We start from the raw sequence: 113,239 nt of genomic DNA on the forward strand, positions 1-113,239 counted from the left end.
GGCCGGGGCGGAACGGATGCGAATGTTGCCGGATCTATGCTCGACCAGGGCGATGTAATCAACCTTGTTCGACTTTCCGTCTTCGCGAAGCGGCAACGCTTCCGCGTGCTGCTTGAGGTAACGGGAGAGCGTCGAGCGATCCACCTTGTCGCCGGATTGCGTCAATCGCGCCGCCGCTTCGGTGATGGAAATCCAGTCTTCGTCCATCAAATCCATCCGTGCAAGCGTGCGTGCATCGTGCGTGTATGCGTGTACCGCTTTTCGAAAGTGCAACTAGTGAAATCCCGCAGTACCCCTGTCCCGTATGGTCGATTTTCTCCGAATACGGTCCCTAAATGGGGGGGGGGTGGGGGGTGCCACCCCTCAAAGGGGGCAGGGTCGAAGGGTCACGGGACCAGCTTATCAAGCACCGCCGAGACACGTTGATCGAGGAGCGGCGCGGCGATCCGATGGAAGGCGGCGGCCGTAGCGCCCGTGGACATTTCCACGGGAATGAAGACACCCGACCGGGCGAAGGTGATTTTACTGCCCGACGAATTCAGCCGGTAGAAGACATGGCCGTTGAACGCGGGAACCTCTTTGCGATCCGGGAACAGCCCGCCCCGCATGAAAGTGCCGGGGTAAAGCGTTGCCTTGCCGAATGGCCTTGCGACCACGCCAGCCGGCGTTTCCTTCGGCCGAAGATACTTGAGGCGAATGTTTCCGCCTCGCGTCGTCATGTCGAAGATGTACCGACCGGGGCGAGCTGCCGCAGGATTACCAATCGCCTTGACGATGACCTGCCGGGGCAAGCCGGTTGCTTTCGTCAGTTCACGGATGACAACCGTTTTCGAGCGGTTGCCCACCTGATTGACTATGCGGGGCAAGACTTTCGGGAATTGCGCATTCAGCGCCTGAAGGCGCTTGCCGTACTTGGCAAGGTTTCTGTCGGCCCATTTGATCGTCAAAACACCAGACATGGCCGTGCCTCCGGGGAATAGACCCTCTATAAACGAAAAAAGGCGACCGGGTTAGGGTCGCCTTCGCTCAAGTCCGCCGATGATATAGCTGTCGCACTGGCCTTGAATCGGTCTCTCTGGCGAGAGGGTCAAGGCGGGGTCTACCCGGCATACCCGCGTGGGAGGTTTTAACTCCACTCGCCGGTCGAGACCGACGCGCTTGCACAGGATCAGCAGATCATCCTGCAATATCCATATTCACAACTTCTCGAGCAACGCAAGAGAGGTTTCGACAGGCGTGAGCGCACCAAACATCTCTACGACGATGATAGCTCCGCTCGCGATCCGCTCCCCGTCAAGCACCTTATCCTTGCGCAACTTGGTGACATGGCCGATGAAACCGGCGAACGGACCGCTGCTAAACCGGACCGTATCACCGCGCCGAAAGCTCTTGCAGTGCTCCGTATCAAGGTCATGCTCTTGAGTACCGAAGAGCTTGAAACGATTCATTTCCTCGTCTGATACACGATGCGGCTCAATCATTCCGCCGACGAAGCCCGCCACACCCTCCAACCGGGCAATACCGCAGACTGCGGCGGGAGAATAAACCATGTTGACGAGCACATAACCGGGCATCATCGGGCGCATAACATCGTGGATGACGCGACCGCGAGCGACCTGTTTACCGCAATTCTCCATGGGCAAAAAAGTTTTCACACCGGCTTTGCTAAGGGCGTCTTCAACAGCTTTTTCCGCCTTATGCTTCGTCTCCACCACGAACCATTCGTGTTTCCCCGGCTGATTCTCCGCCGCCATGGAAAGCATGGTGACGTTGAGTCGCTTCGTGTTCTGCATCTGGTCGAACAGAGACGCAAAACGCGAAAGGTCATAAAGCTCCGGGTTGATCGGCTTGCTGGCGGCATAAATCTTCACGTTATGCATCATTGATGCGTCCCTCGCTGATGGTGGAAAGAAATTTGGAAAGCGCGGCATCAACTGCCGTTTCGAGATCGTCAGCCCCGTCATCGACCGGGGGGAAGTATACCCATTCGGGCGGATGCTCGATAAAGGGCCAGCCGTTGCGCTCATGCAGGTGCTTCCAAGCTGCGAACAGATCGCTGTCGCGGTGCACCTGCCGGAAGTCCTGCACCAAGGGGAGAAGCGAGAGCGAAGTGTTGAAAGGCTCGCGGCGACGGGCAAGGTCGCGCATGGTGTTGACGAGTGGCCAGCCATTGTCACGGCGCTTTTCGAACATAAGCTGTTCGCGGGAAATCATGCCCTTGGCGATACGGGTTTCGTCAAAGCTGGTCACATACAGCAGGCCGCTCGCCTCTTTCGACAACGCCTCAAACCGCGTTCCCATCCAGAGCTTGCCGCAGACCTTGGCAATGCCATGGGCGTTGATCGGCTCAGCAAGAACATGTTCCGGCAGGTCGCGCCAGTGACGGTTTTTGAGGTAGACCGCTGCGGCCATCAGGTCGGCAGGCTTGGCCCAACGAAGATAGGCGGGCGTCCGCTCCACGCACTCGGTCCGATCTTCCGGGGAAAGAGCGAACCACGCGTTGCGGGCATATTCGACATCACCCTTTTTCCACGTCGCGAACCACAGCGTGAAAGCGTGCTCAATCTTTTTTCGATCAACCTTTTTCAAAACTCCCTCATCCGCGCCAGCGGCTGGAGAGTTCTCTGGAATGTTAGTTGGAAGATTCTTATCTTGGTGGAACTCCTCCACCACCTTCCGGTCGTCATTTCCACCACCTTCGGGAACGATTTCCACCACCTTGGCGACGGAACGCGGTGGAACAGGTCCACCACCTTCGGCGGCGCGGGCATGGTCGGAACGTGGTGGAGGATTTCCACCACCTTCGTTATCTTCGCTGCTGGCGGCATTGCCGGTAAGGTCGCGCCCCGGCCAGCGCGCAACATATTCGTTCCGCTTCCATTTCTGGCCGCGAAAACCGTGTTGCGTGACGACAATCCAACCGCTCTCTTCGGCGATTTCGAGGTGTTTCAGGACGGTTTTCTTGTCGAGGCCCGTCAGGTCCACCAGTTCCGAAATCGGCGGATAGCAGGAACCGCCGGTCGCATCCATTTTCAGGCCAAGCGTATGCAGCACAAGGCGCGTGATCGGCGGCAGGCCGGATTTACCGACCGCGTGACGCCAAGACCATGCGCGCGACATTGCGCCGTGATCCGGTTCCATCACTTTGCACCGCCTTTCCGCACCACGTCGCGCAGGAAAGAACGCACGGCATGGACGCCGAGAACGACCGTATGCGGCAATCCCCCGTCCGGCAGGCGTGTGGCGTTAATGGCTGCAAATTCCACGTCCAGCGCGTCCACGCCGAGCGTGAAATGCGCTTCCTGCAAGACACGGCGGATTGTGGCGTGGTCGCGGTAGATGACGCCCTGCGGGGCGCGCAAAAGCCAGTCCGCGCGCGCCGCGTCCGTCTCGCAGTCCGCCAGAATTTCAACGATGGGCATGAGGTCGGTCATCGGCTGATTTCCCGCTCTACCTTGCGCGCCAGAGCGCGGTAGCTGTCCATCGCCTTGCAGAGATCACCATGCGCCCGGCGCTGGTCAGCAGCGGCCTTTTCGGCGCGCGCGGTCGCTTCCTCGCAGGCGAGGAACGCACCTTCCACCAACTTTGTCTCTTTCAGGAAGTCGTCATAAAGCGGGTTCGAGCCTGCCGGGCCGAAGAACTGGTCGCGGACCTGCGCCACCCAATCGCGCGGCACGCCCAAATCCTTCGCCACGGCAGAATCCGTCCAGGGGGATTTGTAGGCGTCCTTGGCGTAAACCTCATCCAGCTTGTCGTTGATAATGCGCCGGTCCTCGCGGCTCATTTCACGGGGCTTGTCTGCAATCGTCGCTACCGTGTCCACCATGGCTTTTTGTCCTTTACGCTTGGCCGGGGCGGCGTGGATCGGGCAGAAATCCTTGCGCGGATTGCTGCCGACCACCCATCCCTTGTTCTGAAAATGTTGTGTTGCCGCGATTGGCGGCTTGCGATTGACCCCGGTTTGATGCGGGAAGTAGGCGACAGCACCGCAGCAGGCGCATGTGATCTGCATGGCCTTCGTGGACTTGTCGCCGTAGGTGATGGAAACTTCTGGAAAGATGCGGTCGCTCACCGGGAACCCCCTCTTTTCCACGCCTCGAAGTCCTTCCGAAAATGCAGGAAGGCAGCTTGCGCGCGCGGGTCGTTGTCGATTTCTTTTTTGCTGGAAATGGCGAGGATGCTTTTCAACCGGGTGTCCGCCTGCGCCTTGTCGCGCACCGGTCCGCCCGCGCCCTTGATTTCAAGAAAGCGCTGGAAGGTGCGGTCGGAAAGCAGCATTGCGGCCTGCGCCGCGTACTTTTTCCGCACGGCGGCAGTCTGCTGCGCCTCTACCTGCTTTTTCAGCTTCCGAACGGCATCAGATGCCCGTCCGATCAGGCCCAAGAGAAACGCGAGGTTTTCCGCCGCGCCGCAAATCAGGTCGCGTTCGTCCGGCAGGGCGTCGGCATGCAGCGTGCAGATAAGCGCCTCATCACCCGTCGAACGGCGGGCGATGACTGCGATATTGTTCCCGCGTGGCTCGAAAGCCCATACGTCGCCATCGATGCGCGCCGAAAGGTAGCGCAGGCGATCAACGGCTTTTAGCTCGCGAGCGCGGGCAGGATCGACAAGGCCCGTCACCGCACACCGCCTTGCCGCGCGCGAATACATTCAATCGTGGCTAATCGCGCCCGCGCGGCCTGCGCTTCATCCTCATTCCCGGCAGCAAGGGCACCGGCAAGCCGCAGCTTGGCCGTATGAATGACCGGACCAAACCTGTCAGTCTCGATAGCCCCAAATTTGACCGCAAGGGCGCGTTTCGAAAGTGCGATATCGAAATGAACCCAACTGGCATTTCGATGTTTGCCAAACGAAAGAACAGGATGCCCCTGAATCCATTTGCGCTGCACGCTAATGCGGTCCGCCATGGCAAGCAGTTCATTATCCGAATCCGCCCACATGTGACACATGACCATGTTGCCAAAAGGCGCACGCATGTCGTCGACATAAACGCTCATGCTGCCTCGCTTTCCGCCGTAACGGCGGGTTGCTGAGGCTGGTAATCCTTCCAGTCCACGCGGCGGACAATGGTGGCGCTGCCGTAGTTTCCGGCCTCGTCACGTTCCCAAACGAACCACGCCGTGTTCATGCGGCTGCTGGCTTTGTTTCCGTCCCATCCGTCGCGGTGCATCATCGGGAGGCGGCGCTTGAAAACGTAGACGCGTGCGGGCGGGCAATCGTCCATGACGAAATTCCGGTCATCGTCCGCGAACCCGCACAAGAAATTCAGATTGAGCAAAAGCGCCATCTTGCGGGGCTGGTAGACCCGCAGGGCATGGGCCACAAAGGCATTCAGCACGTCGCCGTAAGGTGGATTGGTGACGATATCGTATGAACCGACTTCTTGCGGCTGCGAGGTCAAAAAGTCCTGCACCGACTGCAATTCGCCGTTGCTGTCCGCCGTGCCGTAGTCGTTGATATCGGCCAGCACTACGCCGTAGTGAAACGCTTCCAGCATCCGCGAGATTGCACCGCGCCCGCAGGCGGGTTCAAGAACGCACGCGGTGAATTCCTCCAGCGCCAGCAGCGTAAACATCGCTTCCGGTGGCGTCTCGTAGAGGTTAGCCCCGCGCTCTTCCTTTGTGGCGCTGGCCGTGCCGACCGCCGCGCGAAGATTGGCCTTCGTCGGTTCCAGCCCGGCAGCAAGCCGCGCCTGAATGGCTCGTTCGACAATGCCGGGTTCGCGATGCTCCGCCGCTGCGAGCTTGCGGGCTTCGTGAATTTCTTTGTAAGACAGTCCGGCATCATCGACAGAAAAAACCTTTCCATCGGGAAGGTTTTTCGGCCTGCCTCGCGTGGCGGCTTCGCCCGCCGCCTGCGCTTCGTCCCATTTATCGGCAATGAGGATTTTCGCGCGGGCTTCGATCAAGAGGGCGTCGGCCTGCATGCGCCGAGCCTTGGCAATCAGCTTTTCCGTTGCGCCGATCTGTTCCGCAAACTGTGCGGCAGTCTTGGCCTGATTATAGGCGACCGACGCGACGATGCGGGCATTGATGATGTCGCCATCGTCCAGAAGCGCCCGCGCTCGTTCCACCGTGGCAACCAGTCCCGACGCATCGGCAACCGGCACCACGGCACTTTCTGTTTCGCGTTCCGGTATGTCGCCCGGCTCCGCAATGCCTTCCAGCATGGCAAGCATTTCGCGGGCGCGGTCGGTCGGGTAGTAGGTCTTGCCGTCCTTCTTGTCCCGCGTCAGGTAACCGTTGCTAACGGACTTATTCGCGCTGATACCCTGCTGCTGCGATTCGACTGTCACTACACCATCGCGAACGGCGGTGGTAATGATCGCAAGAGCGTTCGGGCCGGGCTTGGGAAGCTTGACTTGCTTGTAAGGGGCCATCAGTGCGACCTCATCAAACGGTCAAGGTACGCCTGCCCCAAGCCGGTAAGCTTGGCAGTCTCTCCATCGGCGGTAATGTGAAGATAGCCGCAGTTGCGGCATTCTTCGGCGACGATATGGTAAGCGAGTCCAAGAGCGGACAAATCCAACTTGCCGCCCTCGCATTTCACATGCCGCAAAAAGCCCCTTGCACGTTCGGACAAGGGGCGCTTCATCAGTTCGGTGATAGCCGGATCGGTCTGGCGCTTCATTCCGCACCCCCGACGACGCTAAGCCCGACCTTGTGACCGCCCTTAGCTTTCACACTGGCGAGGGCCTTTCGAAACGCGGCCAGACCGGCTTCCAGTTCCGCCGCGTCACGGTCCATTTTGGTCGCTTCGGCTGGCGTCACCACCATGTCGGCAATCGCAACCGCGCCGCCGGAAATCAGATCGCCAGCCTTGCGGACCATTTCGGAATAGGTGACGACGACGCACTGTTCGGCGGCGCGCTCATTTTCCGGGTCGGCCAGCCGCCGCCCGTTAAGTTCCGCCATCGCAGAGGTGACGACCGGCACGCCGCATTCGCTTTCCAGCGCATAGACAGCGTGCAGCGGCATCAATTCTGGGTCGGTCGCATTGTTCATGCGCCCGATGTGGCTTTTCGAAATCGAGGAAATTTCCGCTGCACGCTCGATACCGCCCACGAGGCGGATAAGGTCACGTTGCGCGGCTTTGATGCGGTGAAACCATGCGTTTGAAATCATAAGACAATACCTTTCCCGCGCCGGGAAAATCCCGGCGTTTTTCCCGTGGTGGGAATTGTTTGGAGATGAGAGTTTCAGGGCGTCAGGAAGTTACGGAGGCCCGCATGAAAAACGAGAGTTGCCCGCGCCGGGCGAGAAGAAGGAAAGCGCACCGGCGCGGGTCGCAGCAGGCCGGGAGGATTGGCCGCGCGAAAGCGAATCGGAGCCGTTCATTCGGCGGCCTGCTTCGGTATTTGAAAGAAATAGCTGTCATTCCACACGATCTCGCGCTCAAAAGCAGCGCTACGGATAGCGCGCATTTCTTCGAGAGAAGGCGCAACCCCGCCTTCCCAACGGGAGACAGTCGACTGCGCAACGCCCAAGATTGCAGCGAAGTCAGACTGACTGACAGCAAAGAGTGTCTTTCTAATATGCCGAATTTCGTTCATGCGCGCATATTATGCGCAAACAGATATTTTGCAACGCCAAAAATATCCGCAAACAGATTTTTGTCGGATGGTGTAATAGATTATGCGTAAACGCATGGACACAGCAAAACAAATTGCCGAACTCTTAGCGCTTAAACACTGGAACCAGATGAAACTTGCGACGCACTTTGGTGTGTCGCAGTCCACGGTCCATCGTTGGAAGGCGGGCGCTGACCCCGAAGGCCCGCACCGTGATGCGATTCGAGAGTTGCACGCCAGAGAGTTTGCGGACCCAATGTTGCAGCCTAGCCGGCGCGTTCCCTTGAAAGGCAAGGTGGGGGCGGGACAAGAAGTCTATGCTATTGATGATGGTGGGCACGATTACGTTGAAGCCCCTGCCGGGTCTCGCCCGGAAACTATCGCTGTCGAAGTTTCAGGGCAATCGATGTTCCCAGCGTACGAAGAGGGCACGCTATTGTATTATTCTAAGCTGTTGCCACCCTCCGATATGGTTAATCGGCGAGCTGTCGTTCAACTCGCGGACGGTAGGATCTTCGTGAAGATTATCCGCCCTGGAAGTTCGCCAGACACATGGACGCTCAGCAGCATAAATGCGCTTTACCCTGATATGACTGACGAAATGGTCGAATGGGTAGCGCCCATTGACTGGATTAAACCAAGGTAAGATTTTATCATATCCGCGACAGCTATTATCTTTATGCTTTCGCGGATTTTTTATTTACATTTATATCCGTTTGCGCATATTATCCGTATGGTCTGGTCGTCATGCCCTTGGTGGTTCGGACAGACGGCCGGGCAGCACACCCTCTAAATTCGAAGGTGCTGCCCGGCTCCCTATAGATGGAGACAACAAATGCATATCAATACATCGAACGAAACCGAACTGACCCACGCGATGGCGGAGGCTATTCAGCGCGTTGGCGAAGGCTGCACGAAAGCCGACCTGCGGGAATGGTTCACGGCTGAGGAAATCAATCGCTGCGGCGATGCAGCTATTGCGCGGTTCCACGACATGCGCGTGCAAGACGCACGCGTTGCAGCTTGAGACGTCCGCTCCGGTTTCCGCCTCGCCCGAGGCGGTTTCCAGAACGGATGGAGACAGCCTTGATCCAGATTTCACCCATGAATCCGGCAAAACGCCCACAGCAGCCAACGCCGCCCTATGGTCGGTTCTTTCTGGCCTGTGCTTGCGCCCTCCTGATCCTCGCCATCATCGGCGGCGCGGCGCTTTGCGCCACGGACCAAGCAACTTACACCGCTCGCGAGCTTGAAGAAGCCATGAGGGCTCTTGACCTTCAAGCCACCGAGCTTTTGACGGAGGGCATGCGATGACAGCCGCCGCCGAAGCGAGACCTACAGGCGCCTGCCCATTGCCGCCCGTTCTCGGGTTGAGCCGTGAACAGGCCGCTGCCTACATCGGCGTTTCCAAATCCCTGTTTGACGAAATGGTAGCCGATGGCAGAATGCCGAGGCCGAAGAAGGCTAATAGCCGTACCATTTGGGACAGGCGGTCACTCGAAAGAGCGTTTAGCCGCTTGCCGGGAGGGGAGGGCGACGAAAACGAGGAATGGGATTTCGCGTAAATGCCCAAGAAATTTGCAAAGAAATATGTAGTCGAAGATCGAACCGGAGGCAGTCTCCGGTTTTATTTTCGGCGGAAAGGCCAACCAAAAATCCGGTTGCCGGGCTTGCCTGGCACCGACGAATTCAACGCGGCTTACTACGCGGCGTTGGAAGGTGTCCAGAAAGAGGAAATCACCGGCCCGAAGATGGCGGGGAAGGGGACATTCCGCTGGCTGTGCCAACTCTATTTTCAGAGTGCGGAGTACAAGCAACTGGACAGCAAGACCCGCTATCGCCGCAAGCTGATTGTTGAGGCGATGTGGAAAGAGCCGATCAAGAAGGGGGATAAAAAACTTTTTGAGGACGTGCCAGTTTCTGCGTTCACGCCAAAGGCAGTTCGCGTCCTGCGGGACCGGAAGGCAGAAACGCCAGATGCAGCCAATAGCTGGCTTAAATCGCTGCGCGCGATATTCGCGTGGGCAACAATGCCTGCTGTGGAGTTGTGTGCGGTCAATCCGGCCCGCGATATCCCGTACTTCAAAACCGGATCGGAAGGCTATCATTCTTGGACTGCGGATGAAGTCGACCAGTTCATCGCGAAACATCCTATCGGGACGAAAGCCTATCTGGCCTTGATGTTGATGCTTTATACAAGCCAGCGCCGTAGCGATATCGTGCTGTTCGGAAAGCAGCATATGACAAAGGGCTGGCTGCGCTTCGTCCAGGAGAAGGACAAGAAGCGAAAACCACGCAGGTTGGAAATGCCGCTGCATCCCAATCTTGTCAAGGCAATCGAGGCCGGCCCATGCGGCGAACTGACGTTACTTGTCACCGAGTTCAATAAGCCCTTCACGTCGAACGGGTTTGGCAACTGGTTTCGGAAAAGATGCAATGAAGCCGAGCTTACGCATTGCAGCGCCCACGGCCTGAGAAAAGCCGCAGCTGCACGACTGGCAGATCGCGGCGCGACGGAACATCAGATTATGGCAATCACCGGCCATACAACATCGAAAGAGGTAATCCGCTACACCAAGGCGGCTCGCCAAAAAGTGCTCGCGAAGAGCGCTGTAAAGCTCATGGATCAGGCTGTAGATGACAGCGACGACTGACCAAAAGAGGAACAAAAGTGTCCAACTTTTCTAGGTGGTGTGAACTACTTGGACACTTCGGAACAGAAAACCTAAGCAAATCAATGTGATTTTTAGGTAATGGTACCCCAAGCCGGGATCGAACCAGCACTCCTTTCGGAACCGCATTTTGAGTGCGGCGCGTCTACCAATTCCGCCATTGGGGCAACGGTGGTAATGCCACGGCGTCTATCATGCTCAAGGCCATGCGTGCAACCCCAAAGCTGACTTATCCTTTTGAATTCCGCCTGTTTGCACGGGCGGTTTTCCGTCTTTGCCGGGCCGTCGATCAAACTGGTGCGGCCGGTGGCTGTGCCGGATCGCGACACTTGCAGTTGCGGCATTAGGATAATATTAGGCACCTCTAATAAATTGGAATATACGCAATTACTAATTGAATTATGATGTCAGCGTGGAGTTTCCACGCGGGGCGGGAATGGCCAAACTCATAGGGAGGAAATTATGAGGGCTTTTTCTCGCAATTTATTACTGTCCGCCTGCCTGATCCTGCCGATCAACGCCCATGCGCTGGATATCGGGATCGGTGGCGAGAATGGGGTTAACGCCAGTGTTGGCGACAATGGCAGTGGCGGGCTCGGGGTCGATGCCTCCGTTGGCGGCAGCAGTGGCGTTAACGCCAGTGCGGATGTCGGCGGCAGGAGCGGCGGCGGGCTGGGTGCGGATGTCAACGCATCGGTTGGCGGCAGCAATGGGGTCAATGCGGATGTCAATGCATCCGTGGGCGGTTCCAGCGGCGTCAATGCCGGTGTGAACGCTTCCGTTGGCGGCTCGGATGGCATCAACGCCAATGTCGGGGCCAATGTGGGGGGCTCGAGCGGTGTCGGTCTCGGCGTTGGCGTCGGCGGCTCTGGTTCGACCGGCACGCCCGGAAATCCCGGCGGCAGCACCACCAATCCCGGCGGCTCGGGCACAGTGTCTCCGGGCGCGATGCGCAATGCCCTGCAAGCCTATAACGATATGTCGCGGACCGAGCAGATCAAGCTCGCCCGCCGTTGTGTCGATATTCTGGGCGGCGGATACGATGCGGCGCTGACGAAACTGTGCAAAATGATCCGGACGGCCTCGCGCTGAAGCAGGCTTTGCCCGTGTCAGAAAACTTCGAAGGGCGCCAACGGCGCCCTTCGGATCAATTGCCCTTGCGTCCAAAGGACAGAATTTTCTGCCGCAGGCTGCGGGCGAGGTTGCGGGTGTTGCGGTACATGTCCACCTGCGTGGAAACCTGACGCACATCCCGGTCACTGTTCTGGGCAAGCCCGACGACCAGCGTGCCCATTTCCTGACGCTCCTGCCAGAAGCGGCTCATGATCGGATGATCGGGCACGGCGCAGCTGTCGCTGCGCAGAATGTTGGCGTCATCCAGATGCCAGTCGGTCAGTTTCTGCACCAGCAGCTTGCCGGGAGAAAATTGCGCATAGCTCTCGTCGAAAGCGGTCTTCCACGTATAGGCCTCGCCCGCCGTGATGAACACCACCATGGAGGCGATGGCGCTGCCATTGAGATCGATGGTGTGGATACGCACCGCATCCGCTTCCGCCAGATTGGTGATCGCCTCGCGGGCGAAGGCGGCGCGATAACGGTCGTTGACCAGCGCGGTGCGTTTGCGGCCTTTCCAGCCGCTCGCCTCCAGCGCCAGAAACTCCTCCATGCGGTAACGCACGTCCGCTGGCTGCCGGGTAACGGTATAGGAGAGGGCCCCAAGTTTTTCGAGCTGCCGCCACTGCCTGTTCATTTCGCGCAAATGGTGCGGCGCAAGGGCGTTTCGCAGATAGGCCCTGCCATCGAGAAGGCTCTCCAGCATCGGCCGGTAATAATTGCCCGTCGTCGTCACCGGCAGGTTGCGGCTGAGCGCGATGGCTTTGAACATGCGGGCAAACGGCCCTTCCAGCCGAATATCCGGCAGAACCAGAACATTCGGCAGACGCATGTTGCTGTCGGAAAGCGCATCGAAAAGATTGTCGAGGGTTTCGGCAGCGCCTTCGGTGTCGACCAGCGGCGTGCCGAGCGGCCCGAATGGATTGGCCCAGACGCGAATGATGGAGGGACCGATGGAAAAGCCCGGCTTTTCCACGGTAAAGGGCATCAGGAAGCGCATGCGGCTTCTGGCGCCGTTCTCATCTCGAATGAGGGCGAAGCGCACGGACTTGTCCTCGATGCGCGGCATGGCGGGCGCGAGAAGCCTTCCGGTGAAGAAGACATTCGCCTCCATGACGCGGTTGGACAGAAAGTCGAGTTCTTCCTGCATGTCATAACCGAGCTGACCCGGATAGATGCAGAATTCCCGGCCATCGCGGCCCACGCGTCGGCTGCTGTCGGCCACGGGGCGGTCACGCTCCGCGGACGCCATCAGTGCCGCGATGCGCGGGTCCTGAAAATCCGGATTCTTTGGATCGCTGGACATGCTTATCGTTACACCGCCTTCCCAGTGTTTTGACCCGCCCGGGGATCGTTGAAGGCAAAAAGGACGATCCCGAGTGTGCGGCGAATGGCAATATGCAATAGCACAGCTTCTATGCACATGGCTATCGCCACCGCTGCTGCTGCCCCTGCCAGACCATAGACCGGAATGAGCGCCATGTTGAGTGCAATGTTGCAACCGAAGATGATAATATAAAGCACGACGCACAATTTTTGTTTGCCGGCCATGTTCAGCAATGTTTCCCCCGGGCCGATCAGCGCCTTGGCGAGGAAACCGGCGAAAAGGAAGAACATCAGCTCATAACCCTCAACGAAGCCGGGACCGAACAGCGACAGCAGGAACGGGCCGGCCAGAAGCACCACGCTGCCGACGCCGAGCGATGGCCAGAAGGCCCAGCGCGCGGCCTGGCTGGCGAAACCGGCGAGCCCCTGCCGGTCATTGGCCGACATGAGGGCGGCCAGGCGCGGGGCGGCGGCCGCCTGCACCGAGAAAAACACGAATTGCATCAGCACGATGGTCTTTGCAGCGGCAAAATAGATGCCCACCTGATCCGGCGGCAGATAAAGCCCGACGATCACCACATCGGAATTGGTCATCAGAAAACCGATGCCGTCGATCAGGAACATCGGGAAGGCGAACCTTATCCAGTGGCGGAAATGCACCCTGCGGGCCGTGCTGCGGAAATGCCGGTTGAGCCTGCGGTTCATGAAGGCGAAATGGAAAAGCGTGGTGACGTAGGTGGCAAGAAGGGCCGTCAGCATGGCCGTCGTTGCGGTTTTTTCCGCGCCGAGACCGATTGCCACCAGCATGAACAGCAGGATCAGCAGCGGGCGAACGATATAGGTGGGGCTGAGTGCGGAGACCGCCCAGCCATTGGCGCGCGCGGTGCCGTTCAGCACATCGCCCAGCGCAACCATCGGCAGGGTGAAAAGCGCGAGCGACACGGGAATGAGATAATAGGAGGCGATGCGCTCGCCGAAGAAATACAGGAAAACGAAACCGAAAATCGCAAGCGCGCTGGCCGAAAGCATGGCGAAGACCCGCGCCGTCGAGGTCAGCCCCATGATCTTGTCATGGGCATCCTCCAGACGATAGCCGGGTAAAAAGCGGATGACGGTGGTGTGAAAACCGAGACAGGAAAGATTGCCGAACAGGATCACCAGAACCCAGACGAAGGCGAACAGGCCATATTCGAATTCGCCCATCAGGCGGGCAAGAATGATCTGGGAAATGAAGGCTATACCGGCGCTGACGATGCGCACCGCAAACGCAACCAGCGCCATGCGCTGCGCGCGAGAGACCTCATCCCCGCCGGAAAGAACAACGGCGACTTTCGCTACCAGCGGCGAAAGCTTCGCGCGCAGGCCTGCGGGTAAGGCTTTTTCCGCCGTGTTGAGGATAGCCATGATCCACACGCCATCATTTCCAGTTGAATAGGCAGGCCGATCATACGCGCTTCATCCTTAACGAAGGGTTTGGGACGCGCCGGCTTGTGTGCCAATATCGTCCGCCACGCGTGGCTTGCGAATGCCGTTGAACAGGAAAAGGGCGAGCGGGCTGAGGCGTATCGCCTGATGCAGCATATAGGCCGCCGTCGTGGTGGCCGCGACGATGATGGTGAATTCCAGGATGGGCGGCAGCGCAATGAGGATGAAGAGCGTCCCGAACGCGTAGATCAGCGGATGGTGGAACAGGTAGATGGTGAAGGACGCATCCGTCATGCGTCTGGCAAGCCGGCTCGGCCTGTCGAAATAGCGGCAGGCGAGGTCTATCAACAGACGGCTTGCCGTCACCGCCGCAATTGTCGACACCAGCACCAGCAGGGCCGAATTCGACAAGGGATGTTGCAGGCGCAGGGTCACCGCCGTCGCGATGGCGCCCACCGCGATGACGCCGGTGAGAAGGCCCGTCTGGCGAAAGCGGTGAAAGAGGGCGCGGTCACGGTGCAGCAGCGCGCCAATGAGGAAGAATGGCAGGTAACGCGCATAGGGATCGGAAGCGCGTTCATAGAGAAAAAAGAGGCCGCTTCCGCTCTTTGCTGCAAGCTGGCCGGATCCGTAGATCATCAATTCCCACACAACAGGTACGAGGCAGAGCATTGCGAAAAACAGGGAGGTATGCCACTGCCGCAGGCTGCCGAACCAATCTCTCACATAGGCTACTGGCGGACGTTCCAAGAGAAACAGCAGGCCGGCAAGCAGGATCGAATAGAAGATAAGGGCCGGCAGGAACCATAGATGCATGATCCACTGTTCGCTCGGGCGCAGCAGGCCGGGCAGGCTCTCAAGCAGCCGGTCGGCCGGGATATCGCCTTTGGCGACGCGGGCCAGTTGCAGCAGGAAAAGCTGTGATGGCCCGAGCAGAAGGACCGCGATGCTAAAGGGCACGCCGAGGCGCAGGAAACGCTGTCTCAGCCAGCGCATCTTGCCCTTCTTGCCGATGACCATCGTGGAAAAATAGCCGGCCACCAGAAAGAATGCCGGCATGCGGAAGGTGACGAGTGCGGAACCCAGCGCGCTCAGAAGCGGGCTGGTGTCGAAATCCTTGATGTCCCATGGCAGGGCATAGCTGTAGAGGAGGGAGGCGTGATAGGGAATGCCAAGCAGCATGAGGAGCGCCCTTAGCGGGTCCCAGTAGTGCTCGTAGTCTGATTTGCCCGGTTGCATTTTTCCCTCGCGCCGCAGGCGCGATCCCGTGTGATCAGCAATGACCAGCACGACTATTGGTGGAAAACGCTAATAAACCCTTCACGCCCCGGAGGGTGTGGGCGGAGCCTTTTTCCTTGGCATGAGATCGAGGACCAGCGCACAGCCCAGAATGATGATGCCGGCGCCGAAAAGCTGGGGAAGCGAAAGCGGCTCATCCAGCACCAGCGCGCCGACGAGGACCGCAACGACGGTCACGGCGAATTCCACGCTGATCGCCCTGGTTGCGCCGATTGAGGAGACAAGCTTGAAATAGGTGATGTAGGTGAGGCCGCTCATGACCACCGCCTGTACGAGAAGATAACCGTAATCGATGAGGCGCGGTGCTCCGGGCAGGGGCACGGCCAGAAGAAGCGGCAATGTCATCAGCCCGCCCGTGAGAAAGGAGCCGATAGTGATTTCCCACGAACCCACGCCCTTGAGATAGCGGCTGGCATAGTTGCTGCCATAGGCGGCGCAGATGCAGGCGGCGAGGGCGGCGGCACAGCCGATGATGAAGCCGGTCGTGACGGGCACAGCAGGGAAGCCGACAAGCAGCAAGATGCCGCTAAAGCCGATGATGAGTCCGGCAAAGCCCTGTTTCGTCAGGCGTTCAAGTCCCCAGACCTGTGAGATGAGCATGGAAAAAAGCGGGATGGTGGCCACCAGAATGGCCGCCATGGCGGTGCCGACCAGCGGCGTCGCATAGGAGAGGCCGATCAACTGTCCCGCGACCGTTGTTGCGCCGACGACGGCGAAGGCGCGCCAGCTCGCGGAAAATGCAAGCTTTCGGCGCGCCGCAATCGCGATCAAAAACAGGGTGACGGCGGTGACCAGCGAACGGAGCGTGACCGCGCCGATCCAGCCGAAGGCCTCGACGACATGCAAAAGCAGCAGGAAGGACATTCCCCACGCGAGTGCGAGAAAAACATAAGCGGCAAAGTCGCGAGGGGCCATGAAAGCTTTTTCCGGAAGACGATCCGGCTCCCATATTGGAAATTGCCGATATCCGTCAACAGCGATCGAGGGGTGCAACGAAAATCGCCCGCAACCGAGGGTGCGGGCGATTTCGTTTGTCTGTCAGCAACTGCCTCAGGCCTGTTCGTAAACGCCGTGGCAGTGCTTGTATTTCTTGCCGGAGCCGCAGGGGCACATTTCGTTGCGGCCGATGCGACCCCAGGTGGCGGGGTTTTCCGGATCGCGATCCTCGGCCGGCACGAAGGCGGCGGGCGCGGCCTGTTGGCCCAGCGCCATTTCGTCTTCGCCCGTATTGGGGTCGAGATGATGCGCCGTCATTTCCGGCAGTTCCGGCTGCTGCGGTTCCTGCTGCACCAGTTCCACGCGCATCAGCTGGGCGGTCACGGCCTCGCGCAGATTGGCGAGCAGCGCCTGGAACAGTTCGAAGGCTTCCGCCTTGTATTCCTGCAGCGGGTCGCGCTGGGCATAACCGCGGAAACCGACGACGGAACGGAGATGGTCGAGGTTGACGATATGTTCGCGCCACAGATGGTCGATCGTCTGGAGAATGACCGAGCGTTCCACATAGGTCATTATCTCGGGGCCGAAACGTTCCGCGCGCTCGGCGGCGTATTTGTCGGCGGCCTCGGTAACACGCTCAAGAATATCGTCCTCAGCGATGCCTTCTTCCTTGGCCCATTCCTCCACCGGCAGGTCGAGGTTGAGGAACTGGGCGATGCCGGCCTTCAGGCCTGCAATATCCCACTGTTCCGCATAGGCATTTTCCGGAATATGCTTGGTGACGAGCGTTTCGATCACTTCATGGCGCATATCGGCTGCGGTTTCGCCGATATTGTCGGCTTCCATCAGCTCGAGGCGCTGTTCGAAGATGACCTTGCGCTGGTCATTCAGCACGTCGTCATATTTCAGAAGGTTCTTGCGGGTCTCGAAGTTGCGGGCTTCGACCTTCTTCTGGGCGCGTTCCAGCGCCTTGTTGATCCACGGATGGACGATTGCCTCGCCTTCCTTCAGGCCGAGCTTCTGAAGCATGCTGTCCATGCGCTCGGAACCGAAGATGCGCATCAGGTCGTCCTGGAGCGACAGGTAGAATTTCGAGCGGCCCGGGTCGCCCTGACGGCCGGAACGGCCGCGCAGCTGGTTGTCGATACGGCGGCTTTCGTGGCGTTCGGTCGCGATGACGTAAAGACCGCCGGCGGCAAGGGCCTTTTCCTTGAGAACCTTGATCTCGGCGCGGATAGCCGCTTCCTTCGCATCAAGCTCCGGACCCGGCTCCATGCCTTCGAGCTCGCGCTCAAGCCGCATGTCGACGTTGCCGCCGAGCTGGATGTCGGTACCGCGGCCGGCCATGTTGGTGGCGATGGTGACCGCACCCGGAACGCCGGCCTGCGAAACGATATAGGCTTCCTGCTCGTGGTAACGGGCGTTCAGGACCTGGAAATCGGAGAAGCCGGACTGACGCAGGAGATGGGCCAGAAGCTCGGATTTTTCGATGGAGGTCGTGCCCACCAGAACCGGCTGGCCGCGTTCATGCGCCGCCTTGATCTCGGTGATGATCGCCTGGAACTTCTCCTCGCCGGTGCGGTAAACCTCGTCGTCCTCGTCGATACGCTGGATCGGCAGGTTGGTCGGCACTTCGATGACGTCGAGGCCGTAAATGTTGCCGAATTCTTCCGCTTCCGTCGCGGCCGTGCCGGTCATGCCGGCCAGCTTTTCGTACATGCGGAAATAATTCTGGAAGGTGACGGAGGAAAGCGTCTGGTTTTCCGGCTGGATCTGCACCTTTTCCTTGGCTTCGAGAGCCTGATGCTGACCTTCGGAATAACGGCGGCCCGGCATCATGCGGCCGGTGAACTCGTCGATGATGACGATTTCGTCGTTGCGGACGATATAGTCCTTGTCGCGGGTGAAGAGCTTGTGGGCCTTCAGCGCATTGTTGATGTGGTGAACGATGGCGACGTTTTCGACGTCGTAAAGCGATTCGCCCTTCAGGAGGCCCGCCTGCCGCAGCAGGTTCTCGAGCTTCTCGGTGCCGTCTTCGGAGAAGTTGGCCGAGCGCTGCTTTTCATCGATTTCGTAATCTTCCGGCGTCAGCAGCGGAATGAAGGCGTCGATGGTGTTGTAAAGGTCGGAACGGTCGTCCAGCGGGCCGGAAATGATCAGCGGCGTGCGCGCCTCGTCGACCAGGATCGAGTCGACTTCGTCGACGATCGCGTAGTTGTGGCCGCGCTGAACCATCTGGGCGCGGTCATATTTCATGTTGTCGCGCAGATAGTCGAAGCCGAGTTCGTTATTCGTCGCGTAGGTGATGTCGCAGGCATAGGCCTCGCGGCGCTGGTCGTCGTCCAGCCCGTGGACGATCACGCCGGTCGTCAGGCCGAGGAAGCCGTAGAGCCTGCTCATCGTGGCCGCGTCGCGCTTGGCGAGATAGTCGTTGACGGTAACGACATGCACGCCCTTGCCGGCAAGGGCGTTGAGGTAGACCGCAAGGGTCGCCACCAGCGTCTTGCCTTCACCGGTCTTCATTTCGGCGATGGCGCCTCCATGCAGAATCATGCCGCCGGTCAGCTGCACGTCGAAGGGGCGCATATGCAGAACGCGGCGCGACGCTTCACGGGCGACGGCGAAAGCCGGGATCAGCAGGTCGTCCAGCGTCTTGCCGTCGGCAAGCTGCTGGCGGAACTCAGCGGTCTTGGCCGCCAGCGCTTCGTCGGAGAGCGCCTTGGTGGCTTCTTCCAGCGCATTGATGGCTGTGATCTTGCTTTTATAGGAGCGGACGCGGCGGTCATTTGCCGAACCGAACAACTTGCGGGCTATTCCGCCGAGACTGACCATCTTACTGGCCCTTTCTGAAATTCCGTTTTGCCGGGCGCTTTTCTCCGTCACGCCGATTTCAGCATAAATGACGGACTTCGCCCTTCAACGTATCTGGACGCGAGGTTGCGTGACAGATAAGAGGGGGGGCAAATGATGTCAACGGTTCTGCCCGTTACAGAATGGCCACAATCCGGTGTTTGGAAGTTTTTTCAGAGCCGGAAACCATGTCTGGAGCCGGCATTGTCCCCGAAAGGTTCAAAATGTTGCGCTATAATAAAATTGCGGCTGCGGTGATTGTGGTCACGCTCGGCCTCCAGCTTCCGGCTTTCGCACAGGAAGACAAGGTTGTCGCCAAGGTCGGCGATCTGGAAATCCACCAGTCCGAACTCGACCTCGCCATGAGCAACCTCGACCCGCAGCTCGCGCAGCTTCCCGATGAGCAGAAGAAGGTTGCAGCCCTTTCCGGCGCGATCGACGTCAAGCTTCTGGTGAAGAACGCCAGCGCCGAAGGTCTGGAAAAGACTGAAGATTTCAAGAAGCGCATGGAATTCATCCAGGACCGTGAGCTGCACAACGCCTATTTCCGCAAGCACGTGGTCGATGCCGTTACCGCTGACGAAGTAAAGGCTCGCTACGACAAGGAAGTCGCAGCTCTGCCGCAGGAAGAGGAAATCAAGGCCGCGCACATTCTCGTCGCCAGCGAGGACGAAGCCAAGGACATCATCAAGCAGCTTGATTCGGGCAAGGATTTCGCCGCGCTCGCCAAGGAAAAGTCGACCGATTCCAACAAGGATGACGGCGGCGATCTCGGCTGGTTCGGCAAGGGCCGCATGGTGCCGGAATTCGAAGAAGCCGCTTTCGGTCTCGAAAAGGGCGCCTTCACCAAGGCTCCGGTGAAGACCCAGTTCGGCTTCCACGTCATCAAGCTGGAAGACAAGCGCATCGCACCGCCGCCGGCTTTCGAGCAGGTCGAGCCGCAGGTTCGTCAGCTTGTCATGCGTGACAAGTACGTTGCCCTCATCGAGAAGGCAAAGGCCGACCAGAAGATTGAAATCATGGATGAGACGCTGAAGAAGGGCTACGACGAAGCCACGAAGGAACAGCAGGCTCAGCCGCAGCCGCAGCAGTAAGAATTACCCTTGTTATGGGGCGGCTTTAAAGGCCGCCCCGTTTCATCTCTGGCATTTCCATACTTCCCATTTCCAGAATTTCAGGCGCTTCCAATGTCCGTTGCCGTTTCTCCGCTCGCTCCGAAATCCTATCCTGACATGCCTGCGCTGCGCGGCGTTCGCATGGCGACGGCTGCCGCCGGCATCAAGTACAAGAACCGCACCGACGTTCTGCTGATGGTGTTCGACAAGCCGGCAAGCGTCGCCGGCGTCTTCACCAAATCGAAATGCCCTTCCGCCCCGGTCGATTTCTGCCGCGCCAATCTGGGCGGCGGCGTGGCGCGCGCCGTGGTGGTCAATTCCGGCAATGCCAATGCCTTTACCGGCGTCAAGGGCAAGGCCGCGACCGAATTGACGGCGAAATCCGCCGCCGCTGCCGTTGGTTGCTCCGAGGGCGAGGTCTTCCTGGCATCGACGGGCGTGATCGGCGAGCCGCTGGATGCTTCGAAATTTGCCGGCGTTCTCGGCGACATGAATGTCAGGGCGGAAGCCGATTTCTGGCAGGAAGCCGCCAAGGCGATCATGACGACCGACACCTATCCCAAGGTTTCGACCCGCACCGCCGAGATCGGCGGCGTGATCGTGACGATCAACGGCATTTCCAAGGGTGCTGGCATGATTGCGCCGGATATGGCGACGATGCTCTCTTTCGTTGTGACGGATGCGGATATCGAGCCCGCCGCCCTGCAGTCGCTGCTGTCTGCCGGTGTTGGCCCGACATTCAATTCCGTGACGGTCGATAGCGACACTTCCACCTCCGATACGTTGATGCTGTTTGCGACAGGTGCTGCCGCTGAAGACGGCCAGGTGAAGGTAACGAGCGCCAACGACGAGCGCCTTGCCGGCTTCCGCGCCGCGCTGAACGATCTTCTGAAGGACCTTGCCTTGCAGGTGGTTCGCGATGGTGAAGGCGCGCGCAAGATGGTGGAAGTCACCGTAACGGGTGCGGAAAACGATGCCGCCGCCAAGAAGATTGCCCTTTCCATCGCCAATTCGCCGCTGGTGAAGACCGCGGTTGCCGGCGAAGACGCCAATTGGGGCCGCGTCGTCATGGCCGTCGGCAAGTCCGGCGAAGTGGCCGACCGTGACCGCCTCGCCATCTGGTTCGGCGGCGTGCGCGTGGCCGTCAACGGCGAGCGCGACCCGGATTATTCGGAAGCGGAAACCAGCGCGGTGATGCGTCTCGAAGACATTCCGGTAAAGGTGGATATCGGCCTCGGTCAGGGCACTGCCACCGTCTGGACCTGTGATCTGACGAAAGAATATGTTGCGATCAACGGCGACTATCGGAGCTGACCGTTGGAGCCGAAGAGAATGCAGGACAATAAGGCCGTCAATCTGCCGCTGGTTCGCCGTCTGGAAGCCGTCAGCTTCCGGGCATGGCCTGCCTCGTCGGTGATTTATGACGGTAGCTGGCAAATCCGCCTGACGGGCTCGCACCCCTCCAAGCGCATCAACTGCGTGGTGCCGCTCGACCCGTCCGATTACGGAAACAGCGCGGTGCGGCTGGAAAAGGCGCGCAAGCGTTTTGAAGATTTCGGCCGACCGCTGGTGGTGCGCGAAACGACGCTGATGCCGCCGCAGCTGAGAGAATTTCTCTCGAATGACGGCTGGTCCGTGTTCGAAGAGGTCACGGTCATGACGGCCGATCTCTCTGGCATGGAGCTGCCCGAAACGCTGGTCAGCCTGCCGAGCCACGATATCGGCCGTTTTGTCGAGGCGAGCATCAAGGTCAGCGATAGCGACCCGGCGCTGCGCCCGGCAATTGCGGAAATCGTCAGTTCCATCAAGCCGGCGCTCGGCCTCTTCATCAATGAGGAAGTGGAAGGCAATCCGCTCGCGACCGTGATCTGCGTGCAGGATAATGACCTTGCCGGCATCATCTCCCTCGATGTCGAAAAGTCGCAGCGTAAAAAGGGCCTCGGCACGCAGGTTTTGTCGTCGGCACTGCGCTGGGCAAGAATCAGCGGCGCAAAAACCGCCTGGCTGCAGGTGGTTTCCACCAATGCGCCGGCGATCGCCCTTTATCAAAAATTCGGGTTCTCCGAGGCCTATCGTTATCGTTACTGGCGCAAGGGAGCCGGCGAATGAGCGAGGCAGGCAAAAAAATCCTGCTGGTCGCCGCCTGCGCCCTTCTCGATCAGGATGGCCGCATTCTTCTGGCGCAGCGTCCGGAAGGCAAGTCGCTTGCGGGCCTGTGGGAATTTCCGGGCGGCAAGGTGGAGCATGGCGAGACGCCGGAGGAAACCCTTGTTCGTGAACTGGACGAGGAGCTGGGTATCAAAACCAAGGTCGCTTGCCTCGCACCGCTGACATTTGCCAGCCACACCTATGAGACCTTTCACCTCCTGATGCCGCTTTATGTGTGCCGCCGTTATGAGGGCATTGCACACGGCCGGGAAGGGCAGGCGATTAAATGGGTGAAGCCGCAGGCACTGCGCGATTACCCCATGCCGCCGGCCGATGAGCCGCTCATCCCCTTCCTGCAGGATCTGCTATAAAATCGGGAAGCCCCCGAGGTCCTCGCGTATTATCCCGTCACAGCTTCGTGAAAATGCCCCGTTTGCAGCGCTTTGCCGTGCCAAAACGGGGCTGTGTTAAGAGATCGTTCAGCACCCTCTGGCAGATTGTTAAGCTAAAGAAGCGGTAAACTGCGCGAGACGAGGTTGCTCATGAACGAGGATTTCTGGAAGACGGTGGAAGGTCGTCACTTGTATTCCCACAAATCCCGTCGCACCGGCGTACTCAATGTGGCGCTGCTTTTCGGCACGGCGGTTATCGCGCTCTCACTCATCGTCACTCCCATGCTTGCCGGAAAATCCTCCACGCGGGTGGCGCAGTTTCCCGATAATTACGACATGATCAGCACGGGCTCCATCAAGAAGACCGATGTGGGCAAGACCTATTCCATCCGTCGCAGCATCACCCAGCCAATGCCGGAAATGCCCTGCGTGGTCAGGGGTTATAGCAACGAGAGCGGTTGCTGATCGTTTACCATCAAAGATAACGGATTCCTCACATCGCCGACCTAGGATAGAGTTGATTTCAACAGGGCAGATGCCGGTTGTCGCAACGCACCGGATGGCGGATGGGGAATATCCTGTGCTGCATTTTTTTATCAATTTTTGCAAAAGCGAAGACGGTGCGACAGCGGTTGAATACGGCTTGATCGCCGGGCTGATTTCCGCCGCCCTCATCGCTGGCGCAGGCAGCATAAGCAGCAATATCAATGCCGTGTTTCAGTTCATCGTAGACACTTTGGCGAGTTGAAGCCTTTCGGCTGATCGCTCAGGACAGCTTCACCTCGGTTGTCCTTAAGGCATCGGCAAGCCGCACCTTGGCGGAGCCGGGTTTCAGCGGTTTCTGCTGGCTTTCGTGCGGCGCCCAGCCCGATACATAGATGATGGAAAATGTCGCCCTTATCCGCCCGTCAGGATCGGAATATCGTTCGGCGTAAAGCTCCGCCGCGCGCAGGAAAAAGGCGCGGTTGAGCGGCTTTCTGCTGCGGCTTGCCAGCGGATTGGCCATGCCCATGGCGCGCAGGTCGCGCATCAGCGGGAAAATCGAATCGTAACGCACGGTGTAGCTTTCCGCATCGGTCACGGGGAGCGCAAAGCCGGCGCGCTGCAAAAGCGCGCCGACATCGCGGACATCGGCGAAGGGAATGACGCGCGGGCTGGCGCCTCCGGTCAGTTCCGCCTCGGCGGTCAGCAGCACGTCGCGCAGTTCCTGCAGGGTGCCGCTGCCGGGAATGGCGCCGAGAAACAGGCCGTCCGGTTTCAATGCCCGCCGGATCTGGATCAGCGCGCCGGGCGTATCATTGGTCAGATGCAGGGCAAGCGGTGAAACGATGAGGTTGGCGGAGGCCTCCTCGAGCGGCAGATGTTCCATGGAAGCGGCGTCGGGAATATTCGCATCCGTCGCAAAACAGCTCTCGGTTTCGATACGGCGAATGGTATCCACCTTGCCGGTCTCCGCCAGCCGCCGGGCGGTGACGCCGGTGCCGCCGTGAAGTTCGATTGCGGTCTCGAACTGGCGCTCGACGATGGCAAGCCTGTCGGCCAGCTCTTCGGCCGCCATATCGAGAAGAAACAGGGCCTTGTCGTCGCGCTGGTTCCACGCCCGGCGACGGTTTTGTTCGATCAGGGCCTGGTCAAAGAGAATATCCATCATCTTGCCTGCTCGGCCTCAAACGCCTTTGGGATCGGCGGGCCGTATCGTTGGTCTCATGCCGTTTTGGGCACCGTTTTCCCGGTGTCGGGAAGGAACTATCGCTCTCGCAAAGGCACCCGTTCGGCGGTAAAGTCAACCTCATGGGTGCTGGTGAAAGTCTGTTTTCGGTTTTGCTGTCTAAGTCTGCGGCCGTGTCGGCGGCGGCGGGAGACATGTGGCGTGCGGTCTTCCGCATGGTCTACCCGCCAACCTGCGCGGGCTGCACCCGCATGACCGGCGGCGAGGGCGCCTTATGCGCGGATTGCTGGTGGGATGTGGCCTTTATCGATCGCCCTTTTTGCGAGGTTCTGGGCATTCCCTTCGCGCGGGACCACGGAGATGGTTTCGTCAGCGCGCAGGCGATTGCCGAACCGCCGCCTTTTGACCGGCTGCGCGCCGTTGCAAGCCATGAGGGAACCGCCCGCAAGCTGGTGCACCGGCTGAAATATCAGGACCGGACCGATCTCGCCCGCCTGATGGCGCTGTGGATGCTGAGGGCAAGTGACGGAACGGTGGATGCCTGCGATTGCATCGTGCCCGTTCCATTGCATCGCAACCGCTTCCTGCGCCGCCGTTTCAATCAATCCGCCGAGCTAGCGCGGCATCTGGCCAGGGCCTCCGGCAAGCCCTTGCTTGCCGGCACGCTGCTGCGCGTGAAGCCGACAGAGCGGCAGGTGGGGCTTTCCGCACTCGCCCGGCGGGATAATGTGCGCGGCGCTTTCGCGCTCGCACCCGGCCGGGAAACAGATGTTCATGGCAGGCGCGTGGTGCTGGTGGACGACGTCTATACCACTGGTGCGACGGTGGGTGCGGCAAGCCGCGCCCTGCGCAGGGCCGGTGCCGCGGATGTGACGGTTTTGACCTTTGCAATGGCCATTTCCGGGCCTATATGAAACCTGAATGACATGAGTTTATCGTGCGTTTGACCGCACGTTTGCGAGGGCTTTGAAAACATGGCACCGGTGACGATCTATACGCGGGATTTTTGTGGTTATTGCGCGCGCGCCAAGGCGCTGCTGGACAGCAAGGGCGTGGATTATGCCGAATATAACGCCACGACGACACCGGAATACCGGCAGGAAATGATCGAGAAATCCGGCGGAACGACGTTCCCGCAAATCTTCATCAACGGCCAGCACGTGGGCGGTTGCGACGATCTGCACGCGCTGGAGCGCGCCGGTAAACTGGACGCGCTGCTGGCCGCCTGATCGGCCGCGATCTTGCGGGTATGGAGGATGTGATGGGTTTCAAGGCTGCCGCCATTCAGATGCGCTCCGGCGTCGATCCGGCAAGAAACGCCGCCGATATGGAACGGCTGGTGCGTGCGGCTGCGGCCGAGGGCGCCGTTTATGTGCAGACCCCGGAAATGACGGGCGCAATCCAGAAGGACCGGCAGGCGCTGCGTGCGCAACTGCGTGATGACGATGGCGATATCATCGTTGCGACGGCGGCCCGTCTTGCCCGCGAACTCGGCATTCATGTCCATGTCGGCTCCACGGCCATTGCCCGCCCGGATGGCAAGATCGCCAATCGCGGTTTTCTCTTCGCGCCGGATGGTTCGCGCATCTGCAGCTATGACAAGATCCATATGTTCGATGTCGATCTCGACAATGGTGAAAGCTGGCGTGAAAGCGCTGCCTATCAACCCGGCGAAGTGGCGCGTATCGCCGAACTTCCGCTGGGGAAATTCGGCTTCGCAATCTGCTATGACGTCCGTTTCCCGCAGCTGTTCCGCGCGGAAGCGCTGGCAGGTGCGGAGGTTCTGACTGTTCCGGCGGCTTTCACCCGACAGACGGGGGAGGCGCATTGGGAAATCCTGCTGCGTGCCCGCGCCATCGAAAACGGCGCTTTCGTCATCGCCGCCGCGCAGGCCGGCGTGCATGAGGACGGGCGGGAGACCTTCGGCCATTCCATCATCATCGACCCATGGGGCAAAGTTCTGGCCGTTGCCAGCGGCGCTGGCGAAGAGATCATCTTCGCCGAGATTGATACCTCGCTGGTGGCTGCCGCGCGCGGAAAAATTCCCAATCTCCGCAATGCCCGCGAGTTCGGTCTGGATACGGTTATTCCCCTGAAACCTGCCGGAGGTGAAGCGGCGTGATCCGTTATGCGCTGGCCTGTGAAAAGGGCCATGAGTTCGAAGGCTGGTTTGCCGGCAGCGACGATTTCGACGATCAGTTGCAACGCGGTTTCCTGTCCTGTCCGGTCTGCAATTCCGTGCAGGTCTCCAAGCTTTTGATGGCGCCTTCGGTTTCCACCGCCCGCAAGAAAGACGAACGCCAGACGCTGGCCATGGATACCGCCCGAAAAGAGGCGCTTGCGAAAATCCGCGAGGCCGTTGCCAATATCCGCGCCAATGCCGAAGATGTCGGCGATAAATTTCCGGAAGAAGCCCGCAAGATCCACTATGGCGAAGCGGATGAGCGCGGCATCATCGGCAATGCCTCGGCGCAGGACGCCAAGGCCCTGCTGGACGAGGGTATCGAGATCGCGCCGCTGCCGGTGCTGCCTGACGACGTCAACTGAACTTCTTTAGGACGACCTCACTCAAATAGCGTCCGGGATTACCCCTGCGCCGGCCGCTTCGCCAGCATCATGTAGTTGACATCCATATCCGGCGAAAGATTCCAGCGATCCTGCAGCACGTTGTAGAAGACGCCGGTGCGGTGGACGATATCCATGCCGCTCGCCACCAGCGGCCGCTCGAGCTCTTCCGGGCGAACGAGCTTTTCATACTGGTGGGTGCCGCGCGGCAGCCAGCGCAGCACATTTTCGGCGGCAAAGATCGCCAGTGCCCGGGCTTTGAGCGTGCGGTTGATGGTGGCGGCGAACATCAGGCCGCCGGGGCGCACCATTTTCGCGCAGGTGGTGACGAAGAGATCGACATTGGCCACATGCTCGACCACCTCCATGTTGAGGATGACGTCGAAGGTTTCGCCGGCTTCCTGCAACTGCTCGGCAGTGACGGCGCGGTAATCGACGCTGACCCCGCTTTCGCGGGCATGGGTGGAGGCGATGCCGATATTCTTTTCCGAGGGATCGGCGCCCACCACATCTGCGCCCATGCGTGCAACGGGTTCGGAGAGAAGGCCACCACCGCAGCCGATATCCAGTATGCGCAGCCCTTCCAGCGGGCGGTGCGCCTTCGGGTCGCGGCCGAAATTATCGCAGATGCGGTTGCGGATATATTCGAGCCGCACCGGATTGAACTTGTGCAGCGGGCGGAACTTGCCGGTCGGGCTCCACCACTCCGCAGCCATCGCGGAGAAGCGATCCACTTCGCTCTGGTCGACGGTCGTCTGTGCGGTTTCGCTCATGGTTCTGCTCCATATTGCTGTTGCATTGAAGTCGGATGATTGCCCCTCGAAGTCAAGACCGGCGGTCCACTCCGGCGGCGATTTATCGGGCGCTGATTGCCGCAGGTGGAACTGATTGGATGCCTCATTTGTTTCATGCTGCGTTCATGCAGAACCGCGTATTTTCCGGTCGTGGCAGTATGTGGAACGCATACTGGTCCATCGAACAGGGTGGATGCCGACAAGGGCAAAGCGGGCCTTTGCTTGAGGAGAAAGAAGTGAAGAAAAAACTATTTGGCGCAATTGCGCTGGTGGCCATGCTCGCCGCGCCGGCACTTGCCGAAGCTGCGACGCGGGGTTTCGCCACCGCGAATGTGAATATGCGCTCCGGCCCGAGCACGGCTTATCCGGCCGTCGTGGTTATCCCGAATGGTGCGCCGCTCACCGTGCACGGCTGCCTTTCCGATACGCCGTGGTGCGATGTTTCTTTCGTGGGCGGTCGGGGCTGGGTAGCCGGGCGTTATATCGCCACGACCTACCGGCAGAACCGGGTCTATGTGGAACCGCGTTATTACCGCGATCTCGGCGTGCCGGTGATCACCTTCGAAGTCGGCCGTTATTGGGACCGCTATTATCGTGACCGCGACTTCTACCGCGAGCGCGACCGCTGGCGCCGTCCGCCGCCGTCCGGCGGGTACTGGAACGCCCCGCCTCCGAGCGCCGGATGGGATCGTCCGCGTCCGCGTGACGAGTGGCGTGACGGACGCCGGGACGACTGGCGTGATGGTCGCCGCGACGAGTGGCGTGATCCCCGTCAGGGCGGCCCGAATGACGGACGCTGGGAACGTCGCTACGGCGACTGGAACCAGGGTGACAGAAATCAGGACAGGCCGCGTCGCGACGACGACCGCCGCCGCTTCGAAGATGAAAGCCGCGACCGCAATCGCGATGGCCAGCAGAACCAGGATGAAGGCCAGCGTCGCCCAGAGCGTCGCCAGTGGGATGACACGCGCCGTGCGCCTGCCGGGGAAAATTTCCGCGATGGCTGCCGGATCGGCGATCCGGGTTGTGACCCGCTCTAAACAGACAAAGCCCGGCATGATCGTCGGGCTTTTTCTTTTATGGCTTCAGTTGAGCTTTACGAGCCGTTATTTCGCGGCGGCAGCCTTGCGGGCACGGGCCTTGGGTTTTGCCGGGGCTTGCGCATCCGGTGCGGCTTCTGCAGCAGCGGCCTTCGGAGCGGCCTTCTTGCGCGTTGCGGGTTTCGTCGCTTCCGATGTCTTCAGCAGCGAAAATTCATGCTTGGCCTGTTCCCAATGGTGCGCGTCGCGCCCATGGGGGTGGCCTTCCTTTTCCCAGAGTGTATATGCCCGTTTACTGATCCATTCGTGTTCCGAAACCTGCATGCTCGTCTCCCGTTGCTGTTTACAGCGCCTATGAGAAGGCGACATTCCGCTTTGGTCCGGCACACGCTCGACAGGAATCAATGCCGGCATTTCCAGAACCCATTACATGCCATGATTTTCCGGGCGTCAAGCAAACATGCTGCATTGCGAAAACGGATTTCCGGCATTTTCTGCCCGTTAAAGCGGTTTGAGCGAAAGACGTTCCCGCAGAACAAGATCAACGTTGCGTGATCGCGCCCGGCCCGCCAAGATGGCCGGATGAATGGGCAGCGGAGGAGGCGGTCTTGGAACAGAGAACGGAAGCGGATGCGCAGGTCATCGTCGAAAAACGGGGAGGGGCAGGCATCATTCGCCTCAACCGCCCGAAGGCCATCAACAGCCTGACCTTGCCGATGGTGCGCGACCTGTTTCAGGCGCTTCAGCGTTTCGAAGAGGATGCCGATATTTCCTGTGTGGTCCTTACAGGGGAAGGGGACAGGGGGCTTTGCGCCGGGGGCGATGTCCGCATCATTCACGATCTCGGCAAGGCGGGCGATCCGCAGGTGCTTGATTTCTGGCGGGAAGAATTTCCGCTCAATTATCGCATCGCCCGCTTCGGCAAACCCTATATAGCGCTGATGGACGGCATCGTCATGGGCGGCGGTGTCGGCATTTCAGCCCATGGCAGCCACCGCATCGTCACGGAACGCACAAAACTCGCCATGCCGGAAACCGGCATCGGTTACTTCCCGGATGTCGGCGGTTCCTGGCTTTTGCCACGGGCGCCGGGCGAATGCGGCACCTGGCTGGGGTTGACGGGCAATGCCGTGACCGCTGCCGATGCCATCTATGCCGGTTTTGCCGATTATCTTGTTCCTTCGGACCGTCTCGACGGGTTGGTCCAAGACCTGTCGCAAGCCGCGGATACAGACAGTATCGAGACGGCGATCGCGGCGCGCGCCGACGAGGCCGGTGAAGGCGTTTTATCCATAAATCGGGAGATCATCGACGCGACATTCCGTTTCGACACGGTCGAGGAGATTGTCGCCGCACTTTCGGCGCGCCAGGATGCGTTTTCGCGCGAGACCCTTGAGGTCCTGCAAAAACGCTCCCCCACCAGTCTGAAACTGACCCTGAAGCTGCTGCGTCTCGGCCGGGAAAGCGCGAGCCTCATCGAATGCCTGGAGCGGGAATTTGCCGCCGGTACGGAAATATTGCGCCAGCATGATTTTTACGAAGGCGTGCGTGCTGCGCTGGTCGACAAGGATCGCAATCCCCGCTGGCAACCAGCACGGCTGGAGGAGGTGAGGGAGGAGGACATTGCGCCTTATTTTGCCGCGCATTCCGGCAATCTGTTTCCCGATCATCGTCTTTAGGTCGGCGCAAAAGAAATCCGGCTTCTTGCCGTATATGAAATCATCGCCTTTGGAGTCGATATTCTTTGGGTGAAATTTCCAATCCGCGCGCCCGGAAAGCATGGCTGTTTCTCGCGGGCGTTGCCGCCGCCCGCTATGTTGAGCACCATTCGAATTGCCGGGGGTATTCATGAAACGTCTTCTCATTATCGGTACTGCCATTGCCGCTCTTTTTGCAGGTGCGGCGCAGGCGCAGTCTCCGACCACCATTCTCAACGCATCCTACGATGTCGCCCGCGAAGTTTTCGCGGCCGAGAACGAGGCGTTCATCAAGCTGCATCCGGGCATCACCGTCGACCAGTCGCATGCCGGCACCTCCAAGCAGGCGCGCGCCATCGTCGAAGGTCTGGAAGCCGATGTCGTCACCTTCAATCAGGTCACCGATGTCGATTTTCTGGTGAAGCAGGGCTTCGTTTCCGCCGACTGGAAGAAGGATTTTGCGAACGACGCATCGCCCTTCTATTCCTTCCCGTCATTCCTTGTGCGAGCCGGTAATCCCAAGGGTATCAAGGACTGGGACGATCTTGCCCGCGACGATGTGAAGATCGTCTTCCCCAATCCGAAGACCTCGGGTAACGCCCGTTACACCTATCTCGCCGCCACGGCTTACGCCAAGGAGAAGTTCAACGGCGACGACGCGAAGGTTCAGGCATTCGTCAAGAAAATCTTCGACAATACGCCGGTGTTCGACACGGGAGGCCGCGCCGCCACCACCACCTTCGTTGAGCGTGAAATCGGCGACGTGCTGATCACCTTCGAAGCCGAGACGCGCGGCATCGCCAAGCAATATGGCGCAGACAAGGTGGAAGGCGTCGTGCCCCCCGTCAGCCTGCTGGCCGAATTCCCGGTGGCCGTGGTGGACAAGGTGGTCGACAAGCGCGGCTCGCGCGATCTGGCGAAGAGCTATCTCGACTTCCTCTATACCGAGGAAGGCCAGCGCATCGCCGCCGAATTCGGCCACCGCGTCCACAATGAAAAGGTCGTCGGCGAATTCAAGGACAAGTTCCCGGCCATTCGCCTCGTCAACGTCGAGGAGGTCTTCGGCGGCTGGGATAAAATCCAGAAAGAGCATTTTGCATCCGGCGCGACGCTTGATACGCTTTACGGCAGCCGTTAATCACAGCGATACGCAACAGGTAAAAGACCCGGCGGGAAACCGCCGGGTCGCTTTTTGATGAATGGGGGGCGGGGTTTGAAGCGGAATGTTCTGCCGGGGCTGAAATTGTCCCTTGGCGTTACCCTGACTTACGTTGCCATCATCGTGCTTCTGCCGCTCTCGGCATTGGTGTTCAAGGCGGCAAGCCTTGGCCCTGCCGAATATTGGTCGATCATCTCGTCGCCGCGCGCCGTGGCCAGTTATCGTGTTACCGTGCTCTGCGCGCTCGCTGCCACGCTGTTCAACGTCATCTTCGGGCTGGCGCTCGCCTGGGTGCTGACGCGTTACCGCTTTCCCGGCTGGCGCATCGTCGACGCCATCGTCGATCTGCCTTTTGCGCTACCGACTGCCGTTGCCGGCATTGCGCTGACGACACTGTTCGCAGGTAATGGCTGGTTCGGCTCGGTGCTTTCGCAATTCGGCATCAAGGTGGCCTACACGCCGCTCGGCATCATGGTGGCTATGGCCTTTACCAGCCTGCCCTTCATTGTGCGCACCGTGCAGCCGGTGCTGGAAGACCTCGATCCGGCGCTTGAGGAAGCGGCGCAGTCGCTCGGCGGTTCCGATCTCGAAATTTTCCGCAAGATCATCCTGCCGCTGTTGACGCCGGCGTTGCTCGCCGGTCTCTCGCTGTCCTTCGCCCGCAGCCTCGGCGAATTCGGGGCGATCATCTTCATCGCCGGCAATCAGCCGTTTTCGACGGAAATCACGGCGCTGCTGATCTTCATCCGGCTGGAGGAATATGATTATCAGGCGGCGGCCGCCATCGCCTCCGTGCTGCTCATCACCGCCTTCGTGATGCTGGCGGTGACCAATTATCTGCAGGCGCGCGCGCTTCGTTATACGGTGAGGGGCTGAGAGATGAGCGCCGTTTCTTCACATCGCAAACCGCCACGCGTCGGCGACTCCCCTCTCGTTCGCCGCAGCCTGATTTCTTTTGTGCTGGTCATCGGCGCCATTTTGGTCCTGGCGCCGCTTATCATCATCGGCGTCGAGGCGTTTTCGCAGGGCTGGAAGGCCTATACGGCCACCATCACCCATCCCGATACCCGCCACGCCATCATGCTGACGGTGCTGACGGCGCTGATCGCCGTGCCGGTCAATACGGCCTTCGGTGTTGCGGCCGCATGGGCGATCACCAAGTTCGATTTCCCCGGTCGGCGCTTCCTGCTGGTGCTGATCGAGATACCCTTTTCCATCTCGCCCATCGTCGCCGGTGTCGCCTATCTTTTCGTTTACGGCCTGCAGGGGCTTTTCGGCCCGTTCCTCGATGCGCACGACATCAAGATACTTTTTGCGCTGCCCGGCATCGTCATCGCCTCGATGTTCGTCACGGCACCTTTCGTGGCGCGGGAACTTATCCCGCTGATGCAGGCGCAGGGCCGCGATCTGGAAGAGGCGGCGACGTCGCTTGGTGCCTCCGGCTGGCGCACTTTCTTTTCTGTCACCTTGCCGAATATCAAATGGGCGCTGCTTTACGGCGTCGTGCTGTGCAACGCCCGCGTGATGGGTGAATTCGGCGCGGTATCGGTCGTATCGGGCAATATTCGCGGCCAGACCAATACGCTGCCGCTGCATATCGAACTGCTTTACCACGACTACCAGGCGGCCGGCGCTTTTGCCTCGGCCTCGATCCTCGCCACCCTCGCCGTCGTCACCATCATCGCCAAGGTGGCGCTGGAACGACGCGGCGCCGGGCGCGGGGCCAAGAAGACCAACGGCGATGCCGCCATCGCCACGGAGACCTGATTCCCATGAAAATCCGCCTCGAAAATGTGGTGAAGACCTTCGATACCTTCCGCGCCGTGCGCGATGTTTCGCTGGATATCGAAAGCGGCGAGCTTCTGGCGCTGCTCGGTCCCTCAGGTTCCGGCAAGACCACGATTTTGCGCATGGTCGCCGGCCTCGAATATAGCGATGGCGGCCGTATCTTTTTCGGCGACGAGGACGCCACCAATATTCCGGTGCGGGACCGGGGCGTCGGTTTCGTATTCCAGCACTACGCGCTCTTTCCGCATATGACCCTGCATCAAAACATCGCTTTCGGCATGAAGGTCTCGAAGGTGAAGCGGGACAAGGCGGCAATCGATGCCCGCGTCGAAGAGCTTCTGCGTCTGGTGAAGCTCGATGGCCTGGGCGACCGTTTCCCGGCGCAGATTTCCGGCGGCCAGCGGCAGCGCGTGGCGCTGGCGCGTGCGCTTTCAGTCGATCCGAAGGTGCTTCTGCTCGATGAGCCCTTTGGGGCGCTGGACGCCAATGTGCGCCGCGACCTGCGCCGCTGGCTGCGCGAGATTCACGATTCGCTCGGCATCACCACGATTTTCGTGACGCATGACCAGGAAGAGGCGCTCGATCTTGCTGACCGTGTGGTTATTCTCAATCAGGGCGAGATCGTACAGCAGGGCACGCCGAAGGAGGTCTGCCGCCAGCCGAACAGCGCCTTCGTCATGCGCTTTCTGGGCGATGCCAACCGGGTGTCCGGCGTGGCGCGCGGCGGCAAGGTCTATGTCGGCGATAACGAGCTGCCTTTTTCCTATGCTCAAGGCGATGGCGCGGTGGACATCTATGCCCGCCCCGGCGATCTGGAGTGGGAAGATCTGCATGAGGGCATTCCGGCTTCTGTGGCGCGGGTTCTCGACCGTGCGGGCGAGCGCCGGGTGATTGCCAGTACCGATGGCGGCGACCTTCTGGAATTCGACGTGCCGCCGGAAAACGATGTCGCCGCCGGAGACCGCGGTTCCGTCATCATCCGCCGGGCGAAGATTTTCCCGGCGGCGTGAGGCGCTATCAGCCCAGAAGCTCGAAGGCGCTTTCTGCCACAAGCTTGCCGTTGATCGTCAGGTCGACCCTGTGGATGCCGGGATAGTGTTTGCGGGTCGTGAAATCACGTATGGCGCGGCTGATCGACAGCGCACATGTCTCGCCGGGCTGAAGTTCGATCTCTTTCCACTTGAAGACTTTTGCGGAGGCGTCGCCGCTCTTCTTCACGTAGTGCACGGCGTAGTCGATCACCAGTTTCTGCGGCCGTTTCGCCGTCGAGGTGAAAGAGGTTGCAATTCGCACCGGATTGCCGAGCGCAACCTTGTCCGGCGTAACCTGAAATGCCGTAAGGGAAATTTCCGCCTCCTCAGCCGCGCCAAGATGGGCAAGTGCGGCAGCATCGCCCTTCTTGATCAATGTGCGCAGGGCCTGCCGCGTGATCCAGCGTGTATGCGGATTGTCCTTTGGCCATGTATCGATCAGCGCCAGCACGAAAGCCGGATTGTCCTTGGTGATGTCGTTCAGATGATTGGCGACGGATTTGCGCACATAAAGCGCCTCGTCGGCTTTCATGGCGTCGAGGATTGCGGTGACGGGCGAGGGATCGTCGATCAGGGGTTTGAGCTGGAACGACCATGGCAGGCGGGGCCGGCAGCCTTCGCTTGCCAGCCGCCGCACATGTTCATTCGCGTGCCGTGACCATGTTTCCATCACGGCAAGGGTGCGGGCCATATCCTTTTGCAGGAAATGCCGGATGGCGAATTCCGAGGAGCCGAAGCGGGTGAAATAATGCAGCGCTTCCATGGAAAGATCGAAATCATCGAGGCCGTAGAGCGCCACATATTCCGGCAGCGAAATGGAGGCGAAACCGTTGCCGATGCCCGGCGCTGCGGCGGTCAGGATTTCGATATTGCGGGCATAGTCGCCGGGAAGTGTCGCATGCAGGCTCGTCGCCACCTGTCGCATGCGCTGCATGATGCCCAGCGCTTCGAGGTTTTCGGTGGCGAGCGCCATGAAGGCGGAAACGTCAAATGGCGGATGAACGGCCTTCGTCTCATCGGCGATATGCCGCAGTTTCTCGCGGTTAAAGATTTCCTTCAGTGCCGGTGCCGCCGCGTCGCTCATATCGCCCCTTAAAGTTCACTTTTTGTTCTTTTAGGGAATGATGCAGACGAAAGCAAGCAGGACCGAAGCAGCGAAAAAACGCTGTGGCTGATTTTGCCTGTTCTCAGATCAATAAGGCCTCTCTTCCGTCATGCCGGACTAGATCCGGCATCCAGCCGACGCGCGTCTGCGCGGCGAATAAAGTCTTTTCAGCCCAAGGACTTGTGCTGGCAGGACCCCGGCTCGAGGCCGGGGTGACGAAGGTGCAGATGCTCCGGGTTCGCCAAAAAAGCGTCAGCTCATCTGGCTGACGAATTTGGTCTCCAGATAGGCCTGAACCGCTTCCGAGCCGCCTTCCGTGCCATAACCGGAATCCTTGATGCCGCCGAAGGGGACTTCCGGAAGCGCAAGGCCGTTGTGGTTGATGGTCAGCATGCCGGCCTCCACCTGCTGGCCGAGTGCATGCGCGGTCTTGACCGAGCCGGTGAAGGCATAGGATGCAAGGCCGAAGGGCAGGCGGTTCGCCTCGGTGATGGCGTCATCGAAGCTCGAGAAGCGATTGATGATGGCGACCGGGCCGAAGGGTTCGTCATTCATGATTTTGGCGATGGTCGGCACATTGGCGAGAACCGTCGGCTCGAAGAAATTGCCCTTGTTGCCGATGCGGCGTCCGCCGGTTTTCAGGTCTGCACCATGGGAAACGGCGTCGTTGATGAGGCCTTCCAGCGCCGGAATGCGGCGCTCATTGGCGAGCGGCCCCATGATGACGCCGTCTTCCAGCCCGTTGCCGACCTTGATGGCCTTCGTAGCTTCCACGAAACCTTCAAGGAAACGGTCGGCAACGCCGTCCTGCACGAGGAAGCGGGTGGGGGCGACACAGACCTGGCCGGCATTGCGGAACTTGGCAAGCGAGGTGACTTCGATTGCCTTGTCGATATCGGCGTCGTCAAAGATCATCACCGGCGCATGGCCGCCAAGCTCCATCGTGGCGCGCTTCATGTGCTTGCCGGCAAGCGCGGCCAGATGTTTGCCAATGGGAGTGGATCCGGTGAAGGAGATCTTGCGGATGACCGGATGCGGGATCAGATATTCCGAAATCTCGGATGGAACGCCGTAAACGAGGCCAATGACGCCCGCCGGTACGCCGGCATCCACGAAAGCGCGGATCAGTTCAGCCGGTGACGCCGGTGTTTCTTCCGGGGCCTTGACGATGATGGAGCAGCCGGTGGCAAGCGCTGCGGAAAGCTTGCGGACGATCTGGTTGATCGGGAAGTTCCACGGCGTAAACGCCGCGACGGGACCGACCGGCAGCTTGATGGCAAGCTGCGAAACGCCGGTTGCGCGCGCCGGAATGACCTGCCCATAGGTGCGGCGGGCTTCTTCGGCGAACCAGTCGATGGTATCGGCGGCGCCCATAATTTCAGTACCGGATTGCGCCAGCGGCTTGCCCTGTTCGCGGGTCATGATGTAGGCGATCTTGTCCTTGCGCTCGCGCAGGAGATCGGCCGCCCTGCGCATGATCTTCGAGCGCTCGAAAGGCGAGGTGTCGCGCCACACCCTGAAACCGCGCTCGGCGGCGGCAAGCGCCAGATCGAGGTCTTCCTTCTCGGCATGCGCAATCGCGCCGATGATCTCGTCGGTTGCCGGATCGGACACGGCGATCGTCTTGCCGGAAACGGCGTCTCGCCATTCGCCATCAATGAGAAGTTTGATGTCGGGATAGGTGTGCATAGGGGCTACCTTCATGATGCGGCCAATTCGGCGAAATGCCGTCCGGCCCTGAGACGTGAACAGAATTTTCCTGGCCGGACGATATCCGGCATCGCGGCTTTCGCTGCGCGGAACATGTGTCTGGATATTTCCGACGGGGGCTTCTTGAATTGTCGGAAACGGAAACGACAGCCTTTATATTAAGGTCCGGGCGGTACGTTTCAACCGTGCGCTCCGGCAATCGCCATGATTTTTCCGTGACGTGGAATTTGCCATTCGTCATTTCATTCCGGCACGCGGACGGGGCATCGCTTATCCGGCTGCCTCAGGCGAATCAGATGCTGCTGCGTGACAACGGAAAGGCTCTCGCCACAATTCGGCCTTTGTCGCACCTGACGAATTATCGGGAGGGGTCTCCGCAGCTTGGCGCTTGTGTCATAATGGGACGCGTGGCCTGAAAAAATACAATAAGACGGAAAACTTATCCAAAGGGTTTACTCAAAACCTAGAGAAAATACGGATAAAATCTCACTAAGGATATAACATCCATTCCTGATATATATTGCTAGCGTCGGTTCCCTTGACCTTCAAAGGTTGGTGAAAACCCTCGACCTGAACGTTATCGATGGAGAAAAAGTATGAGTTTCGCCCGGGTACTTCTCAGTGCGTTCTTGTCGCTCGCGTGGCTTTCCTGTGCCGAAGCCGGCGAAATTGCCAAACCGCAAGGAAAACCGATATTAACCATATCCGGAAACATCGCCAATACGAATGGCGAGGGTGCCGCGGTATTTGATCGTGACATGCTGGAAGCGCTCGGCATGGTGACGGTGGAGACGACGACGCCCTGGCATGATGGCCGCGTCCGTTTCGATGGTGTTTCGCTGGCAAAATTGATGGATGTCGTCGGCGCAAAGGGCACCAGCGTCACGGCAGTCGCCCTCAACGATTACGTCAGCACGATACCGATTGAAGATTTTAAGAAATTTAACGTTATCCTGGCGATCAAGCTGGATGGCAATTACATGACAGTTCGCGAAAAGGGCCCGTTGTTCGTCATCTATCCCTATGACAGCGATCCGGAGCTGCAGAAGCAGACCTATTATTCGCGGTCCGCATGGCAAGTTGCCAAACTGATAGTGGAATAAAGGTGCCGTTTGCGAAAACTTGTGGCGGTGATCATCTGTTGCTTCGTCCTGGCAACGGGCTATATCGCTTTCGTCATTGCCGAGCGGCAGACCGCTCTGCAGAAATTCGCCCGCTACAATGATTCCTGGGCAGTCAGCCAGACCGTAGCCGAATATCTGCGCCTCCAGAACAAGCTGGCCGTGTTCGCGCTCAATCCCGGCAGGATCGACAGGGATGAGCTGCAACTGCGCCTGGACATCATGCTGAGCCGCCTTGAGCTTTTGAAGCAGGGCAATCTCGGGGCCTTCATCAATGAAAAACAGCAGTGGCGGGATCTCGTAACCCGCCTCGATGCCGTTCTGGCCCGTCTCGAGCAGCGGGTGAACACCCTCGATCCGGCCGAGGTTCCGGATTTGCTGGCAACGATGAGCGCGCTCGACGCGCCGATGACGACGCTTGCCTCGTCTTCCGTCGCTTATGACGTCAATCTGATCGATACGGCCCATGAGGATGTGCGCAAGCTGCATATCGTCTATACCGCGCTGGCGGGCGGCCTGATCCTGTGCGGTATCGCGCTTGTCATATTGCTGCTTCGCCAGAATGATCTCCTGAACCGCGCGCAGAAAAGCATGCGCGGCCTGACGGACGATCTGCGTGCCGCGACGCTGGAATTGCAGGCGAAGAATGTTCGGCTCGAACACGACGCCTATCACGACGCGCTGACGGGACTGCCGAACCGCGCGCTGTTCCGGCAGGAACTGATCGAGAGGTTGCGCCGATCCTTCGGCGGGACGGGAACGACAGCCATCCTCCTGCTCGATCTCGACGGGTTCAAGGACGTCAACGACACGCTCGGCCACGATGCCGGCGATGCGCTGCTTCAGGCCGTGGCGCAGCGTCTCTCGGGCATCGGCGGCGATTATGACATGGTCTGCCGTCTGGGCGGCGACGAATTTGCCGTCGTCTCCGACGATCTGAACGAGGATGCCGCCCGGCGTCTTGCCACCAAGCTCATCGACCAGATCAGCCGCACCTACCAGCTGGGCGAGCAGGAGGTCAAAATCGGCACCTGCATCGGCATCGCCATATCGCACGGCGCCGTCGACGCGGATGAATTGTTCAAGCGCGCGGATCTGGCGCTTTATGAGGCGAAAGCCATCGGTCCCGGCCGGGCGAGCGTTTTCAAGGTCCGCATGCAGAAGCAGCTGACCGAAAAAAAGTCATTCGAGGCCGATCTGCAGACCGCGTTGCAGAACGACGAGATGGAAGTCTATTACCAGCCGCAGGTGGCGACGCAGACACGCAAGCTCTGCGGCTTCGAGGCGTTGCTGCGCTGGAAACATCCCGTGCGTGGCGATGTGCCGCCCAGCGTGTTCATTCCTGTCGCGGAAAGAACCGGTCTCATCCATTCGCTCGGAAAATGGGTGATGGAGACCGCCTGCCGCGAGGCGATGGGCTGGGACGAGGACATGAAGGTGGCGGTCAATCTGTCGCCGGTTCAGTTCCACAGTACCAACCTCATCCAGAACGTCATGGGCGCGCTTGAGAAAAGCGGGCTGGAACCCAGCCGGCTCGAGCTTGAAATCACCGAATCGATCCTGCTTAACAAGAGCGACCAGACGATCAACACGCTGTCGCGCCTGAAGGCCGTCGGCATCCAGATCGCCATGGATGATTTTGGGACAGGTTATTCATCGCTCGCCAATTTGCGCGGCGTGCCCTTCGACAAGATCAAGATCGACCGCTCGTTCCTGCGCGATATCACCAGCGACCGCGACGCGCTGGCGATCGTGGAATTCGTGGTCGGCGTCGGCCGCAGTCTGCGGATGACGACGATTGCGGAAGGTATCGAGACGGAAGAGCAATATGAATGCGTCAGGCGTCTGGGCTGCGATCAGGTTCAGGGATATCTGATCAGCAGACCGTTGCCGGCCAAGGAGCTTGTGGCCTGGAGTTCCGTCTGAGAGGCGCCTGTTTTGGCGCCGGCCGTATCTTGAATTTTTACCACGTCATAGCGTTGCTTGCGAAAACCGATACCGGTTGCCGCAACGATGCTGTAGAGCATTCCCGGTCGATATGGGATCATTGCGACAAAGCGGCCGGGTTTTGCGAGAAGGCTTGAGACATGGAAATACTGGACGTGCATGGAGTTGCCCTTCCCCTCTCTTCCGATGAGGTGTCGCCGGTCATCTGGCAGGCGCTGACCGACGGCAGCTATGAGGCGAAAGAGGCCCGCAGCGTCCTGAAAGCCATCAAGCCCGGCGATCGCGTACTGGAGCTTGGCTCCGGTATCGGGATCATCACCTCGATCATTGCCGGCATCGAGGATGTTTCCGTCTGGGCTTTCGAGGCCAACCCCTCCACCGCCGCGCTGGCAGAGCGGGTGATCAAGGCCAATTGCCGCGGCAATGTCGTGTTTTCACAGGGGCTTCTCACCGCCGATGAGCCGAGCTCCTATCCTTTTTACGTCCGCAGGGATCTCTGGATGTCGTCCATGGACGAAAATCAGGGGCCTTATGAAAAACGCATCGAAATTTCTTCCGCCAATATCGATGAATTTATCGCCAGCCGGGGCATTACCGCGCTCGTGATGGATATCGAGGGTGCGGAACGCGATCTGCTCGGCAGGGCCGATCTGACCGGCGTGGAGCGGATATTCGTGGAACTGCACGACCATCTTTACGGTCTCGCCGGGGTTCGCGATATCATGCAGGCGCTGACCGCCAAGGGATATGCCTATGATCCGCGCGGTTCACGCGGGCCATGTGTCCTGTTCTCCAAGGACGAGAGCCCGAGGGAATACGATCCCGAGGTAGACTGAGGCCGCACCGAATTCACGGAACCCTCCGCCGGTGATTCCCGTTCTCACCCTTGCATGAGGGCGCGGAGCGGGTCGACACGTGTGCCGGAATGGTATGCGGGTCGAGAAGATAATTTCATAAACAGCAATTCATTCCCAATTATTGTTGCAATTGTTGCAACCGTTATCCTGCGTCATCATCCCTCCATCAAACCGGCGCACAACAGGCTGTGCCGCAGATGCCAACGCAACCGAAGGAGTAACGATCATGGGCTTTGTTAAGACGACAGACGGAACCGAAATCTTCTACAAGGACTGGGGCCCGAAGGATGCCCAGCCGATCATGTTCCACCATGGCTGGCCGCTCTCGTCCGATGACTGGGATGCGCAGATGCTGTTCTTCGTTTCCAAGGGTTTTCGCGTCGTCGCCCATGACCGCCGTGGCCACGGCCGTTCCGCCCAGGTCGCCGACGGTCATGACATGGATCACTACGCCGCCGACGCCTTTGCCGTCGTTGAGGCCCTCGATCTGAAGAACGCCGTCCATATCGGCCACTCCACCGGTGGCGGCGAAGTCGCCCGTTATGTCGCAAAACATGGCGAACCCGCCGGCCGTGTCGCCAAGGCGGTTCTCGTTTCCGCCGTGCCGCCGCTGATGCTCAAGACCGAGGCCAATCCGGAAGGCCTGCCGATGGAGGTTTTTGACGGCTTCCGCTCGTCGCTCGCCGCAAACCGCGCGCAGTTCTTCCGCGATGTGCCGGCCGGCCCGTTCTATGGCTTCAACCGCGATGGCGCGACCGTTCATGAAGGCGTTATCCAGAACTGGTGGCGGCAGGGCATGATGGGCGGCGCAAAGGCCCATTATGACGGCATCAAGGCCTTCTCGGAAACCGACCAGACCGAAGACCTGAAGAATATCAGCGTTCCTACACTGGTGCTGCATGGCGAAGACGACCAGATCGTGCCGATTGCCGACTCCGCGCTGAAATCGGTTAAGCTGTTGAAAAACGGCACGCTGAAGACCTATCCCGGCTTCTCGCACGGTATGCTCACCGTCAATGCCGATGTGCTGAACGCCGATCTTCTGGCCTTCATAAAGGGCTGATTCTTCTGCAAAATCGCAATGCGGCCGAGCGTTCGGCCGCATTTTGCGTTTCGCATCAGGCCATGTGGCCTCGCCAGGCATTGCGGTAAGAGGCGAGGCCGGGAATATCGTGCGGCGTGAAATGGCGCTCGCGACCGGCAAGCGGCTTGATGCCGGTGAGCAGGGCCGCACCGGCGCTGGTGCCCGTCGACCCTTCGACCGCGGTTACTTCGGTCTCTGCAAAGCCGGCCAGCGCCTTCAGATAAAGGGTGTTGCTGGCGAAGGGGCCTTCCACAAGGATCGGACCTTTCCGCCCGATGAGCGAGAGGCTGCATTCCGTCATCAGGGCGAGATAAAGCGACGCCGCTGCGTGCCGTTCCGCGGCCGTAGCATTTTCATCGCCAATCCAGCGCGCTGCCCTGTCGGGAAAGGGGCCGGAGCCGCTGACGACGCTCGGCAGCAGCATCATGCCCCTGGCAACCACGCCGCCGAGAGCCGCGTCTATCGCTTCGTCTTTCACGGCCCCGAATTGCTGCGCCAGCATTTCATATTCCCTGCCGCCCATGAAGCGTGACGAGGGAACGGGACGGCCGAAAGCATCGACATTCAGGAGTGTATCACGGGTGGGATCGAGCGAACCCGCCGCGCCGCCGATGGCGAAATTCACCACCCAGGTGCCGGTGGAGACGACCGAAAAATCACCGTCCCGACGCAGAAGATGCGGCAGGAGGGATGCGTTGGAATCGTGGATGCCACAATAGACCGGCATATGCGGTGAAAGACCGGTTTCCAGCGCAATCGACGGGCGGATTGTTCCCAGCACATCGAAAGCGGAGCGGACCGGCGCCATCAAATGTTCGATACCGAGACGCGCGACGAGCGAGGAGAAACTCTTCCGCCGCGGGTTCCAGAGATCCGTATGGCAGCCAAGCGAGGTCGTTTCCGTGGCCTGAATGCCCGTCAGCCGTCCCGCCCAATATTGCGCATAGGTGACGATGCTGCGCACTCTGGAGAAATCGTCCGGAAAGGCCGCTTTCTGGAAATGGATTTGCGAGCCAAGGTTCAGCCCGACGGGAAGCTGCGGTGAGCCGGTCTCGGCAAAATCGGGCCTGATGCCGCGATAGGCTTCTTCAATGGCGGCGGGATAGCCGTGTTCATAATCGAGCACCGGCATGGCGAGATCGCCGTTCGCATCTAGAAGCGCTGCAGAAGCGCCATGGGTGGTGATCGAAATCGCATCGAAACCAGGCTTCTGGCCGAAACGCTGAAGCGCGGAGAGAATGAAGCGCCAAAGCATCTCCACATCGTAATGCGGATAAATCCCATCGCGAAGGACGGGGTTCGCCTGTTTCTCAGCGACAATCTCCTCGCCGCTGCCGGTGTCGATGACGACGACCTTGGCATTGGTTTTGCCGATATCGATGACCGCGACGCGGCCCGGTTTGATGCTCTCGCTCATGGCAGATGGAACACCGTCACCAGATCTTTTGCGACCGGCGAATGATCGGCATTGCTCTCCATGATATCGGCCATATGCGCCCACCACTTCTTCATCACGGGATGTTCGGGCAAAGCCGCCATGCCGTGGTTCTTCGGGCGCGTCAACACGCCGAACAGGATGTTAGTTTCCGGGTCGAGATGGATGGAGTAATCGCTCACACCCGCGTCGCGCAGCAGCGTCACCAGTTCCGGCCATATCTCGTCATGGCGCTTTTTATATTCGGCCTCTTTTCCGGCAAAGAGTTTCATCTTGAAGGCGTGTTTTTCAAGTTCCGGCATGGCTTAACTTCTCATGGCGCGAAGGCGACGGACAACGATGGGGATGGCGATGGTTACGATGAGCAGCAGACCGACAAAGATCGACATGACGATGCCCGGCACATTCAGAAGACCGAGCCCGAAGGTGACGAGGCCCATGACGAAAGCGGCAATGACGACGCCTGCGATGGTGCCGGAGCCGCCGAGAATGGAGACACCGCCGAGCACCACCATGGTCACCACCTCAAGCTCCCACCCTTGAGCGATGGACGGGCGCGTGGAGCCCAACCGCGACGTGAGGCAGACGGCAGCGATGCCGCTCATCAGGCCGGTGAGCAGGAACAGGATGAACTTCACCCGCTCGACGGGTATGCCGGAGAAACGGGCGGCGAAGGGATTGTTGCCGATCACATAGACCTGCCGGCCGAAATTGGTGGCATGCAGTAGAATGGCGAAGAGGATGGCCATGGCGATGAACAGCACGAATTCGAAAGAAATCACCCAGAAAACGTAACCCTGACCGAAATAGGCAAAATCGGCGGGATATTTGCCATAGGCCTGATCGCCCAGCACCATATAGGAAATGCCGCGAAACAGGCTCATCGTGCCGATGGTGACGACGATGGACGGCAGTTTCAGCCCTGCGACCAGAAAGCCGTTGAAGGCCCCGCACAAAAGCCCGGTGCCGATGCCGATGGCGACGAGGCCGGGCGTGCCGACGCCCATCTGCACTGCCGCACCCATGGCGGTGGAAGCGAGCGCGATGATGGCGGCGACGGAAAGATCGATTTCACCGGCGATGATCAACAGCGCCATGGCGAAGGCGATGATCGCCTTTTCCGTGAAGTTGAAGGTCGCGTCCGACAGGTTCCAGGCATTGAGGAAATAGGGTGAGGCCAGCGAATTGGCGATGAAGATGAGGATCGCAACACCAAGCAGCAGCACTTCCCAACTGGCCATGATGCGGCGTATCGGCGTGCCGAGCTTGTCTGGAATGATGCGCGGATTCTGCGCTGGTTGAGGCATGGTGCTCATGCTGCGGCCTCCCTGGCCTGATCGCTTGCTGCGCGGTCACGCAGGATGATACGGCCTTTTCGCGCTTCGGCGCGGGCGTTGAAGACGACGGCGAGCACGATCACCACGCCGGAAATCGCCATCTGCGCGAAGGGCGAAATGCCGATGACGGGCAGGGCATTCTTGATGACGCCGAGGAACAGCGCGCCAAGCACCGCACCCGCCACCGAGCCCATGCCGCCGGCAATCGAGATGCCGCCGATCACATTCGCCGCCACGCTGTCCAGTTCGAAACCGGCGGCAATATCGACATAGGCAACCGCATAACGCGATACCCAGAGATAGCTGGCGAGACCGGCCAGAGCGCCTGACAGCACGAAGGCGAAGAAGCGCGTGCGGCCGACATCGATGCCCGCATAGACGGCGGCACTCGGATTACCGCCCGACGCATAGGCGGAGCGGCCGAAGGAGGTGCGGCTGAGCACCAGCCACGCGCCGGCGATGATAACGATCGCCACCCATGAAAGTACGGGCATACCGAGGATCATGGTGCGCGGCACGTTGAGGAAGGTGGGGGAAAGCTGGTGCGCATTCACCCAGCCGCCGCCGGACAGCACGAAGGCCATGCCGCGATAGATGGTGAGCGTGCCGAGCGTGACGACGATGGGCGGAATGCCGAGCCACCAGACCAGCACGCCGTTGAGCGAGCCGAGAAATGCGCCGATGCCGACCGCCATGACGATGAGAAGCGGCAGGGGAATTCCCGGAAAGGCGGCATTGGTCATCGCCACCGCCATGCCGGTGAAGGCGAGATTGGCGGCAACCGACAGATCGATGGATTTGGTGAGAATGACCGCCATCTGGCCTAGCGCCAGAATGATGAGGATGGAGGTATCGTTGAAGATATTGACGAGATTTGCGGGTCGGCTGAAACCGGGCGCGCGCAGCGCAAAACCGGCGATCATGATGATGATGATGCCCGCCAGCAGCCATTCGCGATTTTTAAGTAGACGTTGCATGGTTTTGCCCCTCTCAGGCATTGCCGGTGGCGGCGCGCACCAGCTTTTCCGGAGAAAAATCGGCGCGTTCGAACTGGCCCGCCATCAGGCCTTCGCGCATGACGATGGCGCGGTCGGACATGCCGAGGATTTCGGGAAGTTCGGATGAAATCATGATGATGGAAAGCCCTTCCGCCGCAAGCTCGCTGATGAAGCCGTGCACGGCGGCCTTGGAGCCGATATCGATGCCCTTGGTGGGTTCATCGAGAATGATGACCTTGGGCTGGGTGGCGAGCCACTTGCCGATCACCACCTTCTGCTGGTTGCCGCCTGAAAGCGTGCCGACCGGCACCGAAAGGGCGGCCGCGCGCAGATCGAGCCGTGAGGCATATTTGCGCGCCAGCGCGAATTCATTGGCGGCGGCCAGAAAGCCCTTGCGCGACGTGCGCGTGAGCGATGGCAGCGACATGTTCTGGTAGATCGGCATATCCAGCGCCAGCCCGTGGCGGCCGCGCTCCTCCGGCACATAAACGATGCCGGCGCGGATCGCGTCTTCCGGCGAGCGGAAGGAAAGCGGCTGGCCTTCCAGCGATACCTGCCCTGAAGCCGGCCGGGTAATGCCGAACAACGACTGGCAAAGCTCGGAGCGGCCGGCGCCGATCAGCCCGTAGAGGCCGAGAATCTCGCCCTTGCGCAGTTCGAGCGAAATATCGCGGAATTCCGTCTCATGCGAATAATCGCGCACCGAAAGAACCGTCGGACCAAGTGTGACGGCCTGCTTGGGAAAGGCGTTCGTCACGTCGCGGCCAACCATCAGCCGCACGATCTCGTCCTGCGGCGTGGCGGTGAGATTGCCCGCTCCAACCATCCTGCCGTCGCGGAACACGGCGTAGTTCTCGGCGATCTCATAGACCTCGTCGAACTTGTGGCTGATGAAAAGGATCGCCTTGCCCTGCCGCTTGAGGTTTTCGACGATGCGAAAGAGATCGTCGATTTCCTTGCGGGAAAGGGCGGCCGTCGGTTCGTCCATGATGACGATGCGCGCCTCGACCGAAAGCGCGCGGGCGATGGCGACGAGATGGCGCTGGGCGATGGACAGGTCCTTCAGCCGGATCGTCGGATCAATGGTGCTTTCGAGCTGTTCCAGCAGGGTTCTGGCGCGCGTGTTGATGGTCTTCCAGTCGATCAGACCGAAACGACCCTTCGGCGCATGGCCGAGGAAGATGTTTTCACCGACGGAAAGCTCGTCGAACAGCACGGTTTCCTGATGAATGGCGGTCACGCCGGCGTCGATGGCGTCCTGTGCGCTGTGAAAATGGACGGGCTGACCATCGAGAAGGATTTCGCCCTCGTTGGGGCGGTAAATGCCGGTGAGGATTTTGACGAGCGTGGATTTACCAGCACCGTTCTCGCCGATCAGCGCGGTGACCTTGCCGGGATAAAGCGCGATATCGACGCCGTCCAGCGCTTTGACGCCGGGGAATATCTGGCTGATGCCGCGCATTTCCAGAATGGGCGTTGAATTTGAAGCCTCGACGACATCTAAAATTTTCGTTTCGATACGCATCATCCGTCTTACCGGTCAGTTTGATTGAAGCGGTGAAGGGCACCCCCCTCTGCCCTGCCGGGCATCTCCCCCTCAAGGGGGGAGATCGATATGCGGCACCGTTGAGGCCATCACTAAAGTTGAGAGTGAGCGAGTGTTATAATCTGGCTGATCTCCCCCTTGAGGGGGAGATGCCCGGCAGGGCAGAGGGGGGTGCCCTCCACCCGCCGTCAGCCACTTCTCCGATCAAAAGATCTTCGAGAACTGATCGATATTCTTCGCGTCATAGATGAACGGATCGGCCATCGCCGCTTCGCTGTTTTCGCCAACCATGATCTTGCCCATGCGGCCGGCTTCGATTTCCGAGCCCGGCTTGCCATCGGTTTCGCCCTTCACCAGGCGATAGGCGATCTGGGTGGCGGAGTAACCGAGGTCGATCGGGTTCCAGATGGCGAATTCCTTGGTGGCGCCCGACTTGATGGCGCCGGCCATTTCAGACGGCAGGCCAAGGCCGGTCACATAGACCTCACCGATCTTGCCCGCATCCTTCACCGCCTGCGAGGCGGCGAGAACGCCAACCGTCGTCGGCGCGACGATGACCTTCACATTCGGCTGCGAGGAGAGCAGGCCCTGGGCTTCGCGGTAGCTCTTGTCGGCCAGGTCGTCGCCGTAGACCGTGGTGACGAGGTTGAGGCCTGGGAAATCCTTCAGCTGCTTTTTCATCTCGTCGATCCAGATATTCTGGTTCGTGGAGGTGGTGGTAGCCGAAAGAATGGCGAAATCGCCCTTGCCGCCTTCCAGATGCGATGCGGCGAGCTGCAGGCACATCTTGCCGATCAGCGCGTTGGACGAGGGGTTGAGCTGGAGAATGCGGCCTTCCGGCGCAACACCGGAATCCCAGGAGATGACCTTGATGCCGCGCTGCGCTGCCTTTTTCAGCGCCGGAACCACGGCATCCGGGTCATTGGCGGAAATGGCGATGGCATCGACGCCCTGCGCGATCAGCGAATTGATGACTTCGATCTGGCCTTCGGCCGTGGTGCTGGTCGGGCCGGTATAGATGATCTCGACGCCGCCGAGGTCCTTTGCGGCCTCCTGCGCGCCCTTGTTGGCGGCTTCGAAAAAGCCGTTGCCGAGCGATTTGACCACCAGTGCGATCTTCACATCGGCGGCCTGAGCAACTCCGCCCAGCCCTGCGACGGAGAGCGCCGCGCCAAGCGCCAGAGCGCTCGTCAATGTTCTGCGTGTAAGTTTCATGTCCCTTTTCCTCCCGTTTTGAACCTTTTTCCTCTCTCCGGTGCTCCTCAGGCGACCGAAGAAGAATCTTCTTCATCCGGCGGGGCGGCTGTCTTGCCATCCCTCACCGCGCCGACGACCAGTAGTTCGACGCCGGCATCTTCCACCATCCTCGCCGCCTCGTCGGAAATCCCGTCATCGGTAATGATGGTCGAGACATTTTCGAGCGGGCATAAAATGAGGCTGGAACGCTTTCTGAATTTCGAAGAATCGACCATCACGATAAGCTCTTCCGCCTGTCGCATCAGCTTCTGCTCGCTCTGGATCACCAGCGCATCGGATTCCATGATGCCAAGCGCTCCCACGCCCTGCGCACCGAGAAAAATCCGCCGCGCATAAAAATTGCGGATCGCATCATTCTCGAAAGGCGACAGGATAAGGCTCTGGTCGCGATAGATCGCGCCGCCCGGCACGCTGACACTGCATTTGGAATGTTTGACCAGATGCTCCGCGATGGCGAAAGAATTGGTCATGACTTGCAGGCGGCGCGCCGCCATGTAATGCACCATCTGGAATGTCGTCGTGCCGCCATTCAGGATGATCGCATCGCCATCGTGGCACAGATCGACCGCCTTGCGCGCAATTGCGCGTTTCTTGTCGATATTGACCGATTCGGACACGCGGAACGGCCTTGCGGCCAGATTGCCGAGCTGCGGCGGATGCACCGCTTCGGCCCCGCCGCGCACGCGGCGCAATTTGCCCTGAACGTGCAGGGACGCGATATCCCGGCGGATCGTCGCTTCAGACGCATCCGTCAGTTCGGCAATATCCTGCACCGTCACGACAGCTTTTTCCTGCGTGGCGCTCAAGATGATGCGATGGCGTTCGCGTTCGTGCATGGGGTCCTCCTGATCGTGATTATTCGCAATCTCTTTACGTTGTCAATCAAGAACGATCAAATTAATCAATATCGCGCTGCAACATGAAAATTTATGATCGTTTTTGATTGACATTATGCTTTTGGATGCGCGATATCTGCCATCAAAGGAGGCGGGCCGGTATCGGCTCCGCGAATGCAGACAGATATTGGGAGGAAGACATGACGGGAAAATCCCGCCTTCTCGAAAGCCGTTGGGACGATGCCTATGCCAAAACGCTCGATGAGCCGGGCAAGCTGCTTTATCGCTCCAATCTGCTCGGTGCCGATAAGCGCATCACCAATTATGGCGGCGGCAATACATCCGCAAAGGTGCTTGAGGCCGATCCGCTGACGGGCGAGAAAGTTCGCGTCATGTGGGTGAAGGGCTCCGGCGGCGATGTCGGCACCATCAAGCTCGATGGTTTTGCAACGCTTTATCTCGACAAGCTGGAAGCGCTGAAGGGCATTTACAAGGGCGTCGAGGATGAGGACCGCATGGTCGGCTTCCTGCCGCATTGCACCTTCAACCTCAATCCGCGTGCGGCTTCCATCGATACGCCGCTGCACGGTTTCGTGCCCTACGATCATGTCGACCATATGCATCCGGACGCGATCATCGCCATCGCCGCCTCGAAGAATTCGAAAGAGCTGACGCAGCAGATTTTCGGTGACGATATCGGCTGGCTGCCCTGGCGTCGCCCCGGTTTCCAGCTGGGTCTCGATCTCGAAGCTTTCGTCAAGGCCAACCCGAAGGCCAAGGGCGTCGTGCTGGAAAGCCACGGCCTGTTCACCTGGGATAACGACGCCAAGGCGTGTTACGAGCTGACGCTTGCCATCATCAACAAGGCCATCGAATGGTTTGCGGCCAAGACCGAAGGCAAGGCGATTTTTGGCGGCGCGGTGGCGAAGAGCCTGCCTCTTGCCGAACGCCGCGCCATCGCCGCCCGGTTGATGCCGGAAATCCGTGGCCGCATCGGCCGTGAGGAACGCAAGCTCGGCCATTTCGACGATCAGGAGGCGGTTCTCGAATTCGTCAACTCGAAAGACCTGAAGCCGCTGGGTGCGCTCGGCACATCCTGCCCGGATCACTTCCTGCGCACGAAAATCCGTCCGCTGATCCTCGATCTCGATACGGCCAATCCCGATGTGGATGCGCTGACGGCCGGCCTCGACAAGGCGCTTGAAGCTTACCGCGCCGATTATACCCGCTACTATGAAGCCTGCCGCCACGATAATTCGCCGAAGATGCGCGATCCGAATCCGGTGATTTTCCTGATCCCCGGCGTTGGCATGTTGTCTTTTGCCAAGGACAAGGCCACCGCCCGCATCGCCGGCGAATTTTACGTCAACGCCATCAACGTCATGCGCGGTGCTTCCACCGTGTCCGAATATCAGGGCCTTCCCGAGCAGGAAGCCTTCGATATCGAATATTGGCTGCTGGAAGAGGCAAAGCTTCAGCGCATGCCGAAGCCGAAGAGCCTCGCCGGCCGCGTCGCCTTCGTCACCGGCGGCGCCGGCGGCATCGGCCGGGCGACGGCGGAACGGCTGGCGGGCGAGGGCGCCTGCGTGGTTCTGGCCGATATTGACGAGGCGGCGCTGGAAACCGCCAGGGGCGATTTTGCCAAGCGTTACAGTGCTGATGCGGTGCGCAGCGTCAAGCTCGATGTGACGCAGGAAGACGCGGTCATCTCCGCTTTCGCAGAGGCCAGCGTGGAATTCGGCGGTGTGGATATTCTCGTCTCCAATGCCGGCATCGCTTCCTCCGCGCCGGTGGAAGACACCACACTTGCCATGTGGAACAAGAATATCGACATTCTCGCGACAGGTTATTTCCTCGTCTCTCGGGAAGCGTTCCGGCTGCTGCGGCGTCAGAATCTCGGCGGCAACGTGGTCTTCGTTGCTTCCAAGAACGGTCTTGCCTCTTCGCCAAACGCCTCCGCTTACTGCACGGCGAAAGCTGCGGAAATTCATCTCGCCCGTTGCCTTGCGCTTGAGGGCGCGGACGCCGGCATTCGCGTCAACACCGTCAATCCCGACGCCGTGCTGCGCGGTTCGAAAATCTGGAACGGTGAGTGGCGTGAGCAGCGCGCGGCCTCGTCCAAGATCGAAGTGACCGATCTGGAGGAACATTACCGCAAGCGTTCCATGCTGAAGCTCAATGTCTTCCCGGAAGATATCGCCGAGGCGATCTACTTCCTGGCGTCCGACGCCTCCGCCAAGTCCACCGGCAACATCATCAATGTCGATGCCGGTAATGCGCAGAGTTTTACGCGGTAGGAATTTCGGCACGTCTTACCTCCGTCATTCCGGCTCAAGGCCGGAATGACGGAGGCGGGGCGATGAACTAGCACGCACTGGAGCCATTCCGGGGAGGAAGAGATGACCGAGACAAAAATCGCTGCCGATGTGATCGCGGCGGAAAACGACAAGCGTGCTCACGCGCTGAAGGACGATTATCAGGCGCTGGGCAACCAGCTTGCGCGCCGCAATATCGATATCGAGGCCGTTACTGCCAAGGTCGCGGAATTTTTCGTCGCCGTGCCCTCCTGGGGCGTTGGCACCGGCGGCACCCGTTTTGCCCGTTTTCCCGGCACGGGCGAGCCGCGCGGCATTTTCGACAAGCTGGATGATTGCGCCGTCATCAACCAGCTGACACGGGCGACGCCCAATGTTTCCCTGCATATTCCGTGGGACAAGGAAGACCCGAAGCGGCTGAAGAGCCATGCCGATGCGCTGGGTCTCGGCTTCGACGCCATGAATTCCAACACGTTTTCGGATGCGCCCGGCCAGAGCCATTCCTACAAATACGGTTCGCTCAGCCACACGGATGCCGCTACGCGCCGGCAGGCCGTCGAGCACAACATAGAGTGTATTGAGATCGGCAATGCCATCGGCTCGAAGGCGCTGACGGTGTGGGTGGGTGATGGTTCGAATTTCCCCGGCCAGAGCAATTTCACCAGAAGTTTCGAGCGTTATCTCGCCGCCATGGCCGATATCTACAAGGCGCTGCCGGATGACTGGCGCATCTTTTCCGAACACAAGATGTACGAGCCGGCCTTTTATTCCACCGTCGTGCAGGACTGGGGCACCAATTACCTCATCGCCAATACGCTCGGCGAAAAGGCCTTCTGCCTCGTCGACCTCGGCCATCATGCGCCGAACACCAATATCGAAATGATCGTCGCCCGGCTCATCCAGTTCGGCAAGCTCGGGGGTTTCCATTTCAACGACAGCAAATATGGCGATGATGATCTGGATGCCGGCTCGATCGAGCCATACCGCCTGTTCCTCGTTTTCAACGAGCTGGTGGATGCGGAATATCGCGGCGTGAAAGGTTTCCATCCGGCCCATATGATCGACCAGTCGCATAATGTGACGGACCCGATTGAAAGCCTGATCTCCAGCGCCAATGAAATCCGCCGCGCCTATGCGCAGGCATTGCTGGTGGATCGCGCGGCTCTCGACGGTTACCAGCAGGACAATGATGCGCTGATGGCTTCCGATATGCTGAAGCGGGCCTATCGCACCGATGTGGAACCGATTCTTGCGCAGGCCCGGCAATTGGCGGGCGGCGCTATCGATCCGGTCGCGACTTATCGTGCGAGCGGCTATCGCAGCCATGTTGCGGCGAAGCGCCCGGCTTCGGTTGGCGGCAGCGGCGGGATTGTATAGGGACGTCCCTCACACCCGTCACCCCGGACTTGATCCGGGGTCTAGTGTGCGATCAAGTCCTTGATCGCGCAAGAGTCTTTCACGGCGCAGACGCGCCGTGGCTGGATGCCGGATCGAGTCCGGCATGACGGAAATAGTGTCACTTCCCCGAAGGCGATTGCCGGCGTACCTGAAACGTATGCTCCGGCCCGGGAAACGCCCCCGAGCGAACCTCATCGGCATAAGCGGCCGCTGCTTCCGAAACCGCCGGGCCCAGATCGGCGAAACGCTTGACGAATTTCGGTTTGAAATCGGTGAAAAGGCCGAGCATGTCGTCGGAAACGAGCACCTGCCCGTCGCAGGCCGGCGATGCGCCGATGCCAACCGTGGGCGCGGCGAGCTTTTCGGTCAGTTCGCGGGCCAGCGGCTCAACGGTACCTTCCACGACAATCGCGAAGGCGCCGGCCTGATCGACCGCAATCGCGTCACGCCAGATCTTCTGCGTCTCCGCATCCGAATGTCCGAGCGAGCGGAAGCCGCCGGCGGTGTGCACCAGCTGCGGCATGAGCCCGACATGGCCGAACACCGGAATGCCGCGCGCCACCAGAAAGGCGATGGTCTCCGCCATTTCCTCGCCGCCTTCCAGCTTCACGCCGTCGCAGCCGGTTTCCTGCATCAGCCGCACGGCATTGCGGAACGCCTGTTCCTTGGATTCCTGATAGGTACCGAAGGGAAGATCGACGATGACGCAGGCATGTTCGACGCCGCGCATGACGGCGCGGCCATGGGCGATCATCATATCCAGCGTGACGCCGACCGTCGTGTCCATGCCGTAAAGCACCATGCCGAGGGAATCGCCGACCAGGAGCAGATCGCAATGCGGATCGAGAAGGCGGGCAATCGGCGTGGTATAGGCGGTCAGGCAGACGATGCGCGCGTCGCCCTTCATCTGCCGGATGGAGGCCGTCGTCAGCCGCTTGTGTTTTCCATGGGCGCTCATTCGGCCGCCTCCCGTTGATTGATCCTGTCGCGCCCGATGACGCGGTTGTCGAGGAGCCTCGTGCTGCCGAGCCTGACGAACAGCGCCACCAGCACCGGTCCCGCCTGCAATGAAGCAACGGGGGTGAGCGTATCGGGATCGCGCACCGCAACGACTTCCGGCAAGGCCAGCGGTTCGGCGGCGATGAATTTTTCTATCGCGGCTTCGAATGCGGCGGGGTCGTCGAAACCCTCGCCATAAAGCCGTTCCGCCTCATCGAGTGCGCGCGGCACGATCACCGCGGCGGCGCGTTCCGCATGGCTCAGATAAACGTTACGTGACGAACAGGCCAGCCCATCGGCTTCGCGCACCGTAGCGACTGGCACGACCCGCACCGGCTGGGCAAGGTCCTCGACCATGCGGCGGATCAGCGTTACCTGCTGATAATCCTTCTCCCCGAAATAGGCGGCGTCCGGCTGGACGAGGTTAAAGAGCTTGGTCACGACGGTCGCAACACCGGCGAAATGCCCCGGCCGCACCGCGCCTTCCAGCTGGCTTCCCAGTTCGGGCACATCCACGACCGTCTGCATTGGGCGCGGATACATTTCGGAGACGTCTGGTGCGAAAAGAATGTCGATGCCCGCCTCTTCCAGCAATGCGCTGTCCCGGGCGAGATCGCGGGGGTAACGGGCCAGATCCTCATTCGCACCGAATTGCAGTGGGTTAACGAAGATCGAAACCACCGTCACGTCGTTTTCCGCCTTGGATTGGGCAACGAGCGTCAGATGGCCGATATGGAGAAAGCCCATTGTCGGTACGAAGCCGATGGTTTTGCCCGCACGGCGAAAAGTAGCGGTGGCATCCCGCAATTCGGCGACGGTTTTTACAAGCTGCATGGGTCTCCTCCGGCTTCCCCAATCGCCGCCCGGCGAAAGGTGCTGGATAGAACTCGATTTGCCGAACGGGGTCAACGGACGCATCGGGACTATCGATTAACCCTATGACGACTTTTAAGAAAACCGGTGCTCGGCCAGATGGCGGCGATCACTCCACCCAGAGCGGTTTCCTTTTTTCGGCAAAGGCCAATCGCCCCTCCCGCGCCTCGTTGCTGCCGCTGATCGTGGCGATGACGTTTTCGGCAAAGGCGAGCCGCTCGCTGGAGGGCATATCGCGCATCTTCAGCAACGCCGCCTTTCCGGCCGCGATGGCGCCTGGCGCATTCTGCCGCAACCGGGCGAGAACATCCTCGACCACGCCATCGAGTTCGGCCGACGGGACGACCCGATTGACGAGGCCAAGGCGCTCCGCATCAGCGGCGTTTATCGCGGCTCCAAGATAGGCCATTTCCTGAAGCTGGCTCAGAGGTATCTTCGCCAGAAGCTTCGCCGCCACCATGGCCGGGAAAAGCCCGACGCGGACTTCCGGCAGGCCGAATTCGGCATGGTCGGCGGCATAGGCGAGATCGCAGGCGGCGATGAGGCCAAGCCCGCCGGCCAGAACCCGGCCGTTGATGCGGGCGATGACGGGCCTGTCGCAGCCCTCGATGGCACGCATCACATCGGCAATAGGGTTGGTTCCATCCCGCGAGAGGAACATGCCGCCGGCGCTTTCTTTCAGATCGGCCCCGGAGCAGAAGCTGCGGTCTCCCGCAGCCGTTATCACCACGGCGCGCAGGCCGCCATCACCGGATGCCGTGCGGATGGCCGTCGTCAGGGCGTCCGTCATCGCGGCATTTAAGGCATTGTGCACCTCCGGCCGGTTGAGCGTCAGCCAGAGAACGTCCTTGCGCCTTTCGCTCAGCAACTCATCCGCCATGCGCGTCACCCTCCTTTCTTGCTGCAAGCAGCGCCTTGCCGGCGCGCGCCGCATTCGGTCTGCCAAGATGCCGGCTGATCCAGTCTCCGGTTTTTGCCACCGCCATCAGGTCGATACCGGTTTTAATGCCAAGCCCCCGCAGCAGATAAACGACGTCTTCAGTGGCGACGTTGCCGCTCGCCCCCGGTGCAAAGGGGCAGCCGCCCAGCCCGGCCACCGAACTGTCGAAGACGGATATACCTTCATCCAGCGAGGCCAGCACATTGGCGACGCCCTGCCCATAGGTATCGTGGAAATGCATGGCGAGTTTTTCACGCGGGATGCGGGCAGACACCCGCTTGATGAGATTGCGAATCTGCTCCGCCGTGCCGATGCCGATCGTATCGCCGAGCGAAATTTCGTAACAGCCTAGCGCGATGAGCGTTTCGGCCATCGCCGCCACGTCATCTTGTGCAACCGTACCGTCATAGGGGCAGCCGGCTATGCAGGAGAGGTAACCGCGCATGAGGATGTTCCGGCCGGCCGCGGCTGATGCGACATCGCGCAGGCGCTCGAGGCTTTCGGCGCGCGAGCAGCCGATATTGTGCTGGCTGAACCCTTCGGATGCGGAGACGAAAACGGCGATTTCCGTCACGCCGGCATCAAGGGCGGCCTCGAAACCTTTCATATTGGGAACGAGTGCCGGATAGGCGGTGCCGGGTCGCCTTTCGAGGCCCTGAAAAACCTCCTTCGAACCCGCCATTTGCGGCACTTTTTTGGGTGAGACGAAAGCACCCGCTTCCACCGCCGCCAATCCGGCTGCGGCCAGCCGTTCGATCAGCTCGATCTTGATGGCGGCTGGAACCTCGGCGCTTTCGTTCTGTAAGCCGTCACGCGCGCCCACTTCGACGATTTTGACGGTTTGAGGCCAACTCATCTCAACTGGCCTCCGGCTCGAAATCCACCAGCACCGCACCGGCGGCGACCATATCGCCCTCAATGCAATTGATGGCCGTGACGGTGCCTTTCGCTGGCGCGCGGATCGTGTGCTCCATTTTCATCGCCTCCATCACCACAAGGGCCTCGCCGGCCTCAACCGCGGCACCGTTGCTGCTCAGCAAGGCGCGGATGACGCCGGGCATAGGTGCTTCCAGACCGCCGGTATGGGGAGCGGAATCCGCGATATCGGCAGGATCCGGCTGGCTGATGCGATAATGGTCGCCACCCAGAAAAAGTGCGTAACGGCCATCCTCTGCAAAGAAATGGCCCTGCCTTTTCCTGCCTTCCACGGTCGCTCGGAATTTACCGTCGTCCGAAAGGCCGCCATAGGCGCTGATCGCCCGTCCGTCGATCTCCAGCGAAAAACCCTCCGCCGCATGCGTGACGCCGACACTCAGCGGCTGGTTGTCAAACACGAAATACAGCGTTTCCCTTGCCGGCGCGTTGAGGCGGAAGGCGGCAGTCATGTTCCATGGGCTATTGGGATCGGCCTGCGAACCCGGTTTTCCGTTTTTCTGCCGTGCAAGCAGCAGGCCAAGCGCGGCCATGGCTATCTCGTTCCCGTCCGTTGCTGCCGGAGCAAACAGCGCCGCTTCGTTACGGGCGATGAAACCGGTGTCGAGATCGGCGTTCGCGAAGGCCTCCAGTCCCGCAAGCCGCATAAGAAAGGCGGCATTGCTGGTGACGCCGCAGATCGCCAGATTTTCGAGCGCCAACCGCAGACGCCGCACCGCCGAGGGGCGATCTCGGTCCCAGACGATCAGCTTGGCGATCATCGGATCGTAATGCACGGTGATGGCGTCGCCGGCGCGGATGCCGCTGTCGATCCTGACGTGAGGGCCCTGATCGGGAACAACCAGATGGCTGACCGTGCCGATCGACGGCAGGAAATCATGCGCCGGGTCTTCGGCATAAATCCGCGCCTCGATGGCGTGGCCGTGTATGCTGAGTCCGGTCCAGTCTTCCGGCAGGGCCTCTCCGTTGGCGACGCGGATCTGCCATTCGACCAGGTCGAGACCGGTAATATATTCCGTGACCGGATGCTCGACCTGAAGCCTCGTATTCATTTCCATGAAATAGAAGTCGCCGGAAGGGTCGAGCAGGAATTCCACCGTTCCCGCGCCGCGATAATCGATGGCGCGGGCGGCGGCGACCGCCGCTTCATACATGCGCTGCCGAAGCGCATCGGGCAGACCGGGGGCAGGGGCTTCCTCTACGACCTTCTGGTGCCGGCGCTGGATCGAGCAGTCGCGCTCGAAAAGCGAAACACACTTGCCCTGGCCGTCGGCAAAGACTTGCACTTCCACATGGCGCGGCCGTTCAAGGTATTTTTCGATCAGCATGCGGTCATTGCCGAAGGCGGCCAGCGCTTCGCGTTTTGCGCTGGCAAGCTCCGCTGCGAAGTCGCACTTTTGCCGGACGATGCGCATGCCCTTGCCGCCGCCGCCGGCCGAGGCCTTGAGCAGCACCGGATAACCGATCTTGTCGGCCTCGCTTGCCAGCCGTTTCTCCGCCTGTTCATCGCCGTGATAACCCGGCACGACGGGAACGCCAGCCTTCGCCATCAACGCCTTCGCCTCGCTCTTCCCGCCCATGGCGTGGATTGCTTGCGGCGGCGGGCCGATGAAAACGAGCCCGGCGGCGGCACAGGCCTCGGCAAATCTGGCATTTTCGGAGAGAAAGCCGTAACCCGGATGGATCGCTTCCGCGCCGCTTGCCCTGGCGGCGGCGATGATTTTTTCGCCATCGAGATAGGAGGCGCGCGCCGGTGCCGGGCCGATGGCAATGGCCTCATCGGCCAACGCCACATGCATGGAATTGCGGTCGGCCTCCGAATAGATCGCGACGGTGCGGATACCCATCCTGGCGGCGGTGCGGATGATGCGGCAGGCGATTTCGCCCCTGTTGGCGATCAGTATTTTCGAGAACATGGTCGCCTCACATCCTGAATATGCCGAAACGGGTAGGTTCAATCGGTGCATTGAGCGCGGCGGAAAGCCCGAGGCCGAGTACCAGACGGGTATCCTTGGGGTCGATGATGCCATCGTCCCAAAGTCGCGCGCTGGCATAATAGGGATGGCCCTCCCGCTCGTATTTTTCCCGGATCGGCTGTTTGAACGCCTCTTCGCCTTCTTTCGACCAGTGGCGGCCATCGGCCTCGATGCCGTCGCGGCGGATTTGCGCCAGAACGGAGGCTGCCTGTTCGCCGCCCATCACGGAAATGCGGGCATTCGGCCACATCCACAAAAAGCGCGGTGAATAGGCCCGCCCGCACATGCCGTAATTGCCGGCACCGAACGAGCCGCCGATGATGACGGTGAATTTCGGCACTTTAGCCGATGCGACGGCGGTCACGAGCTTGGCGCCATCCTTGGCGATGCCGCCCGCCTCATAGGCCTTGCCGACCATGAAGCCGGTGATGTTTTGCAGGAAAACCAAGGGGATGCCACGCTGGCAGCAGAGCTCGATGAAATGCGCCCCCTTCAGCGCCGATTCCGAAAACAGAATGCCGTTATTGGCGATGATGCCGACAGGATAACCATGGATATGGGCGAAACCGCAGACCAAAGTCGTGCCGTAAAGCGCCTTGAACTCATCGAATTCGGAACCGTCCACCAGACGCGCGATGATCTCGCGCACCTCGAAGGGTTTTCTCGTATCGGCGGGAACGATGCCATAGAGCTCTTCAGCCGGATATAGCGGCTCCGTCGGTTCGCGAATATCCAGTTCCACCTGTTTGCGACGGTTGAGCGTGGAAACGATCCGCCGGGTCAGCGCCAGCGCGTGGCGGTCGTCGCGAGCATAATGATCGGTAACGCCGGATTGTCGCGAATGCACATCCGCGCCGCCCAGCTCTTCCGCGCTCACCACCTCGCCGGTCGCGGCCTTCACCAGCGGCGGGCCGCCGAGGAAGATCGTGCCTTGATTTTTGACGATGACGGACTGGTCGCTCATGGCAGGCACATAGGCCCCGCCCGCCGTGCAACTGCCCATCACCACGGCAATCTGGGCGATACCTTGCGCCGACATGTTGGCCTGATTGTAGAAGATGCGGCCGAAATGATCGCGGTCGGGAAACACCTCGTCCTGATTGGGCAGGTTCGCACCGCCGGAATCCACCAGATAGATGCAGGGCAGGCGGTTCTCAGTGGCGATTTCCTGCGCGCGCAGGTGTTTCTTCACCGTCAGCGGATAATAGGTGCCGCCCTTTACCGTCGCGTCATTGGCGACAATCACACATTCGCGGCCGGAGACCCGGCCGATGCCGGTGACGATGCCAGCGGCGGGAACGGGTTCTTCATAGACCTCGTAAGCTGCGAATTGCGAAAATTCGAGAAATGGGCTGCCGGGATCGAGAAGTGTTTCGATCCGGTCGCGCGTCAGCAATTTGCCGCGGGAAAGATGCCGTTCACGGGCCTTGTCGCCGCCGCCTTTCGAGATTTTTTCGACGTGTTGGCGCAGGTCATCCACCAGCCCCGACATGAAATCGACATTGGCAGCGAAGGTCGGGTCGCGGTTCAGACTTGAAGTAAGCTTCATCGTGTCCTCACCCGTTGCCCTTGACCAGTTCGCGGCCGATCAGCATCCGGCGAATTTCGCTGGTGCCTGCGCCGATCTCATAAAGCTTGGCGTCGCGCAGCAGCCTTCCGGCCGGGCTTTCAGTGACATAGCCGGAGCCGCCGAGAAGCTGGATCGCATCCAGCGCCACCTGCGTCGCCCGCTCGGCGGCAAAGAGGATCGCGCCCGCCGCATCCTGCCTTGTGATGCGGCCATTGTCGCAGGCCCGCGCCACGGCATAGACATAGGCGCGCGACGCATTCATGGACGAGTAGATATCGGCAAGCTTGCCCTGCACCAGCTGGAATTCGCCGATAGGCTTGCCAAACTGCTTACGCTCACGCGCATAGGGCAGCACCAGATCGATGGCCGCCTGCATGATGCCGACCGGGCCGGCGGCCAGCACGGCGCGCTCGTAATCCAGCCCGCTCATAAGCACCGTCACGCCATCATTGAGGCGTCCGAGAATGTTTTCTTCCGGCACCTCGCAATCCTCAAACACCAGTTCCGAAGTGGGTGAGCCGCGCATGCCGAGCTTGTCGAGTTTCTGGGCGGGGCGAAACCCCTTGAAGCTCTTTTCGATCAGGAAGGCCGTGATACCGCGAGGGCCGGCCGACATATCCGTCTTGGCGTAAACCACCAGCGTATCGGCCTCGTGGCCGTTGGTGATCCACATTTTCGCGCCGTTCAGCACATAGCGGTCGCCTTTGCGCTCCGCCTTCAGCCGCATTGAGACGACATCCGAACCGGCCCCAGTCTCGCTCATGGCGAGTGAACCGACATGCTCGCCGGAGACCAACTTCGGCAGATATCTGTGCTTCTGCTCTTGCGTTCCCCAGCGGTGGATCTGGTTGATGCAGAGGTTGGAATGGGCGCCATAGGAAAGGCCGATGGAAGCGGAAGCCCGGCTTATCTCCTCCATCGCCACGCAATGGGCGAGATAGCCCATGTCGGCACCGCCGAATTCTTCTGAAACCGTGATGCCGTGCAGACCGAGCTCACCCATCTCGGGCCAGAGTTTACGTGGAAAACGGTCGTCGCGGTCGATCTCCGCCGCCAAGGGGGCAATTTTATCATCTGCGAATGCGCTTGCGCTGTCGCGCAATGCTGCGATTTCCGGGCCGAGATCGGCATCGAAAATGGCGGCGAGGTTCAAACTCATCGCGTCTCCTCCTCCGGACAGCAAGCCGTCCCTTTTGTCAGCAGCCGGCAACTCCTCCGCGCCGGCAACCCTCATTTTTACGGTGTGTCACCCCCGGTGAAGGCGGCGGATCGGCGCACGAATGTCTTGATGGCGAAATTGGACTGGATGCGCGACACGCCGGGAACCGTGGTCAGGAAATCCAGAAGCTCCTGATAATGTGGCAAATCCCGCACCATGGCGTGGATCAGATAATCCGAACTGCCGCTGGTCTGATAACCGCCCACCACTTCCGGAATGGAGGCGACATGGTGTTCGAAGGTCGTCAGCGCTTCCTTGATCTGCCGTTCCAGTGTGACGGAGATGAAGACGCCCATATTGCCGAGCAGCCGGTTCTCATCGAACACGGCGGTATAGCCACGAATGATGCCTTCCTCTTCCAGCTTGCGCACGCGCCGCAGCGTCGGCGTGAAGGAAAGACCTATCCGCGCTGCCAGGTCACGCCAGCTCACCCGCCCGTCATCGCCGAGCACATGCAGAATCTTGCGGTCGAAACTGTCAAGCTCAATCATGGATCATTTGCTCTATGATATGACTATTTATTGGATCAAAGATATCGCCAATCAAAAAACTGTCAATCAAAATAGCTTTGAAATGAATTCGAGATAGTGATAGCGTTCACCTAGAGCGATGGACCGCTCTAGGTTTTTGCTTGGCATCGGATTATCCGAAAACCGCGGCACACTTTTCGGTCCGATGCTTTTGTCGAGGTCTGGAGGAGATCGCGATGATGGTCGTTTTCTGAAGTGAGAGAATGACCAAGGGAGGTGAATTTGGCTGTGCATGACCCTGTCGTGATCGTCGGGGCCGCCCGTACTGCTATGGGTGGGTTCCAGGGCGAATTCAAATCGGTGGCCGCGCCCGATCTCGGTGCGGCGGCGATCCGTGCGGCCGTCGAACGGGCTGCGGTTCCACCCACTGATATTGACGATGTGCTGATGGGCTGTGTGCTTACGGCCGGGCAGGGGCAGGCTCCGGCCAGACAGGCGGCCATTGCCGCCGGAATCCCCAACTCGGTTGGCGCGACGACCATCAACAAGATGTGCGGCTCTGGTATGAAGGCGATCATGCTGGCGCATGACCAGCTTGCGGCGGGAAGCTCTTCCATCGTGCTTGCGGGCGGTATGGAAAGCATGAGCAACGCGCCATATCTCTTGGACCGCGCCCGCAACGGCTATCGTCTCGGCCACGGCAAACTCACCGATCATATGTTTCTGGATGGCCTCGAAGACGCCTATGACAAGGGTCGGCTGATGGGCACTTTCGCTGAAGATTGTGCTGAAGCCCACCAATTCACCCGTGCCATGCAGGACGACTATGCGCTGACCTCGCTGGAGCGCGCCCGGCGGGCCATCGCTGAAGGGGCTTTCGAAGGGGAAATAGCGCCCGTCGGGGATATCTCGGTGGACGAGCAGCCGGGCAAGGCGAAGCCGGAAAAAATCCCGCAACTGAAGCCCGCCTTCCGCGATGGCGGAACGGTGACGGCCGCCAATTCCAGTTCGATTTCCGATGGCGCTGCCGCTCTCGTTCTCATGCGTCGCTCCGAAGCGGAAAGGCGGGGCCTTTCACCGCTGGCGACTATTATCGGCCAAACCTCTTATGCGGATGCACCCGCCGGATATCCAACGGCTCCCATCGGCGCGATGAAAAAGCTGTTCGATAAAACCGGCTGGGCGGCGAAGGATATCGATCTGTTCGAAATCAACGAGGCCTTTGCCGTGGTGGCGATGGCGGCAATGCGCGATCTCGATCTGCCGCATGAGAAGGTGAATGTGCATGGCGGGGCGTGTGCGCTTGGCCATCCCATCGGCGCTTCCGGCGCGAGGATTGTTGTCACCCTGCTGGCAGCCCTGCAGCGCCACGGGTTGAAACGCGGCGTGGCCGCCGTCTGCATCGGCGGTGGCGAAGCAACCGCGCTCGGCATAGAGCGACATTAAGGGAGGCGGCGATGATCCTGAACGAAGCCCAGCAGCAGATCAGGGACATGGCCCGCGATTTCGCCCGCGAGCGGCTAGCCCCTGGGGCTGCTTCGCGTGACCGGGAAAGCCGGTTCCCGAAAGACGAACTGAAGGAGATGGGAGACCTCGGCTTCCTCGGAATGCTGGTCTCCGAGGACTATGGCGGCTCGGAAACCGGTGCCGTCGCTTATGCTCTGGCGCTGGAGGAAATCGCTGCCGGCGACGGCGCCTGTTCCACCATCATGAGTGTGCATAATTCGGTCGGTTGCGTGCCGATCCTGAAATTCGGGACCGAAGACCAGAAGCAGCGTTTCCTGCCGAAACTGGCCTCCGGCGAATGGATCGGTGGTTTTGCGCTGACCGAACCGCAGGCCGGTTCAGATGCGTCCAACCTCAAGACCCGCGCCCGGCGCGATGGCGACCGATATATTCTCGATGGCGCGAAGCAATTCATCACCTCGGGTAAAAATGGCGATGTCGTCATCGTCTTTGCAGTTACCGATGCGGAGGCGGGCAAGAAGGGCATCAGCGCGTTCATCGTGCCGACCGATACGCCGGGTTACGAGGTCATAAGGGTCGAAGAAAAGCTCGGCCTGCATTCATCCGATACCTGCCAGATCGCTTTCACCGAGATGGCGGTCCCGGCCGAACTGCGGCTGGGCGAAGAGGGGCAGGGGTATCGCATCGCGCTTGCCAATCTGGAAGGTGGGCGCATCGGCATCGCCGCGCAGGCGGTCGGCATGGCGCAGGCCGCCTTCGAGGCGGCGCGGGATTATGCGCGCGAGCGCAAGGCCTTCGGGCAGGCAATCGTGGAGCATCAGGCGGTGGCGTTTCGCCTCGCGGACATGGCGACGCGCATTGAGGCGGCGCGGCAGCTGGTGTTGCATGCGGCGGCGCTGAAGGAGGCGGGAGAGCCCTGTCTTTCGGAGGCCTCGATGGCCAAGCTCTTCGCCTCCGAAATGGCCGAGCGCGTCTGCTCGGACGCCATCCAGATTCACGGCGGTTACGGCTACATGGCGGATTATCCGGTGGAGCGGATCTATCGCGATGTGCGCATCTGCCAGATTTACGAGGGGACCAGCGATGTCCAGCGGATGGTGATCGCGCGGAACCTTTGAGAGTTGTTTCGCGGTCTGGAGGAGATCGCGACGGGAGGAGTAGAATGGATATAACCGAAACGCCACGTCTCAGCCTGCATGTTCCCGAACCTGCGGTGCGGCCCGGCGGGGAGCCGGATTTCTCCAATGTGAAAATACCCAAGGCCGGTTCCGTGCCGCGCCCGGAGGTTGACGCCGCGCCGGAAAGCATGCGCGATCTCGCCTATTCGATCATCCGTGTCCTCAATCATCAGGGCGAGGCCGTCGGACCCTGGGCCGGGCTGCTTTCGGATGAAGACTTGCTGGTAGGCCTCAAAAACATGATGCGGCTTCGGGCTTTCGATGCGCGCATGCTGATGGCGCAGCGGCAGGGCAAGACCTCCTTCTACATGCAGCATCTGGGTGAAGAGGCGGTGAGCTGCGCCTTCCGCAAGGCGCTTTCCAAGGGCGACATGAATTTCCCGACCTACCGGCAGGCGGGCTTACTGATCGCCGATGATTATCCGCTCGTCACCATGATGAACCAGATCTATTCCAACGAACTGGATCCGCTGCACGGGCGGCAGTTGCCGGTGCTTTATTCCTCGAAGGAGCATGGTTTCTTCACCGTCTCCGGCAATCTCGCCACGCAATATGTGCAGGCGGTCGGCTGGGCGATGGCGTCGGCCATCAAGGGCGATACGAAGATCGCAGCCGCCTGGATCGGCGACGGTTCGACGGCGGAGTCGGATTTTCACTCGGCGATGGTCTTTGCCTCCACCTACAAGGCCCCGGTGGTTCTCAATATCGTCAATAACCAATGGGCGATTTCCACCTTTCAGGGCATCGCGCGCGGCGGCTCCGGCACCTTTGCGGCGCGCGGCCTGGGCTTCGGCATTCCCGCACTGCGGGTCGACGGCAATGATTATCTCGCCGTTTATGCCGTGGCGCGCTGGGCGGTGGAACGGGCGCGCCGCAATCTCGGCCCGACGCTGATCGAATATGTGACCTATCGTGTCGGCGCCCATTCCACGTCGGACGATCCGAGCGCCTATCGTCCCAAGACGGAATCCGAGGCATGGCCGCTGGGCGACCCGGTTCTGAGGCTCAAAAAACACCTCATCCTGCGCGGCGTCTGGTCGGAGGAAAGGCACCGGCAGACGGAGGCGGAAATTGCCGATGAGGTGCTTGATGCGCAGCGCGAGGCGGAAAGCCACGGCACGCTGCATGAGGGCGGCAAACCGCCGAAAAAGGATATTTTCGAAGGCGTTTACGAGGAGATGCCGCCGCATCTCGCCCGCCAGCGCCAGAAGGCAGGATGGTAAGACATGGCAAGAATGACGATGATTGAAGCCGTCCGCAGCGCCATGGATGTGTCCATGGAGCGCAGCGACGAGGTAGTGGTGTTCGGCGAGGATGTGGGCTATTTCGGCGGCGTGTTCCGCGCCACGCAGGGGCTGCAGGGAAAATACGGCAAGACCCGCTGTTTCGATGCTCCGATCAGCGAATCCGGCATTGTCGGCACCGCCATCGGCATGGCCGCTTATGGCCTGCGGCCCTGTGTCGAAATCCAGTTCGCCGATTACATGTATCCCGCCTATGACCAGATCACCCAGGAGGCGGCGCGTATCCGCTATCGCTCCAATGGCGATTTCACCTGCCCCATCGTTCTCAGAATGCCGACCGGCGGGGGCATTTTTGGCGGGCAGACGCACAGCCAGAGCCCGGAAGCGCTTTTTACCCATGTCTGCGGGTTGAAGGTGGTGGTTCCTTCAAATCCTTATGACGCCAAGGGGCTGCTGATCGCCTCCATTGAAGACCCCGACCCGGTGATGTTTCTGGAGCCGAAGCGGCTTTATAACGGTCCCTTCGATGGGCATCACGACCGGCCGGTAACGCCCTGGTCCAAACACGAGATGGGGGAGGTGCCGGAAGGGCACTACACCATTCCCATCGGCAAGGCCGAGATACGCCGTCCCGGAAACGCTGTCACCGTCATCGCTTATGGCACCATGGTGCATGTGGCGCTGGCGGCGGCGGAAGAGACGGGTGTGGATGCCGAGATCATCGACCTTCGCAGCCTGCTGCCGCTCGATCTAGATACCATCGTGAAGTCCGTCTCCAAGACCGGCCGCTGCGTCATGGTGCATGAGGCGACGTTGACCTCCGGCTTCGGGGCCGAAGTCGTGTCGCTGGTGCAGGAACATTGTTTTTATCACCTTGAGGCCCCCGTCGTCCGCGTCGCGGGCTGGGATACGCCTTACCCGCATGCGCAGGAGTGGGACTATTTTCCGGGACCTGCCCGTGTCGGGCGCGCCCTTGTCGAAGTCATGGAGGCCTGATTATGGCGGAATTTGTTCTCACGATGCCTGATGTCGGTGAAGGTGTGGCGGAAGCCGAACTGGTGGAATGGAACGTCAAACCGGGCGATCTCGTCCATGAGGACATGGTGCTGGCCGCGGTGATGACGGACAAGGCGACTGTGGAAATCCCATCCCCGGTGGCGGGCGTCGTCACCTGGCTTGCCGTGACGGTAGGAAATACTGTGCCGGTAAAGGCACCGCTCCTGCGCATTGAAACCGATGTCGCCGCCGCCGCTCCCAATGGCAGCGTGCCGGAAGCGGAAGTACCGACACAAATGACGGAAGCGCCTGCCGACATGACGGACACGCCGCCACCCGTTGAAGCCCAGCCGACGGCGCGAGAGCCCGAGGAGCCGCCGCCGCCGCCCGCCGCCGAACCGCATCACAAGCCGCTCGCATCCCCCGCCGTTCGCCAGCGTGCCGATGATCTCGATATTGATCTCACCAAGATCAAGGGCACGGGGCCGGACGGGCATATCACCCATGCCGATCTCGATGGGTTTTTAACGGTACGGGGTCGGCCGGAACGCCCCGAGCCGATAGCGCCCCACGATAGCGCTGTCGAGGAGGTGAAGGTGACCGGGCTCAGGCGCAAGATTGCCGAGAAGATGGTGCTTTCCGCCTCCCGCATTCCCCACATCACCTATGTCGAGGAAGTCGACGTGACCGATCTGGAGGATTTGCGCGCGACCATGAACGGCAATCGCCGTTCCGGGCAACCGAAGCTGACGATCCTGCCGTTTTTGATGCGCGCGCTGGTGAAAGCCGTTGCCGATCATCCCGGCATGAATGCCACCTTCGACGACGACAAAGGGGTCGTCAGCCACTATGAAGCGGTTCATATCGGCATCGCCACGCAGACGCCGTCGGGTCTCACCGTTCCGGTCGTGCGCCACACGGAAACGCTCGGTCTTTGGGAATGCGCGGACGAAGTCGCACGCGTCGCCGAAGCCGCCCGCACCGGCACGGCGCATCGGGAAGAGCTGATGGGCTCCACCATCACCATCAGTTCGCTGGGAGCCTTGGGCGGTGTGGTCTCGACACCCATCATCAATCACCCCGAAGTGGCGATCATCGGCGTCAACAAGATCATGACGCGTCCGGTCTGGGACGGGACGCGGTTTGTGCCGCGCAAGATGATGAACCTCTCATCGAGCTTCGATCACCGAGTTGTCGATGGGTGGGATGCGGCAGTCTTCATCCAGGCCATCAAGGCATTGCTGGAGAAGCCCGCGCTTATTTTCATCGAGTGAAGGCGATCCGTGCTCCCTCATCCCTGTGCTCGTCACAGGGATCCAGCCTGCCCAAGTCTTTGGGCTGAAAGGACTCTCTCCACCGCGCAGACGCGCGTCGGCTGGATTCCTGTGACGAGCACAGGAATGAGGGCTTATGCGTGTCATGACCGCTTTTCTTAGCCCGCGTTTTCAACCTTCACGGAACTGTTTCGCTGTCGGTATAGGCTTGCGTTCGTCATCTTCGGGTATAGAAGAGAAGAACGAGAAGCATGTTTTCTCATCATGATCATAGTGGCGGAAGAGGGCGCTCCGGTGCCCGGCGGTCCGCCCTCCGCCGGCAACCGAATGAAGAAGAAGGTCCTCCCATGAGCACTCCCAAACCCGTTGTCCTGACTATTCTCGATGGCTGGGGGCTGAACGAGGACACATCCAGCAATGCGCCGGTGCTGGCGAATACGCCCACCATGGACCGGCTTTTCGCCACCTGCCCGAATGCGAGGCTCACCACTTTTGGCCCGAATGTCGGCCTGCCCACCGGGCAGATGGGCAATTCCGAAGTCGGCCACACCAATATCGGCGCCGGCCGCATCGTCGCCATGGATCTGGGCCAGATCGATCTGGCCATCGAGGATGGCAGCTTTTTCCGCAATGCGGCGATGCTCGATTTCGCCGCCACGGTGAAGGCCGCGGGCGGTGTGGCGCATCTGATGTGCGTCGTTTCCGATGGCGGCGTCCATGGCCATATCCTCCACGGTCAGGCGGCGGTGAGGCTGATGATCAGCCACGGCCTGAAGGTGGTGGTACATGCCATCACCGACGGCCGCGATGTCGCGCCGCAATCTGCTGAAGATTTTGTGGCGGCGCTGGTGGCAAGCCTGCCGCAGGGGGCAAGCATTGGCACGGTAATCGGCCGCTATTATGCGATGGATCGCGACAATCGCTGGGAGCGCGTCGAGAAAGCCTATGACGCCATGGTTCTGGCGAAAGGCGAACATGCGCGCGATGCAGTGAGCGCCGTTGCCCAAAGCTACAAAAACAATGTCACCGACGAATTCATCCTGCCGACGGTAATCGACGGCTATGATGGCTTCAAGGCCGGTGATGGCCTGTTCTGCCTGAATTTCCGCGCCGACCGTGCCCGTGAAATCCTGCTTGCCATAGGGGCGGACGATTTCGACGGTTTTTCGCGCGAAAAGCCAGTCCTTTCGGCGCTGCTCGGCATGGTGGAATATTCCACCCGGCACAATGATTTCATGACCACGGCCTATCCCAAGCGCGATATCGTCAATACGCTGGGCGCATGGGTGGCGAAGCAGGGGCTTACGCAGTTCCGCCTTGCCGAGACGGAAAAATATCCGCATGTCACCTTCTTCCTGAATGGCGGCAAGGAAGAGCCGGAGGTCGGCGAAGACCGCTTCATGCCGAAATCCCCGAAGGTTGCGACCTACGATCTGCAGCCGGAGATGAGCGCGCCGGAAGTGACGGAAAAATTCGTTGAGGCAATCGGCAAGGGTTACGATCTGATCGTCACCAATTACGCCAACCCCGATATGGTCGGCCATACCGGCGATCTGCAGGCCGCAATCAAGGCCTGTGAAGCCGTGGATCGTGGGCTTGGTGCGGTCGTTGCCGCCCTCGAAAAAGTGGGTGGCGCTATGCTTGTCATTGCCGACCACGGCAATTGCGAAACCATGGTCGACCCGGTGACCGGTGGCCCGCATACGGCGCACACCACCAATCCGGTGCCGGTGATCCTTTTCGGTGGCCCGGAAGGTGCGAAGCTGCATGACGGCATTCTCGCCGATGTCGCCCCCACCCTGCTGCAACTGATGAATGTGCCGCTGCCGCCCGAAATGACAGGCAAAAGCCTCATCGACCTCTAATCACACGCAGTCGCGCGGGAGCGTTCCAGCCCCGCGCGACGGCCCGTTCCCCGCGCGCCGAACCAGCGTTTGCATTATGGCTGCTTTGCGTAGAGGCGGTCGTGGACCAGCATGCCGGCAATCATGGCGCTGACGAAAAGAACGACCGGCACAAGCCCGAGGGCGAGAGCCGATAGTGCCGGGCCGGGGCAGAAACCGGCAAGCCCCCAACCGACGCCGAAAATGGCCGAGCCTGTTATGAGCGGCCGGTCGATGCGGGTTTTTACTGGAAGGCTGAAATCCTCTGCGAGGACCGGTTTGGCGAGACGTCGGCTGAGCAGCACACCCGGCACGGCGACCATCACGGCACCGCCGAGAACGAACATCAGGCTCGGGTCCCAATGGCCGCTCGCCACGTCGAGAAAACCGGAAACACGGGCCGGATCGACCATGCCGGAGAGCGAGAGGCCGAAGCCGAACAGCGCTCCGGCGGCCAATGCCAGGACAACACGCGCCACGGCCGGATTTTTCATGACAGGGCTCCCACTATCGTCGCGGCGCAAATACCGGTGATCAGGAAGGTGGCGGTCGCGGCGATGGAGCGCCGGGAAAGTCGCGCCAGCCCCATGATGCCATGGCCGGACGTGCAGCCGGAGCCCATGCGTGTGCCAAAACCCACCAGCAGGCCGGCAATGAGGATGAGCGGCCATGGTGAAACTATGGTGACGGCAGGCAGCCGGCCGAATGCGGCGGCGTGGATATAAGGCCCGGCCAGCAAGCCGGCGACGAAGGCGAGATCGGCAAGACGCCGCTCCCTGCCGAGCATTTTTCCCATTATCCCGCTGATGCCGGCAATGCGGCCGTTGAAAAGAAACAGCAGAATGCTGGCAAGACCGAGCAGCATGCCGCCGAAAAGAGAGGGCCAATAGGGGCTCACGGGGTCTCCTCCTCCGGCGCGCAGAATATGGTGTAAAGGGCCTCTATCAGTTGCGCCGCTTTCGCTTCGCTCAGTTGGTAGAAGATTTGCTTGGCGTCGCGCCGGGTTTCGACCACACCGGCTTCCCGCAGGACGCCCAGCTGCTGGGAAAGCGTCGGCTGGCGAATATCCAGCTTGACCTCCAGCTCGCCGACGGAAAATTCCCCCTGCGCCAGCGTGCAGGCGAGCATCAGCCGCGCAGGATGGGCAAGCGTCTTCAGAAGCAGCGCGACCTCGACAGCCCGCTCTTCCATGGCGGGGAGAGGGATTTCTGCAATATGCCGGGGCTTTTCCAGCGCGTTTTCCTTTACCATATGCTGCCCTCCAGCACGTCGAGCGGGAATTTCAGGTAACGTTTGCCATTCGCTTCCGGCTCCGGCAGGCGGCCGCCGCGAATATTGACCTGCAGGGCGTGGAGAATGAGCTTCGGCATCGGCAATGTGCGATCCCGCGCTTCCCTGAGGCGGATGAAGCCCTCCTCCGTCATGCCGGCAAGATGCGGATTGCTGCGTTTCTGTTCGCCGACCGTGGTTTCCCATTTAGGCGCGCGGCCGCCGGGCTGATAATCGTGGCCGGTGAAAAGCCGTGTTTCGTCGGGAAGGGCGAGAATGTCCTGGATCGACGCCCAGAGTTCCCTGGCGCTACCGCCGGGGAAATCGGCGCGCGCGGTGCCGGAATCGGGCATGAAAAGCGTATCGTGCACAAAGGCGGCATCACCCACCACATAGGTCACGGAAGCGAGCGTGTGGCCGGGCGAAAACAGCACGCGCGCTTCAAGGGAGCCGATATTGAACCTGTCGCCCGCCTCGAACAGCCGGTCCCATTGCGAGCCATCGGTTTTGAAATCCGGCCAGTTATATTTCTCCTGCCAGAGCTTCTGCACGCCGGTGACCTTCGCGCCGATCGCCGTCTGCGCGCCGGTCTTCTGCTTCAGATAATGGGCGGCGGAAAAATGGTCGGCATGCGGATGGGTATCGAGAATCCATTCCACCGACAGACCCTGGCTCTCTACATAGTCCAGAATGGCGTCGGCATTCATCGTTCCGGTCGCGCCGGATTTCTCATCAAAATCATAGACCGGGTCGATAATGGCGCAGCGCCCGGTGGAGGGATCGGACACGACATATTGCACGCTCCATGTGCGCGGATCGAAGAATGCCTTGACGTGCGGAACCGCCGCAGCGCGCCGGTCCAGCCAGCGGGTGGCGCCGGAAAGGTCAAAGCCATGCGCCTTGCCGAAAACCTCGATATCGTCTCTTTCGATGCGCCCATCCAGCGCTTCCCCGAGAACATGAAGCGTGAGCGCGCGGGTGCCGCCCTTGCAATGGGCAAAAACAGGACCTTCCGCTTCCGCCATTTTCTGCTGGAAGGCGCGGATATCGGCTTCGGTAATGGTAGGGCCGCTGACCGGGATGAAACCATAATCCATGCCCGCCGCGCTGGCGGCGCTTTTTTCCTGGGCATTGCCCGGCTGGCCGGGCTCTTCACCATCAGGCCGGGCGTTGATGATGCTTTTATAACCCTGGGCGGAGAGCGATGGGAAATCGGCGATCATCGGCTGGCCCGCAACTGTCAGACGCTCGTTGATCTTCACGGCATTCATCGGCACCTCCTGTTGTAATAATTTAATATATATTATTATATAATGTATATTGTATGTTTGCAAGGGCGCGGACTGCCCTCGTTTCCGAATGTCTCCTGCCGTATTTTCAGGAAAGGTTCGGAAGGAAATCCTAGACACGGGATTTCTTCGTTTTGTGACGGGTGGGCGGAGATTGCCTGTATCGGACATGCAAAAACATGCCTTGCGCCCGAAATATTGGGGCACAAGGCATGTTCGCGAAAACCGGTTCGAATTCAGGCTCGCTTCAGACGGCGAGCCTGCGGCGTGTCGCCTTCCAGCCAAGACAGATGGCTGCAACAAGCAGAACCGTCTGGGCGACCACGAAGGGTGGCTCATTGCCGTTCGGCGCCAGGTTGTTGAGTGTTTCGACCTTGAGAAAAGCCTGAACGATCAACACGAACATATTGAGATAAAGGCTGATCGTGGCGGTGATCGTATAAATGATGCGCGCCCTGCCATTCAGACCGTATCCATAAAGCGCAACCAGTGCGATAGCCAGAACGAGGGTAGAAATGATGCCGACGCCGAGTGCCGGTGTGAAATTTCCGATTGGAAACAGGAAGCCGGTAAGTGTGGTGGCGAGCGTGGTGACGAGGAAAATCGCCATCATGCGGGGCATCCACCGCCCCGCCGCATAAGCGGGCAGGGCGATCAGTCCGGTGACAATGCCGATGAAGCTTAAGCCCACATGCAATGCCGTGAATTGGGGAATTGTCAGTCCGAGGATCATGATACGTCTCCCTCTATTCGGTTTTGGCTGCACGATACCGGCTGGCGGCAAGTGCATGCGACAGATTGGGCCTTAACGCCGCGCGCGCCGCAAGGAAATTTTCGAGATCGGCCGTATCCGGCAGGGAAGGAATGGTCAGCGCTTCGCCGAGGTCGAGACCGGCAAGGGCCGCATCCACCATGTCGTAAACATCCATGACCATGGCGGCCGGAATGGCTTCGAGCCGTTCCTCTTCCCAGATCGCCGTGCGGGTGATGCCCGGCAGGACGGCCTGAACCCGCACACCGGAGGGCGAAAGCTGCGCCTGCAGCGCCTCGGTGAAGGCAAGCACGAAGGCCTTGGTGGCCGGGTAGACGGCGGTGAACGCCGCCGGCATCAAAGCTGTGACCGAGGTGATGTTGATGATCGTGCCCCTGCCATCGGCGGCAAGGCGCGGCGCGATGGCCGCCGCAAGCCGGGTGACGGCAAGAATGTTAAGGTTGATCATCGTCGTCACATAGGCCGGGTCCAGCGCCGTGATTGCGCCCTCGCCGGCAATGCCGGCATTGTTGACGAGGCCGGTAATCCGCCGGTCCTCACGCAGCCGCACTTCCACCTTTTCAAGGTCTTCCGCCCTGGAAAGATCGGCGGAGAGAACCTCGACCGCGATATGATGATCCTTTTCCAGCTGTGCGGCGAGCGCCTTCAGCTTTTCGGCGCGCCGCGCCACGAGAATAAGATCATGGCCGCGTTTTGCCAGACGTTCGGCATAGACCGCGCCGATACCGTCGGATGCGCCGGTGATGAGAAATGTATTCTGTGTCATGTCCGTGTCTCCTTTGTGCGGCGGTTTCAGGCGTTGATGAAGGCGAGGAGGTCGGCGTTGAACCGGTCCTGATGGGTCTGCGTCAGGCCATGGTCGGCGCCTTCATAGATTTTGAGGACCGCGTGTTTGACGATTTTGACCGTGGAAAGCGCGGATGCACCAACTGGCACGATCTGGTCGTCATCGCCGTGCAGAACCAGCGTCGGTTTGTCGAAGGCCTTCAGGTCCTGATGGAAATCGCTTTCCGAAAAGGCGCGAATACTGTCGAGCTGACCTTTCAGGCCGCCCATCATGCCCTGCCGCCAGAATTCCTCGCGGATGCCTTCGGATATCACGGCGCCTTCGCGGTTGTAGCCGTAAAAGGGAATGGTTAGATCCTTGAAGAACTGGCTGCGATTGTCATAGGTGCCCTTGCGGATACCGTCAAAAACATCGATCGGCAGGCCGATGGCATTGCTTTCCGTCTTCAGCATCAGCGGCGGCACCGCGCCGATGAGGGCGATTTTCGCGACGCGGGCCGTGCCGTGGCGGCCGATATACCGGGTGACCTCGCCGCCGCCGGTGGAATGACCGACCAGAATGATGTCGTGAAGATCGAGCTGTTCGATCAGCTCGGCCAGATCGTCGGCATATTGATCCATGGTATTGTTATGCCAGACCTGATCGGAGCGGCCGTGGCTGCGCCGGTCATGGGCGATGGTGCGGAAACCGTTGTTTGCGAAGAACACCATCTGCGCATCCCATGTATCGGCGCTGAGCGGCCAGCCATGGGAGAAGATGATGGGCTGGCCGTCTTTGCGGCCCCAGTCCTTGTAGAAGATGTGCGTTCCGTCTCTGGTGGTGATCGTTGTCATGGCTCTCTCTCCTGTTGCAGGGAGCTTGCTTGCGTCCCGTGGGAATAGAGATACTCTGGAGGCCGCCGGGGCTGGATTGGCGCTTCTGACAGAAAACGAGCCGAAACTGACAAAACGGGGTGTGGGGTGCATGGCAGGTGTAACGGGAAGCGCGCTGGAAGTGGGGCTGGTCCTCTATCGGGACTGTCAGATCGCCATGGTGCATGGCATCACCGATCTTTTCGCCATCGCGTCGGTATTTTCACAGGATCGCGGCGGGCCGAAATTGCGGGTCAGCCACTGGAGCATGGGCGAGGGCGGTGAATTTTCCCGCTGTCACGACACCGAGCCCGGCAGGCCGGGACATCCCGACATTTTCGTTGTACCCGGCCGGTTGACCGGGCCGGCCGAAATCGCGGAAGCCGAGCCTTACGCCCGCTGGCTGCTGGATCGGCATGCGCAAGGGGCGACGCTCGCCGCCAGTTGCGGCGGTTCCTTCATTGTCGCCGCGACGGGTCTCCTGTCCGGTCGCCCGGCCACTACCCACTGGCTGTTTGCCGAGCGGTTCCGCGAACGTTTCCCCGATATCCGGCTGGAGATCGACAAGATCGTCATCGAGGATGGCGATATCATCACGGCTGGCGGGTTGATGGCGTGGACCGATCTTGGCCTGCGCATCGTCGACCGACTGCTCGGACCTTCGGTGATGATAGAAACCGGAAAGTTCCTGCTGATCGATCCCTCGGGGCGTGAACAGCGTCATTATAGCAGCTTTGCTCCGAGGCTGACGCATGGCGATGAGCCGATCCTGAAGGTGCAGCACTGGCTGCAGGCCCGCGCCGGGCGGGCGACGAGCGTTACCGACATGGCCGGCCATGCCGGGCTGGAGGAGCGGACCTTCCTACGCCGCTTCAAGGCGGCCACCGGCATGAAGCCCATCGAATATGTTCAGCATCTGCGGGTCGGCAAGGCGCGGGAATTGCTGGAATTCACCCGCCGTTCGGTCGATCAGATCGCCTGGTCGGTGGGCTATGAGGATTCAGCCGCCTTTCGCCGGGTGTTTCACCGTATTCTTGGCCTCTCACCGGGTGAATATAGGAGCCGCTTTTCCAGCAGTTCGGCCATGGCTGCAGCGTGAGGGCGGCCATTCGTCCCGGTGGTGCGCAGGCCCGGCCCTTGCAATGTAGCGGACGTTTGCTAACATGCCAGACAAGTTTAAAACAGGTGGGCCGGAATGGACGTTGAGAGCAGCACGAAGCAGGGGGTATCGCTCGCGGCGAAAATCAGTTCGGCATTACGGCGGGATCTGTCGGAGGGTGTGTTCCGCCCCGGCGACCGTCTTCCAAGCGAAAGCGAACTGACGCGTGAATATTCCGTCAGCCGAACCGTGGTGCGCGAGGCCATCGCCATTCTGCGCGCCGATGGCCTTGTTGAAGCGCGCAAGGGCGCGGGTGTTTTTGCTGTCGAAGTAAAACCGGCCAAGGAGCTGCCCTTTAACGATCTGGCCGTCGGGCGAATTTCCTCGGTGATCGAATTGCTGGAATTGCGCACCGTTTTCGAGGTCGAATCCGCCGGGCTTGCGGCATCGCGCCGTTCCGCCGTGCAGGTGGAGGCGATTGTGGATGCGCATCGGCGCGTTGGTGATTGTCTCGCCGCCGGCCTGCCGACGCGGGACGCCGATTTCGAGTTCCATCTGGCCATTGCACAGGCGACGCAGAACAGGCGGTTTCCAGAGTTTCTTCAGCTCATTCGCTCCGGCATCATTCCCCGCGGCGAATTGCAGGGTGCGGCGCCCGGGTCGCGTCCGAAGGACTACAACCTGCATCTCCAGGAGGAGCATGCGAAGATCGTCGACGCCATCATCGAAGGCGATGCCGATGCCGCCCGCCAATATATGGCGGCGCATCTGCGCGGCAGCCTTGAGCGCTACAAGGTGCTTCTGCGCTCCCGCACAGCGGTGGAGTGATCCCGACCATATATCAATGGTTTACGCAGTTGCCCGCCGATAGAAGGCCAGCCCAATCCTAGTGCAACCACGGCGATCAGGACGAAATCCGAGAGAACAGCGCCGGCCATGCCGATCATGGCGCGGTGTATTCCGAATCTCGAGCCATTGGCAAGCGCCAGTAAAACGGTGGGGCCGGGTGTCGCAATTCCGATAATGGCGACCACGGCAAAGCCAGAAGCGTCATGTCAGCCATATTTTCCTCCCCCTGAAGGTACGCACCTCATTGGTATCATAGCCAGGGACAGGTATCGGCGCATTCCGCAAGGCGGAGAATACAGGCTTTTGCGGTTGCGCAACGCAGGCCCTTTTCCCCCAAAAAAAACGAAAGCGGGGTGAGCCCGGTCCGAAATTTCCACCCGGGACACATATTTAGGAACCTCGTCCAACACGGATTCCGCTGGCATGCGCTTGACAGCTTCCAACACCTGTGACAACTTGCGGATAGTTGTCAGACAGGATTGCGCCCTAGTCACTTGCGCGGTCGATCTCTGGCAAGGGAGGAATCATGTCAAAAAGACGCCTTTCGCTATATGGCCTGTCCGGCCAGATCGGAAGTATTGCGGTCACGCTGCTTGGATTGCTGCTGCTGACCTTTTTTATTGGCCGCCTGATGCCCGCCGATCCCGTGCGGGCGATCGTGGGCGAGGATGCGACGCGCGAGACCTATGAACAGGTCTATCACGCGCTCGGTTTCGACCGTCCGCTGTGGCAACAGTTCTTCTATTATCTGGGAGACGTGTTCACCGGCGATTTCGGAACCTCGATCCGCACCGGGCGTCCGGTCATCGAAGACATCATCAGGGTCATGCCGGCGACGATGGAGCTGGCGACCTTCGCGATCCTGATCGGCGCCGGCCTCGGCATTCCCATGGGCGTTTATGCCGCCGTCAATAAAGACCGCTGGCAGGATCATCTGGTGCGGGTGCTCAGCCTGTTCGGCCATTCCATGCCGATCTTCTGGACTGGCATGATCGCGCTGATCGTTTTTTACGCCCATCTCGGCCTTGTCGGCGGCGGTGGACGCATGGACCAGTTCTATATCGGTCTGGTCGAGGAGCGGACGGGCTTTCTGCTCATCGACAGCCTGCTTGCGGGCGATATGGAGGTCTTCTGGTCGGCCATCAACCACCTCATCCTTCCCGCCGCTTTGCTCGGTTATTCCTCCTCGGCCTATATCACCCGCATGACGCGCAGCTTCATGCTGGACCAGCTGGGCCAGGAATATGTGACGACCGCTCGCGTTAAAGGCCTGTCGCAGCGGCAGACGGTGTGGCTGCATGCCTTCGGCAATATCCGCGTGCAGCTCGTCACCATCATTGCGCTTGCTTACGGCTCGCTGCTGGAAGGGGCGGTTCTCATCGAGACCGTCTTCGCCTGGCCGGGTTTCGGGCAATATCTCACCAGCAATCTTATCATCGGCGACATGAATGCCGTGATGACCTGCGTGCTTATCGTTGGCGTCATCTTCATCGGGCTCAATCTCCTGTCCGACATTCTCTACCGCTTTTTCGATCCGAGGACCCGCTGATGACGGCCCGTACAGAAACCTCCTTCCGCCTTCCGGTGCCCTTGAATGCGCTGAAGAACATCGTGGTTTTCCTCCTGAAAAGCCCGACATCGGCCTTCGGCCTAGCTGTGTTGCTGCTTCTGGTCATCGCCGCGATTTTCGCGCCCTGGCTTGCGACGCATGACCCCTACGCGCAGGATCTCGCCAACACGTTGAAGGCGCCGGGTAATGGCCACGTCTTCGGCACGGATGAGCTGGGACGCGATATCTACAGCCGCCTTCTCTGGGGCGCACGCATCACACTCACCATCATCTCGCTGGTCTCGATCATCGTCGGTCCCGTTGGCCTTCTGGTCGGCACGGCTTCCGGTTATCTCGGCGGCAAGTTCGATACGGTGATGATGCGCATCACGGATATCTTCCTGTCCTTCCCGAGCCTCATCCTGTCTCTCGCCTTCGTCGCAGCGCTCGGCCCAAGCCTCAACAATGCGATCATCGCGATTGCGCTCACCTCCTGGCCGCCGATTGCGCGCCTTGCCCGCGCCGAAGCCATGACTTTTCGCAAGGCGGATTACATTGCCGCCGCGCGGCTTCAGGGCGCATCGCCGCTGCGCATCATCGTCAAGTCGATCATGCCCATGTGCCTGCCCTCGGTCCTCATCCGCCTGACGCTGAACATGGCGACCGTCATCCTCACCGCCGCCGGCCTCGGCTTCCTCGGCCTCGGCGCGCAGCCGCCGCTGCCGGAATGGGGGGCGATGATCGCCACCGGCCGGCGTTACATGCTGGATAGCTGGTGGCTCGTCACCTTCCCCGGCATTGCGATCCTCTCCGTCAGCCTCGCCTTCAATCTTCTGGGTGATGGCCTGCGGGATGCGCTCGATCCGAAGCAGATGAACCGGAGATAGGGCCATGGAAAAACCAATCCTCGACGTCGAAAATCTCCGCATTCGCTATGGCGGCTCGCCGACTGAGGCGGTGCGCGGCATCTCCTTCACACTCGGGCGTGAACGGCTCGGCATCGTCGGTGAAAGCGGCTCGGGCAAATCCACCGTCGGCCGCGCCCTGCTGCGCCTCCTGCCGTCGGCGACGATCACCGCCGACAGGCTGGATTTCGATGGTCTCGATCTTCTCTCGCTTGATGAGAAGGAGATGTTGAAGGTTCGCGGCCGGCGCATGTCGATGATCCTTCAGGATCCGAAATTCTCCCTCAACCCCATCCGCCGGGTCGGCGACCAGGTGACGGAGACTTATCTGCGTCACTTCAAGGCTTCGAAAGCCGAGGCCCGGGAAAAGGCGCTGGCCATGCTCGATGCGGTGAAAATCCGCGATGCCGCCCGTGTTTACGAACAATATCCGCATGAGATTTCCGGCGGCATGGGCCAGCGTGTCATGATCGCCATGATGCTGCTTGCCGATCCCGATCTCGTCATCGCCGATGAGCCGACCTCGGCGCTCGATGTGACGGTGCGGCTGCAGGTGCTGAATATTCTCGACGGTCTCGTGCGCGATCGCGGCATCGGCCTCATCATGATCAGCCACGACCTCAATCTCGTGCGCAATTTCTGCGACCGTGTGCTCATCATGTATTCCGGCCGGGTGGTGGAAACGCTCGCCGCACGCGATCTCGATCAGGCGCAGCACCCCTATACGCGCGGCCTGCTGGCGGCGCAGCCGCGTATCGGCGGCTCGCGTGCGCCGCTTGCGGTGCTCGATCGCCGCCCCGAATGGCTGGAGGAGAACGTATAATGGCCGTTTCCGTTGAAACCCGCGATCTCTCCATCACCTTCGGCAGCGGCCATACGGCGCTGAAAGTGCTGCCTTCCGTATCCTTCCGCGTCGAGCCGGGTGAGTGCTTCGGGCTGGTCGGCGAAAGCGGATCGGGCAAATCCACCGTGCTTCGCTGCGTCTCCATGCTCAACGATTTCTGGACCGGCGATATCCTCATCGACGGCAGGTCGGTGCGCGATATGCCGCTGATCGAGCGGTGCCGCATGCTGCAAATGGTGTTTCAGGACCCCTACGGATCGCTGCATCCTCGCCAGTCGGTGCGCACCGTGCTTTCGGAATCGCTTGCGATCCACAAGCTCGGCGACCGTGAAGAGCGGATGCGCAAGGTCATCACGGATGTCGGACTGCCCATCTCTTTCCTCGACCGCTTCCCGCATCAGCTTTCCGGCGGTCAGCGGCAGCGCGTGGCGATTGCCCGGGCGCTGATCCTCGAACCGTCGCTGCTGCTGCTAGACGAGCCGACGTCTGCGCTCGACGTCTCGGTGCAGGCGGAAATCCTCAATCTCCTCCAGCGCCTGCGGGAAGAGCGTGGCTTCACCTATATCATGGTGACCCACGATCTCGCCGTCGTCGACCACATGTGCGACCGCTTCGCGGTGATGCTGCGCGGCGAAATCACCGAAATCCTGCCGCGCGAGGCTATCGCCGGCAATGGCGCGACGCATCCCTATGCGCGCGAACTGATCGGCGCCTCGCTGGAATATGAAGGCGCGTGAGGGCTCCAAGACCGTGACCGTCCTCCTCCGGGGCGTCACGGATAATAACATCCTCCTTCCTTGCCCGGCCTCCCTGCCGGGCATTTTTTTGGAATGGCTACGGCGGGGATGGCGGGCCGCCAATTACGCATAGGCTACTGACATAGTGCGAGACCCGCCTTCCGTCATGCCGGACTAGATCCGGCATCCAGCCACGGCGCGTCTGCGCCGTGAGAGGAGTCTTACGCGATCAAGGACTTGATCGCACTAGACCCCGGATCTAGTCCGGGGTGACGGAGTGAGGAGGCTTCGCTTGCGCCTGACACATTGGCTAAGTGGGGCTTTGTTACAGCAAAAAGGCGCGGTGTTAGCCGCGCCTTTTCCTGAGTAACCGCTGTGTCGGCGAATTACCGCTCCTTGCTCACCTCTTCAAACCGCGAAAGCCAGGGGCTGACGATCATGCCCTTGACGTCACTGCGGAAGGCGGCGGTGTCGATGACTTCGGAGAAGGGCTGAATGGACATGACGATCTCGTCCATATAGCCCTGCAGCTCCTCATAAAGCTTCGTCTGTTTCGCCACATCGCGCTCGACCAGCGCTGCCTCGATCATCTTGTTCAGCTTCTCATCGAAGAAGCTGGTTCGCCAGCTCTGGTAATTGGTGAGCTTGGCGTCATCGGCATTGTTGGGATTATAGGCGATGGAGCGCAGGTTGTTGTCCGGGTGCGGCTGCTGGCCGCCGCCGCCGCGGCCGAGCAGCAGTTCGAAGTTGCGCTCGCGCATGGCGCCGTAGATCTGGTCGCCGGAGCCGCTGATCAGTTCGGCTTGAATGCCGGCCTGCGCCAGCGTGTTCTGGATCGCCGTTGCCGCTTTCATGAAAGGGTCTTCCGAAAGCACGCGCAGCGTGGTCTTGAAACCGTTCGGATAACCGGCCTCGGCCAGAAGCGCCTTGGCTTTTTCGATGTCTAGCTTGTAGCCCTGATCCGGCAGCGCGCCCATGACGCCAGTGCTGAGGGAGCGCTGATGCAGCTTGCCGTAATAGGGCATGACCGCCTTGTCGAGACCGTCGTAGTCGATCAGGTAACGCAGGGCCTCGCGCACCTTCTTGTTGGCGAAGCGCTCATCTTTCATCGAAACGCTGAGGTAATAAAAACCGGAACCGGGTGTGGATTCGATGGTGACGGCCTTGTCGGCCTCTAGCGATTTCAGGTCCGGGGCCTGAAGGGAATAGGCAACGTCGATATCGCCTTTTTCCAGCATCAGCCGCTGCGACTGCGATTCCGGCAGATGGCGCATCAGAATGCGCTTCATTTTTGCCTTCTCACCCCAATAATTGTCGTTGCGGGTGAGGATGATATATTCGTTGGATTTCCACTGCGTCAGCTTGAAGGGGCCGGAGCCGGCGGAATTCAGCGTCAGCCATGCGCCGCCCAGATCGCCGTCCTTCTCGTTCTCAAGCGCCGTCTTGCTGTCGATGATCGAGCCGGGGCCGTTCTGCGCAAGGATCATCAGCAGAAGGTTGGGATCGTCGGGCTTCGGGATATTCAGCACGAAGGTCTGGTCGTTTTCGGCAACGAACAGCTTGTCGGCCTCTTCCAGCTTGAAACCGCGGGTTTTCAGGAAGGACGATTGCGCCAGGTTGCGGGCGAGCAGCCGCTTCAGGCTCCACGCCACGTCCTTTGCCGTCACGGCATTGCCGGAAGCGAATTTGGCATCGGCACGCAGATGGAAGCGGATCGATTTCCGGTCTTCTGCAATCTCCCAGCGTTCGGCAAGGCGAGGCTGAACGCTGCGATCTTTCGGGGAAAGCACGACCAGCGTGTCATAGACATTGTTCAGCACCTGCACGGTCTCGCGGCCGGTAATGGCGGCGGGATCGAGGGTGAGGATATTGCTCATGGTCGTGGCGACGATGAGCTGGTCTTTCGGCGTTTCGGCAAAGGCGCTGAGCGGCATGGCGCCGATCAGCAGGGCGCCAAGTGCTGCGGTTGCAAGAAAATGTTTCATCTTTCCTCCCAATACGGCCGGTTCATACGGCCTTTCCACGTTTTGATCCACACGCCCGGTTCCTCCTCGGGCGTCGCAGGATCAGCCAAGAATCTCTCTGACCGGAGCTGCGAGCGCCCGACCGATTGCCGCCGTTGCCGGCGCGTCCAGATGCACGCCATCCACCGGTGAGGCGCTGGCGACCGATCCGGCATCGAAAAAGGCATGTCCGAGTTCGGCGGCGAGTTTGCGGTAAAGCGGCGCAAGCCTGAGCGATTGCCCGATATCCCGCCCACCCGCGGGCTCTCCGCCGGGGCCCGCGACGCAGGGCGGCGGGGAGACGATCAGCAGTTTCGGAACGGCCTCACGCGGTTTGTAAATGAAGGTCTCGACGATCTGCGCCAGCCGCCGCATGCCGGAAACAGCGGCTTCCGCACGCCCGCCATGCACCGGTTTGATATCGTTGGTGCCGAGCATGACGATGGCGAGATCGAGTGGCATGTGGCAGGACAGCGCGACTTCAAGCGCCCGCGCGCCATTGCGGCAGGCCGGACCGGCATGGTCATCGTAGCAGGTGGTGCGCCCGCCAAGCCCCTCGGGGTGAACCTTTGCCTTTCCGGCAAGCGCGGCCTCCAGAACCTCCGGCCAGCGGTATTCGGCGGGGTGCCTCAGACCCGTTGCCGGGTCCGCGCCCCAGGTGAGGCTGTCTCCGAAGGCGAGCACCGTTTTCATCGCCCCTTACCTCACCCGGTTATTGTCGATGAAGGTAAAATCGATGTCCTCGCCAAGGCCCGGCCGGTCAGGGACATGTACGAAGCCGTCGCCGTCCATCGGGTCGGACAGCGACTTCAGATAATCGTGGCCGTCATCATATTCGAGGAAGGGGTGCAATAGGCCGCGCTCATACCAGCGGCAATTCTTGGTGGCGGCGACAACATGAAGGTTCATGGCCGTGTTGCCATGCACCTCGCATTCCATGCCGAAGGCTTCAGCCAGATGCATGGTCTTCAGCGCCGGGGTGATGCCGCCGACATCATTGACGCCGGTGCGCAGAATATCGCAGGCGCCGGATTTGATCCATTCGGCCCGGTGCCAATGCTTGCCTGCCGCACTTTCGGGGCCGACGACCGGAATATCGAGATTGTCGGAAAGCCATTTGTAGGAAGACAGCGACTGCTCATCCATCGGCTCTTCGATCCAGTCGAAGCCGAGTTTTTCGAGACCACGCCCCAGCGCCAGCGCATCGGTGCGGGAATACCAGTGGAAGGCGTCGATCATCAGGCGAATATCGGGTCCGACCGCCTCGCGCACGGCTGCGCAGGCCTTGAGATCCATCTTCACATCCGGTGCCCAGCTGACGGGCGGCATCCATGTGTGCAGCTTGATGCCCTTGTAGCCACGCTTCACCAGCGTTTCGGCAAAGCGACCGTAATCTTCCGGCGTCGCCAGCCCGCCTTCCAGCTCATCGCCGCACATGATGGAGCCATAGGCGAGCACCTTGTCGCGATAGCCGCCGATCAACTTGTATACAGGTTGATTGAGCGAGCGGCCGGCAAGATCCCACAGTGCGCAATCCACCACCGCCAATGTGCGGTCGGTCAGCTGCGCGGCCGAACCGCGTTGCCAGTGAGCAAGGTCCTGCCATAGCCGTTCGCGGTCGCGATGGTCTTCACCGATCAGGACTTTCTTGACGAATTTTTCGATGACATGCGGGCGAACGATCTCCGGCGCGGTGAAGGAGTGGCCTTCCTGACCGTCCTCGGTGCGGATTGTCAGCATGGCCTGTTCCACCTGATGCGCCGGACCCGGATGCGCGTGACCGGCACTGTCCGAGTGCCGACGGGTCGTCGTGCGGAAAACACGGACCTCGACGTCGGTGATGATCATAATTCCTCCCTCATGCAGGTATGGCAGCGTTTGCGATTGCTGCAATGTCATACATGTATGCGTTATTTGTCAACATGTATGATAATCTGTATTACATGTTAGTGCCAAAAATCAAGGCCATTTGCGCACGGCGTTGCACAGGTCATCGGTGAGACCGGGCTCCTGAGGGAAATTTTGCGCCTTGGCGAAAGAAAATCTGACGGGAGGCATGAGCGCGAACCCATGCCGGATGGGATTTAATCCATAATTTTAGTAGACTATTGAATCGCGCAATGATCTTTCAACAAAGGCCGGGACTATAAACGAACATGCCGTGCCAGCCGTGCCTGTCATCATGCATTCTGCATGGGTATGCGCAGCATTGAACGGCTGTCCGGAACAGGGATGGCTGCATCTGCGCTGCTGAGTTTCAACAGTCATTTCCGGATGTACAGCCATGCCTCTTTCCCATATCTCCCACTTCGCATTTCTGGTTCCGGGCAATTATCAAGATGATGATCCTGCTGGGGGGCTGGAAGAAACCCTGCGGCTTTTCGAAACCGGAGAGGCGCTGGGTTATCACAGCGCCTGGGTTCGCCAGCGCCATCTGGAGCGGGGCGTGTCATCGGCGGCTACTTTCCTCGCGGCGGCATCGCAGCGCACGAAACGGATCGGGCTCGGCACCGCTGTCATTCAGCTTGGTTATGAAAATCCCTTCAGGCTGGCGGAAGATCTGGCCACCGTGGATGTCCTGTCGCGCGGGCGGCTGAATGTCGGGGTTTCGGTGGGCGCGCCACCCTTCGCCCATCTTATTTCGGATTATGTCGATACGGTTCCCGATGCCGATTACAGCCATGCCCGCGCCGAAAAGCTGGCAAGGGCCCTGCGGTCGGAACCGCTATCCAGCGAGACGGAAGCGGGCAATGCGGCCGGCGCGCAGGTGCCGCGCCTGCGTCCAGTCGCCAGGGGGCTGACGGACCGGCTGTGGTATGGCGGCGGATCGCAGAATTCCGCGCTTCGGGCGGGGAAGGCGGGCTTCAATCTTCTGACGGGCAATATCGTCAGCGGCGAAAATACCGATGATTTTCTGACCGCGCAGGCGGCGCTGGTCAGCCGCTTCCAACAGGAATGGGCGCATGAGCGCCAGCCGCGTGTGGCTCTTGGCCGCGTGATCCTGCCGACGGATAGCGCGAGCCCTGCGACCCGCCGCCGTTACAAGGAATTCGCCGCCGAGCGTGACAAGCGCACGACCACGCCGCATGGCGCGCGCCGCACGCTTTTCCTGCCCGATATCGTTGGAACGACGGACGAAATTCTGGAGAGACTGTCGCGCGATCCCGTTCTGCCGCACGTCTCGGAATTCCGCCTCGAACTGCCCTATGAATTCCAGCCGGAAGATTATCGCCAGATCGTCACGGATTTCGCCTCCGTCCTGCCGCAGCTCTCAGGCGGGCAGCCGGTTTTGAAAGTGGCGACGGGCCAATAATATGTTCCGTTCCCGCCATTCCCGCCTCATGCGGGAGGGGCGGGAGATCGACATTTGCGATAGCGCCACCGCTGCTATTCAATCTGGATAAGGCAGGCCATAGCGGTCGCGGATCGTCGCGCCTTCATATTGGCGCGGGTAAACACCCCGATCCTGAAGCACCGGCACGACCTTTTCGACGAATTCAGCAATGTCGTCGGGTGCTCGCGGCGGCTGCAGGGTATAACCATCCACCGTGCCATCCTGCCAGAGGTCGATAATGCCATCCGCCACCTCTTCCGGCGTGCCGAGCAGCAGCCGGTGATGTCCTTCCGAGCGGCGCACGGCCTCGCGGGCGGTGAGCTTTTCGTGGGTCAGCAGGTCGGAAAGGCCAAGCCCCATGCCCACCGCCCATTGCCGGTTCTGGTCCGGGACGAAACGTTCCGCATCGAGTTTCACATCGGGATTGAAATCGCGGGGATCGATGCCGTTTTCCCTAGCGAAGCGCGCCAGCAGACCGTCTTCGGAGCCTGTTCCGCTATACAGTTCGTGTTTACGCAATGCTTCCTCGCGGGTCTCGCCGAGAATGACAACGAGGCCCGGAACGATGCGGACGCCGGAGGGATCGCGGCCGAGGGAAATGGCTCGGTCGCGGACCTTCTTGCCAAAGGCCTGGCCCGCCGGGCGTGACAGGATGTTGCAATAGATAATCTCGCCATGGCGTGCCGCCAGATCGATGCCGCCTTCGGAGGCGCCGGCCTGCGCGATGACGGGATGCCCCTGCGGCCCACGCGGAACGTTGAGCGGGCCTTTGACATGGAAATATTGCCCCTCGTGATCGATGGTTTCGGCGGTCGCCGCATCCCAGAAACGCTCTTCCGGCACCTGGCCTTCGCGGCGCGGATCCCAGCTTGACCAGAGTTTTTTCGCCACATCGAGAAATTCGGTGGCCTTGGCATATCTCTCGCTGCGCGGCGGCAGCGGATCGTTGCCGAAATTGGCGGCGACATTGGGATTGAAGGAAGAGACGATGTTGACGATCAGCCTGCCGCCGGTGACAAGGTCGATGGATTGGGTTCGTCTGGCGAAATTATAGGGCGAATTATAGGTGGAGGATACCGTTGCCACAAAACCGATATCCGGCACCTGTGCGGCAAGCGATGTCGAGAGAATGAGCGGATCGATGGTGTGAAACGGGCGGCTTGCCGGGTCGGTCAGCAGTGCCGGGTGGTCGGAAAGGAAAACCGCGTCGAACCGGCCCTTATGCGCCAGTTCCGTCAGCCGGCGATAATAGCCTATGTCATTGATGTCGTGCCGGTCTCCGCTCCGGTATTTCCAGGCATTGGCGAGGTATCCGGTGGTGTTGATGCCGACATTGAGATTAAGCCGGCGTTTGGTCTTGCTCATGCTGCCACGTTTCTTTCAGGTCTGTTGGATTGCCGGCCTGTATTGACCGGCGCAATTGCGGGAAGGGTAACAGCCGGGGGTCCGGTCGCGAGTTAAAAATCCTTGCTGCGCGGAGAAGAAAAACTTTTATTCGTGGCAGCACCCAAGCTACGGTTGAAAGGAGATAACGGCCGAGGCGGGGGTAGGGATGCGACCCAGAATCTTGCCATTATCGAAAGGATATTCCGTCATCTCGGTATATTGTGAATAAGATGGAAACGAATTTCCCCAATCGCGCCTGAAATAGTACACTTTATCTATAGAAAATATTTTATGGCGTGTAGCGTGCCGTCCAGATCGCAATTTCGAGGACGAACGCCATGGCTGATGCCGCCCTTCGCCAGATAACCCAACCCGTAACCGTGTGGTACACACGCTGCCCGGCGCCCACGCCGCTTTCGATCGCGGCGCAACTGGGCTGGATCGAGGACAGTTTCGGCACCCATGGAATCTCTGTTTCCTCCATTCGCGATGCGGCCGATCCGGCCATTCGCCAGAGCCATTTCGATCACCGTCTGGACTGGTCCTTCCGTCAGGGCGGCAATATTCCGCCGATCTGGGCGAAATCAGGCGGCCGGAAAACACGGCTGGTGGGGCTGACGAGAACCGACGAATTTCAGGCCGTCATCGCTTTGCCAGCAAGCGGAATAAGCAGGGGCAGCGACCTGAAGGGACGGCGCATCGGCCTGCCGAAACGGCCGAATGAAACCATCGATTTCCAGCGTGCGACATCCCTGAAGGGCATCGTTTCGGCGCTGACGATCTCGGGCCTCGCCGTTGCGGATATCGAGCTTGTCGATCTCACGGCGAAAGAGCCGGTGTTGCTCGATCCCTCTGACGACAGGTTCCATGGTCTGCGCCGACGGTTTCCTTATGGCGAGGAGATTGCAGCGCTGCATCGGGGCCAGATCGATGCGTTTTTCGTCAAGGGGGCGGAAGGCGTCACGGTCGCTAATCTGATCGGTGCGCAGGTCGTGGTGTCGACGGGATTTCACCCCGATCCGAAAATCCGCATCAACAACGGCACGCCGCGCCCCTTGACGGTGGACGCCACCTTTGCCGATGAGCGGCCCGATCTGGTGGCGGAACTGGTGGCCACCGTCCATCGGGTTGCCCAATGGGCAAATGACAATCCGGCGGAAGCCGTGCGTTTCATCGCCCGTGAGATCGGCGTCAGCGAGGAGGCGGTTCTGGCTGCGAATGGCCCGGATGTGCACCGCAATCTGAGGCTCGATCTCGATCCGGCCGAGCTGGATGCACTCAGCCATTTCAAGGATTTCCTGCTGGAATGGAAATTCATTCCGGCGGATTTCGATGTGCAGGATTGGGCCGATCCACGCGCCCTTTATTCACAGCAAGATGCTGCGCAACGCAGTGCGGGAAAGTGAGGGCGTCATGACAGCCACCATTCTTGTAACGGGCGCAACCGGCAAGCTCGGCAGACGTGTCGTCAGCCGTCTCTTGCAGAAAGCGGTGAAGGTTCGGGTGCTGACCCGCAGGCGCGAGGACGCGCTCAAGCTCTGGGGCGACAGGGTCGAGATTGCGGAGGGTAATTTTTCCGATCCGGCCAGCCTGAAGGAGGCCTTGCGCGGTATCGAGACCGTCTTTCTGCTTTCCCCCATCGGTGAAATGCTGGCGGCGGACCAGAAGGCGGTCATCGATGCCGCCATCTCCGCCGGTGCATCGCGGATCGTGAAAATATCCGGCTCCGACTGGACCATTGAGAATGCCGTACATTCCATTTCGGGAGCGGCGCATGCCGAGGTGGAAGCGCATCTGGCCGCAAGCGGTGTCGCGTATACGGTGCTGCGGCCGAATGCCTGGATGCAGGTTGCACTGGAACCCGTTGTCTCCGCGCTGCGCAAGGGAGAGGATGTGCCCGCCCGCTTCGGCGACGCGGCTGTCTCCTTCATCGATGCGGACGATATTGCCGATGTCGCGGTTCATGCGCTCACCACAAGCGCGCCTTTTTCCGGCGTCTTGGTGCTGACCGGTGGCGAAGCCTTGTCGGCGCTGGAAATCGCCCGCATCGCGGCGCGCATCCAGCATCGGCCCGTGGGAATTTCGGACAATGCCGCCCCGGCCTTTCCGCCGCATATCAGCGCGTTTGAACAGAAGGCGGTCGGCGAATTCGGTCAACTCATCCGCAAAGGTCTAGCGGCGTCCGTCAACAATACCGTCCAGCAGATTACCGGCCGTTTGCCCCGCAGCGTGGAGGACTATCTCCGTGTCCGGCTGGCAACCACCCCGCAGGATCATTCCGAGGGAGAAAAGACATGGCGTTGACTGTTCCGCTGCCTGAAGGTTCTGAGCTGAAAAGTCTCGACCTGAAAAGTCCGACCGATTTCGAAGACAGCCCGCTTAGCCGGGCGGTGAAACAGCCACTGATGCTGGGCCTCTTCCTCAATCTGCAGGACATCAATTTCTCCAGCCTGCCGACCAGCAACAGCTGGACCTTCGATTATAATGTCGAACTGGTGAAGCGCGCAGAGGAGTTAGGTTTCGAGATCGCCTTCAGCCGCACGCAATGGCTGCCGAAGGGCGGTTATGACGGCGAATCCTCGCTCGACAGTTTCATCGCGCTTGGCGCCATGGCGGCCGTCACGAAGAGCATTCTGCTGATCTCCACCATCCATGTGCTTTATGGGCCTCTGCATCCGCTGCATCTCGCCAAATATGGTGCGACGCTGGATCATATCGCCAAGGGACGCTGGGGCATCAACATCGTCACCGGCCACCGCGCCATCGAGCATGAAATGTTCGGCTGGCAGCGTATCGACCACGACAAGCGTTACGATATGGCCGGCGAATTGTTCGATGTGCTGCATCGTCTGTGGGGGGAGACTGAGAATTTTTCCTATGAGGGAAAACTCAATCCCTGGGCGATCAACAATGGCTGGATCACGCCGAAGCCTGCTTTCGGACGTCCGCCGTTGGTGACGGCGACAGGTTCGCCCGCCGGCATCGATTTCGCCGCCCGCCATTCCGATCTGGTTTTCGTCACCTCGCCCGGCGGTGCGCATATAGACAGCGCGCTGGAAACGCTTCCAGATCATGTCGCAAACATTAAAACCCGCGCAAAGGCCTATGGCCGGCAGGTGAAGACGATCATCAACCCGATCATCGTCAGCCGCGATACGGAGAAGGAGGCAATCGCCTATGCGGATGCCATCGAGGCTGGAAAACCGCAGCCCGGCACCCGCGCCTTCGCCACCAATAATTATGACAGCGATGCCCATGCCTGGCGCGGCCGCGGCGATGCGCGCCACAAGCAGGGGCGCAATCTTGGCGGCAATATCGAAATCATCGGTTCGCCAGAGCAGGTAGTCGAGCAGCTTGTCGGTCTGAAAAAGGCAGGGATCGATGGGGTTCAGCTGAATTTCTACGATTTCCGCGAAGACCTCGATTATTTCGCAGAGCGCATTCTGCCGCTGATGAAGGAGGCGGGCCTGAGGCTCTGACGCCTCTCCCGCTGCATTTTCCAGTCCCGAAAACCACCCTTCGCAATCGCCCCGATTGCGAGAACGATATTTTTTTGCCCTGAGGAGATACCGTGAATATCGCCGTCGATCCCGTCAAAACGCCCGCTCCTAAAATTCTGGATCGGATCGGGACCTATGTTCCCGAACTCGTCTCCATCCGCCACGATCTGCACCGGCATCCGGAAATCGGTTTCGAGGAGGTCCGCACCTCCGGCATCGTCGCCGAAAAGCTCGCCTCCTGGGGCATTGAGGTGCATCGCGGTTATGGCACGACCGGCGTGGTCGGCGTGCTGCGCGGCCGCCATGCGGGCAATCGTTCCATCGGGCTGCGGGCGGATATGGATGCCCTGCCGATGCCGGAGGAGACCGGTCTGCCCTATGCGTCGGTCTATCCCGGCAAATTCCACGGCTGCGGGCATGATGTGCACACCACCATCCTGCTCGGCACCGCCCGTTATCTGGCCGAAACCCGCGATTTCGCCGGCACGGTGGTGTTCATTTTCCAGCCGGCCGAGGAAGGTCTCGGCGGGGCGCGCGCCATGATCGCCGACGGGCTGTTCAAGGACTTCCCCGTCGATGAGATTTACGGGCTGCACAATTCCTCCCATGCGGCGCCCAATCACCTCAAGGTTTCGCCCGGCACCATTCTGGCGGGGGCGGATTTCTTCGATATCCGGTTGAAGGGCAGGGGTGCCCACGCTGCTCACCCCGATGTTTCGCGTGACCCGGTGCCGGCGACGGGTGAACTGATACAGGCGCTGCAAACCATCGTCAGCCGCAACGTGCCGCCGACCGATCCTGCCGTGCTGTCGATCACCCGCATCGAGGCGGGATCGGCCTATAACGTCATTCCCGAAACGGCCGCGATTGCAGGCACCGTGCGGGCCTTCTCCGACAGCGTGCGCGAAAACATAAGGGAGCGCATCCGCACGATTTCCGATCACATTGCCGCGGCGCACGGCCTCACCGCCGAGGTGGATATTCGCGACATATTCTCGGTTCTCACCAATGACGATGCATCTGTGGAGATCGTCGCCGGTGTCGCGCGCGAGATTCTTGGAGACGAGCGCGTTTCCACCGAGCCCGGCCGCTTCATGGGCAGCGAGGATTTTGCCGATCTCCTGAAACACGCGCCCGGCGCGTTTTTCACCCTCGGCCATTCCGGCACGGTGCCCGCCCATAATCCCGGTTTCATCGTTGACGACGCCATTCTGCCGGTTGGCGCCACCCTGTTTGCCCGGCTGGTGGAAACCCGGCTGAAACCTGCGTGAACATTTAAAAACAAGCCTGCAAAAGGAAACATCCATGGATATTACAAGACGTAAGACATTGCTTTTGAGTGCAGCGCTAACCGGGGCCATGCTGTTGCCCTCCCTGCCGGCTCTGGCGGCCGAAACGCCGAAAAAGGGCGGGATCGTCACCCTTGCAGGCCTTGGAGAGCCGACGACGCTGGTGCCGCTTTCCGATTCCAATACGCGCACCCGCGCCATTTCCACGAAAATCCTCGAAGGGCTGGTGCGGTTCGACAGCGAGTTCAAACCGCACCCGGTTCTGGCCGAAAGCTGGGAAACATCGGCCGATGGACTGCGCCACACTTTCAAGCTGCGCAAGGGCGTCAAATGGCATGACGGCAAGGATTTCACGTCGCAGGACGTCAAATTTTCCCTGCTGGCCTTCAAGAAGGTCGGTCCACGCGGGCGCATTACCTTCGCCAATGTTGCAGATATTGAAACGCCCGATCCGCTGACGGCCGTGGTGGTGCTTTCAAAGCCCGCGCCCTATCTCCTGCGGGCGCTGACAGGTGGCGAAACGCCCATCCTGCCGGCCCATGCCTATGCTTCGGAAAATTATAACGAAAGCCCGAACGGTAACGCGCCGGTCGGCACCGGCCCCTTTGTCTTCGAGGAATGGAAGCGCGGCAGCTATGTGAAGCTGAAGAAGAACCCGAACTACTGGCAGGCCGATCTTCCCTATCTCGACGGTTTCGTGGCCCGTTTCGTTGCCGATTCGGCATCCACCACCATTTCCGTCGAAACCGGCGAGGCGGATTATACCGCCGATGTGTCCTACAGCGATCTGGAGCGTCTGCGGCAAAATCCGAAGCTTGCCGTGGAGGTCTACACCGACTCCTATCTCAACAATGCCGCCGTGTTCGAATTCAATCTCGAAAATCCGATCCTTGCCAAAAAGGAAGTCCGGCACGCCTTGGCGCATGCCATCGACCGCGATTTCATCAATGACGCCATCTTCTTCGGGACGGCGAAACCTGCCGGTTCCAACATCCCGGCAGTCTTCACCGCCTATAACGACGAAAAGCCTTTCAATTATCCCTTCGATCTCGCCAAAGCGAACGAGCTGTTGGACAAAGCGGGCTACCCGAAGGGTGCGGATGGTACCCGTTTTTCGCTGCGGCTGGCCTTCCTGCCGTCCGACGTCTTCCGCAAAACCTCCGAATATCTCCGCTCATCCTTCGGCAAACTCGGCGTGAAGGTTGATATCGTCGAAGGCGATCTCGCCACCTTCATCAAGCGGGTCTATACGGAGCGCGGTTTTGACCTGACGGTGAATGGCATCAGCCGCCTGTTCGATCCGACGGCGGGCGTGCAGCGCCTCTATTGGTCCGACGGCATCAAGAAACCCGCGCCTTATGTCAACGCGGCCCACTACAACAACCCCAAGGTGGATGATCTTTTTCGTGCGGCCGCGATTGAAGTGGACGAAACGAAACGGGCGGGGCAGTTCCACGACATCCAGAAAATCACCGGCGACGATCTGCCGAATTTCTCGATCGTCGCTTTGCCGACTGTCATTCTGCGCAATACCAGCCTGAAATCGCTCGTGACGACCATCGACATTGCCTATGGCGATCTGGCGACGGCCTGGAAAGGCGAGTGAGTATTTGTCAAAAGGCGTGGCATCTAAGCTCCGTCACCCCGGACTGGATCCGGGGTCCAGTGCGATCAAGTCCTTGATCGCAAGAGACTCCTCTCACGGCGCGGACGCGCCGTGGCTGGATGCCGGGTCAAGCCCGGCATGACGGAGGAGGAGTCTACGATCACCAACATTAACCCGGCAATTCTGCCGGGTTTTTTATTGCCGAAATCCGCCTTCCATCCTTTTTCCACCTTCGCGCGGCACGCCCGTTTCAGGGAAAAACTTTGCGCATGAAACAGGTCGGGCGAAACAGCGATGCCATCCGCGAAATTTTCGAAAAAATAAGTTTCATCAATAATTTAGCACAAAGCAATTCTTCGTTTCAAAGCAAGAATTGCTTTCTGGACCCGTGCTTTGGCGGCCTGCACTGTGAGCTGGAAATCTCACCCTCACATGATGGATGCCATGGCCAAGGATACGCTTTTTTTGATCGCCCCCGGTTTTGAAGACCCAAAACACCTCGGTGTCCGCTTCGTCTGCCCGCATTGCAACCAGATCGAAGGCCTGCTTGCCGCCTTTCCGGACCTTGCCGCCGGGATCGATGTCCATCGCGTCGGTTTCCAGCGCCCGCGTGAGGCTGTCATCGCCGCCGTGGGTGAGGAAAACCAGTCGCTGCCGCTGTTCATCTTCGCCGGCGACGCGCCCAGCGACGCTACGGCCAAGGGCGCGACGCATTTCATTCAGGACACCAAACGCATTTTGCAAATCCTTGCCGAGCGCCATGGGTTCCCGCAGCTGCACTGAGTTGCCGCGCCCGCATATCGGATTTTTTCGGAGACAGACATGACCATTTCCAGACGCCAGTTTCACAAAATTGCACTTGCCGCTGGCGCTTTCGTCGCGCTTCCAGGCGGTTCCTTTGCCGCTGCCGAAGAGCCGGTTTCGGGCGGCACGCTCAAGATTGTTTATTTTCCCGAGCCGACCCAGCTCGTGGCGATCAATACCAGTGCGGGCGGTCCGCAGTTTATCGGCTCGAAGATTTATGACGGGCTTTTGACCTATGATTACGAGCTTTCGCCCAAGCCGAGCCTCGCCCGGGAATGGAGCGTTTCGGCCGATGGGCTGGAATATGTCTTCAACCTGCAGCCCAAGGCGAAGTTTCACGATGGCAAACCGGTGACATCGGCGGATGTGGAATTTTCCATTCTGCGGCTGAAGGAAGCCCATCCGCGCGGCCGCGCTACTTTCTCGCATGTTGAAAGTGTCGATGCCTCCGATCCGCTGGTTGCGAAGGTGAAGCTTTCCAAGCCGGCGCCGGGCCTGATCACTGCGCTTGCCTCGTCGGAATCTCCAATTGTGCCGAAGCACATCTTCGAGACCTTCAAGCCGACCGATAATCCAAAACCCGCCCAGATCATCGGCAGCGGCCCCTTCGTGCTCAAGGAATGGGTGCCGGGCAGCCATATTCTTCTGGAGAAGAATGCCGATTACTGGGATGCGCCGCGCCCCTATCTCGACCGCGTCATCATCCGCCTCATCAACGATGCGGGCGCACGCGCTGCGGCGCTGGAAACCGGGGAAGGCGACATCGGCCCCAACCCGGTGGCGCTTGCCGATCTGGAACGGCTCAAATCCATCCCGACGCTGAAGGTTGATGACCGCATCTATGCCTATGCCGGCCAGCAGAACCAGCTGGTGATCAACCTGGAAAACGAATACCTCAAGGAATTGAAGGTCAGGCAGGCCATCGCCCATGCCATCGATGTTCCGGCGCTCATAGATACCGTGCTTTATGGTTACGCCGTGCCATCGCCGACGCCGATCAGCCCCGGCCTTGCGAAGTTCCACAATCCCGATATCGGGTTTGCCAAGTTCGATGTCGCACAGGCTGAAAAGCTGCTGGATGAGGCCGGTTTTCCGCGCAAGGATGGCGGCAAGCGCTTCAAGCTTCGGGTTACCACCAACCCCTTCAATCCGCAGACTTATTCGGATTTCATCGCGCAGGCGCTGTCGAAAATCGGCATTGAGGCGGATATCCAGAAATTCGATTTCGGCACCTATGTGAAGGTGGTCTATACCGACCGCGCCTGGGACCTTTCGGTGGAATCCCTCTCCAATACCTTCGATCCGACTGCGGGCGTGCAGCGCGTCTACTGGAGCAAGAATTTCAAGATCGGCCTGCCATTCTCCAATGCCAGCCACTACGCCAATCCCGAAGTGGACCGGCTACTGGAAGCAGCGGCGGTGGAGCCAGATATCGAAAAACGCGCCGCTTTCTTCAAGGAATTTCAGGCCGTTATCGCCAGGGATCTTCCCGTCATCAATCTCGTCTCTCCCATCCAGCCCGTCGTCGGCAGCGTGCGCATCAAGGATTATGCGACCGGGGCGGAGGGGCTGAGCGGCAATCTCGCCAAGGCCTGGGTGACGAAGGAGGCGTGAGAGCCTCCCAACCCTTCGGTTCAGAGCGAATAAGAGGTCATTTCCATGAGCAGAAAATTCGAGAAGCTGGTTCTTAACGCCTTCATCTATCCTGGCGGACATCACGAGGCGGCCTGGCGGCATCCGGATTCGGAGCCGCACCGCGTCACCGATATAAGGCTTTACCAAGATATCGCCCGCAAGGCCGAGGCGGCCAAGCTGGATGCCATCTTCTTTGCTGATGCGCCGGTGCTGGATGCCAATATCCGCTATGCCGCCCGCCACCGGCTGGAGCCGATCACTATGCTTTCGGCGCTTGCCGCCGTCACGGAAAAGATCGGCTTCATCGCCACGGCCTCCACCACCTATTACGAGCCGTATAATCTCGCCCGGCTCTTCGCGTCCGTCGATCATATCAGCGGCGGCCGGGTGGGCTGGAACATCGTGACGACGTCGGCGGATGCTGCGGCCGGCAACTTCAATCTCCAGAAGCATCCGCCGCATGCCGACCGTTACCGTCAGGCAATCGAGTTCGTGGATGTGGTGACGAAGCTCTGGGACAGCTGGGAAGATGACGCCATTGTTGCGGATAAGGAAAGCGGCCTTTTCGCCGATACAGACCGCATCCATCCGGCCAATCACGACGGGGAATTTTATCGGGTGCGGGGCGCGCTGAATGTGCCGCGTTCACCGCAGGGCCGGCCGGTCTATGTGCAGGCTGGCTCCTCGGAGGAAGGGCGTGGTTTCGCCGCCCATTATGCCGAGGCAATCTTTACCGCGCATCAGACTCTGGAGAGTGCGCGGTCTTTTTATTCCGACATCAAGCGGCGCGTCGCGGCCACGGGGCGCAATCCCGCCCATGTGAAAATCCTGCCAGGCATCAGCCCCTTCATCGCGTCAACCGAAGAGGAGGCGCGCAGGCTCGAGGCCTCTTTCAACGATCTCATCCAGCCAGCCTTTTCGCTCGGGCAATTGCAGCGCATCACCGGCATCGATCTCTCATCGGCCGATCTCGACCAGCCTTTGCCGAAGGAGGCCGTGGAGGCGACACGGGCGCAGGCGGATAGCAGCCGCCATCAGCTGGTTCTCGATGTCATCGACCGGGAAAATCCGACGATCCGGCAATTGCTGCACCGGCTTGCTGGCGGACGTGGCCACAAGGTGATTTCCGGAACGCCGGAACAGGTGGCGGACTGGATAGAGACCTGGTTCCGCGAGGGCGCGGCCGACGGCTTCAATATCATGCCGCCATGGTTGAATGGCGGGTTTGACAACTTCGTCGACGAGGTCGTGCCGATACTCAAACAGCGTGGGCTGTTCCGCGAAGATTATGAGGGCGATACGCTGCGCGATCACTATGGCCTGCCTCGGCCGGAAAATATCTATTCGGCCAGAGAGTTGCAAAGGGAACGCGCCTGAGGTGGGACGGGCGTGTTCAGGCGGCGGCCTCGAGAGAGCGCATATCCTCGCGCAACAGGGCGAGTAGAGACGCGACCTCCGGCAGCCGCCGCCTGTCAGGGCTGGTCAGCAGGTGATAACGGCTGGCGGTCGGCTGCGGTGCGCCGAAGGGAGCGATCAGCCGGCCGTTTTTCAGCTCTTCCGAAATCAGCGAATGGCGCACGAGGCCGATACCGTGGCCGGAGGAGATTGCCTCTATCAGCGCCGTCTGGCGTGAAAAACGTGGGCCGGTCACAGAGAGCCTGAGCGGAATGCGGCAGGCGCGAAGCCAGTTCGCCCATTCGAAGGCCGGGTCCAGGCCATTGCCACGCAACATCGCAAAACCGAGATCCCGCAAGCGCTCCGGTTCGTCTGCAAGCCTATGGCGTGCAGCGAATTCCGGGGTGCAGAGGGCGCTGACGGTATCGGCGAAAAGCGGCTCATGAATGAAGCCCGGAATCTGCGCATGGGTGGCAACGATGGCGCAATCGGCGTCGAAATGGGGGAGGTCGATTGTTTCGCTCTCGAGGGATTCAATGGAAAGCTCCACGTCTCCGAGCGCCGGAACGATGCTGCCCAGCCGCGGCGCCAGCCAGCGGGCGGCAAAGCAACCCTCGGCTAGAACCTTCAGCTGCCGCCGGGCGTTTGAAACCATCAGGTCGGAAAGACTGCCGATCATGGTCTCGAAAGCATCGGCAAGGCCGGGATAAAGCGCACTGCCGGCATCCGTCAGCAGCAATTCACCGCGCTGGCGGCTGAAAAGCGGCTGGCCGAGATGGGTCTCGAGAATTCGCACCTGCTGTCCGATGGCAGCGGTCGAGACATGCAGTTCCTCCGCCGCCCGCGAAAAGCTTGCATGACGGGCGGCGACGACAAAGGCGCGCAAGGCGGTCAGCGGTGGCAGGCGGGAAAGTGTGGGCAGGCGAAAAGCTGCCCGGCTCGCGGCGGGAGCGATAAACTCCGTTCTCATTGCTGTTCCTCCTTTGCCGCCTGCATCTTCCGCATAGTCAGAACACCCGGCCTTCCCTGAGGTGGGTCGTGGTGCCGTTCAGGTAATAGTCACCGATTACCCGCGCCTTGTGGGCGAGCGGATTGTGATTGTAGACCGTGCGGATATTACGCCAGTGGCGGTCGAAATTCCGCTCGCTCGATGTCGCCGAGCCGCCGCCGAGTTCGTAAAGATTGGTGGCGACCGTCAGCGAAAGCTGCGATGCGATGATCTGGGTGCGGGCTGTGGCGAGCGAACCTTCCAGCAGGGCCGCCTCTATCGCCTCTTCGTCACCGCTCGCAAAGGCGGCGGCGGTGCGGTCGAGCGTTCTTGCCGCTTCGCGGATCAGCGTCTTCACGGCGAAAGCGCCGGCGCTGATTTCGCCGAGCATCTTCTGCACGAAGGGGTCCTGATTGGCGGTTTCGGCGCTGCTGTGGAGCGTGGTGCGCGCCTGGCGTAAAACATACTCCACACCGTCATTCAGCGCGCCCTGAACGGCGCCGGCGGCCGAGGCGGCGAGATGCAGCTGCCGCATGGCCGAGCTGTGGCGGCCGATCTGGCTGCCGAGCTTGCGGGTCGTCAGCTCATGCGGCAGTACCTCGACATTCTCCAGCAGAACACCGCCGCTCGCCGTCATGCGCTGGCCCATGCTGTCCCAGTCATCGAGGATGGTGATGCCAGAGCGATCGAGCGGAATGAGCACGCCGATCGGCTGCTCGTCATCGCCAATGGCGCTGAAGGTGCCGAAATCGGCAAAAGCTGTGCTGGTCGCATACCATTTGCGGCCGTTCAGCCGGTAACGGTCACCATCCGCACTCAGCCGCGTGGTGATTTCGCCGGGGCGTTTGGTGCCCTGTTCGGTGCTGGCTCCCGCAAAGAGCTTGCCGGCAAGCACATGTTCGAGGTGCCGCCGGTCCTCCAGCTCGATGGGTGCAAGAGCAAGGTTTTCGGTGAAATTGAAATGGCTGCGAAGCGCATGCGGAATATTGCTGTCGGCTTCGCCGAGGATCATCAGCACTTCGATATAGTCGGCAATCGAGCCGCCCGGTCCGCCCTTGGCTTCGGGAACGCGCAGCGTGCCGATCTTTGCCTCCTTGATAAGAGCGAAAATATCGAAGGGCAGTTCCCGCTGGCGCTCGCGGCGGGCGGCATCCCGGGCCGCGATAGCCGCAATGTCCTTTGCCCGGTCCAGAATCTCGTCACGGCTCGGTACGCCGGAATTGTCGGTGGTGGTTGTCTGTGGTTTCGGATTGGACATTGCGGTTTTCCCGTGAGCGGATGTGATAGCCTGCGGCACAATCGCGCCGCAGGCTTTTTTCGTCTGGACGATCAGGCGACCGCGCGCGGCTTGAGCGCCGGGCGGTGTGCGGGTTCGAGATTGCGCGGCACGCGGCCTTCGACGGGATGGCTTGGATCGTTGAAACCGGGTGTCGAGGGATGGCCTGTTGTCACGAGGCTGTCGACCAGTGCTTCATCTTCGGCATCGATTTTCACATCGAGGGCGCGGATATAGCCGTTCCAGTGCTCTTCGGTGCGCGGGCCGGTGATGGCGGCGGTGACGAACTTGTTGTTCAGCACCCAGGCGAGCGCGAAATCCGCCGCCGAAACACCCTTCGAAGCGGCATGGGCCGCGACCTTCTGGGCGATCTCGACCGATTCCGGACGCCATTCCGTTTCCAGAACGCGCTTGTCGCCACGGCCGACGCGGGTATCGGCACCCGGCTGTTCGCCCGGCTGATATTTGCCGGTCAGTACGCCGCGTGCGAGCGGTGAATAGGACACGACGCCAAGGCCATAATGATTAGCCGCCGGCAGCTGCTCGGCTTCGGCCGTGCGGTTGACGATGTTGTAGAGCGGCTGACTGGCAACCGGCCGGTCGATGCCAAGCTGATCGGCCAGATGCGAGATTTCGGCGATGCGCCAGCCACGGAAATTCGACACGCCGAAATAACGCAGCTTGCCGGCGCGGATGAGATCGGCGATGGCGCGCACCGGCTCTTCCAGCGGCGCATCGAAGACGGCGCGGTGGAAATATAGGATGTCGATATAATCGGTGTTGAGACGGCGCAGCGAATTTTCGACGGTCTCGATCACCCATTTGCGCGAATGGCCGCCGAGGTTCGGGCCCTTGGTGTGGGAATTGACGAATTTCGTCGCCAGAACCCAGTGATCGCGGCTGGCCTTGATGCCGCGGCCGACGACTTCTTCCGACTTGCCGTTGTGATAGACATCGGCCGTGTCGATGAAATTGATGCCCTGCTCGCGCGCCTTGTCGATGATGCGGAAGGCCACGTCATCCGGCGTCGGGCCTCCGAACATCATCGTGCCGAGGCTCAGCGGTGAAACTTTCAGCGCGCTGCGTCCGAGATAGCGATAGTCGACCATTATGGTTGCTCCTTCAGTTTATTGGGCATGGTGGCAGGCCACGGCGTGGTTCTTGCCGAAAAGGGTGTAATCCGGCGCTTTTTCGCGACAGAGATCGGTGGCGAGCGGGCAGCGGGTATGAAACCGGCAGCCGGATGGCGGGTTATGCGGGCTCGGCAGGTCGCCGGAAATCGGCGCGGCCTGTTTGCGGCGGGCGGGATCGGGAACGGCGGCCAAAAGGGCACGCGTATAGGGATGCTTCGGGGAAGCCCAGAGTTCCGATGTCGGCGCGCTTTCGACGATCTTGCCGAGATACATGACCAGCACGCGGTCGGAGAAATAACGCACCACGGAAAGGTCGTGGGACACGAAGAGATAGGAGAGCGAAAGCCGCTTCTTCATCTCCACCAGAAGATTGAGTATTTGCGCCTGTATCGAAAGATCGAGCGCGGAAACCGGCTCGTCGCAGACGACCAGTTCCGGTTCCAGAACCAGCGCGCGGGCAATGCCGATGCGCTGGCGCTGGCCACCGGAGAATTCATGCGGATAACGGTCAAGCGAATCCGCCGGCAGGCCGACCTGCGCGACGATGGCCTCGACGATCTCCCGCTGACGCGCCCGGTCGCCGATACCGTGCACTTTCAGCGGCCCGGTAAGGATGGTGCGTACCGTCTGGCGCGGATTGAGCGAGGCAAAGGGATCCTGAAAGATCATCTGGATGCGGCGGCGGATGCCGCGCAATTCGGATGACGTCATTGCGGTGACGTCGGCATCCTTGAAGGTGATCCGGCCGGAAGACGGCTCGACCAGACGCATCAGCGATTTGCCCAGCGAAGACTTCCCGCAACCGGATTCGCCCACCAGGGCCACGGTTTCACCCGCCTCGATATCGAGCGAGACGTCATCGACGGCGCGCACGGTGCCGCGTCCGCCCGTATAGTGGGTGGAAAGACTATGCACTGACAAGAGCGTCATCGGATACCTTCTGGGATGTGGTGGCAACGAAGGGGCAGGCGGCGTAGCGGCCGTCCGAAATTTCCCTCAGCGGTGGTACATATTGCCCGCAGAAGCCGCGGGCGCTCGGACAGCGCGGACGGAAGGCGCAACCGCGTTCCCCCGTGGCGGAAACGATGGAGCCCGGAATCTCGATGAGCGGGCCGTCGCGATAATGCTGGCCATCTTCAGCGCGCGGCGAGGCGGTGAGCAGGCCGCGCGTATAGGGATGGTAGGGGTTGGAGAAAACCGGTTCCGGCAATCCCTCTTCCACCTTGCGGCCGGCATACATGACCATCACCCGGTCAGCCCATTGCGCCACGATGCCGAGATCGTGGGTGATGAGGATGACGGCCATGTTGAGATCGCGGCGCAGATTGTCGAGCAGTTGCAGGATTTGCGCCTGTATCGTCACGTCGAGCGCTGTCGTCGCCTCGTCGGCGATCAGGAGTTTCGGATTGCAGGCAACGCCGATGGCGATCATCACACGTTGGCGCATGCCGCCGGAAAGCTGGTGCGGATAATCGTCCACCCGGCGGCGGGCGTCTGGAATATTGACCAGTTCCAGAAGCTCGATGGCGCGTTTGCGCGCCTGATGCCGGTCAATCTTTTCATGGATGCGCAGCACCTCGATGATCTGTTCGCCGACCGTCAGGACCGGGTTCAGAGAGGTCATCGGCTCCTGAAAGATCATGCCGATATCCCGGCCGCGAATGCCGCGCCATTGCCGCTCGGAAAGCGGCAGCAGATCGCGACCCTCGAGCAGAACCCGGCCGCCGGTCTTGGCGTGGGAGGGCAGGAGGCCGATTAGGCCAAGCGCCGTCAGGGATTTGCCGGAGCCGCTTTCACCGACAATGGCCAGCATTTCGCCGGGGCTGACATCGAAACTGACGCCTTTGACCGGCTGGGCGGAGCCGAAGCTGACGGAGAGATCATGGACTTCGATCAGTTTGCTCATCGGCGTTCCTCCGAAAAACGGGGGTTGAGCGCATCGTTGAGACCATCGCTGATGAGGTTTAGCGAAATGACGGTGAAGACGATGGCGAGGCCGGGAAGGGCGGTCAGATACCACGCTGTGCGGATGACATCGCGGCCGGAACCGATCATCGATCCCCAGGAAACCCGGTTCGGATCGCCAAGCCCCATGAAGGAAAGCGCTGCTTCCATGAGGATCGCGCCTGCCACCATGACGGATGAGGTGACGATGATCGGTGGCAGCGCATTGGGCAGGATTTCCTGAAAAACGATGCGGGCATGGCCATAACCGAGGCTACGAGCGGCGAGCACATAATCCTTCTCGCGGATGGCGCGGAATTCCGCACGGGTAAGACGTGCAACGAGCGGCCAGGTGATGATGCCGATGGCCGACGTGACCGTGGTGACCGAAGGCTGGGCGATGGCGACGAGCACCACCAGCAGGACGAAATTGGGTAAGGTCTGAAAGATTTCGATCAGCTTGACGAGAATATCGTCAATGACGCCGCCGAAATAACCGGCGAAAGCGCCGACCGCGATGCCGATCGTGAGCCCGATCAGCGTCGCCACGACCCCGACGGTGAGCGAGATACGCGCGCCATGCACGATGCCGGCCAGAACGTCCCGGCCCATGGAATCGGTGCCGAGCGGATAGGCCGCGTTCTGGCCCGGCCACAGGAACGGGCGGGCCACCATTTCCAGGGGATCGCCGGGATAGATCAACGGGGCGATCAGTGCGGTGACGATGACGGTGGCGAGAAACAGCAATCCGACGATGGCATTGGGATTGGTGAGGAAGATTTTCAGTTCGCGCCGCAGTCCACGTCGCGGCACGGAGACGGAGCGGGCCGAGAGCGCATCGGGCGCATGAATATAGGGCCAGGCCTTTTCTTCCGGCTTTTTCGGTTTGGGATTGGTCTCTTCAGCGCCAAGTTCCGCCGTGTTGAGAACCGCTGTTGTGTGGGATGAGTTCATCGGCTTTCTCCGATGCGGGGGTCAAGCCATGCCTGCAACAGGTCCACGGCAGCATTAACGATGATGACGACGAGAGAGGAGAGAAGCAGAATGCCGAGCAGCACGCTGAAATCCCGCGCCATGACGGCTTCGAAAGCAAGACGGCCAAGGCCCGGCCAGCTGAAGACGGTTTCGACGACGACCGCGCCGCCGAGGAGGCCGCCGATATGCATGCCGGCCATGGTGGTGATGGGGATGAGCGCGTTGCGCAGGATATGGCGCGTGGTGAGACGGAGCGGAGAGACGCCCTTGGCGCGCGCCGTGCGCACATAGTCCTGGGATCTCACTTCCAGCATCGCCGCGCGGGTAAGGCGGGCATAGATGGCCAGAAAATAGAGCGCCAGCGAAAGGGCGGGGAGAACGATATAACGCAGCCTGTCCAGCAGGGCGTCGAGACCGGTGAGGCTGCTGCCGATGGTGCTGTCGCCGCCCGAGGGAAGCCAGCCGAGCTTCACTGAGAAGGTCAGGATCAACATCAGGCCGATCCAGAAACCCGGCACGGAATAAAAGATCAGCGAACCGATGGAAATGATCCGGTCCGGCAGCTTGCCGGAGAAAAGCGCCATGATCGAGCCGAGGAACACGCCGACGAAAATCGCAATGCCAAGTGCTGCGCCCATCAGGGCGAGTGTGCCGGGCAGACGCTGGCCGATGAGGTCTGCCACCGGCATGCCGTATCGCGGCGAAAAGCCGAGGCTGAATTGCGCAAGATTGCCGAGATAATTCATCAGCTGATGCAGAACCGGCAGATCGAGCCCGAAGCGATTGCGGATTTCCGCCATGGTTTCGACGGTCGCCGAACCCGCTTCCGCGGCCAGCACATCGGCGGCATCGCCTGGCGCCAGTTGCAGCAGGAAAAAGTTCAGGATGACAATACCGAGGACCGTCGGGACGGCCTGAATGGCCACCCTTTTTGCCTGCGATAAAATCCGTTTCGAATTCGACATCGGCTCCAGTCCGTAAGCGTGGAAATATGAAATCGGCCCCTGAAGGCGCTGGTATTAGTTGACTAATTTTATGGAATTTGTCAAAGAGTAATAGAATAATTTTCTGAAATTTACGGAAATATGCGCCATAAAGAAAAGATAATTCCCGTTAATGAGAATGATTGGTTCTTCATGCCAAGTTCGCTCTCGTCTGCGGAACAAACTTCTTCCTAAACGCGGCCGTTCAGTTTGCCGGTTTTTGGCCGGTTCAATCAAGGAGAGGGTATCGCATGACTATTTTCAACCAGACGACGCGGCGTGGATTTCTGCTGGCGTCCGTGGCGCTTGGCGTGGTGTCGCTGCCGGGGCTGAAGCTCAACGCGGCGGAGCCGGCAAGCGGTGGCACAGCCACCCTGCTCATCTCATCGGAGCCGCCGGTGCTGACGACGATCGCACACACAGCCTATAATTCCGTCTATATATCGCCCAAGGTCACCGAAGGTCTGCTGACCTATGATTTCGACCTCAATCCCAAGCCGCTGCTGGCGAAATCATGGAATGTGAGCGCGGATGGTCTGCGTTACACCTTCAATCTGAGGCCCGGCGTGAAATGGCATGACGGCAAGCCATTCACCTCCGCTGACGTGGCGTTCTCCATCAATACCATCAAGGAAGTGCATCCGCGCGGCCGCAATACATTCCTGAACCTCACTGCTGTCGAGACGCCGGACGAGCTGACGGCGGTTCTGGTTCTTTCCAAACCCGCGCCCTATCTGATAACCGCGCTTGCCGCCGCCGAAACGCCCATCGTGCCGAAACATCTTTATGAGGGTACGAAGGTGACCGAAAATCCGGTCAATCTCGCGCCTATCGGCACGGGTCCGTTCAAGTTCAAGGAGTGGGTGCGGGGCAGTCATATCGTTTTTGAGCGCAATGCCGACTATTGGGATGCGCCGCGCCCCTATCTCGACAAGCTGATTGTTCGCTTCATTCCTGATGCTTCGGCTCGCGCGATTGCCATCGAAACCGGTGAAATCGATCTCGCGCCCAGCACGCCGGTCGCCTATAGCGATCTGGACCGGCTGAAAGAGCTGCCGAGCCTCGGCTTCGAGACCAATGGCTATCAATATACCAATTCGATCAGCCGCGTGGAATTCAACCTCGAAAAGGACGTGTTCAAGGATGTCCGCGTCCGCCGCGCCTTCGCGCATGTGATTGACCGCAACGTCATCTTCAACACGGTCAATTTCGGTTATGGTGCAACGATCACCGGGCCGATCAATCCGAAGCTGACGAAATGGTTCGTGGACGATCTGAAGACCTATCCGATCGATCTGAAGGCGGCGGAAGCGCTGCTGGATGAGGCCGGATACAAGCGCGGTGCGGATGGCATCCGTTTCAAGCTCAATCTGGACTATGTGCCGAGCACCGAGGCCTATCCGCGCGGTGCGGACTATATTCGTCAGGCGCTGGCGAAGGTCGGCGTGGAGGTGACGGTGCGGACGCAGGATTTCGCCACCTATACCAAACGCATCTACACGGATCGCGATTTCGATTTTGCCTATGAGGGCATGAGCAATCTCTTCGATCCGACTGTCGGCGTGCAGCGGCTCTACTGGTCGAAGAACTTCAAGAAGGGCGTGCCCTTCTCCAATGGAGCGGCTTACAGCAATCCGAAGGTGGATGCGCTTCTCGAAGCCGCCGCCATCGAGATCGATCCGGACAAGCGCGTCGCGCAATGGAAGGAAATCCAGCAGATTCTCGTCGAGGACGTGCCGGCCATCGACATTGTCGCAGCTCCGGAGATCACCATCTACAACAAGCGCATTGCCGATCACACCATCGGCGCGGAAGGCGTGGCGGGAAGCCTCGCCTTCGCGCATATCGCCGCATCCTGATCGTCTCGCCAGACCCGGCTCGCCCCTTGCGGCGGGCCGGGACCTTTCCCTTTCATCGAGGCCAAAGCCATGAGCACGACACTTTCTGAAATCTGGTACACACGCTGCCCGGTGCCCACACCGGTGGGGCTGGCGGCACAGCTCGGTTATCTCGAGCAGACCTTCGAGGAGGTCGGTATAGCGTTGAAATCCATCATCGATTCGCCTGACCGTTCCGTCCGGCAGAGCCATTTCAACCACACGCTGGAATGGTCCTTCCGCCATGGCGGCAATGTGCCTCCCATCCGCGCCCGTTCGGAGGGGCGCAATACGCGTCTCATCGGGGTGACGTGGACGGATGAGTTTCAGGCAATCATCACCCTGCCGGAAACCGGTATCCGCTCGCTTGCCGATCTCGTTGGCCGCCGTTTCGGCGTGCCGCGCAGACCGGAAGGCATTGTCGATTTCATGCGCGCGACGGCGCTGAAGGGCATCGTATCGGCGCTTTCGCTGGAAGGGCTGAAGATAGAGGATGTCGAACTCAAGGACATCGTCATCAAGGATTCGGTGCTGGCCTCGCAGGAAGGGCCGTCGTTGTTCGGCCTGAAGCGTCGGCAATCCTTCGGTGAGGAGATCATCGCGCTGTTGCGGGGTGAGGTCGATGCGATTTTTGTCAAGGGAACGGCTGGCATTGCCGCCGCGAACCTGATCGGTGCGGTGCAAGTGGCGGAGTTCGGTTTTCATCCCGATCCTAAGATACGCATCAATTCCGGTTCGCCACGGGTGCTGACGGTTGACGGGCGGCTTGCCGATGAGCGCCCCGATCTGGTGCAGCGGCTGGTTGACGCCATCGGCCGGGCCTCGCTATGGGCGGAACAGCACCCGGAGGAAACGCGTCGTTTCATCGCGCGCGAGGCCGGCGCGACGGAGGAACAGGTTCTGGCCGCCAATGGCGCTGAGGTTCACCGCCATCTCGGTCTCGGCCTCGATGCCGATCTTGTCGGCGCCGTCGGCCATTACAAGGACTTCCTGCATCAATGGGGCTTCCTTGAAAACGACTTCGATCTGGGCGACTGGATCGACGACCGTTTCGTCACGGCAAATGAAAGGGCGGTGGCATGAGCGTTGCACTTTCCGCCGTTGCGACCGCACCGGCGCAGCGGCCAGATCCCGTCGCCGTTGCAACCGCGCTGGCCGCGGATTTCAGCCTGACCGCTGCGGACCACGACAAAAGCGGCGAATTCGCCGCCGGTAATTTCGAGGCGCTTTTCAAGTCCGGCCTGCTGGGTCTCGTCACGGCTGAAAAGGATGGCGGGTGGGGCGAGGGCATGGAGACGGCACATGCCGTCATTACGGCCATTGCCAAAGGCGATCCGTCGACCGCTCTCATCCTCGCCATGCACTATAGTGTTCATGCCGCGATCCGGCGCGGCAAGTGGCCGGCAGCACTTGCTGCAAAGGTACTGGCCGCCAATAGCAGGGAACCGGCGCTCTTGAACAATGCGCAGGCGGAGCCGGGTGTGGGTTCGCCCGCCCATGGCGGCCTGCCGGAAACGACGGCGCGGATCGAGGGCGATTTCTGGGTAGTCAATGGCCGCAAGAGCTTCGTCACCGGCCTGCCGGGCCTGAAATGGGCGATCGTGCTTGCCGTGACGACGGAAGAGACGCCGCGCCTCATTCAGCTTCTTGTTCCTCTCGATGCGGCTGGCATCGCCCAGGAAAAAGCATGGGAGGCGACCGGCATGTATGCCACAGCCAGCCATGATCTGGTGCTGGAAGACGTGAAGGTGCCGCTTGCCGATATCGTCGCCGAGCAGCCGGCGGATGAGCCACTGCGGCGCGATGAAGCGGACGGGTATAATTTCTTCGTTCTGCTGGCCTCCGTCTATCACGGTGTCGCGCTTTCGGCGCGGGACGATTTGTTGCGCCATCTGAATGGCCATGTTCCGGCAAGCCTTGGCGCACCGCTGTCCTCCATCCCCCGCATTCAGGAAGGTCTCGGCCAGATCGAGGTGCTGCTGGCGGCGAACCGACGCCTCCTTCTCTCCGTCGCCCGCGATGTCGATGCGGGGGAGAGGGTGGGAACCGATGCACTGGCCGTTCGTCATGTGGTTATCGACAATGCCGTGGGGGTGACTGATCTGGCGCTGGAGCTTGGCGGCAATCGCGGCCTGCGCCGGGATTACGACCTTGAGCGCCATCACCGCGACGCCATAACGGCAAGGGCGCATGCGCCGCAGAGCCATATGATCCGAACGATTCTCGGTCGTCAGAGCATCAAGGCGGCGGGCGGCTGAAAGCAAAAGGGCGGCCCTGTCCGAGGTGGGCCGCCCATTTTCAGGTTACGCCCATCAATCCAGCAGCAGCGGCAGCAAGCTCTCGCCCTGCCGCTCGATTTCCTTGAGATAGGGCGTGTCGGAAAGCACGAAATGGCTGATGCCCAGCGCGCGGTATTTGCGCAGTGACGCGGCGACATCTTCCGCCGAGCCGACAAGCCATGTGGTTCCCGCCCCGCCGCCGCCGAATTTGCCCGGCGCGGTATAGAGATTGTCGTCCAGCACGTCGCTCTGACGGTGCAAATCCAGCAGGCGGCGCTGGCCGACCGCCACGGCCTGAAGATGGTCGTTCCAGCGTACGCCATTGTTTGCGGCCATCTCGGCAACTTTCGCTTCCGCATCGCGCCATGCCTCGGCTGTGGTTTCGCGTACCAGCGTGGTGATCCGCAGGCCGAATTGCAGCGGCGGCAGATCGCGGCCGAGCTTTTCGCTGAAGTGCCTCAGCCGCTCGATCCTTTCGCGCACGCCAGCGAGCGGTTCTCCCCAGAAAAGCTGCACATCGGCCTCGGTTGCGGCAACCTGCTCGGCTGCTTCGGAAGCGCCGCCGAAATAGAGTTTGGGATGCGGCCGGCCTTCGCGCACGGCGATGCGCGGCGAAACGGTGGAGTTCGTGACCCGGAAATGATCGCCATTAAAAGTGACGTTTTCCTCGGTCCAGAGCCGCCGCACCAGCCGCATGAATTCTTTCGTGCGGGCATAACGCTGCGCCTGATCGCCTTCTTCATCGCCATAGGCGGCAAGCTCATCCCTGCCGGAAACGATGTTGATCCGAACTCTACCGGCGGAAAGCTGGTCGAGCGTGGCGGCGGCGGATGCGAGGTTGGCCGGCTTCCAGTAGCCGGGACGGATAGCGATCAGCGGCTCGAATGTGGTGGTGCGGGCCGCAAGCGCCGCCGCCACCGTAAATGTATCCGGACGTCCCCAGCCGGTGCCGAGCAGCGCGCCTTTCCAGCCATGGGTTTCAAGCGCTTTGGCATGGCTCGTCAATGTATCGAGACTATTGTGGTTTTCGCTGACGGCGTCGCCCCGGTGGCCGGGTTTGACGTCATTGGGGATGTACCAGAGAAATTCGCTTGTGCTGATCACATTATCCGCCTGAATTTTCGTTTTATGGTGCGGTGGAATGGCCCTGCTGACGTTTGGCCTTCACCGCTTGTGTCTCCCGCGAGGCGCAAGCCTCCGCAGCTGCGAGAATGGCAAAGCGGCGGCGGCCCGGCGAAGCAGCGATGTTTCTTTTGTCATGCGGCGGAGGAAAAGCTTTCCGTCTGGAAAGACTATATTGCACATATTTTCTATATAAAAAATTTGAGGAAATGATTCCCTACGGACGAAATTATTCCCTCCCTGGAGAACGCATTTTCTGCATGATCTAAATTGGATGGATCGATTTTCCGCGAGGCTTCGAAAGGTGAGCAAGGCAATAGTCGACGGAAATCGCGAAATTCACCATGCTTGCGGCATACCGCCCACAACTCATGGAGCAGGCATGTGTACCACCTTGATTGTCCCTGGCCTGAATGGTTCGGATGAAGGACATTGGCAGCGGCACTGGTTGCTGGATGATCCCGACTCGAAGCTTGTCGATCAGGACAATTGGCAATGCCCGGTTCTCGCGGACTGGCTCGATCGTCTCGAGGCCGCGCTGGCGACAGTCGAAAGCGCTTATATCGTCGCCCACAGCCTCGGTTGCCTGCTGGTGGCGAATATGGCGTCTCGTCCCTCGGCCGCCAAGATAAAGGGCGCGCTTCTGGTCGCACCCGCCCATCTCGACCGCGTCGAGGCGATGCATCCATGTATCGTCCGGTTCGGCGCGTTTCCGCGGCAACCGCTTGCTTTTCCCAGCCTCGTCGTGGGCAGCATGAACGATCCCTATATGGATTGCGAAGAGTACGCGCGCAGTGCGAGCCTGTGGGGGAGCGATCTCATCAATCTCGGCGCCGTCGGACATATCAATATTGCCAGCGGCTACGGACGATGGCCTGAGGGTTATGCTCTTCTCGAACGGTTGAAGGCAGATGGCGCACCTGCAAAGGCGGTGGCCGGATCGAGGCTGCGCAGATTGACTGCCCTGGGCGACGCGCATTTTTGAGGAAATGACTGATCGTTCGGTTCCGTGCCCGATTATTGGCAGCCGGAAACGGATTTTTTCCCGCCGCCGCAACCTTAGTCCACATTTGCCGGCGATCCTCCAATTATAGAATAGTAATTTTATGGAAAATATTGACGATTTCGGACGGTCGCCTGAGGATAAGGGGAGTTGAGCAAAGGAGGCGCACATGCCGCAGGGACTTCATGCGTTTACTTTCGATCTGTTCGGTTTGACCCGGCGTCAGCCGCGGGAAGAGGAACAGGTCAGCCTTCATCCTCTGGATCATTCCGGACGCATCAGGCAGGAGAAAAGCGATCTCGAACTCGAACGGGAAGAGATCTGCGAAATGAACTTTGCGATGCTCGGCCTTTATCCGGTCTTCTGACTACCATCAGCGAGGGTTCCTTTTCCCTTTGCAGCGCGGTTCATCCGGGAGAGAAACTCTCCTCGCCGGATGGAAATTGGAACAAAATTTCTTAAACGCGCCGGGGAATTGGCTACCCTTTTATCATCAAGCGCATTGCCCAAGGGCAGATTGCAAAGGACCTGCCGATGAGCACATCCGATAAACCACTCGATTTTCTATGGTTCATACCTACCTCAGGCGATGGCAGCTATCTCGGCTCGGATGATCTTTCGCGTCCTGCCGATCCCGGCTATTTCCGGGAAATAGCCCAGGCTGCCGATCGGCTCGGTTATTCAGGCGTGCTCATCCCCACCGGTGTCGCCTGTGAAGAATCCTTCATCCTTGCGGCCAATCTCGCTGCCTATACCGAGAAGCTGAAATTCCTCGTCGCCATCCGTCCGGGCGTCGCTTCGCCCGCCTATTATGCGCGGCTTGCTTCGACGCTCGATCGCGTTTCCCATGGCCGGCTGCTTCTCAACATCGTGGTTGGCGGCAGCGCGCAGGAATTGGCCGGTGACGGCATCTTCCTGCCGCATGACGAGCGTTACGACCACGCCGATGAGTTCTTCCAGGTGTTCAATTCGCTGATCGAAACCGGCAAGGGAAGCCTCGACGGCAAATATATCAAGGCGGTGGACGCGAAACTCGGGCTGCCGCCGGTGCAGGAACCGCGCCCGCCGCTTTATTTTGGCGGCTCTTCCGATGCCGGCATCGAGTTTTCCGCCGGTATCACCGACAAATATCTCACCTGGGGCGAACCGCCGGCGCAGGTGGCGGAAAAAATCGCCAAGGTGCGCGCCGCCGCCGCCAA

At 60.3% G+C, this 113,239-nt stretch carries 111 protein-coding genes, 1 tRNA gene and 1 pseudogene (2 of these 113 cut by a window edge); 55 read left to right on the plus strand and 58 right to left on the minus strand.

Annotated elements, in window-relative coordinates:
- The 12 genes from BTE54_RS17970 to BTE54_RS18025 all read right to left on the minus strand — a co-directional run.
- Positions 1–207, minus strand: partial view of a hypothetical protein gene (locus BTE54_RS17970; protein ID WP_245316644.1) — the beginning only. Its footprint begins 396 nt before the window's first position; the window shows 207 of its 603 coding nt (coding positions 1–207); the start codon lies at positions 205–207; its stop codon lies beyond the left edge, outside the window.
- 179 nt (positions 208–386) lie between these two features.
- Positions 387–959: a hypothetical protein gene (locus BTE54_RS17975; protein ID WP_078053405.1), complete on the minus strand. Its 573-nt coding sequence runs from the start codon at positions 957–959 to the stop codon at positions 387–389.
- 237 nt (positions 960–1,196) lie between these two features.
- Positions 1,197–1,883, minus strand: coding sequence for a transcription termination/antitermination NusG family protein (locus tag BTE54_RS17980; RefSeq protein ID WP_078053406.1), 687 nt, complete (start codon positions 1,881–1,883; stop codon positions 1,197–1,199).
- Complete coding sequence (locus BTE54_RS17985) at positions 1,873–3,141, minus strand: helix-turn-helix domain-containing protein (protein WP_078053407.1); 1,269 nt, start codon at positions 3,139–3,141, stop codon at positions 1,873–1,875. Before BTE54_RS17985 ends, BTE54_RS17980 begins: the two co-directional genes overlap by 11 nt.
- On the minus strand, positions 3,141–3,434 hold the full coding sequence (locus BTE54_RS17990; protein WP_078053408.1) for a hypothetical protein: 294 nt from the start codon (positions 3,432–3,434) through the stop codon (positions 3,141–3,143). The genes BTE54_RS17985 and BTE54_RS17990 overlap by 1 nt, the downstream gene beginning before the upstream one ends.
- Positions 3,431–4,072, minus strand: a complete 642-nt coding sequence (locus tag BTE54_RS17995) for a hypothetical protein (RefSeq protein WP_245316648.1) — start codon at positions 4,070–4,072, stop codon at positions 3,431–3,433. Before BTE54_RS17995 ends, BTE54_RS17990 begins: the two co-directional genes overlap by 4 nt.
- Positions 4,069–4,620, minus strand: coding sequence for a hypothetical protein (locus BTE54_RS18000; RefSeq protein ID WP_143240738.1), 552 nt, complete (start codon positions 4,618–4,620; stop codon positions 4,069–4,071). Before BTE54_RS18000 ends, BTE54_RS17995 begins: the two co-directional genes overlap by 4 nt.
- Positions 4,617–4,997, minus strand: coding sequence for a DUF4031 domain-containing protein (locus BTE54_RS18005; protein WP_078053410.1), 381 nt, complete (start codon positions 4,995–4,997; stop codon positions 4,617–4,619). The genes BTE54_RS18000 and BTE54_RS18005 overlap by 4 nt, the downstream gene beginning before the upstream one ends.
- Complete coding sequence (locus BTE54_RS18010) at positions 4,994–6,379, minus strand: SAM-dependent methyltransferase (protein ID WP_198939186.1); 1,386 nt, start codon at positions 6,377–6,379, stop codon at positions 4,994–4,996. Before BTE54_RS18010 ends, BTE54_RS18005 begins: the two co-directional genes overlap by 4 nt.
- Complete coding sequence (locus BTE54_RS18015) at positions 6,379–6,630, minus strand: hypothetical protein (RefSeq protein ID WP_078053411.1); 252 nt, start codon at positions 6,628–6,630, stop codon at positions 6,379–6,381. Before BTE54_RS18015 ends, BTE54_RS18010 begins: the two co-directional genes overlap by 1 nt.
- Positions 6,627–7,124 (minus strand): hypothetical protein, encoded by a 498-nt coding sequence (locus BTE54_RS18020; RefSeq protein WP_078053412.1) that lies wholly within the window; start codon positions 7,122–7,124, stop codon positions 6,627–6,629. The genes BTE54_RS18015 and BTE54_RS18020 overlap by 4 nt, the downstream gene beginning before the upstream one ends.
- 209 nt (positions 7,125–7,333) lie before the next feature.
- On the minus strand, positions 7,334–7,552 hold the full coding sequence (locus tag BTE54_RS18025; protein ID WP_078053413.1) for a helix-turn-helix domain-containing protein: 219 nt from the start codon (positions 7,550–7,552) through the stop codon (positions 7,334–7,336).
- Positions 7,553–7,646: 94 nt separating this feature from the next.
- Here BTE54_RS18025 and BTE54_RS18030 point away from each other — a divergent pair, with 94 nt between their 5' ends.
- From BTE54_RS18030 to BTE54_RS18050, 5 genes are all read left to right on the plus strand, one after another.
- Positions 7,647–8,216 (plus strand): S24 family peptidase, encoded by a 570-nt coding sequence (locus BTE54_RS18030; protein ID WP_078053526.1) that lies wholly within the window; start codon positions 7,647–7,649, stop codon positions 8,214–8,216.
- Positions 8,217–8,405: 189 nt separating this feature from the next.
- On the plus strand, positions 8,406–8,597 hold the full coding sequence (locus tag BTE54_RS18035) for a hypothetical protein (RefSeq protein WP_078053414.1): 192 nt from the start codon (positions 8,406–8,408) through the stop codon (positions 8,595–8,597).
- A gap of 59 nt (positions 8,598–8,656) precedes the next feature.
- Entirely contained in the window at positions 8,657–8,884 is a 228-nt protein-coding gene (locus tag BTE54_RS18040) for a hypothetical protein (protein WP_143240739.1), read from the plus strand.
- A complete protein-coding gene (locus BTE54_RS25325) occupies positions 8,881–9,135 on the plus strand; it encodes a hypothetical protein (RefSeq protein ID WP_078053416.1) in 255 nt (84 codons plus the stop codon). Before BTE54_RS18040 ends, BTE54_RS25325 begins: the two co-directional genes overlap by 4 nt.
- Positions 9,136–10,224 carry a tyrosine-type recombinase/integrase gene (locus tag BTE54_RS18050; RefSeq protein WP_078053417.1) on the plus strand — a complete coding sequence of 363 codons (1,089 nt, stop codon included), beginning with the start codon at positions 9,136–9,138 and terminating at the stop codon, positions 10,222–10,224.
- A gap of 100 nt (positions 10,225–10,324) precedes the next feature.
- Here the strand turns inward: BTE54_RS18050 and BTE54_RS18055 are convergent.
- Positions 10,325–10,409: transfer RNA gene (locus tag BTE54_RS18055), tRNA-Leu, on the minus strand.
- A gap of 295 nt (positions 10,410–10,704) precedes the next feature.
- Between BTE54_RS18055 and uppQ the strand changes: the two genes are divergently transcribed.
- Positions 10,705–11,334: a polysaccharide biosynthesis GNAT family N-acetyltransferase UppQ gene (gene uppQ / locus BTE54_RS18060; protein WP_078053418.1), complete on the plus strand. Its 630-nt coding sequence runs from the start codon at positions 10,705–10,707 to the stop codon at positions 11,332–11,334.
- Between the two features lie 55 nt (positions 11,335–11,389).
- On the opposite strand, the gene BTE54_RS18065 is transcribed toward uppQ, so the two are convergent.
- The 5 genes from BTE54_RS18065 to secA form a co-directional block, all read right to left on the minus strand.
- Positions 11,390–12,661 (minus strand): GNAT family N-acetyltransferase, encoded by a 1,272-nt coding sequence (locus BTE54_RS18065; RefSeq protein WP_065657099.1) that lies wholly within the window; start codon positions 12,659–12,661, stop codon positions 11,390–11,392.
- A gap of 8 nt (positions 12,662–12,669) precedes the next feature.
- Positions 12,670–14,085: a Wzx-type polysaccharide biosynthesis protein UppV gene (gene uppV, locus BTE54_RS18070; protein ID WP_078053419.1), complete on the minus strand. Its 1,416-nt coding sequence runs from the start codon at positions 14,083–14,085 to the stop codon at positions 12,670–12,672.
- Positions 14,086–14,142: 57 nt separating this feature from the next.
- A complete protein-coding gene (gene mdoC, locus BTE54_RS18075) occupies positions 14,143–15,345 on the minus strand; it encodes a glucans biosynthesis protein MdoC (protein WP_078053420.1) in 1,203 nt (400 codons plus the stop codon).
- A gap of 81 nt (positions 15,346–15,426) precedes the next feature.
- Positions 15,427–16,320 (minus strand): DMT family transporter, encoded by an 894-nt coding sequence (locus BTE54_RS18080; protein ID WP_078053421.1) that lies wholly within the window; start codon positions 16,318–16,320, stop codon positions 15,427–15,429.
- Positions 16,321–16,455: 135 nt separating this feature from the next.
- A complete protein-coding gene (gene secA, locus BTE54_RS18085) occupies positions 16,456–19,173 on the minus strand; it encodes a preprotein translocase subunit SecA (RefSeq protein WP_078053422.1) in 2,718 nt (905 codons plus the stop codon).
- Positions 19,174–19,415: 242 nt separating this feature from the next.
- Here secA and BTE54_RS18090 point away from each other — a divergent pair, with 242 nt between their 5' ends.
- The 6 genes from BTE54_RS18090 to BTE54_RS18115 all read left to right on the plus strand — a co-directional run bounded on the left by BTE54_RS18090 (position 19,416) and on the right by BTE54_RS18115 (position 23,594).
- Positions 19,416–20,285, plus strand: a complete 870-nt coding sequence (locus BTE54_RS18090; protein WP_078053527.1) for a peptidylprolyl isomerase — start codon at positions 19,416–19,418, stop codon at positions 20,283–20,285.
- Between the two features lie 93 nt (positions 20,286–20,378).
- On the plus strand, positions 20,379–21,620 hold the full coding sequence (argJ, locus tag BTE54_RS18095; RefSeq protein ID WP_078053423.1) for a bifunctional glutamate N-acetyltransferase/amino-acid acetyltransferase ArgJ: 1,242 nt from the start codon (positions 20,379–20,381) through the stop codon (positions 21,618–21,620).
- Between the two features lie 18 nt (positions 21,621–21,638).
- Positions 21,639–22,415, plus strand: a complete 777-nt coding sequence (locus BTE54_RS18100) for a GNAT family N-acetyltransferase (protein WP_065657103.1) — start codon at positions 21,639–21,641, stop codon at positions 22,413–22,415.
- Positions 22,412–22,825, plus strand: a complete 414-nt coding sequence (gene mutT / locus BTE54_RS18105) for an 8-oxo-dGTP diphosphatase MutT (protein ID WP_003522547.1) — start codon at positions 22,412–22,414, stop codon at positions 22,823–22,825. The genes BTE54_RS18100 and mutT overlap by 4 nt, the downstream gene beginning before the upstream one ends.
- A 171-nt stretch (positions 22,826–22,996) precedes the next feature.
- A complete protein-coding gene (locus tag BTE54_RS18110) occupies positions 22,997–23,311 on the plus strand; it encodes a hypothetical protein (RefSeq protein WP_065657104.1) in 315 nt (104 codons plus the stop codon).
- A gap of 70 nt (positions 23,312–23,381) precedes the next feature.
- Positions 23,382–23,594 carry a Flp family type IVb pilin gene (locus BTE54_RS18115; RefSeq protein ID WP_078053424.1) on the plus strand — a complete coding sequence of 71 codons (213 nt, stop codon included), beginning with the start codon at positions 23,382–23,384 and terminating at the stop codon, positions 23,592–23,594.
- An 18-nt stretch (positions 23,595–23,612) separates the two neighbouring features.
- On the opposite strand, the gene BTE54_RS18120 is transcribed toward BTE54_RS18115, so the two are convergent.
- Positions 23,613–24,494 carry a methyltransferase domain-containing protein gene (locus BTE54_RS18120; RefSeq protein ID WP_078053425.1) on the minus strand — a complete coding sequence of 294 codons (882 nt, stop codon included), beginning with the start codon at positions 24,492–24,494 and terminating at the stop codon, positions 23,613–23,615.
- A gap of 143 nt (positions 24,495–24,637) precedes the next feature.
- On the opposite strand from BTE54_RS18120, the gene BTE54_RS18125 reads away from it, so the two are divergent.
- The 4 genes from BTE54_RS18125 to BTE54_RS18140 are packed head-to-tail and all read left to right on the plus strand — an operon-like array spanning position 24,638 to position 27,062.
- Entirely contained in the window at positions 24,638–25,429 is a 792-nt protein-coding gene (locus BTE54_RS18125; protein WP_065657106.1) for a ComF family protein, read from the plus strand.
- Between the two features lie 60 nt (positions 25,430–25,489).
- Positions 25,490–25,744 (plus strand): glutaredoxin 3, encoded by a 255-nt coding sequence (gene grxC, locus BTE54_RS18130; protein ID WP_003522552.1) that lies wholly within the window; start codon positions 25,490–25,492, stop codon positions 25,742–25,744.
- 32 nt (positions 25,745–25,776) lie between these two features.
- Entirely contained in the window at positions 25,777–26,637 is an 861-nt protein-coding gene (locus tag BTE54_RS18135) for a carbon-nitrogen hydrolase family protein (protein WP_078053426.1), read from the plus strand.
- Positions 26,634–27,062: a DUF1178 family protein gene (locus BTE54_RS18140; RefSeq protein WP_003522554.1), complete on the plus strand. Its 429-nt coding sequence runs from the start codon at positions 26,634–26,636 to the stop codon at positions 27,060–27,062. Before BTE54_RS18135 ends, BTE54_RS18140 begins: the two co-directional genes overlap by 4 nt.
- A gap of 38 nt (positions 27,063–27,100) precedes the next feature.
- Here BTE54_RS18140 and ubiG read toward each other — a convergent pair whose 3' ends face one another.
- The gene (gene ubiG / locus BTE54_RS18145; RefSeq protein WP_065657110.1) at positions 27,101–27,853 is read right to left on the minus strand and encodes a bifunctional 2-polyprenyl-6-hydroxyphenol methylase/3-demethylubiquinol 3-O-methyltransferase UbiG; all 753 of its coding nucleotides are present in this window, start codon (positions 27,851–27,853) and stop codon (positions 27,101–27,103) included.
- 257 nt (positions 27,854–28,110) lie between these two features.
- Between ubiG and BTE54_RS18150 the strand changes: the two genes are divergently transcribed.
- Complete coding sequence (locus BTE54_RS18150; protein WP_143240740.1) at positions 28,111–28,914, plus strand: SH3 domain-containing protein; 804 nt, start codon at positions 28,111–28,113, stop codon at positions 28,912–28,914.
- Between the two features lie 66 nt (positions 28,915–28,980).
- On the opposite strand, the gene BTE54_RS18155 is transcribed toward BTE54_RS18150, so the two are convergent.
- Positions 28,981–29,238 (minus strand): DUF2934 domain-containing protein, encoded by a 258-nt coding sequence (locus BTE54_RS18155; protein ID WP_078053427.1) that lies wholly within the window; start codon positions 29,236–29,238, stop codon positions 28,981–28,983.
- Positions 29,239–29,522: 284 nt separating this feature from the next.
- Here BTE54_RS18155 and BTE54_RS18160 point away from each other — a divergent pair, with 284 nt between their 5' ends.
- From BTE54_RS18160 to BTE54_RS18180, 5 genes are all read left to right on the plus strand, one after another.
- Positions 29,523–30,593: an enoyl-CoA hydratase/isomerase family protein gene (locus BTE54_RS18160; RefSeq protein WP_078053529.1), complete on the plus strand. Its 1,071-nt coding sequence runs from the start codon at positions 29,523–29,525 to the stop codon at positions 30,591–30,593.
- A 169-nt stretch (positions 30,594–30,762) separates the two neighbouring features.
- The gene (gene cysP, locus BTE54_RS18165) at positions 30,763–31,749 is read left to right on the plus strand and encodes a thiosulfate ABC transporter substrate-binding protein CysP (RefSeq protein WP_078053428.1); all 987 of its coding nucleotides are present in this window, start codon (positions 30,763–30,765) and stop codon (positions 31,747–31,749) included.
- A gap of 57 nt (positions 31,750–31,806) precedes the next feature.
- Entirely contained in the window at positions 31,807–32,646 is an 840-nt protein-coding gene (cysT, locus tag BTE54_RS18170) for a sulfate ABC transporter permease subunit CysT (protein WP_078053429.1), read from the plus strand.
- A 3-nt stretch (positions 32,647–32,649) separates the two neighbouring features.
- Positions 32,650–33,537, plus strand: coding sequence for a sulfate ABC transporter permease subunit CysW (gene cysW / locus BTE54_RS18175; RefSeq protein ID WP_078053430.1), 888 nt, complete (start codon positions 32,650–32,652; stop codon positions 33,535–33,537).
- A gap of 5 nt (positions 33,538–33,542) precedes the next feature.
- Positions 33,543–34,568: a sulfate/molybdate ABC transporter ATP-binding protein gene (locus tag BTE54_RS18180; protein ID WP_003522562.1), complete on the plus strand. Its 1,026-nt coding sequence runs from the start codon at positions 33,543–33,545 to the stop codon at positions 34,566–34,568.
- 7 nt (positions 34,569–34,575) lie between these two features.
- Here the strand turns inward: BTE54_RS18180 and BTE54_RS18185 are convergent, their stop codons facing one another.
- Together BTE54_RS18185 and BTE54_RS18190 are read right to left on the minus strand one after the other, a co-directional pair.
- Entirely contained in the window at positions 34,576–35,673 is a 1,098-nt protein-coding gene (locus tag BTE54_RS18185; RefSeq protein ID WP_143240741.1) for a DNA alkylation repair protein, read from the minus strand.
- A gap of 273 nt (positions 35,674–35,946) precedes the next feature.
- Positions 35,947–37,383, minus strand: coding sequence for an NAD-dependent succinate-semialdehyde dehydrogenase (locus tag BTE54_RS18190; protein WP_078053431.1), 1,437 nt, complete (start codon positions 37,381–37,383; stop codon positions 35,947–35,949).
- 617 nt (positions 37,384–38,000) lie between these two features.
- Here BTE54_RS18190 and BTE54_RS18195 point away from each other — a divergent pair.
- The 4 genes from BTE54_RS18195 (at position 38,001) to BTE54_RS18210 (ending at position 42,392) form a co-directional block, all read left to right on the plus strand.
- The gene (locus BTE54_RS18195; RefSeq protein WP_003522565.1) at positions 38,001–38,507 is read left to right on the plus strand and encodes a molybdopterin-dependent oxidoreductase; all 507 of its coding nucleotides are present in this window, start codon (positions 38,001–38,003) and stop codon (positions 38,505–38,507) included.
- 9 nt (positions 38,508–38,516) lie between these two features.
- Positions 38,517–40,451: an EAL domain-containing protein gene (locus tag BTE54_RS18200; protein WP_078053432.1), complete on the plus strand. Its 1,935-nt coding sequence runs from the start codon at positions 38,517–38,519 to the stop codon at positions 40,449–40,451.
- Between the two features lie 161 nt (positions 40,452–40,612).
- Positions 40,613–41,308 carry an FkbM family methyltransferase gene (locus BTE54_RS18205; protein WP_003522567.1) on the plus strand — a complete coding sequence of 232 codons (696 nt, stop codon included), beginning with the start codon at positions 40,613–40,615 and terminating at the stop codon, positions 41,306–41,308.
- A gap of 247 nt (positions 41,309–41,555) precedes the next feature.
- Positions 41,556–42,392, plus strand: coding sequence for an alpha/beta hydrolase (locus tag BTE54_RS18210; protein WP_003522568.1), 837 nt, complete (start codon positions 41,556–41,558; stop codon positions 42,390–42,392).
- Positions 42,393–42,447: 55 nt separating this feature from the next.
- Here the strand turns inward: BTE54_RS18210 and BTE54_RS18215 are convergent, their stop codons facing one another.
- From BTE54_RS18215 to BTE54_RS18245, 7 genes are all read right to left on the minus strand, one after another.
- On the minus strand, positions 42,448–43,830 hold the full coding sequence (locus BTE54_RS18215) for an FGGY-family carbohydrate kinase (protein ID WP_078053433.1): 1,383 nt from the start codon (positions 43,828–43,830) through the stop codon (positions 42,448–42,450).
- On the minus strand, positions 43,827–44,150 hold the full coding sequence (gene rhaM / locus BTE54_RS18220; protein ID WP_078053434.1) for an L-rhamnose mutarotase: 324 nt from the start codon (positions 44,148–44,150) through the stop codon (positions 43,827–43,829). The genes BTE54_RS18215 and rhaM overlap by 4 nt, the downstream gene beginning before the upstream one ends.
- A gap of 3 nt (positions 44,151–44,153) precedes the next feature.
- The gene (locus BTE54_RS18225; protein ID WP_065657123.1) at positions 44,154–45,164 is read right to left on the minus strand and encodes an ABC transporter permease; all 1,011 of its coding nucleotides are present in this window, start codon (positions 45,162–45,164) and stop codon (positions 44,154–44,156) included.
- A complete protein-coding gene (locus BTE54_RS18230; RefSeq protein WP_078053532.1) occupies positions 45,161–46,162 on the minus strand; it encodes an ABC transporter permease in 1,002 nt (333 codons plus the stop codon). The genes BTE54_RS18225 and BTE54_RS18230 overlap by 4 nt, the downstream gene beginning before the upstream one ends.
- 13 nt (positions 46,163–46,175) lie before the next feature.
- Positions 46,176–47,711 (minus strand): sugar ABC transporter ATP-binding protein, encoded by a 1,536-nt coding sequence (locus tag BTE54_RS18235; protein ID WP_198939187.1) that lies wholly within the window; start codon positions 47,709–47,711, stop codon positions 46,176–46,178.
- A gap of 222 nt (positions 47,712–47,933) precedes the next feature.
- Positions 47,934–48,944, minus strand: coding sequence for a rhamnose ABC transporter substrate-binding protein (rhaS, locus tag BTE54_RS18240; protein WP_078053435.1), 1,011 nt, complete (start codon positions 48,942–48,944; stop codon positions 47,934–47,936).
- A gap of 47 nt (positions 48,945–48,991) precedes the next feature.
- Positions 48,992–49,822: a DeoR/GlpR family DNA-binding transcription regulator gene (locus BTE54_RS18245; RefSeq protein WP_078053436.1), complete on the minus strand. Its 831-nt coding sequence runs from the start codon at positions 49,820–49,822 to the stop codon at positions 48,992–48,994.
- A gap of 200 nt (positions 49,823–50,022) precedes the next feature.
- Between BTE54_RS18245 and BTE54_RS18250 the strand changes: the two genes are divergently transcribed.
- Positions 50,023–52,119 (plus strand): bifunctional rhamnulose-1-phosphate aldolase/short-chain dehydrogenase, encoded by a 2,097-nt coding sequence (locus tag BTE54_RS18250; RefSeq protein ID WP_078053437.1) that lies wholly within the window; start codon positions 50,023–50,025, stop codon positions 52,117–52,119.
- 102 nt (positions 52,120–52,221) lie between these two features.
- Positions 52,222–53,514 (plus strand): L-rhamnose catabolism isomerase, encoded by a 1,293-nt coding sequence (gene rhaI, locus BTE54_RS18255; RefSeq protein ID WP_078053438.1) that lies wholly within the window; start codon positions 52,222–52,224, stop codon positions 53,512–53,514.
- 139 nt (positions 53,515–53,653) lie between these two features.
- Here the strand turns inward: rhaI and panB are convergent, their stop codons facing one another.
- From panB to BTE54_RS18295, 8 genes are all read right to left on the minus strand, one after another.
- Positions 53,654–54,493 (minus strand): 3-methyl-2-oxobutanoate hydroxymethyltransferase, encoded by an 840-nt coding sequence (panB, locus tag BTE54_RS18260; RefSeq protein ID WP_078053439.1) that lies wholly within the window; start codon positions 54,491–54,493, stop codon positions 53,654–53,656.
- Complete coding sequence (gene panC / locus BTE54_RS18265) at positions 54,490–55,368, minus strand: pantoate--beta-alanine ligase (protein ID WP_078053440.1); 879 nt, start codon at positions 55,366–55,368, stop codon at positions 54,490–54,492. Before panC ends, panB begins: the two co-directional genes overlap by 4 nt.
- A gap of 148 nt (positions 55,369–55,516) precedes the next feature.
- Entirely contained in the window at positions 55,517–56,287 is a 771-nt protein-coding gene (locus BTE54_RS18270) for an enoyl-CoA hydratase-related protein (RefSeq protein ID WP_078053441.1), read from the minus strand.
- Positions 56,277–57,203, minus strand: a complete 927-nt coding sequence (locus BTE54_RS18275) for a hydroxymethylglutaryl-CoA lyase (RefSeq protein WP_078053442.1) — start codon at positions 57,201–57,203, stop codon at positions 56,277–56,279. The genes BTE54_RS18270 and BTE54_RS18275 overlap by 11 nt, the downstream gene beginning before the upstream one ends.
- Position 57,204: 1 nt before the next feature.
- Positions 57,205–59,196, minus strand: a complete 1,992-nt coding sequence (locus tag BTE54_RS18280) for an acetyl/propionyl/methylcrotonyl-CoA carboxylase subunit alpha (RefSeq protein ID WP_078053443.1) — start codon at positions 59,194–59,196, stop codon at positions 57,205–57,207.
- Positions 59,197–59,203: 7 nt separating this feature from the next.
- Positions 59,204–60,805: a carboxyl transferase domain-containing protein gene (locus BTE54_RS18285; protein WP_078053444.1), complete on the minus strand. Its 1,602-nt coding sequence runs from the start codon at positions 60,803–60,805 to the stop codon at positions 59,204–59,206.
- Between the two features lie 7 nt (positions 60,806–60,812).
- Positions 60,813–61,985 carry an isovaleryl-CoA dehydrogenase gene (locus BTE54_RS18290; RefSeq protein ID WP_078053445.1) on the minus strand — a complete coding sequence of 391 codons (1,173 nt, stop codon included), beginning with the start codon at positions 61,983–61,985 and terminating at the stop codon, positions 60,813–60,815.
- A gap of 77 nt (positions 61,986–62,062) precedes the next feature.
- The gene (locus tag BTE54_RS18295; RefSeq protein ID WP_003524741.1) at positions 62,063–62,536 is read right to left on the minus strand and encodes an Lrp/AsnC family transcriptional regulator; all 474 of its coding nucleotides are present in this window, start codon (positions 62,534–62,536) and stop codon (positions 62,063–62,065) included.
- Positions 62,537–62,797: 261 nt separating this feature from the next.
- On the opposite strand from BTE54_RS18295, the gene BTE54_RS18300 reads away from it, so the two are divergent.
- From BTE54_RS18300 to gpmI, 6 genes are all read left to right on the plus strand, one after another.
- The gene (locus tag BTE54_RS18300) at positions 62,798–63,961 is read left to right on the plus strand and encodes an acetyl-CoA C-acyltransferase (protein ID WP_078053446.1); all 1,164 of its coding nucleotides are present in this window, start codon (positions 62,798–62,800) and stop codon (positions 63,959–63,961) included.
- An 11-nt stretch (positions 63,962–63,972) separates the two neighbouring features.
- Positions 63,973–65,100 (plus strand): acyl-CoA dehydrogenase family protein, encoded by a 1,128-nt coding sequence (locus BTE54_RS18305; RefSeq protein WP_078053447.1) that lies wholly within the window; start codon positions 63,973–63,975, stop codon positions 65,098–65,100.
- A 44-nt stretch (positions 65,101–65,144) separates the two neighbouring features.
- Positions 65,145–66,383 (plus strand): 3-methyl-2-oxobutanoate dehydrogenase (2-methylpropanoyl-transferring) subunit alpha, encoded by a 1,239-nt coding sequence (locus BTE54_RS18310; protein ID WP_078053448.1) that lies wholly within the window; start codon positions 65,145–65,147, stop codon positions 66,381–66,383.
- Between the two features lie 3 nt (positions 66,384–66,386).
- Positions 66,387–67,400 (plus strand): alpha-ketoacid dehydrogenase subunit beta, encoded by a 1,014-nt coding sequence (locus tag BTE54_RS18315; protein WP_078053449.1) that lies wholly within the window; start codon positions 66,387–66,389, stop codon positions 67,398–67,400.
- Positions 67,401–67,402: 2 nt separating this feature from the next.
- Positions 67,403–68,674: a dihydrolipoamide acetyltransferase family protein gene (locus BTE54_RS18320; RefSeq protein ID WP_078053450.1), complete on the plus strand. Its 1,272-nt coding sequence runs from the start codon at positions 67,403–67,405 to the stop codon at positions 68,672–68,674.
- A gap of 347 nt (positions 68,675–69,021) precedes the next feature.
- Complete coding sequence (gpmI, locus tag BTE54_RS18325; protein ID WP_078053451.1) at positions 69,022–70,539, plus strand: 2,3-bisphosphoglycerate-independent phosphoglycerate mutase; 1,518 nt, start codon at positions 69,022–69,024, stop codon at positions 70,537–70,539.
- Positions 70,540–70,613: 74 nt separating this feature from the next.
- Here gpmI and BTE54_RS18330 read toward each other — a convergent pair whose 3' ends face one another.
- The 7 genes from BTE54_RS18330 to BTE54_RS18360 all read right to left on the minus strand — a co-directional run bounded on the left by BTE54_RS18330 (position 70,614) and on the right by BTE54_RS18360 (position 75,507).
- The gene (locus BTE54_RS18330) at positions 70,614–71,051 is read right to left on the minus strand and encodes a YeeE/YedE family protein (protein ID WP_078053452.1); all 438 of its coding nucleotides are present in this window, start codon (positions 71,049–71,051) and stop codon (positions 70,614–70,616) included.
- On the minus strand, positions 71,048–71,455 hold the full coding sequence (locus BTE54_RS18335; protein WP_143240744.1) for a YeeE/YedE family protein: 408 nt from the start codon (positions 71,453–71,455) through the stop codon (positions 71,048–71,050). The genes BTE54_RS18330 and BTE54_RS18335 overlap by 4 nt, the downstream gene beginning before the upstream one ends.
- On the minus strand, positions 71,452–71,808 hold the full coding sequence (gene bigR, locus BTE54_RS18340; protein WP_078053453.1) for a sulfite-sensing transcriptional repressor BigR: 357 nt from the start codon (positions 71,806–71,808) through the stop codon (positions 71,452–71,454). Before bigR ends, BTE54_RS18335 begins: the two co-directional genes overlap by 4 nt.
- A complete protein-coding gene (gene blh, locus BTE54_RS18345; protein WP_078053454.1) occupies positions 71,802–73,097 on the minus strand; it encodes a bifunctional sulfur transferase/dioxygenase Blh in 1,296 nt (431 codons plus the stop codon). Before blh ends, bigR begins: the two co-directional genes overlap by 7 nt.
- A gap of 265 nt (positions 73,098–73,362) precedes the next feature.
- Positions 73,363–73,848, minus strand: a complete 486-nt coding sequence (locus tag BTE54_RS18350; RefSeq protein WP_078053455.1) for a hypothetical protein — start codon at positions 73,846–73,848, stop codon at positions 73,363–73,365.
- 13 nt (positions 73,849–73,861) lie between these two features.
- On the minus strand, positions 73,862–74,653 hold the full coding sequence (locus BTE54_RS18355) for an SDR family oxidoreductase (protein ID WP_078053456.1): 792 nt from the start codon (positions 74,651–74,653) through the stop codon (positions 73,862–73,864).
- A 26-nt stretch (positions 74,654–74,679) separates the two neighbouring features.
- Positions 74,680–75,507 (minus strand): alpha/beta hydrolase, encoded by an 828-nt coding sequence (locus BTE54_RS18360; protein ID WP_065657145.1) that lies wholly within the window; start codon positions 75,505–75,507, stop codon positions 74,680–74,682.
- Between the two features lie 130 nt (positions 75,508–75,637).
- Here BTE54_RS18360 and BTE54_RS18365 point away from each other — a divergent pair, with 130 nt between their 5' ends.
- Together BTE54_RS18365 and BTE54_RS18370 are read left to right on the plus strand one after the other, a co-directional pair.
- The gene (locus BTE54_RS18365; RefSeq protein WP_078053457.1) at positions 75,638–76,624 is read left to right on the plus strand and encodes a GlxA family transcriptional regulator; all 987 of its coding nucleotides are present in this window, start codon (positions 75,638–75,640) and stop codon (positions 76,622–76,624) included.
- 96 nt (positions 76,625–76,720) lie between these two features.
- Entirely contained in the window at positions 76,721–77,452 is a 732-nt protein-coding gene (locus BTE54_RS18370) for a FadR/GntR family transcriptional regulator (protein ID WP_035261197.1), read from the plus strand.
- A 50-nt stretch (positions 77,453–77,502) separates the two neighbouring features.
- Here BTE54_RS18370 and BTE54_RS25330 read toward each other — a convergent pair.
- Positions 77,503–77,687: pseudogene (locus BTE54_RS25330) on the minus strand (LysE family translocator); the annotation flags it as partial.
- Positions 77,688–77,999: 312 nt separating this feature from the next.
- On the opposite strand from BTE54_RS25330, the gene BTE54_RS18380 reads away from it, so the two are divergent.
- From BTE54_RS18380 to BTE54_RS18395, 4 genes are read left to right on the plus strand one after another with little or no spacing between them, the layout of a single operon-like run.
- Positions 78,000–79,022: an ABC transporter permease gene (locus tag BTE54_RS18380; protein WP_020813122.1), complete on the plus strand. Its 1,023-nt coding sequence runs from the start codon at positions 78,000–78,002 to the stop codon at positions 79,020–79,022.
- A complete protein-coding gene (locus tag BTE54_RS18385) occupies positions 79,022–79,909 on the plus strand; it encodes an ABC transporter permease (RefSeq protein WP_003524723.1) in 888 nt (295 codons plus the stop codon). The genes BTE54_RS18380 and BTE54_RS18385 overlap by 1 nt, the downstream gene beginning before the upstream one ends.
- Before the next feature lie 4 nt (positions 79,910–79,913).
- Positions 79,914–80,750, plus strand: a complete 837-nt coding sequence (locus BTE54_RS18390; RefSeq protein WP_065657147.1) for an ABC transporter ATP-binding protein — start codon at positions 79,914–79,916, stop codon at positions 80,748–80,750.
- Complete coding sequence (locus tag BTE54_RS18395; RefSeq protein WP_065657148.1) at positions 80,750–81,508, plus strand: ABC transporter ATP-binding protein; 759 nt, start codon at positions 80,750–80,752, stop codon at positions 81,506–81,508. The genes BTE54_RS18390 and BTE54_RS18395 overlap by 1 nt, the downstream gene beginning before the upstream one ends.
- A 386-nt stretch (positions 81,509–81,894) precedes the next feature.
- Here the strand turns inward: BTE54_RS18395 and BTE54_RS18400 are convergent, their stop codons facing one another.
- The 3 genes from BTE54_RS18400 to BTE54_RS18410 form a co-directional block, all read right to left on the minus strand.
- On the minus strand, positions 81,895–83,493 hold the full coding sequence (locus BTE54_RS18400; RefSeq protein ID WP_078053458.1) for an ABC transporter substrate-binding protein: 1,599 nt from the start codon (positions 83,491–83,493) through the stop codon (positions 81,895–81,897).
- Positions 83,494–83,574: 81 nt separating this feature from the next.
- Positions 83,575–84,204 (minus strand): SGNH/GDSL hydrolase family protein, encoded by a 630-nt coding sequence (locus tag BTE54_RS18405; protein ID WP_078053459.1) that lies wholly within the window; start codon positions 84,202–84,204, stop codon positions 83,575–83,577.
- A 6-nt stretch (positions 84,205–84,210) separates the two neighbouring features.
- Positions 84,211–85,359 (minus strand): mandelate racemase family protein, encoded by a 1,149-nt coding sequence (locus BTE54_RS18410; RefSeq protein ID WP_078053460.1) that lies wholly within the window; start codon positions 85,357–85,359, stop codon positions 84,211–84,213.
- 436 nt (positions 85,360–85,795) lie between these two features.
- On the opposite strand from BTE54_RS18410, the gene BTE54_RS18415 reads away from it, so the two are divergent.
- Positions 85,796–86,824 (plus strand): LLM class flavin-dependent oxidoreductase, encoded by a 1,029-nt coding sequence (locus BTE54_RS18415; protein ID WP_078053461.1) that lies wholly within the window; start codon positions 85,796–85,798, stop codon positions 86,822–86,824.
- 78 nt (positions 86,825–86,902) lie between these two features.
- On the opposite strand, the gene BTE54_RS18420 is transcribed toward BTE54_RS18415, so the two are convergent.
- Complete coding sequence (locus BTE54_RS18420; protein ID WP_065657154.1) at positions 86,903–88,210, minus strand: NtaA/DmoA family FMN-dependent monooxygenase; 1,308 nt, start codon at positions 88,208–88,210, stop codon at positions 86,903–86,905.
- Between the two features lie 359 nt (positions 88,211–88,569).
- On the opposite strand from BTE54_RS18420, the gene BTE54_RS18425 reads away from it, so the two are divergent.
- From BTE54_RS18425 to BTE54_RS18460, 8 genes are all read left to right on the plus strand, one after another.
- Positions 88,570–89,637, plus strand: coding sequence for an ABC transporter substrate-binding protein (locus tag BTE54_RS18425; protein ID WP_078053462.1), 1,068 nt, complete (start codon positions 88,570–88,572; stop codon positions 89,635–89,637).
- Between the two features lie 7 nt (positions 89,638–89,644).
- Positions 89,645–90,535, plus strand: a complete 891-nt coding sequence (locus BTE54_RS18430) for an NmrA family NAD(P)-binding protein (RefSeq protein WP_078053463.1) — start codon at positions 89,645–89,647, stop codon at positions 90,533–90,535.
- Positions 90,526–91,710, plus strand: coding sequence for an LLM class flavin-dependent oxidoreductase (locus BTE54_RS18435; protein ID WP_078053464.1), 1,185 nt, complete (start codon positions 90,526–90,528; stop codon positions 91,708–91,710). Before BTE54_RS18430 ends, BTE54_RS18435 begins: the two co-directional genes overlap by 10 nt.
- A 92-nt stretch (positions 91,711–91,802) precedes the next feature.
- Positions 91,803–93,002, plus strand: a complete 1,200-nt coding sequence (locus BTE54_RS18440; protein WP_078053465.1) for a M20 aminoacylase family protein — start codon at positions 91,803–91,805, stop codon at positions 93,000–93,002.
- 34 nt (positions 93,003–93,036) lie between these two features.
- Entirely contained in the window at positions 93,037–94,626 is a 1,590-nt protein-coding gene (locus BTE54_RS18445; protein WP_198939188.1) for an ABC transporter substrate-binding protein, read from the plus strand.
- A 432-nt stretch (positions 94,627–95,058) separates the two neighbouring features.
- Positions 95,059–95,409, plus strand: a complete 351-nt coding sequence (locus tag BTE54_RS18450) for a DUF3088 domain-containing protein (RefSeq protein ID WP_078053467.1) — start codon at positions 95,059–95,061, stop codon at positions 95,407–95,409.
- A gap of 39 nt (positions 95,410–95,448) precedes the next feature.
- The gene (locus tag BTE54_RS18455) at positions 95,449–97,044 is read left to right on the plus strand and encodes an ABC transporter substrate-binding protein (RefSeq protein ID WP_078053468.1); all 1,596 of its coding nucleotides are present in this window, start codon (positions 95,449–95,451) and stop codon (positions 97,042–97,044) included.
- Positions 97,045–97,089: 45 nt separating this feature from the next.
- Positions 97,090–98,442, plus strand: a complete 1,353-nt coding sequence (locus BTE54_RS18460) for an LLM class flavin-dependent oxidoreductase (RefSeq protein ID WP_078053469.1) — start codon at positions 97,090–97,092, stop codon at positions 98,440–98,442.
- A gap of 16 nt (positions 98,443–98,458) precedes the next feature.
- Here BTE54_RS18460 and BTE54_RS18465 read toward each other — a convergent pair whose 3' ends face one another.
- The 7 genes from BTE54_RS18465 to BTE54_RS18495 form a co-directional block, all read right to left on the minus strand.
- Positions 98,459–99,430, minus strand: coding sequence for a LysR substrate-binding domain-containing protein (locus BTE54_RS18465; RefSeq protein WP_078053470.1), 972 nt, complete (start codon positions 99,428–99,430; stop codon positions 98,459–98,461).
- Positions 99,431–99,467: 37 nt separating this feature from the next.
- Positions 99,468–100,706, minus strand: coding sequence for an acyl-CoA dehydrogenase family protein (locus tag BTE54_RS18470; RefSeq protein ID WP_078053471.1), 1,239 nt, complete (start codon positions 100,704–100,706; stop codon positions 99,468–99,470).
- A 71-nt stretch (positions 100,707–100,777) separates the two neighbouring features.
- Complete coding sequence (locus BTE54_RS18475) at positions 100,778–101,833, minus strand: aldo/keto reductase (protein WP_078053472.1); 1,056 nt, start codon at positions 101,831–101,833, stop codon at positions 100,778–100,780.
- Positions 101,834–101,851: 18 nt separating this feature from the next.
- On the minus strand, positions 101,852–102,787 hold the full coding sequence (locus BTE54_RS18480) for an oligopeptide/dipeptide ABC transporter ATP-binding protein (RefSeq protein ID WP_078053473.1): 936 nt from the start codon (positions 102,785–102,787) through the stop codon (positions 101,852–101,854).
- A complete protein-coding gene (locus tag BTE54_RS18485) occupies positions 102,765–103,763 on the minus strand; it encodes an ABC transporter ATP-binding protein (RefSeq protein WP_078053474.1) in 999 nt (332 codons plus the stop codon). Before BTE54_RS18485 ends, BTE54_RS18480 begins: the two co-directional genes overlap by 23 nt.
- On the minus strand, positions 103,760–104,755 hold the full coding sequence (locus BTE54_RS18490) for an ABC transporter permease (protein ID WP_065117477.1): 996 nt from the start codon (positions 104,753–104,755) through the stop codon (positions 103,760–103,762). Before BTE54_RS18490 ends, BTE54_RS18485 begins: the two co-directional genes overlap by 4 nt.
- Positions 104,752–105,741 carry an ABC transporter permease gene (locus BTE54_RS18495; RefSeq protein ID WP_078053475.1) on the minus strand — a complete coding sequence of 330 codons (990 nt, stop codon included), beginning with the start codon at positions 105,739–105,741 and terminating at the stop codon, positions 104,752–104,754. The genes BTE54_RS18490 and BTE54_RS18495 overlap by 4 nt, the downstream gene beginning before the upstream one ends.
- Positions 105,742–106,010: 269 nt before the next feature.
- On the opposite strand from BTE54_RS18495, the gene BTE54_RS18500 reads away from it, so the two are divergent.
- The 3 genes from BTE54_RS18500 to BTE54_RS18510 all read left to right on the plus strand — a co-directional run bounded on the left by BTE54_RS18500 (position 106,011) and on the right by BTE54_RS18510 (position 109,894).
- Positions 106,011–107,618 carry an ABC transporter substrate-binding protein gene (locus BTE54_RS18500; protein WP_078053476.1) on the plus strand — a complete coding sequence of 536 codons (1,608 nt, stop codon included), beginning with the start codon at positions 106,011–106,013 and terminating at the stop codon, positions 107,616–107,618.
- Positions 107,619–107,687: 69 nt separating this feature from the next.
- A complete protein-coding gene (locus tag BTE54_RS18505) occupies positions 107,688–108,719 on the plus strand; it encodes an ABC transporter substrate-binding protein (protein ID WP_078053477.1) in 1,032 nt (343 codons plus the stop codon).
- Complete coding sequence (locus BTE54_RS18510) at positions 108,716–109,894, plus strand: acyl-CoA dehydrogenase family protein (RefSeq protein ID WP_078053478.1); 1,179 nt, start codon at positions 108,716–108,718, stop codon at positions 109,892–109,894. Before BTE54_RS18505 ends, BTE54_RS18510 begins: the two co-directional genes overlap by 4 nt.
- 54 nt (positions 109,895–109,948) lie before the next feature.
- Here the strand turns inward: BTE54_RS18510 and BTE54_RS18515 are convergent, their stop codons facing one another.
- The gene (locus BTE54_RS18515; RefSeq protein WP_078053479.1) at positions 109,949–111,019 is read right to left on the minus strand and encodes an LLM class flavin-dependent oxidoreductase; all 1,071 of its coding nucleotides are present in this window, start codon (positions 111,017–111,019) and stop codon (positions 109,949–109,951) included.
- A gap of 400 nt (positions 111,020–111,419) precedes the next feature.
- Between BTE54_RS18515 and BTE54_RS18520 the strand changes: the two genes are divergently transcribed.
- From BTE54_RS18520 to ssuD, 3 genes are all read left to right on the plus strand, one after another.
- Entirely contained in the window at positions 111,420–112,022 is a 603-nt protein-coding gene (locus tag BTE54_RS18520) for an alpha/beta hydrolase (protein WP_078053480.1), read from the plus strand.
- A 187-nt stretch (positions 112,023–112,209) separates the two neighbouring features.
- The gene (locus tag BTE54_RS25135) at positions 112,210–112,407 is read left to right on the plus strand and encodes a hypothetical protein (RefSeq protein WP_003524684.1); all 198 of its coding nucleotides are present in this window, start codon (positions 112,210–112,212) and stop codon (positions 112,405–112,407) included.
- Positions 112,408–112,574: 167 nt separating this feature from the next.
- Positions 112,575–113,239: the 5' portion of an FMNH2-dependent alkanesulfonate monooxygenase gene (ssuD, locus tag BTE54_RS18530; protein ID WP_020808882.1), read on the plus strand. 505 nt of this gene lie beyond the right edge of the window; 665 of the gene's 1,170 nt are visible here — the first part of the coding sequence; it begins with the start codon at positions 112,575–112,577; its stop codon lies off the right edge, out of view.

Source organism: Agrobacterium sp. YIC 4121 (assembly GCF_002008205.1).
Taxonomy (GTDB): domain Bacteria; phylum Pseudomonadota; class Alphaproteobacteria; order Rhizobiales; family Rhizobiaceae; genus Agrobacterium; species Agrobacterium leguminum.

Coding starts and splice junctions, on each gene's coding strand:
- BTE54_RS17975 (WP_078053405.1), bottom strand. CDS start 959: ATGTCTGGTGTTTTGACGATCAAATGGGCCGACAGAAACCTTGCCAAG.
- BTE54_RS17980 (WP_078053406.1), bottom strand. CDS start 1,883: ATGATGCATAACGTGAAGATTTATGCCGCCAGCAAGCCGATCAACCCG.
- BTE54_RS17985 (WP_078053407.1), bottom strand. CDS start 3,141: ATGGAACCGGATCACGGCGCAATGTCGCGCGCATGGTCTTGGCGTCAC.
- BTE54_RS17990 (WP_078053408.1), bottom strand. CDS start 3,434: ATGACCGACCTCATGCCCATCGTTGAAATTCTGGCGGACTGCGAGACG.
- BTE54_RS18005 (WP_078053410.1), bottom strand. CDS start 4,997: ATGAGCGTTTATGTCGACGACATGCGTGCGCCTTTTGGCAACATGGTC.
- BTE54_RS18010 (WP_198939186.1), bottom strand. CDS start 6,379: ATGGCCCCTTACAAGCAAGTCAAGCTTCCCAAGCCCGGCCCGAACGCT.
- BTE54_RS18015 (WP_078053411.1), bottom strand. CDS start 6,630: ATGAAGCGCCAGACCGATCCGGCTATCACCGAACTGATGAAGCGCCCC.
- BTE54_RS18020 (WP_078053412.1), bottom strand. CDS start 7,124: ATGATTTCAAACGCATGGTTTCACCGCATCAAAGCCGCGCAACGTGAC.
- BTE54_RS18025 (WP_078053413.1), bottom strand. CDS start 7,552: ATGAACGAAATTCGGCATATTAGAAAGACACTCTTTGCTGTCAGTCAG.
- BTE54_RS18030 (WP_078053526.1), top strand. CDS start 7,647: ATGGACACAGCAAAACAAATTGCCGAACTCTTAGCGCTTAAACACTGG.
- BTE54_RS18035 (WP_078053414.1), top strand. CDS start 8,406: ATGCATATCAATACATCGAACGAAACCGAACTGACCCACGCGATGGCG.
- BTE54_RS25325 (WP_078053416.1), top strand. CDS start 8,881: ATGACAGCCGCCGCCGAAGCGAGACCTACAGGCGCCTGCCCATTGCCG.
- BTE54_RS18050 (WP_078053417.1), top strand. CDS start 9,136: ATGCCCAAGAAATTTGCAAAGAAATATGTAGTCGAAGATCGAACCGGA.
- uppQ (WP_078053418.1), top strand. CDS start 10,705: ATGAGGGCTTTTTCTCGCAATTTATTACTGTCCGCCTGCCTGATCCTG.
- BTE54_RS18065 (WP_065657099.1), bottom strand. CDS start 12,661: ATGTCCAGCGATCCAAAGAATCCGGATTTTCAGGACCCGCGCATCGCG.
- uppV (WP_078053419.1), bottom strand. CDS start 14,085: ATGGCTATCCTCAACACGGCGGAAAAAGCCTTACCCGCAGGCCTGCGC.
- mdoC (WP_078053420.1), bottom strand. CDS start 15,345: ATGCAACCGGGCAAATCAGACTACGAGCACTACTGGGACCCGCTAAGG.
- BTE54_RS18080 (WP_078053421.1), bottom strand. CDS start 16,320: ATGGCCCCTCGCGACTTTGCCGCTTATGTTTTTCTCGCACTCGCGTGG.
- secA (WP_078053422.1), bottom strand. CDS start 19,173: ATGGTCAGTCTCGGCGGAATAGCCCGCAAGTTGTTCGGTTCGGCAAAT.
- BTE54_RS18090 (WP_078053527.1), top strand. CDS start 19,416: ATGTTGCGCTATAATAAAATTGCGGCTGCGGTGATTGTGGTCACGCTC.
- argJ (WP_078053423.1), top strand. CDS start 20,379: ATGTCCGTTGCCGTTTCTCCGCTCGCTCCGAAATCCTATCCTGACATG.
- BTE54_RS18100 (WP_065657103.1), top strand. CDS start 21,639: ATGCAGGACAATAAGGCCGTCAATCTGCCGCTGGTTCGCCGTCTGGAA.
- mutT (WP_003522547.1), top strand. CDS start 22,412: ATGAGCGAGGCAGGCAAAAAAATCCTGCTGGTCGCCGCCTGCGCCCTT.
- BTE54_RS18110 (WP_065657104.1), top strand. CDS start 22,997: ATGAACGAGGATTTCTGGAAGACGGTGGAAGGTCGTCACTTGTATTCC.
- BTE54_RS18115 (WP_078053424.1), top strand. CDS start 23,382: ATGCCGGTTGTCGCAACGCACCGGATGGCGGATGGGGAATATCCTGTG.
- BTE54_RS18120 (WP_078053425.1), bottom strand. CDS start 24,494: ATGGATATTCTCTTTGACCAGGCCCTGATCGAACAAAACCGTCGCCGG.
- BTE54_RS18125 (WP_065657106.1), top strand. CDS start 24,638: ATGGGTGCTGGTGAAAGTCTGTTTTCGGTTTTGCTGTCTAAGTCTGCG.
- grxC (WP_003522552.1), top strand. CDS start 25,490: ATGGCACCGGTGACGATCTATACGCGGGATTTTTGTGGTTATTGCGCG.
- BTE54_RS18135 (WP_078053426.1), top strand. CDS start 25,777: ATGGGTTTCAAGGCTGCCGCCATTCAGATGCGCTCCGGCGTCGATCCG.
- ubiG (WP_065657110.1), bottom strand. CDS start 27,853: ATGAGCGAAACCGCACAGACGACCGTCGACCAGAGCGAAGTGGATCGC.
- BTE54_RS18155 (WP_078053427.1), bottom strand. CDS start 29,238: ATGCAGGTTTCGGAACACGAATGGATCAGTAAACGGGCATATACACTC.
- cysP (WP_078053428.1), top strand. CDS start 30,763: ATGAAACGTCTTCTCATTATCGGTACTGCCATTGCCGCTCTTTTTGCA.
- cysT (WP_078053429.1), top strand. CDS start 31,807: ATGAATGGGGGGCGGGGTTTGAAGCGGAATGTTCTGCCGGGGCTGAAA.
- cysW (WP_078053430.1), top strand. CDS start 32,650: ATGAGCGCCGTTTCTTCACATCGCAAACCGCCACGCGTCGGCGACTCC.
- BTE54_RS18180 (WP_003522562.1), top strand. CDS start 33,543: ATGAAAATCCGCCTCGAAAATGTGGTGAAGACCTTCGATACCTTCCGC.
- BTE54_RS18185 (WP_143240741.1), bottom strand. CDS start 35,673: ATGAGCGACGCGGCGGCACCGGCACTGAAGGAAATCTTTAACCGCGAG.
- BTE54_RS18190 (WP_078053431.1), bottom strand. CDS start 37,383: ATGCACACCTATCCCGACATCAAACTTCTCATTGATGGCGAATGGCGA.
- BTE54_RS18195 (WP_003522565.1), top strand. CDS start 38,001: ATGAGTTTCGCCCGGGTACTTCTCAGTGCGTTCTTGTCGCTCGCGTGG.
- BTE54_RS18205 (WP_003522567.1), top strand. CDS start 40,613: ATGGAAATACTGGACGTGCATGGAGTTGCCCTTCCCCTCTCTTCCGAT.
- BTE54_RS18210 (WP_003522568.1), top strand. CDS start 41,556: ATGGGCTTTGTTAAGACGACAGACGGAACCGAAATCTTCTACAAGGAC.
- BTE54_RS18215 (WP_078053433.1), bottom strand. CDS start 43,830: ATGAGCGAGAGCATCAAACCGGGCCGCGTCGCGGTCATCGATATCGGC.
- rhaM (WP_078053434.1), bottom strand. CDS start 44,150: ATGCCGGAACTTGAAAAACACGCCTTCAAGATGAAACTCTTTGCCGGA.
- BTE54_RS18225 (WP_065657123.1), bottom strand. CDS start 45,164: ATGAGCACCATGCCTCAACCAGCGCAGAATCCGCGCATCATTCCAGAC.
- BTE54_RS18230 (WP_078053532.1), bottom strand. CDS start 46,162: ATGCAACGTCTACTTAAAAATCGCGAATGGCTGCTGGCGGGCATCATC.
- BTE54_RS18235 (WP_198939187.1), bottom strand. CDS start 47,711: ATGATGCGTATCGAAACGAAAATTTTAGATGTCGTCGAGGCTTCAAAT.
- rhaS (WP_078053435.1), bottom strand. CDS start 48,944: ATGAAACTTACACGCAGAACATTGACGAGCGCTCTGGCGCTTGGCGCG.
- BTE54_RS18245 (WP_078053436.1), bottom strand. CDS start 49,822: ATGCACGAACGCGAACGCCATCGCATCATCTTGAGCGCCACGCAGGAA.
- BTE54_RS18250 (WP_078053437.1), top strand. CDS start 50,023: ATGACGGGAAAATCCCGCCTTCTCGAAAGCCGTTGGGACGATGCCTAT.
- rhaI (WP_078053438.1), top strand. CDS start 52,222: ATGACCGAGACAAAAATCGCTGCCGATGTGATCGCGGCGGAAAACGAC.
- panB (WP_078053439.1), bottom strand. CDS start 54,493: ATGAGCGCCCATGGAAAACACAAGCGGCTGACGACGGCCTCCATCCGG.
- panC (WP_078053440.1), bottom strand. CDS start 55,368: ATGCAGCTTGTAAAAACCGTCGCCGAATTGCGGGATGCCACCGCTACT.
- BTE54_RS18270 (WP_078053441.1), bottom strand. CDS start 56,287: ATGGCGGATGAGTTGCTGAGCGAAAGGCGCAAGGACGTTCTCTGGCTG.
- BTE54_RS18275 (WP_078053442.1), bottom strand. CDS start 57,203: ATGAGTTGGCCTCAAACCGTCAAAATCGTCGAAGTGGGCGCGCGTGAC.
- BTE54_RS18280 (WP_078053443.1), bottom strand. CDS start 59,196: ATGTTCTCGAAAATACTGATCGCCAACAGGGGCGAAATCGCCTGCCGC.
- BTE54_RS18285 (WP_078053444.1), bottom strand. CDS start 60,805: ATGAAGCTTACTTCAAGTCTGAACCGCGACCCGACCTTCGCTGCCAAT.
- BTE54_RS18290 (WP_078053445.1), bottom strand. CDS start 61,985: ATGAGTTTGAACCTCGCCGCCATTTTCGATGCCGATCTCGGCCCGGAA.
- BTE54_RS18295 (WP_003524741.1), bottom strand. CDS start 62,536: ATGATTGAGCTTGACAGTTTCGACCGCAAGATTCTGCATGTGCTCGGC.
- BTE54_RS18305 (WP_078053447.1), top strand. CDS start 63,973: ATGATCCTGAACGAAGCCCAGCAGCAGATCAGGGACATGGCCCGCGAT.
- BTE54_RS18310 (WP_078053448.1), top strand. CDS start 65,145: ATGGATATAACCGAAACGCCACGTCTCAGCCTGCATGTTCCCGAACCT.
- BTE54_RS18315 (WP_078053449.1), top strand. CDS start 66,387: ATGGCAAGAATGACGATGATTGAAGCCGTCCGCAGCGCCATGGATGTG.
- BTE54_RS18320 (WP_078053450.1), top strand. CDS start 67,403: ATGGCGGAATTTGTTCTCACGATGCCTGATGTCGGTGAAGGTGTGGCG.
- gpmI (WP_078053451.1), top strand. CDS start 69,022: ATGAGCACTCCCAAACCCGTTGTCCTGACTATTCTCGATGGCTGGGGG.
- BTE54_RS18330 (WP_078053452.1), bottom strand. CDS start 71,051: ATGAAAAATCCGGCCGTGGCGCGTGTTGTCCTGGCATTGGCCGCCGGA.
- bigR (WP_078053453.1), bottom strand. CDS start 71,808: ATGGTAAAGGAAAACGCGCTGGAAAAGCCCCGGCATATTGCAGAAATC.
- blh (WP_078053454.1), bottom strand. CDS start 73,097: ATGAATGCCGTGAAGATCAACGAGCGTCTGACAGTTGCGGGCCAGCCG.
- BTE54_RS18350 (WP_078053455.1), bottom strand. CDS start 73,848: ATGATCCTCGGACTGACAATTCCCCAATTCACGGCATTGCATGTGGGC.
- BTE54_RS18355 (WP_078053456.1), bottom strand. CDS start 74,653: ATGACACAGAATACATTTCTCATCACCGGCGCATCCGACGGTATCGGC.
- BTE54_RS18360 (WP_065657145.1), bottom strand. CDS start 75,507: ATGACAACGATCACCACCAGAGACGGAACGCACATCTTCTACAAGGAC.
- BTE54_RS18365 (WP_078053457.1), top strand. CDS start 75,638: ATGGCAGGTGTAACGGGAAGCGCGCTGGAAGTGGGGCTGGTCCTCTAT.
- BTE54_RS18370 (WP_035261197.1), top strand. CDS start 76,721: ATGGACGTTGAGAGCAGCACGAAGCAGGGGGTATCGCTCGCGGCGAAA.
- BTE54_RS18380 (WP_020813122.1), top strand. CDS start 78,000: ATGTCAAAAAGACGCCTTTCGCTATATGGCCTGTCCGGCCAGATCGGA.
- BTE54_RS18385 (WP_003524723.1), top strand. CDS start 79,022: ATGACGGCCCGTACAGAAACCTCCTTCCGCCTTCCGGTGCCCTTGAAT.
- BTE54_RS18390 (WP_065657147.1), top strand. CDS start 79,914: ATGGAAAAACCAATCCTCGACGTCGAAAATCTCCGCATTCGCTATGGC.
- BTE54_RS18395 (WP_065657148.1), top strand. CDS start 80,750: ATGGCCGTTTCCGTTGAAACCCGCGATCTCTCCATCACCTTCGGCAGC.
- BTE54_RS18400 (WP_078053458.1), bottom strand. CDS start 83,493: ATGAAACATTTTCTTGCAACCGCAGCACTTGGCGCCCTGCTGATCGGC.
- BTE54_RS18405 (WP_078053459.1), bottom strand. CDS start 84,204: ATGAAAACGGTGCTCGCCTTCGGAGACAGCCTCACCTGGGGCGCGGAC.
- BTE54_RS18410 (WP_078053460.1), bottom strand. CDS start 85,359: ATGATCATCACCGACGTCGAGGTCCGTGTTTTCCGCACGACGACCCGT.
- BTE54_RS18415 (WP_078053461.1), top strand. CDS start 85,796: ATGCCTCTTTCCCATATCTCCCACTTCGCATTTCTGGTTCCGGGCAAT.
- BTE54_RS18420 (WP_065657154.1), bottom strand. CDS start 88,210: ATGAGCAAGACCAAACGCCGGCTTAATCTCAATGTCGGCATCAACACC.
- BTE54_RS18425 (WP_078053462.1), top strand. CDS start 88,570: ATGGCTGATGCCGCCCTTCGCCAGATAACCCAACCCGTAACCGTGTGG.
- BTE54_RS18430 (WP_078053463.1), top strand. CDS start 89,645: ATGACAGCCACCATTCTTGTAACGGGCGCAACCGGCAAGCTCGGCAGA.
- BTE54_RS18435 (WP_078053464.1), top strand. CDS start 90,526: ATGGCGTTGACTGTTCCGCTGCCTGAAGGTTCTGAGCTGAAAAGTCTC.
- BTE54_RS18445 (WP_198939188.1), top strand. CDS start 93,037: ATGGATATTACAAGACGTAAGACATTGCTTTTGAGTGCAGCGCTAACC.
- BTE54_RS18450 (WP_078053467.1), top strand. CDS start 95,059: ATGATGGATGCCATGGCCAAGGATACGCTTTTTTTGATCGCCCCCGGT.
- BTE54_RS18455 (WP_078053468.1), top strand. CDS start 95,449: ATGACCATTTCCAGACGCCAGTTTCACAAAATTGCACTTGCCGCTGGC.
- BTE54_RS18460 (WP_078053469.1), top strand. CDS start 97,090: ATGAGCAGAAAATTCGAGAAGCTGGTTCTTAACGCCTTCATCTATCCT.
- BTE54_RS18465 (WP_078053470.1), bottom strand. CDS start 99,430: ATGAGAACGGAGTTTATCGCTCCCGCCGCGAGCCGGGCAGCTTTTCGC.
- BTE54_RS18470 (WP_078053471.1), bottom strand. CDS start 100,706: ATGTCCAATCCGAAACCACAGACAACCACCACCGACAATTCCGGCGTA.
- BTE54_RS18475 (WP_078053472.1), bottom strand. CDS start 101,833: ATGGTCGACTATCGCTATCTCGGACGCAGCGCGCTGAAAGTTTCACCG.
- BTE54_RS18480 (WP_078053473.1), bottom strand. CDS start 102,787: ATGACGCTCTTGTCAGTGCATAGTCTTTCCACCCACTATACGGGCGGA.
- BTE54_RS18485 (WP_078053474.1), bottom strand. CDS start 103,763: ATGAGCAAACTGATCGAAGTCCATGATCTCTCCGTCAGCTTCGGCTCC.
- BTE54_RS18490 (WP_065117477.1), bottom strand. CDS start 104,755: ATGAACTCATCCCACACAACAGCGGTTCTCAACACGGCGGAACTTGGC.
- BTE54_RS18495 (WP_078053475.1), bottom strand. CDS start 105,741: ATGTCGAATTCGAAACGGATTTTATCGCAGGCAAAAAGGGTGGCCATT.
- BTE54_RS18500 (WP_078053476.1), top strand. CDS start 106,011: ATGACTATTTTCAACCAGACGACGCGGCGTGGATTTCTGCTGGCGTCC.
- BTE54_RS18505 (WP_078053477.1), top strand. CDS start 107,688: ATGAGCACGACACTTTCTGAAATCTGGTACACACGCTGCCCGGTGCCC.
- BTE54_RS18510 (WP_078053478.1), top strand. CDS start 108,716: ATGAGCGTTGCACTTTCCGCCGTTGCGACCGCACCGGCGCAGCGGCCA.
- BTE54_RS18520 (WP_078053480.1), top strand. CDS start 111,420: ATGTGTACCACCTTGATTGTCCCTGGCCTGAATGGTTCGGATGAAGGA.
- BTE54_RS25135 (WP_003524684.1), top strand. CDS start 112,210: ATGCCGCAGGGACTTCATGCGTTTACTTTCGATCTGTTCGGTTTGACC.